The 115,343-nt window shown below is 59.5% G+C and carries 96 protein-coding genes and 5 pseudogenes (2 of these 101 running past the window's edge); 64 read left to right on the forward strand and 37 right to left on the reverse strand.

Annotated elements, in window-relative coordinates; genetic code table 11:
- From BK658_RS08560 to putP, 3 genes are all read right to left on the reverse strand, one after another.
- Positions 1-263: the beginning of a DUF4123 domain-containing protein gene (locus BK658_RS08560; protein WP_123581941.1), read on the reverse strand. Its footprint begins 475 nt before the window's first position; 263 of the gene's 738 nt are visible here — the first part of the coding sequence; it begins with the start codon at positions 261-263; the stop codon falls past the left edge of the window.
- A complete protein-coding gene (locus tag BK658_RS08565; protein ID WP_123581942.1) occupies positions 253-2,265 on the reverse strand; it encodes a type VI secretion system Vgr family protein in 2,013 nt (670 codons plus the stop codon). Before BK658_RS08565 ends, BK658_RS08560 begins: the two co-directional genes overlap by 11 nt.
- 282 nt (positions 2,266-2,547) lie before the next feature.
- Positions 2,548-4,032: a sodium/proline symporter PutP gene (putP, locus tag BK658_RS08570; protein ID WP_103320384.1), complete on the reverse strand. Its 1,485-nt coding sequence runs from the start codon at positions 4,030-4,032 to the stop codon at positions 2,548-2,550.
- Between the two features lie 460 nt (positions 4,033-4,492).
- Between putP and putA the strand changes: the two genes are divergently transcribed.
- The 3 genes from putA (at position 4,493) to BK658_RS08585 (ending at position 11,403) form a co-directional block, all read left to right on the forward strand.
- On the forward strand, positions 4,493-8,446 hold the full coding sequence (putA, locus tag BK658_RS08575) for a trifunctional transcriptional regulator/proline dehydrogenase/L-glutamate gamma-semialdehyde dehydrogenase (RefSeq protein WP_123581943.1): 3,954 nt from the start codon (positions 4,493-4,495) through the stop codon (positions 8,444-8,446).
- Between the two features lie 256 nt (positions 8,447-8,702).
- On the forward strand, positions 8,703-10,505 hold the full coding sequence (locus BK658_RS08580) for an acyl-CoA dehydrogenase (protein ID WP_123581944.1): 1,803 nt from the start codon (positions 8,703-8,705) through the stop codon (positions 10,503-10,505).
- A 175-nt stretch (positions 10,506-10,680) separates the two neighbouring features.
- Complete coding sequence (locus BK658_RS08585) at positions 10,681-11,403, forward strand: hypothetical protein (RefSeq protein WP_123581945.1); 723 nt, start codon at positions 10,681-10,683, stop codon at positions 11,401-11,403.
- Between the two features lie 55 nt (positions 11,404-11,458).
- Here BK658_RS08585 and BK658_RS30680 read toward each other — a convergent pair whose 3' ends face one another.
- From BK658_RS30680 to BK658_RS08600, 4 genes and pseudogenes are all read right to left on the reverse strand, one after another.
- Entirely contained in the window at positions 11,459-12,304 is an 846-nt protein-coding gene (locus tag BK658_RS30680; RefSeq protein ID WP_404943170.1) for a methyl-accepting chemotaxis protein, read from the reverse strand.
- A gap of 21 nt (positions 12,305-12,325) precedes the next feature.
- Positions 12,326-13,441, reverse strand: a pseudogene (locus BK658_RS30685) (HAMP domain-containing protein); the annotation flags it as partial.
- A gap of 54 nt (positions 13,442-13,495) precedes the next feature.
- Positions 13,496-13,798 (reverse strand): cell division protein ZapA, encoded by a 303-nt coding sequence (locus BK658_RS08595; RefSeq protein WP_054595286.1) that lies wholly within the window; start codon positions 13,796-13,798, stop codon positions 13,496-13,498.
- Complete coding sequence (locus BK658_RS08600) at positions 13,795-14,025, reverse strand: hypothetical protein (RefSeq protein ID WP_019691434.1); 231 nt, start codon at positions 14,023-14,025, stop codon at positions 13,795-13,797. Before BK658_RS08600 ends, BK658_RS08595 begins: the two co-directional genes overlap by 4 nt.
- Positions 14,026-14,365: 340 nt before the next feature.
- On the opposite strand from BK658_RS08600, the pseudogene BK658_RS30690 reads away from it, so the two are divergent.
- The 5 genes and pseudogenes from BK658_RS30690 to selO form a co-directional block, all read left to right on the forward strand.
- Positions 14,366-15,022 (forward strand): annotated as a pseudogene (locus BK658_RS30690) (MCP four helix bundle domain-containing protein); the annotation flags it as partial.
- A 303-nt stretch (positions 15,023-15,325) separates the two neighbouring features.
- A pseudogene (locus BK658_RS30695) lies at positions 15,326-15,925 on the forward strand (methyl-accepting chemotaxis protein); the annotation flags it as partial.
- 252 nt (positions 15,926-16,177) lie between these two features.
- Positions 16,178-17,920, forward strand: a complete 1,743-nt coding sequence (locus BK658_RS08610) for a potassium/proton antiporter (RefSeq protein ID WP_123581948.1) — start codon at positions 16,178-16,180, stop codon at positions 17,918-17,920.
- Between the two features lie 34 nt (positions 17,921-17,954).
- Positions 17,955-21,302: a mechanosensitive channel MscK gene (gene mscK, locus BK658_RS08615; RefSeq protein WP_123581949.1), complete on the forward strand. Its 3,348-nt coding sequence runs from the start codon at positions 17,955-17,957 to the stop codon at positions 21,300-21,302.
- 58 nt (positions 21,303-21,360) lie between these two features.
- Positions 21,361-22,824, forward strand: a complete 1,464-nt coding sequence (selO, locus tag BK658_RS08620; protein ID WP_123581950.1) for a protein adenylyltransferase SelO — start codon at positions 21,361-21,363, stop codon at positions 22,822-22,824.
- A 6-nt stretch (positions 22,825-22,830) separates the two neighbouring features.
- Here the strand turns inward: selO and BK658_RS08625 are convergent, their stop codons facing one another.
- Entirely contained in the window at positions 22,831-23,232 is a 402-nt protein-coding gene (locus BK658_RS08625) for a helix-turn-helix domain-containing protein (RefSeq protein WP_123581951.1), read from the reverse strand.
- Positions 23,229-23,525, reverse strand: a complete 297-nt coding sequence (locus BK658_RS08630) for a type II toxin-antitoxin system HigB family toxin (protein WP_123581952.1) — start codon at positions 23,523-23,525, stop codon at positions 23,229-23,231. Before BK658_RS08630 ends, BK658_RS08625 begins: the two co-directional genes overlap by 4 nt.
- Before the next feature lie 502 nt (positions 23,526-24,027).
- Here BK658_RS08630 and BK658_RS08635 point away from each other — a divergent pair.
- The 13 genes from BK658_RS08635 (at position 24,028) to trxC (ending at position 38,523) form a co-directional block, all read left to right on the forward strand.
- Entirely contained in the window at positions 24,028-24,546 is a 519-nt protein-coding gene (locus BK658_RS08635) for an Hcp family type VI secretion system effector (RefSeq protein WP_123581953.1), read from the forward strand.
- A gap of 486 nt (positions 24,547-25,032) precedes the next feature.
- The gene (locus BK658_RS08640) at positions 25,033-25,551 is read left to right on the forward strand and encodes an Hcp family type VI secretion system effector (protein WP_123581954.1); all 519 of its coding nucleotides are present in this window, start codon (positions 25,033-25,035) and stop codon (positions 25,549-25,551) included.
- Between the two features lie 133 nt (positions 25,552-25,684).
- The gene (locus BK658_RS08645; protein ID WP_123581955.1) at positions 25,685-27,727 is read left to right on the forward strand and encodes a type VI secretion system Vgr family protein; all 2,043 of its coding nucleotides are present in this window, start codon (positions 25,685-25,687) and stop codon (positions 27,725-27,727) included.
- Positions 27,717-28,457 (forward strand): DUF4123 domain-containing protein, encoded by a 741-nt coding sequence (locus tag BK658_RS08650; protein WP_123581956.1) that lies wholly within the window; start codon positions 27,717-27,719, stop codon positions 28,455-28,457. Before BK658_RS08645 ends, BK658_RS08650 begins: the two co-directional genes overlap by 11 nt.
- Positions 28,454-33,433, forward strand: coding sequence for an RHS repeat-associated core domain-containing protein (locus BK658_RS08655; protein WP_123581957.1), 4,980 nt, complete (start codon positions 28,454-28,456; stop codon positions 33,431-33,433). The genes BK658_RS08650 and BK658_RS08655 overlap by 4 nt, the downstream gene beginning before the upstream one ends.
- Complete coding sequence (locus BK658_RS08660; RefSeq protein ID WP_123581958.1) at positions 33,430-33,900, forward strand: hypothetical protein; 471 nt, start codon at positions 33,430-33,432, stop codon at positions 33,898-33,900. Before BK658_RS08655 ends, BK658_RS08660 begins: the two co-directional genes overlap by 4 nt.
- Before the next feature lie 164 nt (positions 33,901-34,064).
- Positions 34,065-34,493, forward strand: coding sequence for an SMI1/KNR4 family protein (locus tag BK658_RS08665; RefSeq protein WP_123581959.1), 429 nt, complete (start codon positions 34,065-34,067; stop codon positions 34,491-34,493).
- Between the two features lie 175 nt (positions 34,494-34,668).
- The gene (locus BK658_RS08670) at positions 34,669-34,941 is read left to right on the forward strand and encodes a hypothetical protein (protein ID WP_259740069.1); all 273 of its coding nucleotides are present in this window, start codon (positions 34,669-34,671) and stop codon (positions 34,939-34,941) included.
- Positions 34,942-35,516: 575 nt separating this feature from the next.
- Positions 35,517-35,843: a DUF6124 family protein gene (locus BK658_RS08680; protein ID WP_123581962.1), complete on the forward strand. Its 327-nt coding sequence runs from the start codon at positions 35,517-35,519 to the stop codon at positions 35,841-35,843.
- 35 nt (positions 35,844-35,878) lie between these two features.
- Positions 35,879-36,151: a hypothetical protein gene (locus BK658_RS08685; RefSeq protein ID WP_103317178.1), complete on the forward strand. Its 273-nt coding sequence runs from the start codon at positions 35,879-35,881 to the stop codon at positions 36,149-36,151.
- Between the two features lie 335 nt (positions 36,152-36,486).
- Positions 36,487-36,792, forward strand: coding sequence for a helix-turn-helix transcriptional regulator (locus tag BK658_RS08690; RefSeq protein ID WP_123581963.1), 306 nt, complete (start codon positions 36,487-36,489; stop codon positions 36,790-36,792).
- Positions 36,792-38,006, forward strand: coding sequence for a type II toxin-antitoxin system HipA family toxin (locus BK658_RS08695; RefSeq protein ID WP_259740070.1), 1,215 nt, complete (start codon positions 36,792-36,794; stop codon positions 38,004-38,006). Before BK658_RS08690 ends, BK658_RS08695 begins: the two co-directional genes overlap by 1 nt.
- Before the next feature lie 82 nt (positions 38,007-38,088).
- A complete protein-coding gene (trxC, locus tag BK658_RS08700; RefSeq protein ID WP_123581964.1) occupies positions 38,089-38,523 on the forward strand; it encodes a thioredoxin TrxC in 435 nt (144 codons plus the stop codon).
- A gap of 146 nt (positions 38,524-38,669) precedes the next feature.
- On the opposite strand, the gene BK658_RS08705 is transcribed toward trxC, so the two are convergent.
- Positions 38,670-39,440 (reverse strand): ParA family protein, encoded by a 771-nt coding sequence (locus BK658_RS08705; protein ID WP_123581965.1) that lies wholly within the window; start codon positions 39,438-39,440, stop codon positions 38,670-38,672.
- A gap of 359 nt (positions 39,441-39,799) precedes the next feature.
- On the opposite strand from BK658_RS08705, the gene BK658_RS08710 reads away from it, so the two are divergent.
- The 20 genes from BK658_RS08710 to BK658_RS08805 are packed head-to-tail and all read left to right on the forward strand — an operon-like array spanning position 39,800 to position 57,833.
- Positions 39,800-40,519: a beta-ketoacyl synthase chain length factor gene (locus BK658_RS08710; RefSeq protein ID WP_054595269.1), complete on the forward strand. Its 720-nt coding sequence runs from the start codon at positions 39,800-39,802 to the stop codon at positions 40,517-40,519.
- The gene (locus BK658_RS08715) at positions 40,495-41,304 is read left to right on the forward strand and encodes a lysophospholipid acyltransferase family protein (RefSeq protein ID WP_123581966.1); all 810 of its coding nucleotides are present in this window, start codon (positions 40,495-40,497) and stop codon (positions 41,302-41,304) included. The genes BK658_RS08710 and BK658_RS08715 overlap by 25 nt, the downstream gene beginning before the upstream one ends.
- Positions 41,285-41,545 carry a phosphopantetheine-binding protein gene (locus BK658_RS08720; protein ID WP_054595267.1) on the forward strand — a complete coding sequence of 87 codons (261 nt, stop codon included), beginning with the start codon at positions 41,285-41,287 and terminating at the stop codon, positions 41,543-41,545. Before BK658_RS08715 ends, BK658_RS08720 begins: the two co-directional genes overlap by 20 nt.
- Before the next feature lie 9 nt (positions 41,546-41,554).
- Positions 41,555-41,809, forward strand: a complete 255-nt coding sequence (locus BK658_RS08725; RefSeq protein WP_123423883.1) for an acyl carrier protein — start codon at positions 41,555-41,557, stop codon at positions 41,807-41,809.
- Entirely contained in the window at positions 41,806-42,351 is a 546-nt protein-coding gene (locus tag BK658_RS08730; RefSeq protein WP_054595265.1) for a COG4648 family protein, read from the forward strand. The genes BK658_RS08725 and BK658_RS08730 overlap by 4 nt, the downstream gene beginning before the upstream one ends.
- A complete protein-coding gene (locus tag BK658_RS08735; protein ID WP_123581967.1) occupies positions 42,348-44,027 on the forward strand; it encodes an acyl-CoA synthetase family protein in 1,680 nt (559 codons plus the stop codon). The genes BK658_RS08730 and BK658_RS08735 overlap by 4 nt, the downstream gene beginning before the upstream one ends.
- A 29-nt stretch (positions 44,028-44,056) precedes the next feature.
- Complete coding sequence (locus BK658_RS08740; RefSeq protein WP_123581968.1) at positions 44,057-44,791, forward strand: glycosyltransferase family 2 protein; 735 nt, start codon at positions 44,057-44,059, stop codon at positions 44,789-44,791.
- Positions 44,788-45,735 carry an LpxL/LpxP family acyltransferase gene (locus tag BK658_RS08745; RefSeq protein WP_123581969.1) on the forward strand — a complete coding sequence of 316 codons (948 nt, stop codon included), beginning with the start codon at positions 44,788-44,790 and terminating at the stop codon, positions 45,733-45,735. Before BK658_RS08740 ends, BK658_RS08745 begins: the two co-directional genes overlap by 4 nt.
- The gene (locus BK658_RS08750) at positions 45,716-47,260 is read left to right on the forward strand and encodes an HAL/PAL/TAL family ammonia-lyase (RefSeq protein ID WP_123581970.1); all 1,545 of its coding nucleotides are present in this window, start codon (positions 45,716-45,718) and stop codon (positions 47,258-47,260) included. The genes BK658_RS08745 and BK658_RS08750 overlap by 20 nt, the downstream gene beginning before the upstream one ends.
- Positions 47,253-47,678 (forward strand): acyl-CoA thioesterase, encoded by a 426-nt coding sequence (locus tag BK658_RS08755; protein WP_123581971.1) that lies wholly within the window; start codon positions 47,253-47,255, stop codon positions 47,676-47,678. The genes BK658_RS08750 and BK658_RS08755 overlap by 8 nt, the downstream gene beginning before the upstream one ends.
- On the forward strand, positions 47,675-48,274 hold the full coding sequence (locus BK658_RS08760) for an outer membrane lipoprotein carrier protein LolA (RefSeq protein WP_123581972.1): 600 nt from the start codon (positions 47,675-47,677) through the stop codon (positions 48,272-48,274). The genes BK658_RS08755 and BK658_RS08760 overlap by 4 nt, the downstream gene beginning before the upstream one ends.
- Entirely contained in the window at positions 48,258-50,597 is a 2,340-nt protein-coding gene (locus BK658_RS08765; RefSeq protein ID WP_123581973.1) for an MMPL family transporter, read from the forward strand. Before BK658_RS08760 ends, BK658_RS08765 begins: the two co-directional genes overlap by 17 nt.
- Entirely contained in the window at positions 50,594-51,754 is a 1,161-nt protein-coding gene (locus BK658_RS08770; protein WP_123581974.1) for a cation:proton antiporter, read from the forward strand. Before BK658_RS08765 ends, BK658_RS08770 begins: the two co-directional genes overlap by 4 nt.
- Positions 51,741-52,991: an NAD(P)/FAD-dependent oxidoreductase gene (locus BK658_RS08775; protein WP_123581975.1), complete on the forward strand. Its 1,251-nt coding sequence runs from the start codon at positions 51,741-51,743 to the stop codon at positions 52,989-52,991. Before BK658_RS08770 ends, BK658_RS08775 begins: the two co-directional genes overlap by 14 nt.
- Positions 52,988-53,728, forward strand: a complete 741-nt coding sequence (locus BK658_RS08780; RefSeq protein ID WP_123581976.1) for a class I SAM-dependent methyltransferase — start codon at positions 52,988-52,990, stop codon at positions 53,726-53,728. Before BK658_RS08775 ends, BK658_RS08780 begins: the two co-directional genes overlap by 4 nt.
- Positions 53,728-54,213, forward strand: coding sequence for a DUF3261 domain-containing protein (locus BK658_RS08785; RefSeq protein ID WP_123581977.1), 486 nt, complete (start codon positions 53,728-53,730; stop codon positions 54,211-54,213). Before BK658_RS08780 ends, BK658_RS08785 begins: the two co-directional genes overlap by 1 nt.
- On the forward strand, positions 54,210-55,406 hold the full coding sequence (locus BK658_RS08790) for a beta-ketoacyl-[acyl-carrier-protein] synthase family protein (RefSeq protein ID WP_123581978.1): 1,197 nt from the start codon (positions 54,210-54,212) through the stop codon (positions 55,404-55,406). The genes BK658_RS08785 and BK658_RS08790 overlap by 4 nt, the downstream gene beginning before the upstream one ends.
- Positions 55,403-55,882: a hotdog family protein gene (locus BK658_RS08795; protein ID WP_123581979.1), complete on the forward strand. Its 480-nt coding sequence runs from the start codon at positions 55,403-55,405 to the stop codon at positions 55,880-55,882. The genes BK658_RS08790 and BK658_RS08795 overlap by 4 nt, the downstream gene beginning before the upstream one ends.
- The gene (gene fabG, locus BK658_RS08800) at positions 55,879-56,607 is read left to right on the forward strand and encodes a 3-oxoacyl-ACP reductase FabG (protein ID WP_123581980.1); all 729 of its coding nucleotides are present in this window, start codon (positions 55,879-55,881) and stop codon (positions 56,605-56,607) included. Before BK658_RS08795 ends, fabG begins: the two co-directional genes overlap by 4 nt.
- Positions 56,607-57,833: a beta-ketoacyl-ACP synthase gene (locus tag BK658_RS08805; protein ID WP_123581981.1), complete on the forward strand. Its 1,227-nt coding sequence runs from the start codon at positions 56,607-56,609 to the stop codon at positions 57,831-57,833. The genes fabG and BK658_RS08805 overlap by 1 nt, the downstream gene beginning before the upstream one ends.
- A gap of 109 nt (positions 57,834-57,942) precedes the next feature.
- On the opposite strand, the gene BK658_RS08810 is transcribed toward BK658_RS08805, so the two are convergent.
- Positions 57,943-58,839 (reverse strand): LysR family transcriptional regulator, encoded by an 897-nt coding sequence (locus BK658_RS08810; protein WP_123581982.1) that lies wholly within the window; start codon positions 58,837-58,839, stop codon positions 57,943-57,945.
- Positions 58,840-58,991: 152 nt separating this feature from the next.
- On the opposite strand from BK658_RS08810, the gene BK658_RS08815 reads away from it, so the two are divergent.
- Positions 58,992-60,236, forward strand: a complete 1,245-nt coding sequence (locus BK658_RS08815; RefSeq protein ID WP_404943171.1) for an MFS transporter — start codon at positions 58,992-58,994, stop codon at positions 60,234-60,236.
- Between the two features lie 11 nt (positions 60,237-60,247).
- Here BK658_RS08815 and BK658_RS08820 read toward each other — a convergent pair whose 3' ends face one another.
- The 12 genes from BK658_RS08820 to BK658_RS08880 all read right to left on the reverse strand — a co-directional run bounded on the left by BK658_RS08820 (position 60,248) and on the right by BK658_RS08880 (position 76,986).
- Positions 60,248-60,766 (reverse strand): cytochrome b, encoded by a 519-nt coding sequence (locus BK658_RS08820; protein ID WP_123581984.1) that lies wholly within the window; start codon positions 60,764-60,766, stop codon positions 60,248-60,250.
- Positions 60,767-61,131: 365 nt separating this feature from the next.
- The gene (gene hemE, locus BK658_RS08825) at positions 61,132-62,199 is read right to left on the reverse strand and encodes a uroporphyrinogen decarboxylase (protein WP_054595237.1); all 1,068 of its coding nucleotides are present in this window, start codon (positions 62,197-62,199) and stop codon (positions 61,132-61,134) included.
- Between the two features lie 281 nt (positions 62,200-62,480).
- Positions 62,481-63,899: an FAD-dependent oxidoreductase gene (locus tag BK658_RS08830; RefSeq protein WP_054595236.1), complete on the reverse strand. Its 1,419-nt coding sequence runs from the start codon at positions 63,897-63,899 to the stop codon at positions 62,481-62,483.
- Positions 63,900-63,932: 33 nt separating this feature from the next.
- Positions 63,933-68,378 carry a glutamate synthase large subunit gene (gene gltB, locus BK658_RS08835; protein ID WP_123581985.1) on the reverse strand — a complete coding sequence of 1,482 codons (4,446 nt, stop codon included), beginning with the start codon at positions 68,376-68,378 and terminating at the stop codon, positions 63,933-63,935.
- A 349-nt stretch (positions 68,379-68,727) separates the two neighbouring features.
- Positions 68,728-70,335, reverse strand: coding sequence for an AAA family ATPase (locus tag BK658_RS08845; protein ID WP_123581986.1), 1,608 nt, complete (start codon positions 70,333-70,335; stop codon positions 68,728-68,730).
- Between the two features lie 10 nt (positions 70,336-70,345).
- Positions 70,346-71,446, reverse strand: coding sequence for a 3-dehydroquinate synthase (gene aroB / locus BK658_RS08850; RefSeq protein ID WP_054595233.1), 1,101 nt, complete (start codon positions 71,444-71,446; stop codon positions 70,346-70,348).
- 147 nt (positions 71,447-71,593) lie between these two features.
- Positions 71,594-72,112 (reverse strand): shikimate kinase AroK, encoded by a 519-nt coding sequence (gene aroK / locus BK658_RS08855; RefSeq protein WP_054595232.1) that lies wholly within the window; start codon positions 72,110-72,112, stop codon positions 71,594-71,596.
- A 4-nt stretch (positions 72,113-72,116) separates the two neighbouring features.
- Entirely contained in the window at positions 72,117-74,198 is a 2,082-nt protein-coding gene (locus BK658_RS08860) for a type IV pilus secretin PilQ (RefSeq protein ID WP_123581987.1), read from the reverse strand.
- A 13-nt stretch (positions 74,199-74,211) separates the two neighbouring features.
- Positions 74,212-74,739, reverse strand: coding sequence for a pilus assembly protein PilP (locus tag BK658_RS08865; RefSeq protein WP_123581988.1), 528 nt, complete (start codon positions 74,737-74,739; stop codon positions 74,212-74,214).
- Positions 74,736-75,359, reverse strand: coding sequence for a type 4a pilus biogenesis protein PilO (gene pilO, locus BK658_RS08870; RefSeq protein WP_123581989.1), 624 nt, complete (start codon positions 75,357-75,359; stop codon positions 74,736-74,738). The genes BK658_RS08865 and pilO overlap by 4 nt, the downstream gene beginning before the upstream one ends.
- Positions 75,356-75,922 carry a PilN domain-containing protein gene (locus BK658_RS08875; protein WP_123581990.1) on the reverse strand — a complete coding sequence of 189 codons (567 nt, stop codon included), beginning with the start codon at positions 75,920-75,922 and terminating at the stop codon, positions 75,356-75,358. The genes pilO and BK658_RS08875 overlap by 4 nt, the downstream gene beginning before the upstream one ends.
- Entirely contained in the window at positions 75,922-76,986 is a 1,065-nt protein-coding gene (locus BK658_RS08880) for a pilus assembly protein PilM (RefSeq protein WP_123581991.1), read from the reverse strand. Before BK658_RS08880 ends, BK658_RS08875 begins: the two co-directional genes overlap by 1 nt.
- Positions 76,987-77,202: 216 nt before the next feature.
- Here BK658_RS08880 and BK658_RS08885 point away from each other — a divergent pair, with 216 nt between their 5' ends.
- Positions 77,203-79,641 (forward strand): penicillin-binding protein 1A, encoded by a 2,439-nt coding sequence (locus BK658_RS08885; RefSeq protein ID WP_404943172.1) that lies wholly within the window; start codon positions 77,203-77,205, stop codon positions 79,639-79,641.
- Between the two features lie 72 nt (positions 79,642-79,713).
- Here BK658_RS08885 and BK658_RS08890 read toward each other — a convergent pair whose 3' ends face one another.
- The 4 genes and pseudogenes from BK658_RS08890 to rpmE form a co-directional block, all read right to left on the reverse strand.
- Positions 79,714-80,103, reverse strand: a complete 390-nt coding sequence (locus BK658_RS08890) for a DUF6124 family protein (protein ID WP_123581993.1) — start codon at positions 80,101-80,103, stop codon at positions 79,714-79,716.
- A gap of 1,071 nt (positions 80,104-81,174) precedes the next feature.
- Positions 81,175-82,443: a malic enzyme-like NAD(P)-binding protein gene (locus tag BK658_RS08895; protein ID WP_054595225.1), complete on the reverse strand. Its 1,269-nt coding sequence runs from the start codon at positions 82,441-82,443 to the stop codon at positions 81,175-81,177.
- A gap of 181 nt (positions 82,444-82,624) precedes the next feature.
- Positions 82,625-83,432: pseudogene (locus tag BK658_RS08900) on the reverse strand (thermonuclease family protein).
- A gap of 8 nt (positions 83,433-83,440) precedes the next feature.
- Positions 83,441-83,656 (reverse strand): 50S ribosomal protein L31, encoded by a 216-nt coding sequence (gene rpmE, locus BK658_RS08905; protein WP_054595223.1) that lies wholly within the window; start codon positions 83,654-83,656, stop codon positions 83,441-83,443.
- 233 nt (positions 83,657-83,889) lie between these two features.
- On the opposite strand from rpmE, the gene BK658_RS08910 reads away from it, so the two are divergent.
- From BK658_RS08910 to BK658_RS08955, 10 genes are all read left to right on the forward strand, one after another.
- Positions 83,890-86,109, forward strand: a complete 2,220-nt coding sequence (locus BK658_RS08910) for a primosomal protein N' (protein ID WP_123581994.1) — start codon at positions 83,890-83,892, stop codon at positions 86,107-86,109.
- Between the two features lie 237 nt (positions 86,110-86,346).
- Entirely contained in the window at positions 86,347-88,083 is a 1,737-nt protein-coding gene (gene argS, locus BK658_RS08915) for an arginine--tRNA ligase (RefSeq protein WP_123581995.1), read from the forward strand.
- Between the two features lies 1 nt (position 88,084).
- Positions 88,085-88,786 (forward strand): SPOR domain-containing protein, encoded by a 702-nt coding sequence (locus BK658_RS08920; protein ID WP_123581996.1) that lies wholly within the window; start codon positions 88,085-88,087, stop codon positions 88,784-88,786.
- Between the two features lie 232 nt (positions 88,787-89,018).
- Positions 89,019-89,549, forward strand: a complete 531-nt coding sequence (gene hslV / locus BK658_RS08925; RefSeq protein ID WP_007899242.1) for an ATP-dependent protease subunit HslV — start codon at positions 89,019-89,021, stop codon at positions 89,547-89,549.
- 54 nt (positions 89,550-89,603) lie between these two features.
- A complete protein-coding gene (hslU, locus tag BK658_RS08930) occupies positions 89,604-90,944 on the forward strand; it encodes an ATP-dependent protease ATPase subunit HslU (RefSeq protein ID WP_123581997.1) in 1,341 nt (446 codons plus the stop codon).
- A 146-nt stretch (positions 90,945-91,090) separates the two neighbouring features.
- Complete coding sequence (locus BK658_RS08935; RefSeq protein WP_123581998.1) at positions 91,091-91,471, forward strand: gamma-butyrobetaine hydroxylase family protein; 381 nt, start codon at positions 91,091-91,093, stop codon at positions 91,469-91,471.
- Positions 91,472-91,730: 259 nt separating this feature from the next.
- Positions 91,731-93,410: a class II poly(R)-hydroxyalkanoic acid synthase gene (gene phaC / locus BK658_RS08940; protein ID WP_123581999.1), complete on the forward strand. Its 1,680-nt coding sequence runs from the start codon at positions 91,731-91,733 to the stop codon at positions 93,408-93,410.
- Positions 93,411-93,543: 133 nt separating this feature from the next.
- On the forward strand, positions 93,544-94,401 hold the full coding sequence (phaZ, locus tag BK658_RS08945) for a poly(3-hydroxyalkanoate) depolymerase (protein WP_123582000.1): 858 nt from the start codon (positions 93,544-93,546) through the stop codon (positions 94,399-94,401).
- Between the two features lie 114 nt (positions 94,402-94,515).
- A complete protein-coding gene (gene phaC, locus BK658_RS08950; protein ID WP_123582001.1) occupies positions 94,516-96,198 on the forward strand; it encodes a class II poly(R)-hydroxyalkanoic acid synthase in 1,683 nt (560 codons plus the stop codon).
- Positions 96,199-96,260: 62 nt separating this feature from the next.
- Positions 96,261-96,881, forward strand: coding sequence for a TetR/AcrR family transcriptional regulator (locus tag BK658_RS08955; protein ID WP_123582002.1), 621 nt, complete (start codon positions 96,261-96,263; stop codon positions 96,879-96,881).
- A 214-nt stretch (positions 96,882-97,095) separates the two neighbouring features.
- On the opposite strand, the gene BK658_RS08960 is transcribed toward BK658_RS08955, so the two are convergent.
- The 3 genes from BK658_RS08960 to BK658_RS08970 form a co-directional block, all read right to left on the reverse strand.
- The gene (locus BK658_RS08960; RefSeq protein ID WP_123582003.1) at positions 97,096-97,857 is read right to left on the reverse strand and encodes a phasin family protein; all 762 of its coding nucleotides are present in this window, start codon (positions 97,855-97,857) and stop codon (positions 97,096-97,098) included.
- Positions 97,858-97,867: 10 nt separating this feature from the next.
- A complete protein-coding gene (locus tag BK658_RS08965; RefSeq protein ID WP_123582004.1) occupies positions 97,868-98,290 on the reverse strand; it encodes a phasin family protein in 423 nt (140 codons plus the stop codon).
- Positions 98,291-98,538: 248 nt separating this feature from the next.
- Complete coding sequence (locus BK658_RS08970) at positions 98,539-98,814, reverse strand: polyhydroxyalkanoic acid system family protein (RefSeq protein ID WP_123582005.1); 276 nt, start codon at positions 98,812-98,814, stop codon at positions 98,539-98,541.
- Positions 98,815-98,969: 155 nt separating this feature from the next.
- Between BK658_RS08970 and ubiE the strand changes: the two genes are divergently transcribed.
- The 11 genes and pseudogenes from ubiE (at position 98,970) to BK658_RS30705 (ending at position 107,191) form a co-directional block, all read left to right on the forward strand.
- Positions 98,970-99,740, forward strand: a complete 771-nt coding sequence (gene ubiE / locus BK658_RS08975; protein ID WP_019691358.1) for a bifunctional demethylmenaquinone methyltransferase/2-methoxy-6-polyprenyl-1,4-benzoquinol methylase UbiE — start codon at positions 98,970-98,972, stop codon at positions 99,738-99,740.
- A complete protein-coding gene (locus BK658_RS08980) occupies positions 99,740-100,363 on the forward strand; it encodes a ubiquinone biosynthesis accessory factor UbiJ (protein WP_123582006.1) in 624 nt (207 codons plus the stop codon). Before ubiE ends, BK658_RS08980 begins: the two co-directional genes overlap by 1 nt.
- A complete protein-coding gene (gene ubiB / locus BK658_RS08985; RefSeq protein ID WP_123582007.1) occupies positions 100,360-101,964 on the forward strand; it encodes a ubiquinone biosynthesis regulatory protein kinase UbiB in 1,605 nt (534 codons plus the stop codon). The genes BK658_RS08980 and ubiB overlap by 4 nt, the downstream gene beginning before the upstream one ends.
- Positions 101,965-102,045: 81 nt before the next feature.
- Positions 102,046-102,444, forward strand: a complete 399-nt coding sequence (gene hisI, locus BK658_RS08990; protein WP_123582008.1) for a phosphoribosyl-AMP cyclohydrolase — start codon at positions 102,046-102,048, stop codon at positions 102,442-102,444.
- Positions 102,437-102,769: a phosphoribosyl-ATP diphosphatase gene (locus BK658_RS08995; RefSeq protein ID WP_018929162.1), complete on the forward strand. Its 333-nt coding sequence runs from the start codon at positions 102,437-102,439 to the stop codon at positions 102,767-102,769. Before hisI ends, BK658_RS08995 begins: the two co-directional genes overlap by 8 nt.
- 25 nt (positions 102,770-102,794) lie before the next feature.
- On the forward strand, positions 102,795-103,076 hold the full coding sequence (locus BK658_RS09000; RefSeq protein WP_123582009.1) for a twin-arginine translocase TatA/TatE family subunit: 282 nt from the start codon (positions 102,795-102,797) through the stop codon (positions 103,074-103,076).
- Between the two features lie 10 nt (positions 103,077-103,086).
- The gene (gene tatB / locus BK658_RS09005; RefSeq protein WP_123582010.1) at positions 103,087-103,536 is read left to right on the forward strand and encodes a Sec-independent protein translocase protein TatB; all 450 of its coding nucleotides are present in this window, start codon (positions 103,087-103,089) and stop codon (positions 103,534-103,536) included.
- Entirely contained in the window at positions 103,533-104,327 is a 795-nt protein-coding gene (gene tatC / locus BK658_RS09010) for a twin-arginine translocase subunit TatC (protein WP_123582011.1), read from the forward strand. Before tatB ends, tatC begins: the two co-directional genes overlap by 4 nt.
- Positions 104,324-105,031: a 16S rRNA (uracil(1498)-N(3))-methyltransferase gene (locus BK658_RS09015; protein ID WP_123582012.1), complete on the forward strand. Its 708-nt coding sequence runs from the start codon at positions 104,324-104,326 to the stop codon at positions 105,029-105,031. The genes tatC and BK658_RS09015 overlap by 4 nt, the downstream gene beginning before the upstream one ends.
- Positions 105,032-105,391: 360 nt before the next feature.
- A pseudogene (locus BK658_RS30700) lies at positions 105,392-106,333 on the forward strand (methyl-accepting chemotaxis protein); the annotation flags it as partial.
- Between the two features lie 144 nt (positions 106,334-106,477).
- Complete coding sequence (locus BK658_RS30705; RefSeq protein ID WP_404943173.1) at positions 106,478-107,191, forward strand: methyl-accepting chemotaxis protein; 714 nt, start codon at positions 106,478-106,480, stop codon at positions 107,189-107,191.
- Positions 107,192-107,315: 124 nt separating this feature from the next.
- Here BK658_RS30705 and BK658_RS09025 read toward each other — a convergent pair whose 3' ends face one another.
- From BK658_RS09025 to pip, 7 genes are all read right to left on the reverse strand, one after another.
- Positions 107,316-108,050, reverse strand: coding sequence for an amino acid ABC transporter ATP-binding protein (locus tag BK658_RS09025; protein WP_123582014.1), 735 nt, complete (start codon positions 108,048-108,050; stop codon positions 107,316-107,318).
- Entirely contained in the window at positions 108,043-109,002 is a 960-nt protein-coding gene (locus BK658_RS09030; RefSeq protein ID WP_123582015.1) for an amino acid ABC transporter permease, read from the reverse strand. The genes BK658_RS09025 and BK658_RS09030 overlap by 8 nt, the downstream gene beginning before the upstream one ends.
- A gap of 138 nt (positions 109,003-109,140) precedes the next feature.
- Positions 109,141-109,938, reverse strand: a complete 798-nt coding sequence (locus BK658_RS09035) for a transporter substrate-binding domain-containing protein (RefSeq protein ID WP_123582016.1) — start codon at positions 109,936-109,938, stop codon at positions 109,141-109,143.
- Positions 109,939-110,268: 330 nt separating this feature from the next.
- Positions 110,269-112,839: a glucans biosynthesis glucosyltransferase MdoH gene (mdoH, locus tag BK658_RS09040; protein WP_123582017.1), complete on the reverse strand. Its 2,571-nt coding sequence runs from the start codon at positions 112,837-112,839 to the stop codon at positions 110,269-110,271.
- Positions 112,832-114,607 carry a glucan biosynthesis protein G gene (locus BK658_RS09045; RefSeq protein ID WP_123582018.1) on the reverse strand — a complete coding sequence of 592 codons (1,776 nt, stop codon included), beginning with the start codon at positions 114,605-114,607 and terminating at the stop codon, positions 112,832-112,834. Before BK658_RS09045 ends, mdoH begins: the two co-directional genes overlap by 8 nt.
- Positions 114,608-114,883: 276 nt before the next feature.
- Positions 114,884-115,321 carry a D-aminoacyl-tRNA deacylase gene (gene dtd / locus BK658_RS09050; protein ID WP_123582019.1) on the reverse strand — a complete coding sequence of 146 codons (438 nt, stop codon included), beginning with the start codon at positions 115,319-115,321 and terminating at the stop codon, positions 114,884-114,886.
- Positions 115,318-115,343, reverse strand: the end of a protein-coding gene (gene pip, locus BK658_RS09055; RefSeq protein WP_123582020.1) for a prolyl aminopeptidase. It continues 946 nt past the right edge of the window; 26 of the gene's 972 nt are visible here — the last part of the coding sequence; its start codon lies off the right edge, out of view; it ends in the stop codon at positions 115,318-115,320. The genes dtd and pip overlap by 4 nt, the downstream gene beginning before the upstream one ends.

A 115,343-nucleotide genomic window follows, 5' to 3' on the forward strand; every position in this document is an offset into this window, starting at 1 on the left:
CAGTCGCGAGACTCCGTAGTGGCGACCCACTCCAGAAACTCACTGTCCGCAGCGACGATGCCGACATAGGGCATCACCGACATCCACTCGGCGTAAGCGGTGTCGCTCCAGATGGCGCTCGGTGCTTGCGCAGTGCTTGAGCGTTGCCAGGCGTTAAGGGGCTCGGCAGAGCTGGCATTGCCGAACACCGCGAACAACTGCTCGGAAGGTTTCAGCGGATGGTGCTCCAACCAGGCACGAGGTGACAGGGCATCAGGCTGCACAGACACCTTCCTTGCAGCGCTCGCATTCTTCGCAGAACGGCGCGTCGCTTTTCAGGCTCAGAATCTGTGCAGCACTCAACAGCGCAATTGGAGCTGCGGCGAGTTTCAATGGAACGTCCGGCGACTTCGGCGCAGCTGCCGCCATCGCCACCATCGGCGCACCACCCACCTGAATCGGCACACTGCTGAAAATTCCGCCGGGGCCAATGTTGATCCACTGCCCACCCGCCTGGACGGTAACGTTGACACCGCCATCGATGACCACTTGCTGGCCGGCGCTGACATGGAATTGTTGACTGGCATTTAGCGCCTGACTGGTCACTCGAATATGCCGGTCGCCGACCACCACCAGATGATCGTCCAGCTTCACTTCGGTTTGGCGATTGCCATGGGTGAGGCGCTGCTCGTCGGCCTTCAGTTCATGGCGATCGAGACCCGCGACGACCACACTTCGCTGGTTACCCACTTGCGTGTGCAAGTCGTGCAATACGTGTTGTGTCCAGTCGCGCTCGGCCCGCAGATAGATTTCCTCGGCGCCCTTGCGGTCTTCGATGCGCAACTCGTTGTAACCACCGCCACCGGGACTGCTCTGGCTGCGAAAAATGCTGCGGGTCTTGTCCGCCGGTAGATCGAGCGGTACCGAATTGGCCCCATTCGACAGGCACGCCATGACCAAGGGTTTGTCCGGGTCGGCATCGATAAACCCGACCAACACTTCCATCCCAACCCGCGGGATCAGCGCACTGCCGTAACCGTCATGAGCCCAGCCACTGGCGACTCGCAGCCAACAACTGGAATGTTCGTTGCGCTGACCTTCGCGGTCCCAGGCAAATTGCACCTTGACCCGCCCAAACTCGTCGCAATGGATTTCGCTATCGGTCGGCCCAGTGACGACCGCGTTCTGATAGCCCGGAACCCGCGGCTTGTTTTCGGCCAATGGCGGACGAAACGGTACGTCCCACGGCGTCGCCAGAAAGGTATTGCGATACCCCTGAAAATCACCGCTGTCCGCTGACTCTTCCAGCACTTGCGGTTGCCGGCCGTGATGCTGAATTTCTGTCAGTAGCCACAGGTCATTCCACTCTGTGCGCGGGTGTTCGGCGATCTTCAGAAAATGGCCGGTGAGCAACGCCGATTGATCACTGCGACCTTCGGCCTGTCGGAAATCCGCGCCATGGCGCTCCAGCGCCCGTTGCGCCAAGTGTCTGCCGTGGTCGCGATCGGTGAACTGACCGGGATAGCGGTAATCCTCCAGCACCGTACGTTGCTCGCTGTCGACAGTGCTTTGCAGCAACAGGCCGGGTTTGTGGAAGTCATAGTCGCGACGGGTGACTGCGGTGGTGCGAGTTTCCAGGCGGACGTTGAAGCGCTTGATTGCAGGCTGGTCGGCGACCATTCCACTGCCTGGCAAGTAAAGGGTCGGCTGCGCCAGCTTGGGGAAAAACGTCTGATCGTCACCGAACACCAACAGGTGACCGTTCGGGTTGTGCTGGAAGTGGTAATGAATACCGATCTCGGCGCAGAGACGCTGAATGAACGCCAGATCACTCTCGGCGCATTGCACACAGTACTCGCGCCGGGGGTATTCGCTATTGAGTCGAAAAACGAACGCATCACCCAGAATGCCGTGATCCTTGAGCACCAGAGCGATGATCTCGGGAACGCTTTTATGCTGGAAGATTCGTTGGTTGATGCGTTGATCAAGATCGGTCAGCCGCGGCACCAGACTGATCTGGTAGCGGGTCAGACGCTTGCCGGAATCGCCTTGGGCGACGCGATGCACCTGACCATGAATGCCGGAACCCTGTGCATCGAAACTGAGGAAAGCCTGGCGATACAGCAGGCTCTCGAGGTCGAGGTCCGGATGTTCACTGACCAGTTCCAGGTCAAAACGATAGGGTTGGCTGATGGCTTCCTTGCCCGTGAACTCAAGCACTTTGAGCTCATTCTGGACGCCGTCGAGGGTCAACGTGAAATGCGGTTGATGGGCAGACGTGAGCATCCGATGCCTCTGAAGCAGAATGAAGGCGGGCGATTCTGCATGAGCGACAAGGGGGGGTGATCGAGGGTCAGAAAAATCAGATTTGCCCTGATTTTTTAGAGATTTTTCCTTCAGATATCGGGATGAACCACTACAGACATTCCTGTCGGAAGGACCGTGTTGGCGCCTTCTTGAGCCACAACACGATGGTTTAAACCGCCGGACGAAAAAAAACGGCCCGCATCCATAAAGGCTGCGAGCCGTTTTTTATTCAGCGAAAGATCAGCGCCTCAGCGCTTCACATCACTTGTTCAGGTGGAAATCTTTTTCTGCCGCGGCGAAACGCTGCAGCATACCGGCCGACGGCTCACCCATTTTGCTGACCAGCAAAATAGCGAGGCTGGCGAAGATGAAGCCCGGGATGATTTCATACAGCCCCAGCAGATTGAAGTGCTTCCAGACGATCACGGTGAGCGCACCCACCACGATACCGGCGAGTGCGCCGTTACGGGTCATGCCTTTCCACAGTACCGAGATCAGTACCACCGGACCGAACGCAGCACCGAAGCCGGCCCAAGCGTAGCTGACCAGACCCAGCACACGGTTTTCCGGGTTGGCAGCCAATGCGATGGCGATCAGTGCAACGGCCAGAACCATGGCGCGGCCGACCCAGACCAGTTCAACCTGGGAAGCGTTTTTACGCAGGAAGGATTTGTAGAAGTCTTCGGTCAGGGCACTCGAGCACACCAGCAACTGGCAGCTCAGGGTGCTCATCACGGCAGCCAGAATGGCCGACAGCAGCACGCCAGCGATCCATGGGTTGAACAGGATCTTGGCCAGTTCGATGAACACGCGCTCATGGTTTTCACTTACCGGCATCGCCACGGCCGGGTTCGCCGAGAAGTAAGCGATACCGAAGAAGCCCACCGCCACGGTGCCGCCCAGGCACAGAATCATCCAGGTCATGGAGATGCGACGCGCGTTGGCAATCGACTTGACCGAATCCGCCGCCATGAAGCGCGCCAGGATGTGCGGCTGACCGAAGTAGCCCAGCCCCCAGCCCATCAGCGAAATGATGCCGATGAAGCTGGTGTTTTTCAGCATGTCGAAGTTGCCTGGATCTTGTGCTTCGATGGCCAGGAAGGTGGTGTCGATACCGCCGGTAGCCAGCAGCACGATGATCGGTGTCAGCAGCAAAGCGAAGATCATCAGGGTGGCTTGTACGGTGTCAGTCCAGCTCACCGCCAGGAAACCACCGACAAAGGTGTAGGCAATAGTCGCCGCAGCACCGGCCCACAATGCAGTTTCGTAGGACATGCCGAAGGTGCTTTCAAACAGACGGGCACCGGCCACAATGCCGGAGGCACAATAAATGGTGAAGAACACCAGGATCACGACGGCAGAGATGATCCGCAGCAAGCCGCTCTTGTCTTCAAAACGGCTGGAGAAGTAATCCGGCAGCGTCAGTGCATCACCGTTGTGTTCGGTCTGCACGCGCAGCCGGCCGGCCACGAACAGCCAGTTCAGGTACGCACCGACGATCAGGCCGATGGCGATCCAGCTTTCCGACAGACCCGACATGTAGATGGCGCCCGGCAGGCCCATCAACAACCAGCCGCTCATGTCGGAGGCGCCGGCGGAAAGCGCCGTCACGACACTGCCCAGGCTACGGCCACCCAGAATGTAGTCAGAAAGGTTATTGGTGGAGCGATAGGCCATGAAGCCGATCAGCACCATTGCCGCGATGTAGATCACGAACGTGATCAAGGTTGGATTGCTTGCACTCATTGAGTAACGCCCTGGCTTTGTTTTTATGTAGCAGCGATCTGCTGAACCGCCGCCAAACAATGACGTTTGAGAGACGATCGGGACATCCGCGCATTTATGACTGATGTTTCCCCAGGAAAGCCATCAGCCGATGAACCGCATCAACGGCGGTTGCACCTTGGGCGCGAATGCTATTCAACAAAGCAAATAGGGTGCAACCAGTTTCTTGGGAATAAGTTGCACCTGGTATGTGATTTCTTTTAAACACGGTTTTTTGCTCCTTTTCGGAGCAAGAACCTTTGGCGACTACTGTAAAAAGCACCAAGCAGGAGCGAGGCTCCCCTACCAGAATTTATTTCCTGACAAGCTGCCGATTATTCCGACAAAAAAAGGGTTGCACCAGGTTGCACCTCTTTCGGCGCACGGCTAATCTTGCCGCCAGCTGATGCCACGCAGTCGTGGCAAACATGAGGATAAAAATATGGCTACCACCACCCTTGGGGTCAAACTCGATGACCCGACCCGCGAGCGCCTCAAAGCTGCCGCGACCTCGATTGATCGCACGCCGCATTGGCTGATCAAACAGGCGATTTTCAATTACCTGGAAAAACTCGAGGGTGGTGCAACCCTGACCGAGCTGAGCGGCTTGACCCGCTCCGAAGCCGATGATGGTGCCGAGGTCCACGTCGATCACGCCCATCAGTGCTTCCTCGAATTCGCTGAAAGCATCCTTCCGCAATCGGTACTGCGCGCCTCGATCACCGCCGCTTACCGTCGCCCGGAACCTGAAGTGGTGCCGATGCTGATCGAGCAGGCTCGCCTGCCCGCCCCAATGTGCGACGCCACCAACAAGCTCGCCGCCTCGATTGCCGAAAAACTGCGCAATCAGAAGAGCGCCGGCGGCCGTGCAGGTATTGTTCAGGGCCTGCTGCAGGAATTTTCCCTGTCGTCTCAGGAAGGCGTGGCGTTGATGTGCCTGGCCGAAGCACTGCTGCGTATCCCGGACAAAGGCACCCGCGATGCGCTGATCCGCGACAAGATCAGCACCGGTAACTGGCAGCCGCATCTGGGCAATAGCCCGTCGCTGTTCGTCAACGCTGCCACGTGGGGCCTGTTGCTGACCGGCAAACTGGTCGCCACCCACAATGAAGCCGGCCTGACTTCGTCGCTGAGTCGGATCATCGGCAAAAGCGGCGAGCCGATGATCCGCAAGGGCGTCGACATGGCCATGCGCCTGATGGGCGAGCAGTTCGTCACCGGCGAAACCATCGCCGAAGCCCTGGCCAACGCCAGCAAATTCGAAGCCAAAGGCTTCCGCTATTCCTACGACATGCTCGGTGAAGCCGCACTGACCGAGCATGATGCCCAGAAATACCTCGCGTCCTACGAGCAAGCCATCCACTCGATCGGCAAGGCTTCCCACGGTCGTGGCATTTATGAAGGCCCGGGCATCTCGATCAAGCTCTCGGCCCTGCACCCGCGTTACAGCCGTGCCCAGTACGAGCGCGTGATGGACGAGTTGTACCCGCGCCTGCTGTCGCTGACCCTGCTGGCCAAGCAGTACGACATCGGCCTGAACATCGACGCCGAAGAAGCCGACCGCCTCGAGCTGTCGCTGGATCTGCTCGAGCGCCTGTGCTTCGAGCCGCAACTGACCGGTTGGAACGGTATCGGTTTCGTGATCCAGGCGTACCAGAAGCGTTGCCCGTACGTGATCGACTACGTGATCGACCTGGCTCGCCGCAGCCGTCATCGCCTGATGATCCGCCTGGTGAAAGGCGCCTACTGGGACAGCGAAATCAAGCGCGCCCAGGTCGAAGGCCTGGAAGGCTATCCGGTCTACACCCGTAAGGTGTACACCGACGTTTCCTACATCGCCTGCGCACGCAAACTGCTCTCGGTGCCGGAAGTCATCTACCCGCAGTTCGCCACGCACAACGCCCACACCCTGTCGGCGATTTATCACATTGCCGGTCAGAACTATTACCCCGGCCAGTACGAGTTCCAGTGCCTGCACGGCATGGGCGAACCGCTGTACGAACAGGTTGTAGGCAAGGTTTCCGAAGGCAAGCTGAACCGTCCGTGCCGCGTGTACGCACCAGTCGGCACTCACGAAACACTGCTGGCGTACCTGGTACGTCGCCTGCTGGAAAACGGCGCAAACACTTCGTTCGTCAACCGTATCGCCGACCAGTCAATCTCGATTCAGGAGCTGGTAGCCGATCCGGTGAGCAGCATCGAGCAGATGGCGACGCTGGAAGGCGGCTTCGGTCTGCCGCACCCGCGTATCCCGCTGCCGCGTGACCTCTATGGCAGCGAGCGCGCCAACTCCAGCGGCATCGACCTGGCCAACGAACATCGCCTGGCATCGCTGTCCTGCGCCCTGCTGGCCACCGCCCACAACAACTGGAAAGCCACGCCGATGCTGGGCTGCGCCGCCAGCGCTGAAACCCCGGCACCGGTGCTGAATCCGTCGGACCTGCGTGACGTGGTCGGTCATGTACAAGAAGCCACCGTTACCGACGTCGACAACGCCATCCAGTGTGCACTGAACGCTGCCCCGATCTGGCAGGCCACCCCGCCCGCCGAGCGCGCTGCGATCCTCGAACGTGCCGCCGATTTGATGGAAGGCGAGATTCAGCCGCTGATGGGCCTGCTGGCTCGTGAAGCCGGCAAGACCTTCGCCAACGCCATTGCTGAAGTGCGTGAAGCCGTGGACTTCCTGCGTTACTACGCGGTGCAGGCACGCAACGATTTCACCAACGACGCCCACCGCCCATTGGGTCCGGTGGTGTGCATCAGCCCGTGGAACTTCCCGCTGGCCATTTTCAGCGGTCAAGTCGCCGCCGCACTGGCCGCCGGTAACCCGGTACTGGCCAAACCGGCTGAGCAAACACCACTGGTGGCCGCTCAAGCCGTACGGATACTGCTCGAAGCCGGGATTCCCGAAGGCGTGCTGCAACTGCTGCCGGGCCGTGGCGAAACCGTCGGTGCCCGCCTGGTCGGCGACGATCGGGTCAAAGGCGTGATGTTCACTGGCTCTACCGAAGTTGCGCGCTTGCTGCAACGCAACGTCGCCGGTCGTCTGGATGCCCAGGGCCGTCCGATTCCGCTGATCGCCGAAACCGGCGGCCAGAACGCGATGATCGTCGACTCCTCGGCACTGACCGAACAAGTGGTCATTGACGTGGTGTCCTCGGCCTTCGACAGCGCCGGCCAACGCTGCTCGGCGCTGCGCGTGCTGTGCTTGCAGGAAGATTCCGCCGACCGCGTGATCGAAATGCTCAAGGGCGCCATGGCTGAATGCCGCCTCGGCAACCCTGAGCGTCTGTCCGTGGACATCGGCCCGGTGATCGACGCCGAAGCCAAGGCCGGTATCGAGAAACACATCCAGGCCATGCGTGACAAAGGTCGCAACGTCTATCAGGTCGCCATCGCCGACATGGAAGAATGCAAGCGCGGCACCTTCGTCATGCCAACCCTGATCGAGCTGGAAAGCTTCGACGAGTTGCAGCGGGAGATCTTCGGCCCGGTGCTGCATGTGGTGCGCTACAAGCGCAAAGACATCGATCAACTGATCGGTCAGATCAACGCTTCCGGCTACGGTCTGACACTGGGTGTGCACACGCGTATCGACGAGACCATCGCCAAGGTGATCGACAACGTCAACGCCGGTAACGTCTACGTCAACCGCAACATTGTCGGTGCCGTGGTCGGCGTGCAGCCGTTCGGTGGTGAAGGCCTGTCGGGTACGGGTCCGAAAGCTGGTGGTCCGTTGTACTTGTACCGCTTGCTGTCGACGCGTCCTACCGACGCAATCGAACAATCTTTCGCTCGCGGCGACGCTATCGCGGCACCGGACGTTCGTCTGCGTGACGCCATGAGCAAACCGCTGACCGCCCTGAAAACCTGGGCCGACAGCCACAAGCTGACTGAACTGAGCGCGTTGTGCACGCAGTTCGCGACACAATCGCAAAGCGGCATCACCCGCACGCTGAACGGCCCGACAGGCGAGCGCAACAGCTACGCCATCCTGCCGCGTGAACACGTGCTGTGCCTGGCGGAAGTCGAAAGCGATCTGCTAAGCCAACTGGCTGCAGTACTGGCCGTGGGTGGCTCGGCGGTGTGGCCGGAAGGTGAACTGAGCAAAGCGTTGTTGGCTCGCCTGCCGAAAGAAGTGCAAGCGCGCATCAAGCTGGTCGCCGACTGGAACAAGGATGAAGTGGTCTTCGATGCAGTCCTGCATCACGGCCACTCCGACCAGTTGCGTGCGGTCTGCCAGCAGGTGGCCAAGCGTGCCGGCGCGATCGTTGGGGTTCATGGCCTGTCGCAAGGCGAAACCAACATTGCGCTGGAACGCCTGGTGATCGAGCGTGCATTGAGCGTCAACACCGCTGCGGCGGGGGGTAATGCCAGCTTGATGACGATCGGTTAAATCGCAATAAAACCGGGCACCCGCAATGGGTGCCTGGAATGCAAATCCCTGTGGGAGCGAGCCTGCTCGCGATAGCGGTCTGTCAGTCACATCTTCTTTGGATGTGCAGCCGCCATCGCGAGCAGGCTCGCTCCCACAATTGCTTTGTGTCGCTAGCTAAGTCTCTGCTCTACCCCACCATCACCCGCATCAATCATCCTGTTCAGCTTCTATTACCACGCCTAGACTCGGTCCATTCCAATATAGGTAGGCCGCCATGTCCGAGACGTTGCTCAGTTCCCGCAATCTGGCTTTCGAGCTGTATGAAGTCCTTGATGCTGAGGGCCTGACCCAGCGCGAGCGTTTCGCCGAGCACAATCGCGAGACCTTCGACGCCGCCATTGGTACGGCGCGCAGCCTTGCCGAGAAGTTCTTTGCCCCGCACAACCGCAAGGGCGACGAGAACGAACCACGCTACGAAGACGGCAAGGCGATCCTGATTCCGGAAGTGAAACCTGCGGTGGATGCATTCCTCGAAGCCGGCTTTCTCAACGCCGCACGCAGTTTCGAGGCCGGCGGCATGCAGTTGCCGACGCTGCTGTCGCAAGCCTGCTTCGCGCATTTCCAGTCAGCCAATGCCGCGACGACGTCCTATCCGTTCCTGACCATGGGCGCGGCCAACCTGATTGAAAGCTTCGGCACCGACGAGCAGAAGCGGCGCTTCCTGCAGCCGATGATCGACGGCCGTTTCTTCGGCACCATGGCCCTGACCGAACCTCACGCCGGCTCCTCGCTGTCGGACATCCGCACCCGCGCCGAACCGGCCGCCGATGGCACGTATCGACTCAAGGGCAACAAGATCTTCATCTCCGGCGGCGACCACCCGCTGTCGGAAAACATCGTGCACATGGTGCTGGCCAAACTGCCGGATGCACCGGCCGGCGTGAAAGGTATTTCGCTGTTTATCGTGCCTAAATTCCTGGTCAACGATGACGGCAGCCTGGGCAAGCGCAACGACGTGCTGCTGGCCGGGCTATTTCACAAGATGGGCTGGCGTGGCACCACCTCTACTGCGCTGAATTTCGGCGATAACGGCGAGTGTGCCGGCTACCTGGTGGGCAAGCCGCACCAAGGCCTGAGCTGCATGTTCCAGATGATGAACGAAGCGCGAATCGGCGTCGGCATGGGCGCGGTGATGCTCGGTTACGCCGGTTACCTGTACTCGCTGGAATACGCCCGCGAGCGCCCGCAAGGTCGCCTGCCGGACAGCAAGGACCCGAACACTGCGCCGGTCTCGATCATTCAGCACGCCGACGTCAAACGCATGCTGCTGACCCAGAAGGCTTACGTCGAAGGCGCCTTCGACCTCGGCTTGTATGCGGCGCGACTGTTCGACGACACCACCACATTGACGACCGAAGCCGAGCGCAAGCAGGCCCATGAACTGCTCGACCTGCTGACGCCGATCGTCAAATCCTGGCCGTCGGAATTCTGCCTGAAGGCCAACGAACTGGCGATTCAGATCCTTGGCGGTCACGGTTACACCCGCGAATACCCGGTGGAGCAGTACTACCGCGACAACCGCCTGAACCCGATCCACGAAGGCACCCACGGCATTCAGTCGCTGGACCTGCTGGGGCGCAAACTGGCACAGAACGGCGGCGCCGGGCTCAAACAGTTGATTCGCTTGATCGCCGAGACTGCCGAACGCGCCCATGCGTACGAATCGTTAACGCCATTACGTGAACCGCTGGAAAAATTAGTGGCCCGCCTGCAAACCGTGACCATCGGCCTGCTGACGGATCTGGGCCAAGGCAAGGTCAACAGCAGCCTGGCGAACTCGGCGCTGTATCTGAAAGTTTTTGGCCACACGGTGATCGGCTGGCGCTGGCTGGAACAGGCGATCCGCGCAGAAGAAGGGTTGGCCAAGGGCAATGCGGCGGATGTCGGTTTCTATAAAGGCAAGCTGCAGGCGGCGCGGTATTTTCTGACGTGGGAAGTGCCGGGTTGCCATCATGAACTGGCGATTCTTGAGGCGCGGGATGATGTTTGCCTGAACATGCAGGAAGAGTGGTTCTGATCCCTGACAGTAACTGAGCGGGTAGCCAACATCGTATGTCAGTACTTGCACACCTGTCATATATGACAGGTGTGCAAGTTAAGGATGCAGGATAAGGTATTTTCGCGGGACATCTAGTTTGCCCGGCAAGTATGGACTCGAGGTCCACCTCTTACCTCTAAACGAGCGAATCACCATGAACAGCCAAACTTTCGAAGAGCGATCCATAAAGCTTTCAGGGCTTATAACAAAGGATTACTGCATCCTCGCATCGATCTCAAATACGCCGTTGCGAAACGGAACTGTCTGGACGAATAAAAATTCAACTCTTTCCACAGTGATCACCAAAAACCATAACCGGCTTTCTGATGAAGAAACGCAGATAAGCATCACATCAACTCCCGACAATGCTGAATCAAGTGTAAAAACATCAGCGACGGCAATGTTCGAAGTCACTTCGGCGGACGACCACTATCTAGGCACCCATCGTGTCACTTACAAAGAGTTTACGTACATCGGGGCCAATCAATGGAATGCAACGGTTTATGGCACCCCATTACGCGAGGAAACGCCAGAAATAAAAATAGACCCTTATGTAATGCTCAATGACGAGCAATTTTTATTGTCGGCCAGGGTCAACGATGCAGTGAAGGATCAAGGTAACGTACGAATCACTGAAAAGAGACACATAAAGACAGGTAACAACACTTACATTAATGAAATTATAACTCCGACCAAACGTTATAGTAACAATGTATCGATCACACAAGACGACATGTTCAGAACGCTGGCTGCAGACGATATCTACATTGATGAACAAGCAGCAGAATGGCGAGTTAAGGAAAAGCAGGTTTTTTACTTGCTTACAATGGGCGGGGTCGATTTTTATGGGCGGGAGATCTTGTTGATAAAGGTGTAGTTGCGGTCTCGCAGACGCGCTCTTATCGGCGCGTCTTGTACCGAAACGATCAGGCTCAACTCAAGCGAAACCCACCCATCTGCCGCGCCAAATCATCCGCCAACCGCTGCAACGTCTGGCAATCCTCCCGACAAGCCCTCACCTCGCCCGCCGTGGCCCGTGCCAGATCGGAAATCCCCTGCACGTTGCGGTTGATCTCTTCAGTCACCGCCGACTGTTCTTCGGTGGCCGTCGCCACCTGATGGTTCATGTCGCTGATGCGCTCGACCTGCCCGGTAATGGCGGTCAACGACGCCCCAGTGCGCTGGCTCGACTCGACGCCGGTACCGGTTGCCGCTTGCCCGGAGTGCATCGACGACACGGCATTCTCCGCGCCCTGCTTGAGGCTGCCGATCATCTGCTGGATTTCATCGGTGGACGCTTGCGTACGGCGCGCCAGTGTTCGCACTTCGTCCGCCACCACCGCAAAGCCCCGGCCCATGTCTCCGGCCCGCGCCGCTTCAATCGCTGCGTTCAATGCCAGCAAATTGGTCTGTTCGGAGATCCCGCGAATCACCGCCAGCACCTGATCAATGGACGCTACCTGCGTCGCCAGCTCGCCGACGGCACTGGCGGCAATGCCGATTTCATCGGACATGCTTTCGATATGCCGAATGGAACCGCCGACCACCTCTCGCGCCTGCAACGCTTCATCGCGGGCCGTTTGTGAGGCGACCGCCGCGTTGCCGGCGTTCTGCGCGATTTCCTGTACGGTGAGGCCCATCTCGTGCACGGCGGTGGCGACCATATCGGTCATTTCCTGCTGTCGACCGGAACGCTCGGCGGTATTCTCCACCACTCGCGCAACCTGCCCGACGGCGGTGCGCAAACGCTCGCTGGTGGCCAGCACTTCGCCGATCATGTTGCGTTGATTTTCAAGAAACCGGTTGAAGCCGCGAGCCAGGTCACCCAGCTCATCAGCGCGACTGGAATCTAACCTGTGGGTCAAATCGCCACCACCGCTACCAATCGCTACCAGTGCCGCTGTTACCTGCCGGATCGGCCGAACCAGGCCGCGAGCCAGCAACACCACCAATAACAGGCACACCAGCGCAACGCCCAGACCGATGGCGCTGGTCAGCCACATCGCCTGTCGGGCCTCGGCGTAAATTTGCGATTGCGGCACTTCGGCCACCAGCGTCCAACCCAGATCGCGTAATGGCAGGCTCAGGGCCAGGTAGTCTTCGCCATCACGCACAAAGCCGCTGCTGGTCGGGCCTTGATGGCCCATCACCGCTTGCGCCGCCGAGTCGCCGATCTGTTCGGCCAACTGGCGTTTGTTGCTGAGCCCGGCCTCGGGATGGACCTGGATCAACCCGTCGGAACGCACCAGATAGACCTTCCCGCGCTCGCCGAAGCTGAAGTTGTGAATCAGCTCCGAGAGTTCCTTCATGCTCAGGCCCAGCCCGGCAACGCCCACGACTTTGCCGCCCTGCGAGACCTTGAGGTCGATGAACAAGGCCAATTCGCCGGTCGCCGTATCGTTGTCGATATTGAGAGTGCGCGGCTGGTTGCCGTCGAGGAAGGCGTAGAACCAGGCGTCTGCGGGATTGGATCGACTGAGGGTCCGATCAAGCCCTTTTTCGGTGAAGTAGTGGCCCGACGCAGTGCCTGCGATCAGCGCGGTAAAGGCTTTGTGCTCGGCGCGGATACCTTCCAGGTAGCTGACGAAGCCGCTGGCCCGGTCGGCGTTTTCTCCTTCGGCCAACCACTCGCGCACCATGCTGTTGCTGGCGATGTCCTTGGCCGCGGTGAGCGGCTGGACCAGAATCCGCTCGATGTCGTTGCGCATCGCTTCGATGCTCGACGGTAGCGCTTGCTCGACCAGATAGCGCTGGGCAAGGCGGTTGACCACCAGGGTATAAATGCCGACCACGATCAGAATACTGACCAGCAGGGCGGTGCCCATACTCAGGATCAACTGCCATTGAATACTGCGTCGCCAGAACTGCATGAAGCACCCCCAAAGAGTAAGAGGCAAAACTACTGCAACAGCCATGCCGATTGTATACAACTCAATCGACAATCTACTCTTTGGTTGTGCGCAAGCTGATCAAGCCTGATTGATCGTCTTCGAAATCACTTCAACCGTGGCGCTGACTTGCTCTTGGTAACGGTCGAGTTCCCGCTGATGACGTTTCTGCATTTCGAGTTGCTGCGAGCACAGGTTCATTGCCGTCAGCACCAGCAGTTTGTCCCCGATCAGGGTCGGGTATTTCTTTTTGGTCTCGGCCAGCACCGCTTTCAACATTAATGCGGCGTCCAGCAGGGTCTGCTCTTCCCCGGCCGGCGCCTTGATCGAATAGTCTTCCCCAAGAATCGAGACGACTTTTATCCCGTCGGCACCGTGTCTCATGCGTTCACAGGACCTGCGCTCACGCGCTCAACCAGCGCTTGAATGCGCGCAACGGTGGCGCCCTGTTTCTCTTCCTGTTCCATCAGGCTCAGTTGCAGGCTTTCGTTTTCATCCTTGGCCTGGGCCAGTTCTGCACTCAGTGTTGCGTTCGTGCCGAGCAGCTCCTGGTTCTGTTGCACCAGGTCGCTGACCAGTTGTTCCAATTGGCTTAGGGATGCTTCCAACATTTTGATTTTCCGAGCATTTTCAAAGGGCGCGTACGATAAAGAAAAGTCACCACTGACGCCAGGGTTATTCAGGCGTAAAGCCTTGATTTTCCTGGCGGCAACCTTGCTTGCGAGTTTTAAAGACTGCGTTTGTCCGCTCTGGTTCCTGACAGCTCGTCAGTACGACCGATCTGCGGCAAAAGCGCACAGCGGCTCAAGTCTTTAGTCGTATGACCGATAAGTCATACATACCTCGTCTCAGACTCGTGCCAATGCGCGCTTTACGGTGAACACCATGTCCCTTCGCAATATGAATATCGCCCCCAGGGCGTTCGCAGGTTTCACCCTGATTGGCGCACTGATGTTGATTCTGGGTGTGTTCGCCTTGAACCAGATGAGCAAGATTCGCGCTGCCGGCGAAGACATCGTTCAGAACAGTGTGCCGAGTATCAAGGCCCTGGACGAGTTCACTCAAATCGGCCTGCGCCAGCGCACTCTGGCCTATCGCCTGCTGGTCAACCGCGAACCGGATATCCAGCAAAAAACCATAGAGTTGCTCGACACCCGCAACCAGCAGATCCGTACGGCGCAGACCGCCTATGAAAAACTGATCAGCAGCCCTCAGGAACGCGCGGCCTACGACCAGTACGTGCAATTGATGGGTCAATACCGCCAGATTGAAGACCGGATGAAGACGCTGTCGCGTAATAACCAACTCGACGAACTGCGCACGCTTCTGAATACCGAATTGCTGACCAACTCCGATGCGATTAACACCACTCTGAACCGCCTGGTGGAGATCAACAACGATCAAGCCGCCGACTTCAACCAGAAAGCCGCCGACCAATATTCCTCCGCCTTCAATCTGGTGGTGACCCTGCTGGTGATCGCCACGGGTTTGACCCTGCTGTTTGCCTGGCTGCTGACCAACAGCATCACGCAGCCCATCGCCAAGGCACTGAGCGCCGCTGAAGAAATCGCCGAGGGTAATTTGACCCGGCCGATCATCGTCGACGGTAGCGACGAAGCTGGCCGCTTGTTGCAGGCCATGTTGAAGATGCAGGAAAAACTGCGCGACACCCTGCAGCGGATCTCGGGTTCGGCGACTCAGCTGGCCTCCGCCGCCGAAGAGCTGAACAGCGTCACCGACGAAAGTGCCCGTGGCCTGACTCAGCAGAACAACGAAATCGAGCAAGCCGCAACGGCCGTCAACGAAATGACCAGCGCCGTGGAAGAAGTTGCGCGCAATGCGGTGAGCACCTCCGAAGCGTCGAAAAACGCCACCACTTCTGCCGGTGACGGCCGTGACCTGGTGCAGGAAACCGTCAGCGCCATCGAACGCATGAGCGCCGATGTACAGAGCACTGCCACCCTGATCGGCGATCTGGCCAACGAGTCGCGCGACATCGGCAAGGTGCTGGACGTGATTCGCGGCCTGGCTGACCAGACCAACCTGCTGGCGCTGAACGCCGCCATCGAGGCTGCGCGCGCCGGTGAAGCCGGTCGCGGTTTTGCGGTGGTGGCCGACGAAGTTCGCGCCCTGGCGCATCGCACGCAGCAATCGACCAGCGAAATCGAACGCATGATCGGCAGCATCCAGAGCGGTACCGAACACGCCGTTGATTCGATGCGCAACAGCACCGAACGCGCTGAATCGACCCTGAACATCGCCCGTGGTGCCGGCCTGTCGCTGGACACCATCAACAGCGCCATCGTCGAAATCAACGAGCGCAACCTGGTGATCGCCAGCGCCGCCGAAGAACAGGCCCAGGTGGCCCGCGAAGTCGACCGCAACCTGGTGAACATCCGCGACCTGTCGGTGCAGTCGGCCACTGGCGCCAACCAGACCAGCGCCGCCAGCAACGAGCTGTCGCGTTTGGCGCTGGACCTGAACAATATGGTTGGGCGGTTTAGCCTTTAATTATCCGTAGCCTGTTGATCGTTCCCACGCTCTGCGTGGGAATGCAGCCCGTGACGCTCTGCGTCACATTCAAGAGCAGACGCAGAGCGTCCAGTGAGGCATTCCCACGCGGGAGCGTGGGAACGATCGGTGCGTCGCGTACCCTGCGTCAAAAGCTTTTTGACAGCATCACATTTCAACAGGTTAGAATCGCTGGCACGCAGACTGCATGGTCAGTTTGCGCCCGCCTTTAAGCTTTCCGGAGTACTGCCATTGAATGCGACGACCATCAACAGCCTGTTCTTGATCGGCGCGTTGCTGGTAGGTGCGAGCATTCTGGTGAGCTCACTTTCGTCCCGCCTCGGGATCCCGATTCTGGTGATCATCCTGGCCGTGGGCATGGCTGCCGGCGTCGACGGCGGCGGCATCATCTTCGATAACTATCCCACCGCTTATCTGGTCGGTAACCTCGCTCTGGCCGTGATCCTGCTCGACGGCGGGTTGCGCACCCGGGTCGCGAGTTTCCGCGTGGCGTTGTGGCCGGCGTTGTCGCTGGCCACGGTCGGGGTGCTGATCACCACCGTGCTGACCGGCATGGCCGCCGCCTGGTTGTTCAACCTGAATCTGATCCAGGGTCTGCTTATCGGTGCCATCGTCGGCTCCACCGACGCCGCGGCGGTGTTCTCGTTGCTGGGTGGCAAAGGCCTGAACGAGCGGGTGACCGCCAGCCTGGAAATCGAATCCGGCAGCAACGACCCGATGGCGGTGTTTCTCACCGTCACCCTGATCGACATGCTCGCCAGCGGCCAGACTGGCCTGCACTGGAGCCTGCTCGGGCACTTGGTTCGCGAGTTCGGCATCGGCGCGATCATCGGTCTGAGCGGTGGCTGGCTGATGCTGCAAATGGTCAATCGAATCCACCTGGCCGCCGGTCTGTACCCGATTCTGGTGATCGCTGGCGGTCTGGTGGTGTTCGCCCTGACCAACGCCTTGCACGGCAGTGGCTTCCTCGCGGTGTACCTGTGCGGCCTGGTGATCGGCAACCGTCCGGTGCGCAGCCGCCACGGCATTCTGCACATGCTCGACGGCATGGCCTGGCTGGCGCAGATCGGCATGTTCCTGGTGCTGGGGCTGCTGGTGACACCCCATGACTTGCTGCCAATCGCCCTGCCCGCCCTCGGCCTGGCGCTGTGGATGATTCTGTTGGCGCGTCCACTGTCGGTGATGGTCGGCCTGCTGCCGTTCAAGGCTTTCCATGGGCGCGAAAAGGCCTTTATCTCCTGGGTTGGCCTGCGTGGTGCGGTACCGATCATTCTGGCGGTGTTCCCGTTGATGGCCGGGCTGCCGAATGCCCAGCTGTATTTCAACCTCGCGTTCTTCATCGTGCTGGTCTCGCTGCTGGTGCAGGGCACCAGCCTGCCGTGGGTCGCCAAGCTGCTGAAGGTGACCGTCCCGCCAGAACCCGCGCCGATCTCCCGGGCAGCCCTCGAAGTGCATGTCACCAGCGAGTGGGAGTTGTTCGTTTATCGCCTTGGCGCGGAAAAATGGTGCATCGGCGCCGCCCTTCGCGAGCTGAAAATGCCCGAGGGCACGCGTATCGCGGCGCTGTTTCGTGGCCAGCAACTGCTCCATCCGTCGGGTAGTACGGTGCTCGAAGTCGGCGATTTGCTCTGCGTTATCGGCCATGAACACAACCTGCCGGCACTCGGAAAGCTCTTCAGCCAGGCACCGCAACGAGGTCTCGATTTGCGCTTCTTCGGCGACTTCGTTCTGGAAGGTGACGCCCAGCTGGGCGCGGTTTCAGCGCTGTACGGGCTGCAACTCGAAGGGGTCGATCCGGACATGCCGCTGGGTCGTTTCATCACCCAGAAAGTTGGCGGTGCTCCGGTGGTCGGCGACCAGGTGGAATGGAATAACACCATTTGGACCGTCGCGGTCATGGACGGGAACAAGATCGCCAAAGTGGGCGTCAGATTCCCCGAAGGAAGTCGCCCGGGCCCCGGATTGTTCCTCTAAACTCCTTTTTTCGTTACGTTTTCGATCGGTCTCTATGCCAACTTTGCGCACATTTTTAGCTATTGCCCTGCTAGGGCTGAGTCTCTCCGTCGGCACCCTGCAAGCGGCCGAACCACCGTCCGCCGAGTCGGTCCAGAAGAGCCTGGACAAGATCGCCGAGCGCAAACTGCCCGAGGCCGATCAAAAAGCCCTGCAAATGGTGCTGCAACAGACGCTGACCCAGTTGTCCAACCGGGACGATTATGAAAAGCGCCTGGACAACCTCAAGCAGCAACTGAGCACTGCGCCCAAGCAGAACATCGAAAATCAGCGTGAGCTGGAGCGCCTCAAGGCCAGCAAAGTCATACCGATCGAACAACGCTACGCCAACCTGTCGGTGGCACAACTCGAGCAGATGCTGACTGAACGCAGCACCCAGCAAAGTGATCTGCAAAAAGCCCTGGCCGATGCCAACAGCCTGACCATCACCGCCCAAACCCGTCCCGAACGCGCCCAGGCCGAGATCAGCAACAGCCAGACACGCATCCTGCAAATCAACGGCATCCTCAAGCTTGGCAAAGACAACGGCAAGGCCCTGACGACCGAGCAACGCGACGCCCTTAACGCCGAACTGGCCGCATTGAATGCGCTGATTCCGCTGCGTCGTCAGGAACTGGCCGGCAACAGTCAGCTGCAGGACCTGGGCAGCAGCCAACACGACTTGCTGCAGGAAAAAACCGCGCGCATGGAGCACGAGATCCAGGACCTGCAAACCCTGATCAACCAGAAGCGCCTGGCCCAGTCTCAACAGACTGTGACGCAGCAATCGATCGAAGCGCAAAAGGCCGGCGGCAGCAATCTGCTGGCCACGGAAAGCGCTGCCAACCTCAAGCTCTCCGACTACCTGCTCAAAAGCACCGACCGTCTCAACGAACTGACCCAACAGAACCTGCAGACCAAGCAGCAACTTGACAGCGTGACCCAAAGCGACGCCGCGCTGGACGAACAGATCAACGTGCTCAAGGGCAGTCTGTTGCTGTCCAAGATCCTCTACAAACAAAAGCAGGCCCTGCCACGCCTCAAGCTTGATCGGGACCTGGCCAATGACATCGCCGACATTCGCCTGTACCAGTTCGAGGTCAATCAACAACGCGAACTGATCAGCACACCCGGCGCCTATGTGGATAATTTACTGTCGAGCCAGCCGCCCGATCAGGTCACCCCGCAACTGCGTAAAACCCTGCTGGACCTGGCCGTTACCCGCGCCGACCTGCTTGAGCGCCTGAGCCGCGAGCTGAGCGCGCTGCTTAACGAATCCATCACCCTGCAACTGAACCAGAAACAGCTGCTCACTACCGCTCAGAACCTGCGCGCAACCCTCGACGAACAGATGTTCTGGATTCCCAGCAACAAGCCGCTGGATTTCGAATGGATGCGCGGCGTGCCGGACCGTCTGGAAAAACAGGTCATCACTCTGCCGTGGGCTTCGAGCCTGAGCGAGTTGGCCGACGGCCTGACCCAGCGGCCACTGCTGTTTCTGCCGCTGGTGCTGCTGATCGGCTTCCTGGTCTGGCGGCGCAAATACCTCTATGCGCGACTGAACAAGGTGCACCAGGACATCGGTCACTTCAAACGTGACAGTCAATGGCACACACCGCAGGCGATTCTGATCAACGTGCTGCTGGCAATGCCCGTGTCACTGGCCCTGGCCCTGTGCGGTTTCGCCTTGCAGATCGACGCCCGCGGGCAAAACGCCAACCTCGGCGCCGCCCTGTTGCAAATCGCCCAGGCGTGGCTGCTGTTCTACACCGCGTACCGGATACTTGCGCCGGGTGGCGTGGCAGAACTGCACTTTCGCTGGGAAAGACCTCAGGTGGAATTCCTCCGCGGCTGGATCCGTCGTCTTGGCCTGGTGGTGCTGGCACTGGTCGCCGTGGTGGCGGTTGCCGAACTGCAACCGGCGGCCCTGGCGGACGACGTACTCGGCATCGCCGTGGTGCTGACCTGCTACGCCTTGATGGCCTGGCTGCTCAGCCGCCTGCTGATCAACAGTCCGACACATAACAGCGCCTCCCTGTTTCGCAAAGCAGTCGGCATTCTATTCACTGTGCTGCCGATCGCCTTGTTTATCGCCGTGTGCTTTGGCTACTTCTACACCGCATTGAAACTCAGCGACCGGTTGATCAACACCCTGTACCTGCTGATGTTCTGGCTGATCATTGAAGCCACCTTTGTGCGCGGTCTGGCCGTCGCGGCGCGGCGCCTGGCCTACCAGCGCGCCCTGACCAAACGCCAGGCCGCCAAAGAGGCCGGCGACGGTGAAGCGGTCGTCGAAGAGCCGACACTGGACATCGAGAAAGTCAACGAACAATCCTTGCGCCTGATCCGTCTGGCCCTGCTCGGCGGCTTCATCGCTGCGCTGTATTGGGTCTGGAAAGACCTGATCTCGGTATTCTCGTACCTGGACAACATCACGTTGTACGAGTACACCAGCGGCGTCGGTGCCAACATGAGCATGGTGCCGATCAGCATCGGCGACTTGCTCGGTGCGCTGATCATCATCGGCATTACCGTGGCCCTGGCGCGAAACCTGCCAGGGTTGCTCGAGGTGCTGGTGCTGTCCAAGCTCGAACTGGCCCAGGGCAGCGCCTACGCCACGACCACCCTGCTGACCTATGTGATTGCCGGTGTGGGTTTTGTTTCCACCCTGTCGACCCTCGGCGTGAGCTGGGACAAGCTGCAATGGCTGGTGGCCGCACTCTCGGTCGGCCTGGGTTTCGGTATGCAGGAGATCTTCGCCAACTTCATCTCCGGGATCATGATCCTGTTCGAGCGCCCGGTGCGGATCGGCGACACGATCACCATCGGCAACCTGTCAGGCACGGTGAGCAAAATCCGCATCCGCGCCACCACCATCACCGACTTCGACCGCAAGGACATCATTGTCCCGAACAAGACGTTCATCACCGGACAACTGATCAACTGGTCGCTGACCGACACCGTGACCCGGGTAACCCTCAAGCTGGGCGTCGGCTACGATTCGGATCTGGAGCTGGTACGCACCCTGCTGCTCAGAGCGGCCATGGAAAACCCGCGTGTACTGAAGGACCCTGCGCCCTCGGTGTACTTCCTGAACTTTGGTGAAAGCACCCTGGATCACGAGCTGCGTATCCATGTGCGCGACCTCGGCGACCGTAACCCGGCACTCGATGAAATCAACCGGTTCATCAACAGCGAATTCAAGAAGCACAACATCAACATCGCTTTCCGTCAGGTGGATATCCACCTGAAAAACATGACAGGCCAGGAACAGTTGTTGCTGACCAGCGATGCGGTCAAACCCGCCACGTCTCCCGATAAAGGCAAGACCCCACCCGAGCCACCGTCGGTGCATCTCGACTGACTGGACGCCACGCGCCATTCCCCAGCAGAATGCTCGGACATTTTGCTGGAGATGGCCGTTGAAAGCCCTCGACGAACTGACCTTCGATAACCGCTTCGCCCGCTTGGGCGACGCGCTCTCAACTCATGTACTGCCTGAGCCCATCGGCGAACCGCGACTGGTGGTTGCCAGCCCTGCGGCCATGGCCCTGCTCGACCTCGACCCGAGTGTTGCCGAGACGCCGGTGTTCGCCGAACTGTTCGGCGGTCACAAGCTATGGGCAGACGCCGAGCCGCGGGCGATGGTCTATTCCGGGCACCAGTTCGGTTCCTACAACCCGCAATTGGGTGATGGTCGTGGGCTGCTGCTGGGCGAGGTCTACAACGAGGCCGGCGAACACTGGGACTTGCACCTCAAGGGCGCCGGGCAAACGCCGTACTCGCGCATGGGCGATGGCCGGGCGGTGCTGCGTTCGTCGATTCGTGAGTTTCTGGCGTCTGAAGCGTTGCACGCACTGGGCATCCCGACCACCCGCGCACTGTGCGTTATCGGTTCGAACACCCCGGTCTGGCGTGAGAAACAGGAACGCGCGGCCATGGTCCTGCGCCTGGCAGCAAGCCATGTGCGCTTCGGGCATTTCGAATATTTCTACTACACCAAGCGGCCCGAACAACAGGAAGCCCTCGGCGAGCACGTGTTGGCAATGCATTTCCCCGAGTGCCTGGAACAGCCGGAACCGTACCTGGCAATGTTCCGCGAAGTCGTCGAGCGCAACGCCGAGCTGATCGCCAAATGGCAGGCCTATGGCTTCTGCCACGGGGTGATGAACACCGACAACATGTCGATCCTCGGCGTCACGTTCGACTTCGGTCCGTTTGCCTTCCTTGACGACTTTGACGCCAACTTCATCTGCAACCATTCCGATGATCAGGGTCGCTACTCGTTCAGCAATCAAGTGCCCATCGGCCAATGGAACCTCAGCGCACTGGCCCAGGCCCTGACACCGTTCATCAGCGTCGAAGCCCTGCGCGAAACCCTCGGCCTGTACTTCCCGCTGTATCAGGCTCATTACCTGGACCTGATGCGCCGTCGCCTCGGTTTGACCACTGGCGAAGAAGACGACCAGCAACTGGTCGAAAATCTGCTGCAACTGATGCAGAACAGCAGCGTCGACTACAGCCTGTTTTTCCGCCGTTTGGGCGATCAAGCCGCCGAGTTTGCCGTCGCCCGCTTGCGCGACGACTTCGTCGACATCAAGGGCTTCGATGCCTGGGCCGAGCGCTACTGCGCACGCGTCGCCCGCGACGGCAACAGCGATCAAGCACAGCGCCGCGCCCGCATGCACGCGGTGAACCCGCTCTACATCCTGCGCAACTACCTGGCGCAGAAAGCCATCGACGCGGCAGAAAGCGGTGACTATGCAGAGGTTCGCCGCCTGCACGCGGTACTGAGCAAGCCGTTCGAAGAACAGCCTGGCATGGACAGCTACGCCGAGCGCCCGCCTGAATGGGGCAAGCATCTGGAGATCAGCTGTTCGTCTTGAGGGCGGTCAGATAAAGGTTTCCACCGACACACCGAAGCGCTCGGCCAACCAGCGGACTTGCCGCAGGTTGAGCTGGCGCTTGCCGCTCAGGATTTCCGATACCACCGATTGCGCGCCCACACCCGGCAGGTCGCTCTGACTCAAGCCGTGTTCGCGCATCAGGTAACGCAGCACATCAACACCACTGGCCACAGGCATTGGCCGGTGTTGCTGGTCGTAGGCCTCGATCCAGTCACTGATGATGTCCACCAGACTCATCAACGGGCTGGATTCATCTTCACCGATCAGGTCCAGCAACTCATCGAGCGCCTTGACGAGCACATCGTAATCAGCCTCGTTTTTCGGTTTGCGCAGCAACGGCGACACAAAGTGCCAGTGCTCAGCGGCTTGTTTGATCAGAACGCTCATCGACGCTCCTCCTTCCATTTACCCTTGTCATATTCACGATGGTCCAGCACCTGCTTGATATACAGCCGTTGCGCCGCGTAATGCACAACGGCGATCAGGCGCAGCTTGTTCCCGCCAATATCGAATACATGGAATGCCTCCACCTTATCGGTTGCGGGAAACATCGCCTTCATTGCCGCAAAGTCGCCCGGGCTATTCCTCTTGACCTGTCGATACCATTGATCCAGCGCATTGGCTGAATGTGGCCATTGCTCCTTGGCCTCCCATATTCGTTTTTCGGTGATCACACGCATGCAACATCCTTATCGCATCTTGCTATGGAGGTTAAACCTGGAGTCTGTATATCGCAACTTGCTATACGCGCTGGCAGACCAGCGGTGCACAGTTCGATGCGTTCTATCAGCCTAGATACGCGGCTCCCTTTGACGTTGGCGAACATGTGAGCATTCTTTTCCACTCTGTCGCCCAGGGCCGCTCTGAAGCCACGTACGACAAGCAGTCACATGGCCATGATGCGCAAGAACTTGCGCAGCATGCCTGTGGATAACTCGGCTGGGATCAGGCTTGCGGCCTCGCCTGTATGGCTTTCAAGGCACTGCGCAAGTTGTTGCGCTGTGGTGCGCAAGAAGTTGCGCAGGTTTCTTGACGAATCATCGATATTTGCTACAAATAAAACATAACTTATTGAGTTTTATAGATTAATTTTAAATGGCATGAAGCTTGATCACCACTCTGTACTCCCAGGGCAATTTCATCCCTCGGGCACCTTTGGTTTATCAGGCTAGGAAAACACACATGCCAACACCCGCGTATTTATCCATTAGGGGCGTCACACAAGGCTCGATTACCGACCAAACGTTCACTGCCGACTCCGTCGGCAACATTTATCAGGAAGGTCACGAAAACGAGATTCTGGTTCAGGCTTTTCAGCATCAGGTCATCATTCCCAGGGACCCACAGTCTGGACAACCAACCGGTCAACGCGTGCACCGCCCCTTGATGATCACCAAAGTATTTGACAAGTCTTCGCCGTTGATATTTGCCGCACTGACGTCCGGCGAAAGGCTGGATAACTGCCACTTGAAGTGGTATCGCACATCCAGTGCGGGAACTCAGGAGCACTATTTCAGCATTGAGTTAATCGATGCGCTGATCGTTGAGGTCCAATCACGTATGCCAAACTGCCAGGATCCGAACATGTCGCACTTTACTCACTTGGAAGACGTGTACTTCACCTACCGCAAAATCATTTGGACTCACGAAATTGCGGGCACTTCCGGCTCTGATGATTGGCGCGCTCCAATCTACAGCTAGTCAGATTGCACAGGTCCTTGTATCGAACAACCTTCTGACCAGTACAGTTCATACAAGCCGGAAACGCTCGCATCAGTAGCACTTGGAAGTGCTGTCAGGATCAGTGGCGACATCTCATAAAAACTACAAAACATCACACGGTCCCACTTGATACGTTTCAACTTGCCCCACGAGCGAAGCCAAAACCCAAAGTGCGCAAGAAGTTGCGCACTCACCTTCTGAAAAACACCCACCCATCCCGCTCCAGGCCGCGCCACACAAGGCCTGCAGCCAAGTGCGCAAGAAGTTGCGCAGCACTGCGCAACTTCTTGCGCACATTAGCGACTTTTCCTACAGGCAAATAGGACAAGACCGACGCTGACAATGCATATCTTATTGATTTATATACGAAATGTACTACATGGCACGAAGCTTGATGTGTAAGGAGTACCCACCGGGCGATCTCGCCTCCCGGGCACCCTCATTTATTTAGCAAGGAGAGCATCCATGGCTACACCAGCGTATATGTCCATCACCGGCACCAAACAAGGCCTGATCACTGCCGGTGCCTTCACCGCTGATTCGGTTGGCAACACCTACCAGGAAGGTCACGAAGACCAGGTCATGGTTCAGGGTTTCAACCACGAAGTGATCATCCCGCGTGACCCGCAGTCCGGCCAACCAACCGGCCAGCGCGTTCACAAGCCAGTCAAAATCACCAAGGTGTTCGACAAGTCCTCGCCACTGCTGCTGGCTGCCCTGACTTCCGGCGAGCGTCTGACTTCTATCGAAATCAAGTGGTACCGCACCTCGGCTGCCGGCACCCAAGAGCACTACTTCACCACCAAGCTTGAAGACGCGATCATCGTCGACATCAAAGACTACATGCACAACTGCCAAGACCCGGCGAACTCGCACTTCACTCACCTGGAAGACGTAGAGTTCACCTACCGCAAAATCACCTGGACCCACGAAGTATCCGGTACTTCGGGTTCCGATGACTGGCGTTCCCCGGTCGCTGGCTAAGTCTGGCCGACCGTTTCAAAACATCGGCCAGCGCTGCTGGTCGATGTTGTTTGCGCCACCCAAGAATTCTTGCCTTCGTTGATCGCCCACTCAGGGCTTGATGGATGCTGCAGCACTGCACGAGGAACAACGGATGTTCGCGCCGGCCAACCAGACTCACTTCGCCCTGACCGTAGAAGGTCTGGCGAACGATCTCCAGGTACTTGCCCTCACCGGCAGAGAAGCCATCAGTCAGCCGTTTCAGTTCGACGTCGAACTGGTCAGCGAAAACCCGTCCCTGGACCTCGAAAGCCTGCTGCACAAACCGGCGTTTTTGCAGCTCGCGCAAAACGGCACCGGCATTCACGGGCAGATCTATCGCGTCGCACAAGGCGATGCCGGTAAACGCCTGACCCGCTACTCGGTGACCCTGCGCCCGCAGTTGTCTTACCTGGCGCACCGCATCAACCAACGCATCTTCCAGAACCTCAGCGTGCCGAAAATCATCGGCCAGGTCCTCGAAGAGCACGGCATCCAGAGCAACGCCTACGAATTCAAAGTCGGGTCGATTTATCCCGAGCGCGTGTATTGCGTTCAGTACGATGAATCGGACCTGCATTTCATCCAGCGCCTGTGCGAGGAAGAAGGTATCCACTACCACTTCCAGCACAGCGCCACCGCTCACAAGCTGGTGTTCGGCGATGACCAGACGGTGTTCCCGAAACTCGCGCCGGTGGCCTACCAGCAAGACTCCGGCATGGTCGCCAACGACCCGGTGATCAAGCGCTTCGACCTGCGCCTGGAAACCCGCACCAGCCGCACCACACGCCGCGACTACGACTTCGAAAAACCGCGCATCACCCTCGAAAGCGAGTCCCGTGGCGACACCAAACCGGACCTCGAAGACTACGACTACCCAGGCCGCTTCATCGACCGCGAACGCGGCAAGCACCTGGCCAAGCGCTCCCTTGAACGCCACCGTAGCGACTACCAACTGGCCGAAGGCAAAAGCGATCAGCCGCTGCTGGTCAGCGGGCATTTCCTGGCACTCAGCCAACACCCCAAAGCCAAGTGGAACGACCTCTGGCTGCTCACTGAAATCCTTCACGAAGGCAAGCAGCCGCAGGTGCTCGAAGAGTCGGTGACCAGCGACACCACCGACCTCAAGGACGACTTCCACCAGGGTTACCGCAACCGCTTTCAGGCCACGCCGTGGGACGTGCCGAACCGCCCGCCACTGATGCACCCGAAGCCGCGCATCCTCGGTAGCCAGAGCGCGGTGGTCACCGGCCCGAAAGGTGAAGAAATCCACTGCGACCAGTACGGTCGGGTGAAGGTACAATTTCACTGGGACCGCATCGGTGCGGCCGATGACAAGACCAGCTGCTGGCTGCGCGTCTCGTCCGCCTGGGCCGGCGCCCACTACGGCGGCATCGCCATCCCGCGCATCGGCATGGAAGTGCTGGTGACCTTCCTCGAAGGCGACCCCGACCAGCCGCTGATCAGCGGCTGCCTGTACCACAAGGAAAACGTCGTCCCCTACGACCTGCCGGCGAACAAGACCCGCAGCACCTTCAAGAGCCTCAGCTCGCCCGGTGGCGGTGGCTACAACGAACTGCGCATCGAAGACAAGAAAGGCCAGGAACAGATCTTCCTGCACGCCCAGCGCGACTGGGATGAAAACATCGAGCACGACCAGAAGATCCGCGTCGGCAACGAACGCCACGACACCGTCGAGGCCAACAGCTACAGCGAGTTCAAGGCCGAAGAACACCACACCGTCTACGCCGACCGCAAAGTCGAAACCCGCGCCAACGACCACCTGACCGTCGGCGTGAACCAGCACATCAAAATCGGCACCGGCCAGTTCATCGAAGCAGGCCAGGAAATCCACCTGAGCAGCGGCCTGAAAGTGGTGCTCGAAGCCGGCAGCGAACTGACCCTCAAGGGCGGCGGCAGCTTCATCAAGATCGACGCCGGCGGTGTAACCCTCAGCGGCCCGGCGATCAACATGAACTCCGGCGGCAGCCCGGGCAGCGGCACCGGCGCGGCGCCGTTGATGCCCGGTGTCCTCAAGCAGGCCGACGCCGACAAGGCCGGCGCCGTGCTGACCCCGGCGCAGATCAACACCCTCAAGCGCAACGCGCCGTTCTGTGAAGAGTGCGAAAAGTGCAAGGCAGGTGCCTGTGCCATCTGATCGCCTGACTCCCCGTAACTGGCTCGCCAATCGCCCGCTGCAAACTGGTGAGCGCTTGTACCTGATCATCAGCAACGCCAGCGATGCGGCCCCGCTCAACGCGTTTTACCAGCAAGAAGCGACCACCGAACTGATCCCGATCTGGGGCGGTACGCCCTATGCCGACTGGCAGCCGGTGATGCCCTACCTCGCCGAGCTGAAACCCGGTTCGGCATTCCTTGAATGGATTGCCGAAACCGACGCCGAAGACTGGGGCTGGCTGGCGGTTTCCAGCAGTGCGCCGAATGTGGTGTTCGAACACTTGCGCAGTCTGACCCAGGTGCGTATGCCGGACGGGACTGAAGTGTTTTTTCGGTTTTGGGATGGGCGGCATATCTACCCGATCCTTGAAGGTCTCGGCGCTGGGGCCGGTGAAATTCTGCCGGTGTTTGATCGTTATCTGATCAATGGCCAAAGCCTGGAAGTCGGTGTACGAGGCGTGCCGCCGGCCAAGGTGTGGCCGTGGTGGGAAGTGCCGCAGAAGCTGCTCGACGCACTGGCGGAAAAAGACCACACCACCGTCGTCGACAACCTGATGCAGTGGTTGGGAGAGGACTGCCCGGAACTGTACTTCGCCTTCCCTGAAAGCAACTTGCGCCACAAGGTCGAACGCTTCGTCCGCCAACAACCCAATACAGAAGATATGGCCGAGCGTCTTGCGGCTCAGCTGACAAAGGAAGTCACGTCATGATTGATCCCATCGGTAAATTGGTCCTTCAGGTTCTGGACGCCAAGACTCCTGACGTGAGTGTCATTCTCAAGGATTTCAATAACTGCCTCAGCGACTACAAAGCCTGGGCCGACAGTTTCTGGACCGGCTGGGCATTGGATGTAAACCAGACGTTCAAGGTGGGCAACGAAGTCAGCGTCAGTGAGCGAAAAACCAAGACCGGAGCGGTTGAAACATTCGCCACCTGTCCTTTGCTGGGTGATTTCACGCTGATCCATATGTTTGAGGCTGCGCGGTTCGTGCCCATTGGCAACACCCCGGTCAAACTCGAACCGGTCAAGAAAGCGATGATCGGGTACGACGTGGTCGGTCCCGTGGTCACCGCAACGATCGGCGCCAGTGGTATTGAAGTCATCAAGGGCTGCAAACGGGGTCAGCTGTACCGCATCACTTTTTTCCCGAACGTCTCTGAAAGCAACGTCAAGGCACTGTATGCCTCCTACCAGGGCGTCATCGGCAACCTCGATGGCTGGCTTAAAAGTGAATGGTCGGGCAAGTTCCAGCCGCAATGGGCCAGCTATTCGGCAGCTGACCGAATGGGCCGATCTGCAATTCTTGTAAAGTCAGCGCTCGACAGCCTGGAAAAAGCACTGCTGGGCCTCTGGGATGACGTCAAAAGCCTGTTCGAACTGCTGGCCGACCCGATCAAGTCCGCGAAAAAACTCGCCCAGTACCTGACTAAGGAGGAGTTGGACAAACTCTACGCCGCCTCCAAGGAAGCCATTGCCACCGGCCTGCTGATTCTCAGCGATGAACCCCTGATGTTCATCTATGTGTCGGCGATCATCGCTTGGGTCGGCATGCTATCGCCACAGGTCTGTGTCGAAGTGATCACCGCGATCAGCAGCTCCTTTTTGATCAACGTTGTACTGGGCATATGCCTTTCCGGTGGTGTTGGCCTGGCAGTACGCGTTGGCACACAAACCCTGGCCAAGGTCAAATCCGGCACAGCGGTCAAATTGCTGGAGGAACTCGCCGAAAAATTGCTGACCGTCAGTAAAGGCCATGCGCTCAAAGCGCATGGCGAGACGGTGAAACCGCTCGTTGCAAGCGCGAAGAGCGTGCCGATGAGCGCGTCCAAAACCGCCGCGTTGAAAATCGAAGAAGCGACTGCGAAAACCGCTAAAGGCCCAGTGCCGAAGACCACCGATACCCCTACGCAGTTGGAGAAAAACGCCTCCGCCTTTGCCCGGAAAAAAACAGAAAAGAAAACCATCCTGGAGAAAAAGGAAAAAGTCGACGACGCCCCCGCCCAGTCGAAAAACCCCGACGAGAAAAGCGCGACGTGCGCCAAGAAAACCTGCACCAACGGCTGCCCGGTATCGATGGTCACCGGTGAAGAGTTGCTGACCCTGACCGATGGCCAACTCGACGGACTGTTGCCGTTCAACTGGACGCGCCTCTATCGCACCAGCGCCGCAGAAATCGATTACGGCCTCGGTTACGGCTGGAGCCATGCGCTGGCGCAACGGGTCGATATCGCGGGCGACGACGTGGTCTGGACCGACCACGAAAACCGCGTCACGACTTTCCCTTTGCCGAGCGTGCAACGTGCGGCGATCACCAACAGTCTGTCGGAAGCAGCGATTTTCCTCGGTGACGATCCCTCTGAACTGATCCTGACCCAAGCCGGAGAGAGCACTCAGTTCTACCACTTCCGCTACAACAACAAGGGCGCGACGCTGATCGCCATCAGCGACGATTACGGCAATCGCCTGCACATCACCCGCGACATTCACGGGCGGATCAAACGAGTCGATAACGGCGCCGGTCGTGCCTTGCTGCTGCGTTACGACCGCAAGCACATCATCGCCGTCGACTATCAGCAGTTCAGCCCGGCGGACAATCTGGAAGAGGCCTGGAGCACGGTCCAGACACTGGTGACTTATGGCTACGACGCACAGTGGCGCCTGATCGAGGCGAAGAACGCCGCCGGTGAAGCCGAGCGCTACGCCTACAACGATCAGAACGTGATCCTCGAGCGGCAACTGGCCGGCGGCGCGAGTTTCTACTGGGAATGGGAAAAGGAAGGCAAGTCGGCACGCTGCATCCATCACTGGGCAAGCTTCTCCCAAATGGACGCGCACTACGTCTGGGATGACAAGGGCAGCGTCACGGTTACCAACGCCGACGGCAGCGAAGAGGTTTACACCCACGACGACCAGGCTCGACTGGTCGCCAAGGTCGACCCGGATGGCGCCGAACACCTTAAGGCCTACGACGAAAAAGGTCGTTTGATTGCAGAGAAAGATCCACTCGGCGCAGTGACCGAATACCAGTACAACGAAGCTGGCCGACTGGTCGCGGTAATCCCGCCGGAAGACGCACCGACTACTTACGAGTACTACAACGGTTTTGTGCGCGTGGTGAACCGGGGCCAGGCGACCTGGAAATACTGGCGCAACGACCAAGGCGACATCACCGAACAAATCGACCCAGACGGCAACTCCACCCACTATAGCTACGACCAAAAAGGTCGCCTGCTGGAAATCCGTCACCCGGACGGCAGTCGCCACCAACTGGGCTGGAACAACCTCGGCCAACTGCTCGAAGAACGCCTGCCCGACGGCGGCCAGCGCAAATACCGCTACGACGCATTGGGCCGGCAGATCACTCGCCAGGAAGAAAGCGGCGCCATCACCCAGTACCAGTGGGACAACGCCAACCGCCTCGCGCAGATTACCCTGCCCGGCGGCGCCACCCGCGCTTTCAGCTACAACCCTTATGGTCGGGTCACCGCCGAACGCGATGAATTGGGCCGCGTCACCCGCTATGAATACGCCGATGGCCTGCATCTGGTCAGCCGCCGCATCAATCCCGACGGCAGCCAACTGCGCTACCGCTATGACAATTCGCGCCTGCTGCTCACCGAGATCGAAAACGAACGCGGCGAGCACTACCACCTCGATTACTACCCGAACGGCCTGATCCAGCAGGAAACCGGCTTCGACGGGCGTCGCACTGCTTACGAATATGACCTCAATGGCCAACTGCTGAAGAAAACCGAGTTCGGTGACGACGGCAGCGAGTTGGTCACTGAGTACCAGCGTGACGCCGCTGGCCGTCTGCTGGTGAAAACCCTGGCTGATGGCGAAGAAGTTCACTACAGCTACGATGCCCTTGGCCGCTTGGTGAACGTTGACGACGGTCACTGGCCGCTGGCCTACGAGTACGACCTGCAAGACCGCCTGACCACCGAACACCAAGGCTGGGGCACCCTGCGTTACGAGTACGACACCGTCGGTCAACTGAAACACTGTCGCCTCCCGGACGGCAGCAAGCTTGATTACCGCCATCAACGCGGCGGTCAGTTGAGCAGCATCGACCTCAACGGCGCGCGCCTGACCACTCACCAGTTCAGCGCCGGCCGCGAACAGCAGCGCCAACAAGGGTTGTTGCTCAGCCAATACCTGTACGACGAACAAGGTCGCCTGCAAGCCCACAGCGTCAGCCAGCAGGAACGCAACCTGTTCCAGCGCCGCTACGCCTACGACGCCAACGGCAACCTCGCCGGCATCGATGACAGCCGCAAGGGAAATCGCAGCTACCACTACGACCCGCTCGACCGCCTGATCAACGTGCGCGGCAGCACCCCGGAAACCTTCGCCCACGACCCGGCCGGTAACTTGCTGGGCCAGGGCGACCAGCCCGCCGCCAACCTGGCCAACGTCAAAGGCAACCGCCTGCTAATGCAAGGCGACCGCCATTACGACTACGACGCCTACGGCAACCTGACCCGCGAACGCCGCGGCACCGGGCAAAAACTCGTCACCGAATACCGCTACGACTGCCAGCACCGCCTGATCGGCGTCAGCCTGCCCGGCGGCAGCAACGCCACTTACCAATACGACGCCTTCGGCCGCCGTATCGCCAAGACTGTCGACGGCCACACCACCGAGTTCCTCTGGCAAGGCGAACGGCTGATCGCCGAAAGCGCCAACAACCGCTACCGCAGCTACATTTACGAACCCGGTACCTTCCGCCCCTTGGCCATGCTCGACGGCGAAGGCCCGCTCAAGGCCGAGCCGTTCTACTACCAACTCGACCACCTCGGCACCCCGCAGGAGCTTACCGACTACAGCGGCGAGATCATGTGGTCGGCGAAATACCGCGCCTACGGCAACCTGGCCACACTGGATGTGGCTGAAATCGACAACCCGCTGCGCTTTCAGGGTCAGTATTTCGATGCTGAGACGGGCTTACACTACAACCGGCATCGCTACTACAATCCAGGCACTGGACGGTTTTTGACCCCGGACCCGATCAAGCTGGCTGGGGGGTTGAACAACTACCAGTACGTGCCTAACCCTACGGGGTGGGTGGATCCGTTGGGGTTGAATGCGAACTGCCCGGGACCCGACTGCAAGCTACCTACTAACTCAGCAAATGCGACGAAACCTGACCGCATCCCCATGACCCAGGCTAAGTACGATGAGGTCATCAATCTTGAAAAAGGTAATAGGCCGGGTAGTGCACGCGAATACTTGCCGGAGCAGTACGTGGACCTTCATGAGGGGGCTTTTAAACAACAGGGAGGTTCATTTGTCGTGATCGACGAGTGGATTGAACGTTCATCGTATCCTACATTCCCCCCTAGAAAATTCGTGGGACTCCCTTCAGAGATGGACAAGGTAGTTGCCAAGTACAAAGCGAGCGGTGGTGACTGGGAAGTGCTAAATAGAGAGCTAAACCTTGGCTCAGCTGACCTCTCGTCCGCGAAAATTTATCTTGTGAAAATCAAGCCAAATGATCCAAGATTCAAATACGAAATACCAAACGGTAATGAAGCAGGCGCTTATCATAAGGAGTGGGTACCTGGAGGCGAGACAAAAAGTGGCACAAAGGAAGCAGCACTGATTGGCTCTGAAAAAATCGAACATGGCTCTGACATGAGCAAACTCCTCAGCCAATTTGAAGATTGGGAAAAACTTCAATGATCAGCAACTTTGAAACTGCCTTAAGCAAAGATGAATTCCCCGAATATTTCAGGGGAACTGGAAAATATTTCACGAGAGACCCTGACTGGGGCACTCAGCTGCATATCATTAACTGGCAGGGACTATGCGGCTTTCTTAAAAACCAAGAGAATCCCGCCACCATACTTAAGTCCGCATTTAATAAATACTTGAATACCATAAAAGAAACAACAGAAGATGCCAGCGACCTTCTAGAAAATATAGGTTGCTATTATTACATGCGAAAAAAAGTCGCAGCTCTATCCGAGAATGACTTTGACCTCGTTCGTGACATGACAGACAAAGAAAAACAGACAATATCAAGAGCGATTATATTTCTGCGCAACGAATTAACCAATGCGAACAACTCTCAGGACCTAGAGCTCTTTAACCGTCGAATGACCAAACTCGTCAATGACGGTGGCCCATCGAATATAGAGAGCCTTTGAAAACAAAGGGGCGGATTTATTTTCTAGGTACTCAGTGAAAGTCCGTCTTTTTCATCTTATGAAAACTATCAAAATCTGATGAAAAAGAAAGGGAACGCCCATTAGCCGGCCCAGGAAACAAAGGAGGCTTTGCTCATGGAGAGAAATAATGATGGGAGCCTGATATGAAATTTGATTGGAGCTCTTTTGGCATTGAGCAGAACTCCACCGTTGATGCCGATACGATTACCAAAGTACAAATACTACTTGGTGTAGTTTTTCCAGAATCATATTTGGATCTGGTCAAGTATTCTGATGAGGCATCCCCAGAAATTTCTTCATTTTCATATGGCGACGAAGAAACTTGCATAAGCGAGTTTTTTTCTTTCTCGCCTAATATTAAACCGTATACCGTCTCATGGTACTCACGAGCAGGAGGAGTTCCCGGACTTCCCCAAGGAATGATCCCCATCGCAAGGGACGCCGGTGATTACCTAATTTGTCTAGTTTTCAACAAGCCGTCTATTGCTGTTGAGATTTTTGATCCGAATTCAGGTAAAACCTACTTTGCTTCCTCCAACTTTGATGAATTTGTCGGTTCATGGAGTGAATAGAGAGCGGCGTTTAGAAAAGAAAGGGGACGCCCATTAGTCGCTCCTACATCAAGACCCAAAACCGCCAACTTTTAGTTCTCCTTTTAGCTCTTAGATCATGCCAAAAATAAGTATTGCTCCAGCAGTTCCAACAGACGATCTAGAAATCACAAAGTTTCTGCACCAAAGATTTAAAATGTCTCTGACAGGATCGCAAAAAAAGTTACGCATGGGCGAAAGCGGTTTTTTCTTCACATGCGAGCTCTACGAAAATGATCACGTACAACGCGAAAAAGACATACGGGATATCATCCTTTTTTTCAAACAACGGAATACCCCTCTTTTATTTATCAAAATTGAAGGCAAGCAAGATTGGGGCAATCTAATCCCCGACAACATTCATGACTTTGCTATATCAGAGGACGAGATGATAAACACCTTAGACTCCTCTGCAGGACTATACGAATAAAAACCTCAGAAAAAGAAAGGAGAGGATTTTATTCCCTAGGTATTCAGCACCCATTTTAGCCACTACCCTTATCCACAAACATGGCATCCATCAAAGGCTAGAGTTTCGCACCGATGATACGAGACAAGTTATATGAGACAGTCAAAAGCTATGGGTTTACCATAGCGTTATTTACCGACCATCAAAATTTCTTTTCTTCCTGGTCAATCACTGTCAGAAAAAATGAAAATAGCTACATAATTGAACACGAAGGACGAGATAACTGGTTAATCATTTATTGCGAAAGAGCACCAGACAAACTCGAAGAGCTTGATAAGAAAATCTCTCATGCCATGACTGACGATGACAAAATTGATCAATGCGGAATATGGCTGTCAGCCATTGCATAAACCGTCCCAATCCAAGTCCTAGGAAATTTCCCGCATGCTGTAGCGCCTTAGGTGAACTTGTCCCAAATAGACCACGCAGATAGTCTTCACAAGTCGCCACAAAACCAGCGGCCAGTTTTGACAGACTGAACAGTATCAAGGCATGCAAATGCCGCTATGCGGCTCCATAACTCAGGGAGCTTCACCATGAAAAAGATCACCCTCAAACCACTCAGCCTCACCGCCACCGATCCCCTCGATACCCAAAACCCAACCCAACGTCCCAGCCCCATCTTCACCGTTACCCCCAACATCGACACTGAAACCCTGTTAATCCACGCCAGCGAAACCCTGGCCTCACTCAACGCGATGACCACCGACCTGGCCTTTGAACTCGAAGGCGCACACCGCAACGTGGCGCTGGGCATTCAGCAGATGATCGTGTTGGGCGAGCTGCTGGTGAACAGAGCACTGGAGAACCTCGACCTGCCCGACTCGGCGGGCAACAGGCTCAATCCTTCTGCCGTCCATTGACGGGCCGCGTTGTTTTATCGAATGGAGTGTTCCCCATGTCTCGATACATGCCCATCACCGGCCTGGACTGCAACGTCCCTTCCCTGCTGATCGACACCGAAGCCCCGCTCGACGTGCTGCACGAAACAGCGGCCTTCCGCATCCGCAGCGCCACCCAACTGCTGGAAACCTTCGCCCTGCGCGACGACATCCAGGGTGATGCCAGCGTCCTGCACGAAGTTGCGCAAGCGCTGGTCATTTCGCTGCGCGACGGCTGCGACATGCTGGACGTCATCGGGCGACGCTTGCGAGCGCAAGTTTCGGCGTAATGACAATGGGCGACCTTCGGGTCGCCCATTTTTTGTGGCCATCAAAGATAAGCGCATCACAGGCATCCACGAGGCGTCACTGGCGGCACTCACAGCGTAAGACTTAAAAAATAAGGATTACCATATTGATTCTTATCAGACTTAAGACTCTATATAGTGGCTCTTAACAACAAGCAAAAAACCCCGAAAGGGGCTCTTCTCTCCCATGGGTGCTGGACTTTGTCCCACTACAAGCGACGACGCACTGATCTGAGCAGCCCTATCCTTCCTTGCGCATCATTATGACCTTCTATACTGTTGCTTAATCTACTTAAAGATCACTTTGGCAAAGCCTAATGAGCACTTTTTTTCCACTCGACTGCGCTGAAAGCCTTATAAAAATAGGCCTCCTGGCCAAAAAACGACGTCAGGAACGCGGCCTGAGGCAGAAAGACCTCGCCAAACTGGTGGGCGTAGCCGCAGGCACGCTGGGCAAAATCGAGGCTGGCGACCCCGTCGTTGAACTGCGCACCTTCATGTTGGTGTTATGGCATCTGGGCCTGCTTTCAGAAGTATTCAATGACGAGCCAATCAGCAAAAAAGCCCCTGAGCTGAAGAGCCAGCGAGTGCGCATCAAGCGCGTGACCGAAGAGAGCTTCTGATGAACATCCCTGCGGCATACATCTACATGGAGCATCCACTCACCGCCGAGACGGTTACCTTGGGACGGTTGAGCATGGGCCGTAGCGGCAGCGGCGAGTTCGTGTACTCCCCTGCCTACCTTGCGCAAAACGATTGGGTGCCAGATCCGATTCGTTATCCGCCGAGCGATCAGGTGTTTCGGGTAACGACCAACAATGGCATTCCGGGGTTCATACGCGATTGCATGCCCGATTCATGGGGCGAACAGTTGCTCAAGTCTCTGCATGGTCAAGCGATGACGCCTATCGAGATGCTGATCAGATCGCCTAACAACGACCGTTCCGGCAACCTGATGGCCGGAACTGCACGAAAGGCTCCACCGGGTATTGGAGGTGAATCGATCCCGTCACTGCAAGGGCTCGGGGACTTCATCGATACCGCCGATATCATTCAAAGCCATCAGCTTATCGACCCTGACCGGCAGAAAATCCTGTTGGTCCGTCAGCGTTCTTCCCTTGGTGGCGCCCGACCCAAACGCACACTGCGCGATGGCAATACATTGGTCCTGGCCAAGGCTCGGGATCGCTTCGATACCGTCGACATCCCGGCGATCGAACACGCGTGTATGACGTTTGCGGCGTCAAAAGGTATCCACACCGCAAGAACGCGGCTGATCACAGATAAACGCTCTACGTTGTTGGTGGATCGTTTTGACCGGGTTGAAGTCGACGGCCGCATGCGCAGGGTTCCCATGCTCAGTGCGCTAACGTTGCTGGACGCTGACTGGTCTTCGACTGATCACAGCCGCTGGCGCTATGCCGGTGTAGCCGATGAAATGCGCAGGCGTGGCGTCCCTTTGGGGGATCTGGAACAGTTCTACGTTCAAATGTGCTTTCACGTTCTGGTCGGCAATGACGATGCACACGCCAAGAACCTGGCCATTATCTGGCGTGACGGTTCCTGGCGCCTTTCGCCGATGTACGACGTAGTCCCATCGCCACACGAATCACCCGCCACGATGGCCATGGCACTAGGTAACGAAGGGACGCTAATCAGCCGGCAAAACATCCTCAGCCACCATGAACATTTCGGACTTGATCTACAGGGTGCCGAAACCATTCTTGATCGGGTATTGGGGTGGGAAGCCGAGTTGCGTGAGCACTACATGGCTCAACTTGACGGCGTGGACTATGAAGCGGCTATTGGCGCCATCAGTAGTGCCAGAGTGGTTTAGCGTCAGGGCGATATCGAGCTTGATATCTCTGCTACCAGCCTCCAACTACTAAATCTCTGCCTCGCCTCTACGGAGCTCTCCGATGTCCGATCCACTGCTCATCCCCTGCCCCCACTGCAACGGCCTCAACCGCATCCCCGCCGAGCGCCTAGGCGATCACCCCAAGTGCGGACGCTGCAAAGCCGAGATCCTGTTGAACAAACCCTTCGAGCTGACGCAAGGCGATTACGCCAGTCAGATCAAGGGCGATCTGCCGTTGCTGGTGGATGTGTGGGCGGATTGGTGTGGGCCGTGCAAGTCGTTTGCGCCGGTGTTCGAGCAGGCGGCGGGGCAGTTGGCGGGCAAGTGTCGGTTGGCCAAACTGGACAGTGAGGCGAATCAGCAGTTGTCGGCGCAGCTGGGGATTCGCTCGATTCCGAGTTTGATTCTGTTCAGGAACGGCCGGGAAGTGGCACGTCAGAGCGGGGCGTTTCCGTTGCCGCAGTTGATGAGCTGGTTGCGCAGTCAGGGGGTTTGACGACGATCTCGAAGCCACCCTGAACCAAATAATGTGGGAGCGAGCCTGCTCGCGATAGCGGTTTATCAGTCACCTGCAATGTCGGCTGTCAGGCCCTCATCGCGAGCAGGCTCGCTCCCACATGGGTTCTACGTCGTCTGTAGGAATCAGGTGTTTTCCAGCAGGTTGTGCAGTTCGACGAACTGTTGGGTCAGTTTGTGCCGGGGGTCGAGGTGGATCAGCGGCATGTTGGCCTGGTGGGATTCGCGCATGCGCACCGAGCTGGCCAGGTACACCGGGAGCACCGGCAGGCCTTCGGCGATCAGCTCGTCGAGCATCTGCTGCGGCAGGCTCGCGCGGGCCTGGAACTGGTTGACCACGATGCCTTCGACTTGCAGGTCTTCGTTGTGGTCTTCCTTCAACTCTTCGATTTCCGCCAGCAAGCCGTACAGCGCCTGACGGGAGAAGCTGTCGCAATCGAAGGGAATCAGCACGCGGTCGGCGGCGATCAACGCGGACACGGCGTAAAAGTTCAACGCTGGCGGGGTGTCGAGGTAGATCCGGTCGTAGTCTTCCGCCAGTTCGTCGAGCAGTTTGCGCAGCTTGTTGATCTTGTGTTTGGCCTCAAGCTTGGGTTGCAGGTCGGCAAGCTCGGCCGTGGCGGTGACCACATGCAGGTTGTCGAACGGGGTTTCGTAGATGTCGACCTGGTTTTTCTTCGAGAACGGCCCGGATGACAAGGTCTGTTTGAAGAAGTCGGCGATGCCCATCGGGATGTCGTTGCCGGTCAAACCCGTCAGGTACTGAGTGGAGTTGGCCTGGGCATCGAGATCCACCAGCAGCGTGCGATAGCCCTCGCTGGCGCTGACCGCCGCCAGATTGCAGGCAATACTGGATTTGCCTACGCCACCTTTCTGATTGAACACCACGCGCCGCATGTCAAAACCTCCGTGTATCAAAGAATGACCGAGTGTAGTTGCCGACACCGCTGCTTCGCTACCTCGTTGGCAGTCGGACTGCACGGTCAGCTGCAATCTCGGCAAAAAACCGACCGGCTTCGCTCTTTGATCGATGAATCAACTGACAGACATGTCTGTAAAAAACTGAATAATGGCAAAACGACAGCTTTTTCGCAGATAAACGGCATGGCACGCTGAACAAAATGGGGCCAGTATTTGCTACAAGCCCGCCGCACCGGGATAATGCGCGCCACTCGGCGGTAGCGTCATGCCGGGTCAGTCGCCGGTCAATCGACTCACCGCGTCAAGGAAGCCCGCAGGGGCGGGATGAATTTTCAGTGATCAAATTCAATATCGCCCAATGGCGCGCTTGGGCCCCTGGGCTCGAAAGCGTGGACGATTGGCAAGCCTGGAGCCGACAACCGGTCGTGCTTGAGAACAGCGATGCCGCCCCCGACGTATCGTTTTTGCCAGCCATGCAGCGTCGGCGACTCAGCCGTCTGGCGCGGATGGCCTTTAGTGTCGGCTGGCCATTGGCCGAGGGTCACGAACAGCTACCGTTGGTCTTCATTTCTCGTCACGGCGAAACCCCGCGCACCTTCGAGATTCTCAACGACCTGGCCGCCGATCAGCCGCTGTCGCCGACCCAGTTCAGTCTGTCGGTGCACAACGCGGTCATTGGCCTGTGGTCGATCATGCGCGGCGAAACCAGCGAAATGACCGCCCTCGCCGCAGCCGGCGATGGCCTTGAACACGGCATGCTGGAGGCGGCGGCGCTGCTCGAAGAAGGCGCGCCTGCGGTGTTGCTGGTGATCACCGAAGAGCAGCCGCCACAAGCCTACTCGACCTGGATCGACGATGTGCCGTTTCCGTACGCGGTGGGCCTGTTGATCACGCCAGGAAATCAGTGGCAGCTGTCTCTGAACAGCACCTCGGATACGTTGTCCAAACCCCATTGGCCTCATGCGCTGAATCTGTTGAGTACGCTGCTCGGCCAGCAGACCACCTGCCAACATGCCTGGAAAAATCGTGTATGGACCTGGCAACGCAACCAGTAACCGATAAAAACCGCGACGCCTATTACTGGCGTCTGCTGGCCACTGCCGCGAGCTTCACCTTCTTCGGGTTGGGTGCGCTGTGCCTGCGATTGGTAGTTTTGCCGCTATTGAGTTGCCTGCCGGGCGATGCCCAGACCCATCGGCAACGGGCACGATATACCGTCAGCCGGATATTCTGGTTTTTTGTCCGGTTCATGGCCCGCACAGGCGTGCTGACCTACGACATCCAGGGTGCGGAAAAGCTCGGGCGCCCGGGGCAGATGATCATCGCCAATCATCCATCGTTGATCGATGTCGTATTCCTGATCGGCCTGGTGCCCCACACCAACTGCGTGGTCAAGAAAAGCCTCTGGGAAAACCCCTTTACCCGTGGCCCGTTACGTCGCACCGAATACATCAGCAACGATGGCAGCATGGAGATGCTCGATGCCGCTGCCGACGCGCTGAAAAATCAGCAGACCCTGATCATCTTTCCCGAAGGCACCCGCACCCAACCCGGTCAACCGCCGGCCTTTCATCGGGGTGCTGCGGCAATTGCCCTGCGCGGTGCGAGAATTGTCACCCCGGTGATCATCAAGGTCAGCCCCACGACCCTGACCAAGGCCGAGCCTTGGTATCGGATCCCAAAACGCCGCGTGCACTTCAGTTTCCGTGTCGGGGCCGATATAGACCCACAGGCCTTCGCCGCGCTGGGCCCTGCACCTCAGGCCTCGCGCAAGCTCAACGATTATTTTCACCATTACTTTATTAAGGAGCTCGCCGAAGATGAGCGATCTGAAGCTTGAGATAAAACTGCTGATCATTGACGCCCTGGGCCTCGAAGACATCGGCGTGCAGGACATCGGCGACGAGCAGACGCTATTCGGCGAAGGCCTGGGCCTGGACTCGGTCGACGCGCTGGAGCTCGGCCTGGCGATCCAGAAAAAGTACGGCATCAAAATCGACGCCGATGCCAATGACACCCGTGGTCACTTCACCAACGTGGCGAGCCTTGCGGCGTTCGTCACTGCAAAACAGGCAGCTTGAGACCGGACCATGCAAACTCGTGACGACATCTTCAACACCCTGCGCGATGCCTTGGTCGAACTCTTTGAGCTGGAACCCGAACGCGTGAACCTGGACTCCAACCTGTATCAGGACCTGGAAATCGACAGCATCGACGCGGTCGATCTGATCGATCACATCAAACGCCAGACCGGCAAGAAAATCGCCGCCGAAGAGTTCAAGTCGGTGCGTACTGTCGGCGACGTGGTCGAGGCGGTCTACCGTCTGGTTCAACCGGCCGCATGAGTCGACTGATCGGCCTCGGCCTGCTGCTCGCGGGCCTGCTGTACCCCTTTGCGGTGTATTTCGGCATGGAACATTTCGCCCCGTGGCAGTTTGGTCTGCTGCTGGGCGGATTGTGGCTGGCCCGTGCGCTGCTGGGCGAGCGGCGCCCCGGCAGCGTCTGGATGGCGGTGGTTGCCATTGCTTTTTGCCTGCTGCTGGCGCTGTTCGACAGCCCAGTGTTGCTGCGCTGGTACCCGGTGTTGATGAGCGGTTTCATGCTGGCGCTGTTTGGTCTGAGCCTGAAGTTCGGGCAACCGATGATCGAGCGGCTGGCGCGTTTGCGCGAACCGCATCTGCCGGACAAGGCCATTGTTTATACCCGCCAGGTGACGATCGCCTGGAGTGTGTTTTTCCTCTGTAACGGTTTGCTCGCGGCCGCCCTGACTCTCTGGGCGCCGTTGAGTTGGTGGATGTTGTACACCGGCCTGATCTCCTACGGGTTAATGGGTTTGCTGTTTGCCATTGAATGGCTCATACGACAACGGGTACGAGGCCACCCATGAATTGGATAAAACTTGAGCAACTGTTGCTCAAGGCACTACCTGCGCGCGCCGTCACGGCGGATCCGGCGCTCAATCACGCCGACCTGTGCGAGCAGGCCCTGCGCCTCGCCGCCGGCCTGCAAGCACAAGGTGTAACCCGCATTGCCGTGCACCTGGAAGATGCCGCGCAACTGGCCATTGCCCTGCTCGGCGCCTGGCGTGCCGGGGTCAGCGTGCTGCTGCCCGTCGATCTGCAACCCCAGACCCGTCTGCGCTGGTCGACGGCGGTTGATCTGTGGCTGACTGATTTGGCAGACGACGCGCATCTGACTGATTTGCAGCAGGCGCCGCTGGCTGCCGCCGAACTGGATCTCGATCACTGTCACCTGAGCCTGTGCACGTCCGGCTCCAGCGGCGAACCCAAGCGCATCGAGAAAACCCTGCGGCAACTGGCCAATGAAGTGCAGGCGCTGGAGCACTTGTGGGGCGCGGACCTGGGCAACGCCTGCATCATCGGCAGCGTCGGCACCCAGCACATCTATGGATTGCTGTTTCGGGTGCTGTGGCCACTGTGCGCCGGGCGTCCGTTCGTACGCCGGCAGTTGGCGTTCCCGGAAGACTTGCAGCGCGCCAGCCGCGAACACCCGGCCTTCGCCTGGGTTGCCAGCCCGGCGTTGCTCAAGCGCATGGGCGACAACCTCGACTGGCCGGCCTTGAGCGCAGTCCGCCGAGTGTTTTCCTCCGGTGGCGCGTTACCGGCCGAAGCCGCGCAATGCTTGCACACACGCCTGCAACAATGGCCGACGGAAATTCTCGGCAGCTCGGAGACCGGTGGCATTGCCTGGCGTCAGGGCGACGATCTCTGGCAGCCCTTTGCCGATGTCGTGCTCAGCCAGGACAGTGACGGAGCCCTGCTCATCGCCTCGCCGTACTTGCCGGTCGACCACATTGAACACACCGCCGATGCCGCGCGCATCGCCGACGACGGTCGTTTCAAACTGCTCGGACGGCTCGACCGAATCGTCAAACTGGAAGAAAAACGTATCTCGTTGCCGATGCTGGAACAGGCGCTGATGGCCCACGACTGGGTCGCCGAAGCGCGCCTTGGCGTGGTTCAGGAAAACCGGGCTTCGCTGGGTGCCTTGCTGGTGCTGAGCGAACAAGGCCTGCATGCGTTGCGCAATCAAGGGCGGCGTACGCTGACCCAGGAACTGCGTCAGCACTTGAGCCAACATTGCGAAACCCTGGCCTTGCCGCGCCGCTGGCGCTTGTTGCGTCAACTGCCGCTGAACGCCCAAGGCAAACTGCCGCAAGCCGACGTTGAAGCCCTGCTGCTGGCGCCCCGCCCAAAGGCACCGCACGTGCTGGAACAGGTCGAAGCCGACGGTGAATGGAGCCTGCAACTGGCAGTGCCGCCGGACCTCGCCTACTTCAGCGGCCACTTCCCGCAAACTCCCGTATTGCCTGGTGTGGTGCAAGTCGAGTGGGCGCTGAACCTGGGTCGGCAATTGATGGAGCTGCCGATAAAGTTTGCCGGCATGGAAGTTCTGAAATTCCAGCAACTGGTACGCCCCGGCGATGAAATCCAGCTGCACCTGCGCTTCGACCCACTGCGCAGCAAATTGTATTTCGCCTACCGCAACGAGACAGCTACCTGCTCCAGTGGACGAATTTTGCTGGAGGCTGTGCATGTTTAAAGCTCTGTATCTGTGGCGAGGGACAACACATGCATAACCCCTGCGCCGTGATCCCGGTCTACAACCATGAAACTGCCGTCACCAACGTGGTCGATGCGCTGCTCGCCAACCAACTGCCGTGCATTCTGGTGGATGACGCCAGCAATCCGGCCTGCGCGGAGGTGCTTGAACAACTGGCCCGGCGTGACCAGGTTTTCCTGATCAAACTCGCCGTCAATCAGGGCAAGGGCGGCGCGGTCATGGCCGGGTTTCGCGAAGCTTCGCGCCTGGGCTTCAGCCACGCCTTGCAGGTGGACGCCGATGGCCAGCACGACCTCAGTGACGTTCGGACTTTCATCGAGCAGTCACGCGCCCATCCCGACGCGCTGATCTGCGGCTACCCGCTGTACGACGCCAGTGTGCCGAAGGGCCGTTTGTATGCCCGCTACCTGACTCACGTCATGGTCTGGATCAACACCCTGTCATTGCAGATTCGCGACTCCATGTGCGGTTTTCGCCTCTACCCGTTGCCGCCGACGCTGGCGCTCATCAACTCGGTGAAGATCGGCAATCGCATGGACTTCGACACCGACATCATTGTGCGCCTGGCCTGGCGCAATCTGCCGATGCGCTGGTTGCACACCAAGGTTCACTACCCCCTGGATGGCGTCTCGCATTTTCGGTTGTTTCGCGACAATGTGCTGATTACGAGCATGCACACCCGCCTGTTCTTCGGCATGCTGCTACGGGCGCCGGTCATTCTTTGGCGACGGTGGCGAACATGAGCATCAATGCAGACAACGAGCACTGGGCCGATCACAAGGAACGCGGCAGTTTCTGGCTGATGAAATTCATCGCGTTCTGCGCAAAAGCGCTCGGGCGTCGGCTGTTGAGCCCGCTGCTCTATGGCATCGTCTTGTACTTTTTCATATTCGGTCGCGGCGCCCGCCACAGCGCCTGGCAATACCAGCAGCGCCTCGCCGACTGGAGTGGCCGCACCGAATTGCGCCCGACCCATTGGCGGGTGTTTGGCCAGTTCATGGCCTTCGCCGATTCCATGCTCGACAAGCTCGACGTGTGGAACGGCAAGTTGAGCATCGAACAGATCGAAATCATCGACCCGGCGCTGTTGCGCAATCAACTGCGCGGCACACGCGGGCAGATGCTGGTGGGCGCTCACCTGGGCAACCTTGAAGTCTGCCGGGCCCTCGCCGAACTCGGTGAAAGGGTCACCATGAACGTGCTGGTGCACACCAAGCACGCCGAGCGTTTCAATCGACTGCTGGGCGAAGCGGGCGCGACCAATCTGCGGTTGATCCAGGTCAGCGAACTGGATCCGGTGATCATGCTGCAACTGAGCCAGCGCCTGGAACGCGGCGAGTGGCTGGCAATTGCCGGCGACCGCGTGCCGCTGCACGGCGGGCGCAGCGTGACGGTGGACTTCCTCGGTCATCCGGCCGCGTTTCCCCAAGGTCCGTGGCTGCTGGCCGGCCTGTTGAAGTGCCCGGTCAATTTTCTGCTGTGCCTGAAGAAACCGACGGGCGACTATCGACTGATCATCGAGCCCTTCACCGACGCGGTGGTGTGGAAGCGCAGCGACCGCGAGCAAGTGATTCACCAATGGGCCACGCGCTACGCCGAACGCCTTGGCCAGTGCTGCCTTGAGGCGCCCCAACAATGGTTCAACTTTTACCCATTCTGGAAGACCGATGACGACGCATCTGCTTGAGCCGGTAACCTTCGGCGAACTCCCTTTGCGCATCGAAGACGTGCTGGCCCTGGCCAACCGTCAGGCGCCCGTGCAACTGCAAAACGACGGTGAATACCGTGAGCGCATCGCCAAGGGTGCGCGGTTTCTCGATTCGTTGCTGGACAAGGAAGGCGTGATCTACGGCGTGACCACTGGTTACGGCGATTCCTGCGTGGTCGCGGTGCCGCTGCATCATGTCGAAGCGCTACCGCGTCATCTGTACACCTTCCACGGTTGCGGCTTGGGCAAATTGCTCGACGCCCAAGCGACCCGCGCGGTGCTTGCAGCGCGTTTGCAGTCGCTGTGCCACGGCGTGTCCGGGGTTCGTATCGAGCTGCTGGAACGCCTGCACGCCTTCCTCGAAAACGACATTCTGCCGCTGATCCCGGAAGAGGGTTCGGTGGGTGCCAGCGGTGATCTGACGCCACTGTCGTACGTGGCCGCGACCTTGTCCGGCGAGCGCGAAGTGCTGTTCAAGGGCGAGCGCCGACAGGCTGCCGACGTCCACCGCGAACTCGGCTGGGAGCCGCTGGTGCTGCGGCCCAAGGAAGCGCTGGCGCTGATGAACGGCACGGCGGTAATGACCGGCCTCGCCTGCCTGGCCTTCGCCCGTGCCGACTACCTGCTGCAACTGGCCACACGCATCACCGCGCTGAACGTGGTCGCCCTGCAAGGTAACCCGGAGCACTTCGACGAGCGCCTGTTCGCCACCAAGCCGCACCCGGGCCAGATGCAGGTTGCCGCGTGGTTGCGCAAGGATCTGGCGATCGACGCACCGACCGCACCGCTGCATCGCCTGCAAGACCGCTATTCGCTGCGTTGCGCACCGCATGTGCTTGGTGTGTTGGCCGACAGCCTGAACTGGCTGCGTTCATTCATCGAGATCGAACTCAACAGCGCCAACGACAACCCGATCATCGACGCTGAAGCCGAGCGCGTGCTACACGGCGGGCACTTCTACGGCGGGCATATTGCCTTCGCCATGGACAGCCTGAAAAACCTCGTGGCCAACGTTGCCGACCTGCTTGACCGTCAGCTCGCGCTGTTGGTGGATGAACGCTACAACCACGGTTTGCCGAGCAACCTGTCGGGCGCCAGCGCCGAGCGCGCGATGCTTAACCACGGCTTTAAAGCGGTGCAGATCGGCACCAGCGCCTGGACCGCCGAAGCGCTGAAAAACACCATGCCGGCCAGCGTGTTCTCACGCTCCACCGAATGCCACAACCAGGACAAAGTCAGCATGGGCACCATCGCTGCCCGCGATGCGATCCGCGTGCTGGAGCTGACCGAACAGGTTGCCGCTGCGACCCTGTTGGCGGCCAATCAAGGAGTCTGGTTGCGCAGCCAGGCAGAAGACGCCCGGCCATTGCCGCCGGCGCTGGCGGCAATGCACGCAGAGCTCGCCAAGGATTTCCCGCCGGTCATTGAAGACCGCGCCCTGGAAGGTGAATTGCGTCTGTGTCTGCAACGTATCGCCGAACAACACTGGAGGCTGCATGCGTAGCAAGGGAGTGCTTCACGCCGATACGCAAATCCTCGTGCCGTTCTTCGACGTCGACTCGATGAACGTGGTCTGGCACGGCCATTACGTGAAGTATCTGGAAGTCGCCCGCTGCGCCCTGCTCGACCAGCTCGGCCACAACTATACCGCCATGCTGGAATCCGGCTACGCGTGGCCGGTGATCGACCTGCAACTGCGTTATGTCCGCGGCGCGGTGTTCGGCCAGACGCTCAACGTCCGCGCCAGTCTGGTGGAATGGGAAAACCGTCTGAAGATCAGCTACCTGATCAGCGACCTCGCCACCGGTGAACGCCTGACCCGCGCCAGCTCGGTGCAGGTCGCCGTGCACGTCGCCAGCCGCGAGATGCAACTGGCGTCGCCGAAGGTGTTTGTCGATGCGGTCGAGAGGATGTTGCCATGAAGTTGTTCAAACCTTTCGGACTGCTGCTGTTGCTGGGTTTTGCATCGCTGGCTAACGCCTTCGACCTACAACAACTGAGCGACCAACTGGCCAAACCGAGTGTGATCCACGGCAGTTTCATTCAGGAAAAACACCTGCGTGCCCTGCCGCAACCGCTGACCAGCAAGGGCTCGTTCGTACTGGCCAGGGATCACGGTTTGCTGTGGTTGCTCAAGACTCCACTGCAACAGGATTACCGGATCAGCACCAAGGGCATCGCACGGCGTGACGGCAGCGGCTGGCAAATGCTGCCGGGCAAAAGTGCCGGCGCCGAGCAGAACCGCATTTTCCTTGCGGTACTGCAAGGCGACAGCAGTGGACTGCAACGGGATTTCGAGTTGTCGCTGAGCGGCGAAGCACAACACTGGAAGCTCACACTGACCCCGCGTTCGATGCTGCTCAAGCAAGTGTTCAATCAGATCAACATCGACGGTGGCGAACTGGTGCAGCGCATCGAGTTGCTGGAAACCCAGGGCGACAGCACCGTGTTGAGCATGCAGGACACCACCAGCGCCACCCCACTGAGCGATACGGAGCAACATGACTTTGCCGAGTGAACGGATGCTTCCACGGCTATTTCTGACCCTGCTGCTGGCGGTGCTCGCACTCGCCGGCTGGCAATGGCACGACGGCGCACCGCTGTCGGCCAACCTGATGGATCTGGTGCCGGGCACCGCGCCGGATGCGCTGGAGCTCAAGGCCGAACAGCGCATGCAAGAACCGCTGAATCGCGAAATGCTGGTGTTGGTCGGCCACGCCGATCGCGAACAAGCCATCGCCATGACGCAAAAACTCGGCGAACAGTGGCTGGCCAGCGGATTGTTCGAGAAAGTCCAATGGAACCTGCAAGCCGACTTGCCCGCGCTGCGCACGCAGCTGCTGCAAGGTCGGTTGGCGATGCTCTCGGCCGCCGATCGGCAACAGTTGATCGAACAACCGCAAGCCTTCATCCAGCAGCGCGTGCAAGCGCTGTTCGACCCCTTTACCGGTTTCAGCCTGGTGCCGAGCCAGGATGACTGGCTGGGCCTGACCGGACGCATTCAAAACAGCCAACCGCAACACGGTTCAGTGCAACTGGACATTGGCAGCGGCACATTGATCGCCGACGCCGATGGCAAAAGCTGGGTCATGCTGCGAGCCCGCACCAGCGGCAACGCGTTCGATATGCAACTGCCGCTGAAGGTCGCCGAGCTGCTCAAGCACAGCCGCGAAGAAGCCACGCAGGCCGATGTGCAACTACTCGCCGCCAGTGGCCTGCTGTACGCCGCCAACGGTCAACAGCAAGCGACCCGCGAAATTACCTGGGTCGGCGGTGGTGCAACCGTCGGCATCCTGTTGCTGCTGTTGCTGGCGTTTCGCAGATTTCGCGTGCTGCTGGCCTTCATCCCTGTGTTGGTCGGCATGCTGTTTGGTGCGGTGGCCTGCGTCGCGCTGTTTGGCCATATGCACGTGATGACCCTGGTGCTCGGGTCAAGCCTGATCGGCGTCGCGGTCGACTATCCGCTGCATTACCTGTCCAAGAGCTGGAGCCTGAAACCCTGGCACAGCTGGCCCGCACTGCGCCTGACCTTGCCGGGGCTGACCCTGAGCCTGGCCACCAGTTGCATCGGTTATCTGGCACTGGCCTGGACACCGTTCCCGGCGCTGACCCAGATTGCCGTGTTCTCCGCCGCCGGCCTGCTCGGCGCCTACCTGTCGGCGGTATGCCTACTGCCGGCGCTGCTCAAGGGTGCGGACCTGCGGCCCGCCCAGTGGCCACTGCGGGTGGCCGAATTTTTGGTGAGCGTGCGTGCCGCGCTGCTCAAACGCGTGCGCAGTTCGGTCCTGCTGGTGTTGGTCCTGGCCTTTTGTGCTGGCGGCTTGTGGCACCTGACCACGAAAAACGACATCCGTCAGTGGGTCAGTGCGCCGCCGCAATTGATGAACGAAGCGCAGACCATTGCGCGGATCACCGGCTATCAACCTACCAGTCAGTTCTTCCTGGTTCGCGCGGCCAACCAGCAGCAACTGTTCGAGCGCCAGAAAGCCCTCAGCGAGCGTCTGGATCAGTTGGTCAATCTGGACAAGCTCAAAGGCTACCTGGCGCTGAGTCAGCTGGTCAGCCTGCCTTCCGAGCAGCAACAGGTTCGCGACGCCCTGAATAAACTCCCGGCATTCTGGCAACCGTTGCTCGACCTCGGTATCCCGGTCACCGCACTGCAAGCCGAACTGGCGCAGTTGCAGGCCTTGCCGGTCGAAGACATCGACACGGCGCTGGCCGGGCCCTTGGCCGAGCCGTGGCGCCCGCTGTGGCTGGGCGTTTCGGATGATGGCGTGGCGGCCATGATCAGCCTGCAAGGTTTGAACGATGCCGCATTGCTGCGGGTGCAGGCGCTGGATTTGCCGGGTGTGCAGTTGGTGGATCGTCTGGATGACCTGAACAAGGTCTTCGCCGCCACCCAGATCAGTGCTGCTGAACTGAAACTGATGTCCTGCGGATTGATCGTGTTGCTGCTGATTCTACCCTTCGGTTTTGGCGGCGCCCTGCGGCTCGTTGCACTGCCATTACTGGCGGCATTGTGCAGCCTGTCCAGCCTCGGTTGGCTGGGCCAGCCGCTGACGCTGTTCAGCGTATTCGGGCTGCTGCTGGTGACGGCCATCAGTGTCGATTACGCGATCCTCATGCGCGAGCAGATCGGCGGGGCCGCCGTGAGCCTGTTGGGCACGCTGCTGGCGGCGGCGACCACGTGGCTGTCGTTTGGTCTGCTGGCGATTTCCAGCACTCCGGCGGTGAGCAACTTCGGTCTTTCGGTGAGCCTCGGGCTGGCCTTCAGCTTCATCCTCGCGCCGTGGGCCAGACCTTCGGCGCATGCCGCGCCCGTTGCGGAGCCGGCAGCATGATGACCGCGCTGTTCTGGCTGCTGGCCTTGGCGCTGTTCGCGGTGGCGACTCGTGTCGGGCGTCATCTTGGCTTGATCCCGATTGTCAGCCAGTTGCTGCTGGCGACCTTCGGCCTGCCGCTGTTGATGTATTTCTGGATTGAACCGTACTGGCAGTTGAGCGGTGCTGAGCTGGTCTCGCCAGGCTGGCTGAAAAACCTCTACAGCCTGAGTTTCGCGCTGTTGCTGGGGCATATTCTCAGCGACGTGATCGACCTGAAGCTGGATCGCCAGAGCCTGAAAATCGCCTTGCCGAGTTTCTGCATTCCGTTCGTCTGTGGTCTGGCGACCGCCATTTGGCTGCTGCCGGCTCAGCCGTGGTTGAGTTCGCTGGCGGTAGGCCTGTTGTTCGCGATCACGGCGATTCCGGTGTTGTATCTGTACCTGCGGCACATCAACTATCCACCGGTCGCTACTCGCCGACTGGTGCAAACCGCAATCCTCATCGACCTGACCTGCTGGAGCCTGTTCGCTTTCGCCCAAGGCAGCCTGCACCTGAGCAGCCTGTTGCTGCCGCTGACCGGCGCCTGCCTGCCGTTGCTGCTGCGTGTGCTCGGGTTGCGCCAACCGTTGCTGCACAGCCTGGGTTTCTTCGCGCTGCTGGTGGTGGCGGAACACTTCAAACTCAATGCGCTGATTTTCGGCATCGGTTATCTATTGTGCATGGCTGCGCTCAAGCTACCGCTGGTGCTACCGTTATCGGCTGCCTGGATGAGCCGCTTGCAGAACGGCATCGCAATCCCGCTGATCCTGACCTTCGGCATTGTGCAGATCAACGTGCACAGCGCCATGGACAGCCTCAGCTGGATGCAGCTCGGTGCGCTGCTGGTGTTTCCCATCGCCAGCAAGCTGCTGGGTAACTGGCTCGGCCTCGGTTGGGCCGGTGCATCGTTTGTTGGCGCCAGCCGCTGGCGCGAAAGTCTGCTGTTGAACATTCGCGGCTTGAGCGAGATCGTCTTTCTCAACTTGCTGCTGCAACAACAGCTGATCAGCCCGGCGCTGTATTTCGCGCTAATGCTGATGGGTTTGATCGCAACGCTGCTGCCGGCACTTGCCGGTGTGCACCGAATCCCCTCACAGCTCGCCGCCCCGGCAAGGAGCTCCAGTGCCAACAGTTGATACGGAACGTCGCCAGGTCATCGTTATCGGTGCCGGCCCATCGGGCGCCATCGCCGCTGCGCTGCTCAAGCGTAACGGCCATGACGTGCTGATCATTGAACGTCAGCACTTCCCACGGTTTTCGATCGGCGAAAGCCTGCTCTCGCACTGCCTGGATTTCGTCGAAGAAGCCGGCATGCTCGAAGCGGTACAAGCCGCCGGCTTTCAGCTGAAAAACGGCGCGGCGTTCGCCTGGGGCGAGCGCTACAGCACGTTCGATTTCGGCGACACCTTCAGCAACGGCAAGCCGACCACCTTCCAGGTCCAGCGCGCTGACTTCGACAAGTTGCTGGCCGATCAGGCAGCGCTGCAAGGGGTAGAAATCCGTTACGGCGAGACGATCATCAGTGCCAACTTCGAGCTGGCGAAACCTCGGCTCAGTGCTCGCCGTGAAGACGGCAGCGAATACCGTCTGGAAGCCGACTTCGTGCTCGATGCCAGCGGCTACGGTCGCGTCTTGCCGCGCCTGCTCGACCTTGAAGCACCGTCGAACTTCCCGCTGCGCCAGGCCGTGTTCACCCACATCGAAGACCACATCGACGACGGACCGCACTTCGACCGTGAAAAGATCCTCATCACCACCCACCCGACCCACCGCGACATCTGGTTCTGGACCATCCCGTTCAGCCAGGGTCGCTGTTCGGTGGGCGTGGTTGCCGCGGCTGAACACTTCGAAGGCCGCGGCGACGATCTCGACGCCTGCCTGCGTGGCTTCATCGCCGAAACCCCGAGCTTGGCCAAGGTGCTGAAAAACGCCCATTGGGACACGCCCGCGCGGACCATCGGCGGCTATTCGGCCAACGTCAAAACCTTGCACGGCCCAGGCTTCGCCTTGCTCGGCAACGCCGCAGAGTTCCTTGACCCGGTGTTTTCCTCCGGCGTCACCATCGCCATGCGTTCGGCGAGCATGGCCGCCGGCGTTCTGCATCGCCAACTGCAAGGCGAAAGCGTGGACTGGCAACGCGAGTTTGCCGTGCCACTGAAGCGCGGTGTCGACACCTTCCGCTGTTACGTCGAAGGCTGGTACGCCGGGACCTTCCAGGATGTGATCTTCCACCCTGGCAGCGCTCCGGAGATCCGTCGCATGATCAGCGCGATCCTTGCCGGTTACGCCTGGGACGAGCGCAATCCGTTCGTCAGCGAGCCCAAGCGCCGGTTGCGCATGCTCTCGGAGATTTGCGCGAGTGATGCAACGTGAGTGACACCGAACAACAGTACCTCAGCGACAGTTACGTCGAAGAAACCCGCTTCGGTTTCTGGTTCCTGCGCAGCTTCACCTGGCAGCACCACGTGCTGCGGGTGGCAATCAACGACCTGCGCAGCTTGTTCAGCGAAGCGCTGCCCAACCATCCGGTGCTGCTGGATGCCGGTTGCGGTCAGGGCAAGTCGTTTCAGTACCTGCATCAGGTGTTTGCCCCGCAACGGCTGATCGGCCTGGACGCAGACCCGCACAGCCTTAAGCTCAGCGGCGAAGAGGCCCGGCGCCAGAACATCGACGTCGAACTGATCGGCAGCGATTGCGCGACCCTCAAGGTGCCGGACGCCAGCGTCGATTTGCTGTTCTGCCATCAGACCTTCCACCACCTGGTGGAACAGGAGCAAGCCCTCGCCGAGTTCTATCGGGTGCTCAAGCCGGGTGGTTACTTGATGTTTGCCGAGTCCACCGAAGCCTACATCGACACCTGGGTGATTCGCTGGTTGTTCCGCCACCCGATGCACGTGCAAAAGAGCGCCGACGGTTATTTGCAGATGATTCGTCAGCAGGGTTTTGAATTCGGCCCGCAAAACGTGTCCTACCCTTATCTGTGGTGGAGTCGCGCGAAGGATTTCGGTTTGCTCGAACGCTTTGGACTGCGCCGCCCAAAACCGGTTGGCCAACGGGAAGAAACCCTGGTCAACGTGGTTGCCCGTAAACCGCTCGAAGGTACGCGCTAATGATTCGCCTCCTGCTCGTGTGCTGTGCCTTGCTGCTGAGCGCTTGCGCCAGCCAGCCGCCGCTGCCCGAGCGCAACCCGACACTGGCCTTGCCGCTGCAATTGCATGTCGAGCGCCAGCGGGCCGATCAACGCCAGGACTGGTTGCTGGTGATCCAGCGCGAAGGTGCCGGCATTCGCTGGTCGCTGATGGACCCACTGGGCATTCCGGTGGCTCGCCAGCGCCTGATCGACAACCAGTGGCAGGCCGACGGACTGCTGCCGCCCAACCCGGAAGCGCGCCAGTTGTTTGCCGCGTTGTTGTTCGCCCTGACACCGGAGGCCGAGTTGCTCAATAATTATCCTGCTGCCCGGCGTCATGCCGCTTTACGCTCGCTGACGCCGCACTGGCAGGTGCTGTATCGAACCCCGTCGGACTTCGTGCTGACGCTGCCCGAACAGCTGAACTATCACGTCACCCCGCTGACCGCCGAGACTGCGCCATGACGGCCTACCTGAACGCCCTCGGGCTGATCTGCAGCCTGGGCCGCAACAAACACGAAGTGGCCCGCAACCTGTTTGCCGGCGACTGCTCGGGAATGCGCGTCGAGGCCGGCTGGGTGCCTGAGCGTTCGCTGCCGGTGGCGGCGGTACACGGTGAGTTGCCCGCGATCCCGGCTGCACTGAAGCAGCACAACACCCGCAACAATCAGTTGCTGCTGGACGCCGCGCTGCAAATCCGCGAAGACATCGAACACGCCATTCAAACCTATGGCCGTGGACGCATCGGCATCGTCCTGGGCACCAGCACTTCGGGCATCGACGAAGCCAGTCGCGGGATTGCCCATTACCTGCGGGACGGTCAGTTCCCGCCAGAATACGACTACCAACAACAGGAACTTGGCGCCCCGGCGAACTTCCTCGCCGACTGGCTGCAACTGAGCGGTCCGGCCTATGTGATTTCCACGGCCTGCACCTCCAGTGCCCGCGCCTTGTTGAGTGCCCAGCGCTTGCTCGACCTTGGTGTGTGTGATGCCGTGCTGTGCGGCGGCGTCGACAGTCTGTGCAAACTGACCCTCAACGGTTTTTCGGCGCTGGATGCGGTATCCGAGCAGCGCTGCAATCCGTTCTCGGTCAATCGCAACGGCATCAACATAGGTGAGGCGGCGGTACTTTTCCTGATGAGCAAACACCTGGGCAGCAGCCAACCGATTGCCCTGCTGGGCAGCGGCGCCAGCTCTGACGCGCACCATATTTCCGCCCCGGAACCCAGCGGGCGCGGTGCCCTGCAAGCGATGAACAAGGCCCTGCGCAGCGCCGGTTTAGCGCCTGAGCGGATCAGCTACCTGAACCTGCACGGCACCGCCACCCAACACAACGACGCCATGGAAAGCCTGGCGGTCAACAGCCTGTTCCCGGCGGGCGTGCCCTGCTCGTCAACCAAGCCCATGACCGGCCACACCCTCGGCGCGGCCGGAGCGCTGGAAGCGGCGTTCTGCTGGCTGAGCCTGAGCCGCGAAAACACCCGACACGCGTTGCCACCGCAGGTCTGGGACGGCCAGCCCGACCCGCAACTGCCAGCGCTGAGTTTTGTGACCGCCGCTGATCATCTGGAACCAAGCACTGCACGTTGCCTGATGAGTAACTCCTTTGCCTTTGGTGGCAACAACGTCAGCCTGATTATCGGAGACGCCCAATGATTGATTGGCCTCTCGCCGAACTGCTACCCCACGCGGGTGACATGATCCTTATCGATCACGTGCTGTCGTTCGACGAAGAACAGATTTACACCCGCCTCACCGTCAAGCCCGGTGGCCTGTTCAACCAACCCGACGGCAGTTTGCCGGCCTGGGTCGGTATCGAGCTGATGGCGCAAAGTGTGGCAGCGTACGCCGGTTGTCGCGCACGTGAGCGAGGCAATGCGGTTGAGCTTGGATTCCTGCTCGGTACGCGTAAATTTGAATGTAATGTGGAACACTTTCCGGTCGGCAGCGAACTGACGATCCACGCCCTGCGTTCGCTCGAAGACGACAACGGCATGGGCGTTTTCGAATGTCACCTGACGGCGCCCGGCATTCATGCCATGGCCCGTCTGAATGTGTTCTGCCCACCTCAGGCGGCTCACTATCTACATGAATCCCACTCTTCTTCTAGCACTACTGGAGCCCAGTCTTGACTGAATCCGTACTGGTCACCGGTTCCAGCCGTGGCATCGGCCGCGCCATCGCACTACGCCTGGCCCAGGCCGGCTTTGATCTGGTGCTGCATTGCCGTAGCGGCCGCAGCGACGCCGAAGCCGTTCAGGCCGAAATCGAAGCCTTGGGACGCCGCGCGCGCATCCTGCAATTCGACGTGTCGGATCGCGCCAGCTGCAAGGCACATCTCGACGCCGACGTGGAAACCCACGGCGCCTATTACGGCGTGGTGCTCAACGCCGGCCTGACGCGTGACGGGGCCTTCCCGGCGCTGAGCGAGGACGACTGGGACGTGGTGATGCGCACCAACCTCGACGGTTTTTATAACGTGTTGCACCCGGTCATGATGCCGATGATTCGCCGTCGCGCCGCCGGGCGGATCGTGTGCATCACCTCGGTTTCCGGGTTGATCGGCAACCGTGGGCAGGTCAACTACAGCGCCTCCAAGGCCGGATTGATCGGTGCCGCCAAGGCCCTGGCGATCGAATTGGGTAAACGCAAGATCACCGTCAACTGCGTCGCGCCGGGCCTGATCGACACCGCGATGCTCGACGAAAACGTCCCCGTGGAAGAGCTGCTGAAAATGATCCCTGCACAACGCATGGGCACCCCTGAAGAGGTGGCCAGTGCGGTGAATTTCCTGATGTCCGCCGAGGCCGGCTATATCACCCGGCAGGTGCTGGCCGTCAACGGAGGCCTGTGCTGATGAAGCGCGTCGTCGTCACCGGCATGGCCGGCATCACCTCGTTGGGCAGCGACTGGGAGACCATCTGCGCTAACTTCAAGGCCAATCGCAGTGGCATCCGCCGCATGGACGAGTGGGATCGTTTCACCGAGCTGAACACGCGCCTGGCCGGTCCCATCGATGATTTCGTCGTCCCGAGCCACTGGACTCGCAAGCAGTTGCGCAGCATGGGCCGGGTTTCCCGGCTGGCGGTCGGCGCGGCAGAACAGGCACTGGCCGATGCCGGCCTGCTCGGTGACGAGTCAATCAAGGACGGCCGCATGGGCGTGTCCTGCGGCTCATCCACCGGTAGCACCGACGAAATCAAGGCCTTCGGCAAGATGCTGCTCAATTCGGTGGCTGAAGGGCTGAACGCCAACTCCTACGTGCGCATGATGCCCCACACCACAGCGGCCAATATCAGCATTTTCTTTGGTCTCACCGGGCGCTTGATCCCGACCTCCAGCGCCTGCACCAGTGGTAGCCAGGGCATTGGTTATGCCTACGAGGCGATCAAGTTCGGCCGTCTGCCGCTGATGCTCGCCGGCGGCGCTGAAGAGCTGTGCCCGACCGAAGCCATGGTGTTCGACGCACTCTACGCCACCAGCCTGAAAAACGACGCCCCGAAAACCAGCCCACGGCCTTACGACAGTGCGCGCGATGGCCTGGTGATCGGTGAAGGCGGCGGCATGCTGGTACTCGAAGAACTTGAGCACGCGCTGGCCCGTGGTGCGCGTATTCACGCCGAAATCGTCGGTTTTGGCAGCAACGCCGACGGCCAGCACGCCACCCGTCCAGAGCAAGCCACCATGCGTCGGGCCATGGAGTTGGCACTGGAAGACGCAGGTCTGGAGCCCTCGGCCATCGGCTACGTGAACGGCCACGGCACCGCCACCGAGCAAGGCGACATCGCGGAAACCCTGGCCACCAGCAGCCTGTTCGGCAGCCACATGCCGATCAGCTCGCAGAAGAGCTTTCTCGGCCACACCCTGGGCGCCTGCGGTGCACTGGAGTCCTGGTTCAGCATCGAAATGATGAACAGCGACGAGTACGCGCATACCTTCAACCTCGACGACATCGATCCACGCTGCGGCGAACTAGACTACCTGCGCGGCGAGTTCCGTGAGATGAGCTGCCAGTACGTGATGAACAACAACTTCGCCTTTGGTGGGGTTAACACGTCGCTGATCTTCCGCCGCTGGTCGTAAGCGCCACATCAAGAATCAAAATCAAAAGATCGCAGCCTGCGGCAGGCTGCGATCTTTTGGCGCTGCCAACGCTCGACTGATATGTCAGCCTGTCATCGCCCTGTGCCGACTACGTCACCTCAACCTTACGCGTCAGCAACTCGACAAACGCCTTGGCCATCGGTGATTTCTGGTCCTTGCGCTGCACCAGCCACACGGCCGACATCGCCAGCGGGTCGAGCAAGGGCCGATAGACCACGCCGTCGATGCGCATTCGCTGATAAGAGGCCGGCAACACCGACACCCCGAGCCCTGCCGCCACCAGGCCGATGATAGTCATGGCCTCACCGGCTTCCTGGGTGAAGTGCGGGCTGAAGCCAGCGTCACGCGCCAGGTTCAGCAGTTGCGCGTACAGACCACTGCCGTAGCTGCGCGGGAAGAACACGAAAGGCTCGTGGGCCAGTGCTGACAGAAAAAGCCCTTCCTCGCTGCCGACCACCAGCGGATCCTTGGAGCTGAGCACGGCCACCAACGGCTCTCGCGTCAACTCGACCACCTCCAGCGAATCCGGCAGCGGCAATGGCCGCATGATCCCGACCTGAATCGACTCGTCCACCAGCGCCTCGGCGACCTGGGTGCTGCTCATCTCCCGCAGGTTCAGATGCACGGCCGGGAAGCGCTGGCGAAACGAGAAGATCGCCTGCGGGATCGTCGAGTTGAACGGCGCCGATGAGGTGAAGCCGATCTTCAGTTCCCCCAGCTCGCCGAGTTGGGCTCGACGGGCGACGTCGGCCGCTTTGTCGACTTGGGCCAGCACCAGGCGAGCCTCTTCGAGGAACAATCGACCGGCTTCACTGAGCTCGACCCGACGATTGGTGCGCTCGAATAAACGTGCGCCGACTTCCTGTTCCAGCACCTGAATCTGTTGACTCAGGGGGGGTTGGGAGATGCCCAGCACCTGTGCGGCGCGGCCGAAGTGCAGTTCTTCGGCGACGGCGATGAAGTAGCGCAGATGGCGCAATTCCATGAAAACTCCATTAGGTCGCTAAACCTATCAAACAGGTCGAACAATATATTGGATAGAAACATTAGCCAGCTATATGATTTTTCCATTGCCTGCCTGGCCGTGCTCTCCCGAGGTCCCCCGTGAAAACTGCCGTCGCCCCGCTCGCCCATGAATTGCCGCCAACTGCGCTGGACGATGTGGTCGCCCAACTGAATGATGTGTACATCGAAAAAGGCACGCCGATGTTCATGCGCACGGTGCTGGCGCTGTTCTCCGGCGGCTTTGCGACCTTCGCCCTGCTCTACTGCGTGCAGCCGATGATGCCGCTGTTTTCCCGTGAGTTTTCGATCAACGCGGCGCAGAGCAGCCTGATCCTGTCGGTGGCCACCGGGATGCTCGCCATCGGCTTGCTGATCACCGGCCCGATCTCCGACCGCATCGGCCGTAAACCGGTGATGGTCGCGGCACTGTTCGCTGCAGCGTTGTGCACTATTGCCAGTGCGATGATGCCAAGCTGGCAGGGCGTGCTGGTGATGCGTGCGCTGGTCGGGCTGTCCCTCAGCGGGCTGGCGGCAGTGGCCATGACGTACCTGAGCGAAGAGATTCATCCACAGCACATCGGCCTGGCGATGGGGCTGTACATCGGTGGCAACGCGATTGGCGGGATGTGCGGCCGGCTGATCGTCGGCGTACTGATCGACTTCGTTAACTGGCACACAGCGATGCTGGTGATCGGTGGCCTGGCGCTGATTGCCGCGACAGTGTTCTGGAAAATCCTCCCCGAGTCGCGCAACTTCCGCTCCCGCTCGATGCATCCGCGCAGCTTGCTCGACGGCTTCACCATGCACTTTCGCGACGCCGGGCTGCCGTGGTTGTTTCTCGAAGCGTTCGTGCTGATGGGTGCGTTCGTCACGTTGTTCAACTACATCGGCTATCGCCTGCTGGCCGAGCCGTACCACATGGACCAGGCCTTCGTTGGCTTGCTCTCGGTGGTCTACCTGTCGGGCATCTACAGCTCGGCGAAAATCGGCGCATTGGCCGACAAGCTTGGCCGGCGCAAAGTCTTGTGGGCAACCATCGTGCTGATGCTCGCAGGCCTTGCACTGACCCTGCTCACGCCTTTGCCGGCGGTGATCATCGGTATGCTGATCTTCACCTTCGGCTTCTTCGCCGCGCACTCGGTGGCCAGCAGCTGGATCGGACGCCGTGCGACGAAGGCCAAGGGCCAGGCCTCGTCGCTTTATCTGTTCTGCTACTACGCCGGGTCGAGTGTCGCCGGCACGGCGGGCGGGGTGTTCTGGCACCTGGGCGGCTGGAACGGCATCGGCCTGTTCATCGGCGGATTGCTGGTGATTGCGCTGCTGGTGGCGTTGAAACTGGCCCGATTGCCGTTGCTGCCAAACAACCAACCGGCCTGAAGCTTCGCAACTCAGCGTCGAAAGGACATGAGTTTCAGTACTCGACGCCCTGAAGCTTCGTGCTTGATAACGGCCGCCACATGCAATGCAACCAGAAGTGCGAGCAGCACGCACGCGACGATATGTATTTTAAAAAACAGCACAATTAAATAAGCATTCGTCAGCGGCTGTGGAATCAACAAGACATCAAACACATTGATTGCCCGGTCCATCATCAGAAAACCCGTCACCATGACAACACCTGTCACTAGATAAATCAGTCGATGCATGAACAATACAAACAACTCGACGGGTGAATATTGCTGTGTATTTTCATGACGACCATGGCGCCAATGAAGAAATACCCGCAGCGCGAAAAACGGTAAAAACACTGTCGTCAGCGATACGTTGACGAACGCCACCCACTCCTTGAGCACCAATGAAGTCTCAAACAGAGAAACATAAAAACCGCTACCCAGCGCCCATATGATGATGACCGCAGATAACCAATGCAGAAACTTCTGCCAACCCGAATACGATGAATTTCTCATTCCAGTTAAACTACCCAATGAGCATTAGGAGCCATGATGCTGAAACCCCGATCTTTTGTTGATGGCTTGGTATTTTCTTTGATCACACTATTAACTCCTGTTCATCCATGAATAAAAAATCGGTCTCGGCACTGAACACTTCAAATAGCCGAGAAAGCACTCTACCGATACAAGCAAACACTCTATGCAGGAAGAGTCCCCCACCCACGCGGGAAATCTCAGCAGGATGATTAATCAGACATTGCAAGTAATACTAACTTGCAAAGAATGGAATAACTTCCGACACATTCCGCCAGAACGTGAAAAACAAAAAAGCCCGTCTGACGCAAAGGTCAGACGGGCTTTGGCGGCTATCCAGAACAGGATTACTGGTGGTATTGCGCCGACAATTCATGCACCGCACGCAGGAAGGCGCCGGCGTGTTCCGGGTCGACTTCCGGGGTGATGCCATGACCGAGGTTGAACACGTGGCCGCTACCTTTGCCGTAGCTGGCGAGGATGCGGCCAACTTCAGCCCGAATAGCCTCAGGCTTGGCGTAGAGCACGGTCGGGTCCATGTTGCCTTGCAGGGCAACTTTGTTGCCGACGCGCTGGCGGGCTTCGCCAATGTCGCAGGTCCAGTCCAGGCCCAAGGCATCTGCACCGGCGTCGGCGATGCTTTCCAGCCACAGGCCGCCGTTTTTGGTGAACAGGATGACCGGCACTTTGCGACCCTCGTGTTCACGGATCAGGCCGCTGACGATTTTGCGCATGTAGGCCAGGGAGAACTCCTGGTACGCCGCTGCCGAGAGGTTACCGCCCCAGGTGTCGAAGATCTGCACCGCTTGCGCGCCGGCCATGATCTGGCCGTTGAGGTAGGAGGTGACCGACTGCGCGAGTTTATCCAGCAGCAGGTGCATGGCTTGCGGGTTGTCGTAGAGCATGGCCTTGGTCTTGCGGAAGTCTTTCGACGAGCCGCCTTCGACCATGTAGGTGGCCAGGGTCCATGGGCTGCCGGAGAAGCCGATCAGCGGCACGCGGCCGTTCAGCTCGCGGCGAATGGTGCTGACCGCGTCCATGACGTAGCCAAGGTCTTTGTGTGGGTCAGGAATCGGCAGGGCTTCGACGTCGGCCAGGGTGCTGACGACTTTCTTGAAACGCGGACCTTCGCCGGTTTCGAAGTACAGGCCTTGGCCCATGGCATCGGGAATGGTCAGGATGTCGGAGAAAAGGATCGCCGCGTCCAGCTGTGGATAGCGGTCGAGAGGCTGCATTGTGACTTCGCAAGCGAACTCCGGGTTCATGCACAGGCTCATGAAATCACCGGCCTTGGCGCGGCTGGCGCGGTATTCAGGCAGGTAGCGACCGGCCTGACGCATCATCCACACGGGCGTGACGTCTACGGGTTGCTTGAGCAGGGCGCGAAGGAAACGGTCGTTCTTCAGGGCAGTCATGTCGGCATCCGGAAAAAAAGTGCGGGCATTTTCTCAGAGCGCGACGCAAAAGGCACGGCAAGCGCCGCACCTTTTGTCTATCGGGTCAATTTGTCGCGCTGGGACCACCACAGAATCTGAGCCAAACGCATCCTGTGGCGAGGGGGCTTGCCCCCGTTGGAGCGCGAAGCGGTCCCAAAAATGGCGACCGCGTTGTATCAGATAGACCGCGTAAACCGGGTTTACGACGGCTTCGCCGCCGAACGGGGGCAAGCCCCCTCGCCACAGGTTATGCGCAGACCTTAAACGCCCAGGTAATCCAGGATCCCTTCCGCCGCATTACGGCCTTCGAAGATCGCCGTCACCACCAGGTCAGAACCACGCACCATGTCGCCACCGGCGAAGATTTTCGGGTTGCTGGTCTGGTGCTTGTACTGGCCTTGTTCCGGAGCCACAACGCGGCCCTGGCTGTCGGTCTGGATGCTGAACTGCTCGAACCACGAGGCAGGGCTCGGACGGAAACCGAAGGCGATGACCACGGCGTCGGCCGGGATGATCTCTTCGGAACCCGGGATCGGCTCGGGGCTGCGACGGCCACGGGCGTCCGGCTCGCCGAGACGGGTCTCGACCACCTTCACACCTTCGACCTTGTCCTCACCGACGATAGCGATTGGCTGACGGTTGTAGAGGAATTTCACGCCTTCTTCCTTGGCGTTCTTCACCTCTTTGCGCGAGCCAGGCATGTTCGCTTCGTCACGACGATAAGCACAGGTCACCGACTTGGCGCCCTGACGGATCGACGTGCGGTTGCAGTCCATCGCCGTGTCACCACCGCCCAGTACCACGACCTTCTTGCCCTTCATGTCGACGAAATCTTCCGGCGACTTTTCAAAGCCCAGGTTGCGGTTGACGTTGGCAATCAGGAAGTCCAGCGCGTCGTAGACGCCCGGCAGGTCCTCACCGGCAAAGCCGCCCTTCATGTAGGTGTAGGTACCCATGCCCATGAACACGGCATCGTATTCTTCGAGCAATTGCTCGATGCTCACGTCCTTGCCGATTTCGGTGTTCAGGCGGAACTCGATGCCCATGCCGGTGAAGACTTCGCGGCGATTGCTCAGCACGGTCTTTTCCAGCTTGAACTCGGGGATGCCGAAGGTCAGCAGACCGCCGATTTCCGGGTTCTTGTCGAACACTACCGGGGTCACGCCACCGCGTACCAGCACGTCGGCACAACCCAGGCCAGCAGGACCTGCGCCGATCACCGCGACACGCTTGCCGGTCGGTTTGACCTTGGACATGTCCGGACGCCAGCCCATGGCGAATGCGGTGTCGGTGATGTACTTCTCGACCGAACCGATGGTCACCGCGCCGAAGCCGTCGTTAAGGGTGCACGCACCCTCGCACAGACGGTCCTGCGGGCACACGCGGCCGCAAACTTCCGGCAGGGTGTTGGTCTGGTGCGACAGTTCGGCGGCAGCGAGGATGTTGCCTTCGGCCACCAGCTTCAGCCAGTTGGGAATGAAGTTGTGCACCGGGCACTTCCATTCGCAATACGGGTTACCACAACCCAGGCAGCGGTGGGCCTGGTCGGCCGACTGCTGGGGTTTGAAGGGTTCGTAGATTTCCACGAACTCTTTCTTGCGTTGACGCAACAGTTTCTTCTTCGGATCCTTGCGCCCGACCTCGATGAACTGGAAGTCATTATTCAGACGTTCAGCCATTGTTAAAACCTCATCAAACTCTTCAGGCGCATATCACTGCGGGTTGGCACGGGTGCTGGAAAGCAGCGATTTCAAGTTGGCAGCCTTTGGCTTGACCAACCAGAACCGACGCAAGTAGTCATCAAGGTTCTCAGCGAGGTTACGACCCCACTCGCTGTCGGTTTCCTCGACGTATTCGTTCAGCACGCGTTGCAGGTGGCTGCGATAGGCTTCCATCGCCTCACCGCTGATCCGCTGGATTTCAACCAGTTCGTGGTTGACCCGGTCAACGAAGGTGTTGTCCTGGTCGAGCACGTAGGCGAAACCACCGGTCATGCCTGAGCCGAAGTTGTAGCCGGTCTTGCCCAGTACGCAAACGAAACCACCGGTCATGTACTCGCAGCAGTGATCGCCAGTGCCTTCCACCACGGTGTGGGCACCGGAGTTACGCACCGCGAAACGCTCGCCCGCGGTACCGGCGGCGAACAGCTTGCCGCCCGTCGCGCCGTACAGGCAGGTGTTGCCGATAATGGCGCTATCCTGAGTCTTGTAGACGCTGCCTTTTGGCGGAACGATGACCAGTTTGCCGCCGGTCATGCCTTTGCCGACATAGTCGTTGGCATCGCCTTCGAGGTACATGTTCAGGCCGCCGGCGTTCCATACGCCAAAGCTCTGACCGGCCGTCCCTTTGAAGCGGAAGGTGATCGGCGCATTGGCCATGCCCTGGTTGCCGTGTTTGCGCGCGATTTCACCGGAGATCCGCGCGCCAATCGAACGGTCGCAGTTGCAGATATCCAGAGCGAAGTCGGCGCCGCTCAGGTCGTTGATCGCCGAAGTGGCCATCTCGACCATCTTCTCGGCCAGCAGGCCTTTGTCGAACGGCGGGTTGCGGTCTACCTGACAGAACTGTGGCTTGTCTGCCGGGATGTGATCGCTGCCGAGCAACGGCGTCAGATCCAGGTGTTGCTGCTTGGCGGTCTGGCCTTCGAGGATGTCCAGCAAATCGGTACGACCGATCAGCTCTTCGAGGGAGCGCACGCCCAGCTTCGCCAGCCACTCACGGGTTTCTTCAGCGACGTAGGTGAAGAAATTCACCACCATGTCGACCGTACCGATGTAGTGGTCCTTGCGCAGTTTTTCGTTCTGAGTCGCTACGCCGGTGGCGCAGTTGTTCAGGTGGCAGATACGCAGGTATTTGCAGCCCAGGGCGATCATTGGCGCGGTGCCGAAGCCGAAGCTTTCAGCGCCGAGAATCGCCGCCTTGATCACGTCGAGGCCGGTTTTCAGGCCGCCGTCGGTCTGCACCCGAACCTTGCCGCGCAAGTCGTTGCCGCGCAGGGTCTGGTGGGTTTCAGCCAGGCCGAGTTCCCACGGTGCGCCCGCGTACTTGATCGAGGTCAGCGGCGATGCGCCGGTACCGCCGTCGTAACCGGAAATGGTGATCAGGTCGGCATAGGCCTTGGCCACGCCAGCGGCGATGGTGCCTACGCCCGCTTCTGCGACCAGCTTCACCGAGACCAGGGCCTTCGGGTTGACTTGTTTCAGGTCGAAAATCAGCTGCGACAAGTCTTCGATCGAATAGATATCGTGGTGCGGCGGTGGCGAAATCAGCGTCACGCCCGGCACTGCATAGCGCAGCTTGGCGATCAGGCCGTTGACCTTGCCGCCTGGCAGCTGACCGCCTTCGCCGGGCTTGGCGCCCTGCGCGACCTTGATCTGCAGCACTTCGGCGTTGACCAGGTATTCCGGGGTCACACCGAAACGGCCGGTGGCCACCTGCTTGATTTTCGAGCTCTTGATGGTGCCGTAGCGCGCCGGGTCTTCGCCGCCTTCGCCGGAGTTGGAACGCGCACCGAGGCGGTTCATGGCTTCGGCCAGGGCTTCGTGAGCTTCCGGCGACAATGCGCCGAGAGAGATGCCCGCGGAGTCGAAGCGCTTGAGCACCGATTCCAGTGGTTCGATTTCGCTGATATCCAGCGGCGTCTCAAGGGTCTTGACCTTGAACAGGTCGCGGATCATCGACACCGGACGGTTGTCCACCAGCGCCGTGTATTCCTTGAACTTGCTGTAGTCGCCTTGCTGCACAGCGGCTTGCAGGGTGTTGACCACGTCCGGGTTGTACGCGTGATATTCGCCACCGTGGACGAATTTCAGCAAACCGCCCTGCTGGATTGGCTTACGCGGGCTCCAGGCTTCGGCAGCCAAGGCTTTCTGCTCGGCTTCGATGTCGACGAAACGCGCGCCCTTGATGCGGCTCGGCACGCCACGGAAGCTCAGGTCGCAGACTTCCTGAGACAGACCGATGGCTTCGAACAACTGCGCACCACGGTAGGACGTGATGGTCGAGATGCCCATCTTCGAAAGGATCTTGAGCAGGCCTTTGGTGATGCCTTTGCGGTAGTTCTTGAACACCTCATAGAGGTCGCCCAGCACTTCACCGGTGCGGATCAGGTCGCCCAGCACTTCGTAAGCCAGGAACGGATAAACCGCAGAGGCGCCGAAGCCGATCAGCACCGCGAAATGATGCGGATCGCGCGCGGTAGCGGTCTCGACCAGGATGTTGCTGTCGCAACGCAGGCCTTTTTCGGTCAGGCGGTGGTGCACCGCGCCAGTGGCCAGGGAAGCGTGAACCGGCAGTTTGCCCGGGGCAATATGGCGGTCGCTCAGTACGATCTGGGTACGCCCGGAACGCACGGCTTCTTCAGCCTGGTCGGCGATGTTGCGCACTGCAGCTTCAAGGCCCAGCGCCTCGTCGTAGTTGAGGTCGATGACCTGGCGTTCAAAGCCCGGGCGATCGAGGTTCATCAGCGAGCGCCACTTGGCCGGGGAAACGACCGGCGAGCTGAGGATCACGCGCGAGGCATGTTCCGGCGACTCCTGGAAGATGTTGCGCTCGGCACCGAGGCAGACTTCCAGCGACATGACGATGGCTTCACGCAGCGGGTCGATCGGCGGGTTGGTGACCTGCGCGAACTGCTGGCGGAAATAGTCGTACGGCGTACGCACACGCTGGGACAACACTGCCATTGGCGTGTCGTCGCCCATGGAGCCAACGGCTTCGTAGCCTTGTTCGCCAAGCGGACGCAGCACCTGATCACGCTCTTCGAACGTGACCTGATACATCTTCATGTATTGCTTGAGCTGGTCAACGTCATAGAACGCCGAACCGTGGTCGTTGTCTTCCATGGTCGCCTGGATGCGCAGGGCATTCTTGCGCAGCCATTGCTTGTACGGATGACGGGACTTCAAGCGGTTGTCGATGGCATCGGTGTCGAGGATCTGACCGGTTTCGGTGTCCACGGCAAAGATCTGACCCGGGCCAACGCGGCCCTTGGCGATCACGTCTTCAGGCTGGTAGTTCCAGACACCGATTTCCGAGGCCAGGGTGATGAAGCCGTTTTTGGTGGTGACCCAACGCGCCGGACGCAGACCGTTACGGTCGAGCAGGCACACCGCGTAACGACCGTCGGTCATTACCACGCCGGCCGGGCCGTCCCACGGTTCCATGTGCATCGAGTTGTATTCGTAAAATGCACGCAGATCCGGGTCCATGGTCTCGACGTTCTGCCACGCTGGCGGAATGATCATCCGCACGCCACGGAACAGGTCGATGCCGCCGGTGACCATCAGCTCCAGCATGTTGTCCATGCTCGAGGAGTCGGAACCCACGCGATTGACCAGCGGGCCGAGTTCATCCAGGTCCATCAGATCGTTGGTGAACTTGGTGCGACGAGCCTGGGCCCAGTTACGGTTACCAGTGATGGTGTTGATTTCACCGTTGTGCGCGAGGAAGCGGAACGGTTGAGCCAACGGCCATTTCGGCAGGGTGTTGGTGGAGAAGCGCTGGTGGAACACGCAGATCGCGGTTTGCAGGCGCTGGTCGCTGAGGTCTGGATAGAAGGCGGTCAGATCCGCCGGCATCATCAGGCCTTTGTAAATGATGGTCTTGTGCGAAAAGCTGCAGACGTAGTGGTCGAGGTCGGCGGCGTTGGCCACGGACGAGCGACGACGGGACGTGAACAGTTTGACGGCCATGTCCTGATCGCTCAGGCCAGCACCGCCGATGAACACTTGTTCGATCTGCGGCAGGCGCTCAAGCGCCAGACGGCCGAGAACGCTGGTATCGATCGGCACTTTGCGCCAACCCACCAGTTGCAGGCCGGCAGCCAGGATTTCGCGGTTCATGTTCTCGCGAGCCGCTTCGGCTTTTACCGGGTCCTGGTTGAAGAACACCATGCCCACAGCGTATTGCTTGGGCAATTCAATACCAAACGTTTCCTGGGCGATGGCGCGCAGGAACACGTCGGGCTTTTGCATCAGCAGACCGCAACCGTCGCCGGTTTTGCCGTCAGCGTTGATCCCACCGCGGTGGGTCATGCAGGTCAGGGCCTCAATGGCCGTTTGCAACAGGGTATGACTGGGTTCGCCCTGCATATGGGCTATCAGGCCGAAACCGCAGTTATCCTTGAACTCATCTGGTTGGTACAGACCTGCTTTCATAGACACATTCTCACCAGGCTGCCTCTTATCGAGACAAATTTCTTTTCAATTCAGCCAGTTACCTTCCACGCCGAACGTGCGCCAGCTTTGCGGGGGCAAAAGGGAGGTCATTGTACACACCGACACAGAGGCTCACAAATTTGACGACGAAATGTCGCAAATCTATGTCGCATTTGTGAAAGGTTTAAAGCGATATGCTGTGCTAGTCAAAACATTTTTAATGTTGACCGCAACGACTCAAAGACTACTGTGACGCAGACACCACAAGGCACGCGGCTTTGACAGCCACATGCGCTTGCAGAAATTTTGAGGTGCCGGGAGAGGCGGCCTGGGTAAGGCCGCCGAATCTTCAGCGAGTTGTTGCCAGTTCCTGTTGGACGCTGGCGACAGAGCGAGGCCAAGGTTTACCAGCCTGAACCTTCGCTGGCAAGGCCTTGATGGCGGTAACGGCTGCATCGCGGTTGGCGAAGCTACCGTAAGTGATGACGTAAAGCGGTTTGCCGTTGAGGACTTTCTTGAAATAGCGGTACTCGCCGCCCTGTTCCTTGACGAAGTTTTGCGCCGTGGCTTCAGAGCTGGTGCCGAGGATTTGCACCACATAGTTGCCCGGCGCCTGACCTGCGTACCAGGTACCACCGGTTGCGGCTTTGGCGACGGTCGCCGGTTTTTCGACCGGTTTCTCGACAGCTTTGGCGACCGGGGCAGGTTTGGCCACTGGAGCCGGTTTAGCCGCAGGAGCAGGTACAGGAGCAGGCTTGGCGGTAGCGACCTGAGTTGGCGCAGGTGTTGGCTTGGCCGCAGGCGCTGGCGCAGGTGCCGGCGTCGGACCGGCCGGAATACCGGCTGGCGGCGCAGTGGTGGTCACGGTAGGCGGTTTGGCGCTGGAGCCTTCGACTGGCACGCCGTCGTCGCCTTCAGTGATACCGCCCGCAGCTTCCGCCAATGGGCCGCGCATAACCGGCTGCGATTGTCCGACCAGCGGCAATGGCATCGGCTGGGTATTACCGGCGAACTCGACCGACGGAGCACCGCCATTCGGTTTCGGTGTGCCCAGTGGCAATTGCGCCTGCTCATTGGCGGGCGCGCCGGTGGTTGGTGCCTTGCTGCGACCCGGCATCAACCAGGCGGCGGCCACCGCGACCACGACTACGGCAGATATCGCCAATACGTGTTTCTTCGGCATGTTGAACCCCATACTTGGACGTTTGACCGCAGAGCGGCTAGCAATCATGGCTTCGATCATCGCATCGCGGGCGACCTGGTTGATGTTGCCAGGCCATCCATCGGAGCTTTCGTGTATCTCAGAGATCTGATTCGCAGAGAAAAGTTCGATTCCCTGACCGGCACCTTCGAGTCGCTGGGCCAGGTATTCGCGGGTTTCTTCTTCGGCGTAAGGTTGCAGTTCGACGACGTGGAAGCGCTCTTCCTCGGTGCTCAGTTGCTCAAGTTCGGCGATCAGCGACGACTCACCGAACAGGAACACGTGCGGACGACCTTCCGGCGCACCCGCCGCCAACGCCAGCAGTGCTTCAAGGGCGGACTCGTCGAGTTGCTCGGCGTCATCGACCAGCAAGTAGACTTCCTGGCCAGTCAGTGCGAGCTGTACCACTTGCTTGAGAATCGCGCCGACTTCAGCCTGGGCAACATTCAGCGCCTGAGCCACCTGACGCAACACACCCGCCGCATCACCGGCGCCACGTGCGGAAACCACCACACTCTGCACCGACTGCTTGTTGGTGCTGGCGACCAGCGCCTGACGCAACAGGGTCTTGCCACTGCCTTGTGGGCCGGTAACCACCAGCAACAACTGACTATAACGAGCCAGGTGATGCAGTTGTCCCAGCACGGGCTTGCGCTGGGCAGGGAAGAACTTGAAGCCAGGCACCCGTGGAGCGAAAGGGTCGTGACTCAACTGGTAATGGCCGAGGAACGCCTCGTCGGCATGCAAACTAGTCATCGGGATCTTATTAACCTTTAAGCTGAGCCAGGGCGCGGTAATCCGCTCCCAGCGTGGCCTGTAAAACCTCTTTCGGATAATCGTCGGTCACTACGGCTTCGCCCATGCGGCGCAACAACACCAGTCGCAAACGACCGTCGATTACTTTCTTGTCAATTGCCATGTGTTCGAGAAAATCGGCTTCTGTCATCACTGAAGGCGGGATGACCGGCAACCCGGCCCGCTGAAACAGGCGAATGCCGCGATCACGCTCCTGGTCGCTGATCCAGCCCAGACGCGAAGACATTTCCAGGGCCATTACAGTGCCAGCAGCCACCGCTTCACCATGTAACCAGACACCATAGCCCATGTGGGTTTCGATGGCGTGGCCGAAGGTATGACCCAGGTTGAGCGTGGCGCGCACGCCAGACTCGCGTTCGTCGGCACCGACCACAGCAGCCTTGGCCGCGCAGGAGCGTTCGATAGCGTAGGTCAGGGCCGTTTGATCCAGTGCCCGCAAGCGATCGACGTTGTCTTCGAGCCAGGTCAGGAACGGCTCATCGCAGATCAACCCGTACTTGATGACTTCCGCCAGTCCCGCAGACAGCTCGCGAGCCGGCAAGGTATTGAGCGTGGCGGTATCGATCAACACGACGTTCGGTTGATAGAAGGCGCCAATCATGTTTTTGCCCAACGGGTGGTTGATGCCGGTCTTGCCGCCCACCGAAGAGTCGACTTGCGACAGCAAGGTGGTCGGAACCTGTATGAAATCGACACCACGCTGGTAACAGGCGGCGGCAAAACCGGCCATGTCGCCAATCACACCGCCGCCCAAGGCGATCACGGTGGTACGGCGGTCATGGCGAGCGGTGAGCAGACCGTCAAAGATGGTTTGCAGGGTTTCCCAGTTCTTGAAGGCTTCACCGTCGGGCAGAACCACCGAAATAACCGAAAACTGTGCAAGGCTGCGGGTCAGACGCTCCAGATACAGCGGCGCAACGGTCTCGTTGGAGATGATCGCGACTTGCCGCCCGGCGATATGCGGCGCCAGCAGTTCGGGTTGATCCAGCAACCCTTCGCCAATATGGATCGGGTAGCTTCGCTCGCCTAAATCGACCTTAAGTGTCTGCATGTGTCCCCACAGTGAAGTTGGAATCAGGCGTCCCGCCTTACATTATCGACTGACAACATCTGCGTGTGTGACGCTGCCCGTTCGTCATGCGCCACACCTTCGAGCGGTCATGACCGGAGTCGAGGATAGCGCATTTCGTCCTGCGCATTAACGGGGAGGCAGCTGCTGCAAGCGTTCCAGGATGTCCAGGACCACCATCCGCGGCGGCCGCTCATCGGTTTCCACCACCAGGTCGGCGATCTCCCGATACAGCGGATCGCGCAATGCCAGCAGATCACGGAGGGTTTTTGCCGGATCGGCGGTGCGCAACAAAGGACGATTGCGATCGCGCGCGGTGCGCCCGACCTGCTGCTCGACGGACGCGTGCAGATACACCACGCGCCCGCCAGCGTGCAGCGCCCGACGGTTGGCTTCGCGCATCACTGCGCCTCCACCCGTCGCCAGCACCACGCCATCAAGCGCGCACAGCTCGGCGATCATCGCCTGCTCGCGGTCGCGAAAGCCGGGTTCGCCTTCTTTGTCGAAGATCCACGGGATATTGGCGCCCGTGCGCAATTCAATTTCCTTATCGGAATCCTTGAACGGCAGGCGCAGCTCTTTGGCCAACAAGCGACCGATGGTGCTTTTACCAGCACCCATCGGCCCAACAAGAATCAAATTTCGCACAGAATCAATGACTCACAGCAATCGCCTGGTTATTCATGATACGCGGAGTGAGAAATACCAGCAGCTCGGATTTTTTCTCCGACACCACGTCACGCCGGAAAAGGCGGCCAAGATACGGCACATCACCGAGAAATGGCACCTTATCTACAACCTTGCTCTGAGTATTTGAGAAAACCCCACCAATGACGATGGTTTCGCCATCGTTGACCAGCACTTTGGCATTGACCTCATTCTTCTTGATCGGCGGAACATCCTGCACTTTGTTCAGGTAGTCCGGCTCATCCTTGGTGACCTTGACCTCCATGATGATGCGGTTGTCCGGGGTGATCTGCGGCGTTACCTCCAGAGACAGCGAGGCTTCCTTGAACGCCACCGATGTCGCGCCGCTGGAGCTGGCTTCCTGATAGGGGATTTCCGTACCCTTGAGGATCTTCGCAGTCTCCTTATCGGAGGTGACCACTTTGGGTTGAGAGACGATTTCCCCGTTACCGGTCTTCTCCATGGCCGTCAGCTCAAGGTCCAGCAACACGTTATCGGTGATGAAGGCGATGCCGATCCCCGATGTATTCCCCGCCGCGCCCATATCGACGAACGGTGAGTTGGTACTGGTGCTACCCGGCGTACCAATGGTCGATGAAGCGTTGGCACCGTTGCTGACCCCGGAAGCGTTCCAGTTCCCCTTCTTACTCACCGAACCACCCCAACGCACACCGAGGCTTTTGTCGTAGTCGACGTTGGCTTCGACGATCCGCGCCTCGATCATCACCTGACGCACCGGAATATCCAGCTGAGCGACGATTCGCCGTAGTTCATCCAGGCGATCCTGAGTCTGGTAGGCAATGATGTTGTTGGTTCGCTCGTCGACAGTGATCGAACCACGCTCATCGACTTTCGCCTCGGCGCTGGTCACCGACTGGAACAGCTTGGCAATATCCGCCGCCTTGGCGTAGTTGACCTGCAACAGCTCACGGCGAAGTGGCGCCAGCTCGGCGATTTGTTTGCGTGACTCCAGCTCCTGGCGCTCACGAGCGGCAATCTCATCTGCCGGCGCTACCAGCAAAACGTTGCCGATTTTGCGCTTGTCCAACCCTTTGGTCTTGAGCACCAGATCCAGCGCCTGATCCCACGGCACGTTTTGCAGGCGCAAGGTGATGCCGCCCTGCACCGTGTCGCTGGCCACCAGGTTGAGGTTGGTGAAGTCGGCGATCAGTTGCAGCACCGAGCGCACATCGATGTCTTGAAAATTCAACGACAGCTTCTCGCCGCTGTAGGCAAAGCGCTCTGCGTTGCGTTTCTGCAAATCATCGACAGTCATCGGGCGGACACTGACGGTCAGTTTGTTATCGGTCTGGTAGGTCGAATAGTCGTATGTGCCACCGGGTTCGATGCTGATGGTGGCGTTATCGGAAGACGCACTGGCATTGACGAACTGCACCGGCGTAGCGAAATCCTTGACGTCCAGACGAACCCGCAACCGTTCAGGCAGCTGGGTTTTGGCGAAGTTGAGGATGATCTTGCCGTCACGTTCCTGGATGTCCGGACTGATACCGGGGTCTGACAAATCAATGACGACGTTGCCTTCACCCCGCTCACCACGCTGAAAGTCAACGCCGCGAATAACCTTGCTCACGGGAGCATAAGTCTTGGCTGCCACTGGCATGGCGCTCGCCACTCGCGGTGCAGCGGGCCGGGGTTTCTGTGCGGCGGCAGCCTGCCCAATCACCACGAACAGCGTGTTGCCCTCGACTCGCGTGCTGTAAGGCGTCAACTGCGTCAGGTTGATGATCAAACGAGTGCGATCCTTGGCCTCGACTACTGTAGCGCTGCGAGCGTTGCCGCCTCCCAGATCCCGCGTCTTGCTCGCCAGTTGGCTACTCACACCCGGTAAATCGAGGGCGATGCGCGCCGGCTGATCCGTTGTATAACCATGCGGCGCGGGCGGCGGCCCGTCGAAAGCCAGTTTCAACTCGACGCGATCACCCGGCAGCGCGGCGACATCCAGCGCTTTGAGATTGGCTGCCTGCACCATCGGAGAAAGCAGCGCCATCCATAGCGAAAAACCGAGGGTTGAAAGGATCCTGTTCATGATACGAGTTCCACTATGAGTGCTCTTTCAAAGGAATAGTCCGCGGTCGCTCCAGCCAGGCACCCTGGCCATCGGGAACGATTTCGACCACATCGACTTGCGAGTCACTGATGGCCACGATCCGGCCATCGTTGCGCCCCAGGTAGTCACCGACCTTCAGCCGATGCACTCCACCGGCACCGCGCAGCAGCGCAAAGGCGCCGGATGCATTGGAAATAGTGCCGACCATTTCAAACTGCTCGATGTTGAAACCTTCAAGGTATTGCTTGACCCGGCCTGGATCGGGCTTGACGTTGCGCGCCCCCTGTTTTCGACCCGCCAGGTCGACCCTGACCTGCGGTGAAAACGGACTGCGCAACGACGCAGCGTTGTAAGTGAATGTCTCGTAGGACCTGAACGTCGGCACCGGCTCAATCTTGCCGGGCGGGCGCAGGCGCACCTCATTCATGTAGGCGTCCAGATCGCTGAAGTCATTACCGTTGCCACAACCGGCAAGCCCCCCCAGCAGCACAGCCAGCGAAAACCATAGGGCAGCGTTCATTTCTGCAACCCCTTGTCGTTGTAGCGGTAAGTCTTGGCCAGGATGTTCATGCGCAGCTTCGAGCCACTGCCCGGGGTGACCGGCTCGACGTTGAAATCGTGCAGGGTGACGATCCGCGGGAGGCTGGCGACGCCACTGACGAAGGTCGCCAGGTCATGGTAGGCGCCAGTGACAGTGATCTGGATCGGCAGCTCGATGTAGAACTGCTGGGTGACTTCCGGCAGCAGTTTGATCTCTTCAAACTCGAGCCCGCTGCCCAATCCGGTGCGAGTGATGTCTTCCAGCAGACCGGGCACTTCGGTATCGCCGGGCAACTGCCGCAACAGCACGCCGAAGGAGGTCTCCATTGCCTTCATCTGCTCGATGTAGCGCTCCAGATTGGCTGCCAGGTGTGCCTTGCTCGCGAACTGCTCCTTGAGAGTGACTTCCCCGGCACGGGCCTGTTCAAGCTGGTCGCCAAGATCCTTGAGGTAAAAGCTGTAGCCCAGCGCCAGCACCAGCACGATCAGCAGCCCGCCGGCCAGGCCTTTGATCGCCGTGGGCCAGGAGCCTATGTTGTTCAGGTCCAGGTCGTTGATATCGACCTTGCGCAACCCCTCGAACCATTGGGACGGACTCATTTCGAGTCCTCCGCTGTGGCCGGTTGAGCCTGACGAACGGTCAACTGAAACACATTGGCCTGATCCAGTGCGCCGGCCGTCGTCGCTTTGACCTCGGTCAGGTTCGGCGATTCGAACCGGTCGGAGGCATCAAGGTTGCGCAACAACTCCGAGACGCGATTGTTCGACTCTGATGCCCCGCTGATGGACAGCGTTTTATCGACCAGTTTCACGTCGGTGAAATACACCCCGTCCGGCAGCGTGCGCGCCAGTTGATCAAAGATCCGCGCGCTGACTGACCGATTGCCCTGCAAGTCCTGGATGATCCGCATCCGCTCCACGAGTTGCTGGCGACGGGCTTTCAGATCGCTGATCTGCTTGATCCGGTCATCCACCACAGCGATCTGTTTGCCGATGTAATCGTTGCGAGCGGCCTGTCGATCGATGGCACTGCTGATGGCGTGGTCACCCAGCAAAATCACCCCGACCGCCGCTGCCAGCGCGCCGGCCAAGCCCAACAGGAAGCGCTTGCGCCGCTCCTCGCGCAACTCTTCGCGCCAAGGGAGAAGATTGATCCGCGCCATCAGTCAAAACTCCTCAGCGCCAGGCCGCAGGCGATCATCAGCGCTGGCGCATCACTGGCCAGGGCGCTGGCGTTGACCTTGCTGCTCAATGTCATGTCCGCAAACGGATTGGCCACCTGCGTCGGCGTGCCCAGGCGCTGCTCGATCAGTCGATCCAGCCCGGTGACCGAGGCTGTGCCACCGGCCAGCAGGATGTAGTCGACCGCGTTGTACTGACCCGAGGCGAAAAAGAACTGCAACGATCGCGAAACCTGCTGCACCAGCGCCTCGCGGAACGGTTGCAGGACTTCGCTGACGTAGTCTTCAGGCAAGCCACCCTGTTTTTTTCCAAGACCGGCCTGTTCAACCGTCATGCCATAACGGCGCTGGATTTCCTCCGTCAACTGACGACCGCCGAACAACTGCTCGCGGGTGTAGATGATTCGGCCGTTGGACAGCACGCTCAAGGTGGTCATGGTGGCGCCGATGTCGACCACGGCTACCGTCGAACGCTCGGTCACGCCGGCCAACTGTGCCGTCAGCAAGCCGAATGAACGCTCCAGCGCGTACGCCTCGACATCGACGACCCGTGCGGTCAGGCCGGCAAGGGCCAGCGCGGCTTCGCGAACTTCGACGTTTTCCTTGCGACAGGCCGCCAGCAATACGTCGACCCGCTCGGGATTACGCCGGGAGACGCCCTGCACTTCAAAATCGATGGCGACTTCTTCGAGGGGATAGGGGATGTACTGGTCAGCTTCAATCTTCAGCTGATTTTCCATTTCATCGGGGGAAAGCCCGGCGTCCATTTCGATGATCTTGGTGATGACCGCCGATCCGGCAACCGCCACCGCGACGCTTTTGACGCTGGTTTTGGCTTTGAGCAACACCCGGGACAACGCCTGTCCGACACCTTCCAGTTCGGCGATATTCTTTTCGACCACTGCGTTGGTCGGCAGCGGCTCTACCGCATAGGCTTCGACCCGGTATCGATTACCTGCACGGCTTAGCTCGAGAAGCTTCACCGAAGTGGAGCTGATATCGATCCCCAAAAGCGTGCGGCTTTTTTTATTGAAGAGTCCCAGCACTTGCAATTCCCTATGACTATCCGTGAGTTACGGACTCTTTATGATTCATTGCGTTCAATAGCTGCGTCTTGACAGAGGCGCCAAATGCGCTTTTGGCGGAAAAATGCTTATAATGGCCAGCGTTTTTTCCGCTTTCTCAAGCGCGGGTCGACCCTTGCTTGCCTTGAATGCCTTGACGCCTAATTCATTCTTTATCCTGGATGTCCAAAAGCCTTGATTCGTCTGCTGAAATTTTTCGGGTGGTCCATCGTCGCCGTTTTCTGCGGACTGCTCCTCGGTCTGAGCGGCGCCTTTCTTTACCTTAGTCCGGGATTGCCGTCCGTGGAGGCGCTGAGAAGCATTCAGTTGCAGATTCCTTTGCGGGTCTACAGCAGCGACGGCAAATTGATCGCCGAGTTTGGCGAAATGCGCCGCACGCCGATCCGCTTCGCCGATATCCCGCCCAATTTCATCAATGCGTTACTCAGTGCTGAAGACGACAACTTCGCCAATCACTATGGCGTCGACCCCAGCAGCCTGATGCGTGCCGCGACCCAGCTGGTCAAAAGCGGACACATTCAATCCGGTGGCAGCACCATCACCATGCAGGTGGCGAAGAACTTCTTCCTCACCAGCGAGCGCAGCTTTTCGCGCAAGACCACGGAAATCCTCCTGGCCCTGCAAATCGAGCGTCAGCTGACCAAGGATGAAATCCTTGAGCTCTACGTGAACAAGATCTATCTGGGCAACCGCGCCTACGGCATCGAGGCGGCAGCGCAGGTGTATTACGGCAAGTCGATTCGCGACGTCAGCCTGGCGCAGATGGCGATGATCGCCGGCCTGCCGAAAGCCCCTTCGCGCTTCAACCCGCTGGCCAACCCGGCGCGCAGCAAAGAACGTCGCGACTGGATCCTGGGGCGCATGTACAAGCTCGGGAAAATCGACGAAGCGGCGTATCAGACCGCGATCAACGAGCCATTGAACGCCAGTTATCACGTGCCGACGCCGGAAGTGAACGCGCCGTACATCGCTGAAATGGCCCGCGCCGAAATGGTCGGCCGTTATGGCAGCGATGCCTACACCGAAGGTTTCCGCGTCACCACTACCGTGCCGAGCAACCTTCAGGAAATGGCCAACACCGCCGTTCATGAAGGCTTGATCACCTACGACCAGCGTCATGGCTATCGCGGCCCTGAATCCCGCCTGCCGGGCAAGACGCCCGACGCCTGGGCCACAGAACTGACCAAGCAGCGCACCATCAGCGGCCTGGAACCGGCCATCGTCACCCTGATCGAGAAAAACGGCGTGCAGGTCCTGACCCGTAACGGCGAAGAACATGTCAGCTGGGACAGCATGAAATGGGCACGCCCGTACCTGAACACCAACAGCATGGGCCCGGTACCGAAGCAACCATCGGATGTCGCCCAGGTCGGTGACCTGATTCGCGTACAGCGCCAACCGGACAACGCCCTGAAGTTCAGCCAGATTCCGGTTGCCCAAAGCGCACTGGTTTCGCTGGACCCGCAAAACGGCGCCATCCGCGCACTGGTTGGCGGCTTCGCGTTCGAGCAGAGCAACTACAACCGCGCCATGCAGGCCAAGCGCCAACCGGGCTCGAGCTTCAAGCCATTCGTCTACAGCGCTGCGCTGGATAACGGCTACACCCCGGCAACGCTGGTAAACGACGCACCGATCGTGTTCGTCGATGAGTACCTGGACAAGGTCTGGCGTCCGAAGAACGACACCAACACCTTCCTCGGCCCGATCCGCATGCGTGAAGCGCTCTACAAGTCGCGCAACCTGGTGTCGATCCGTCTGCTCCAGGCGCTGGGCGTCGATCGCACCATCGACTACATCAGCAAGTTCGGCTTCAACAAGCAGGACCTGCCGCGCAACCTGTCGCTGGCTCTGGGCACCGCAACGCTGACGCCAATGGAAATCGCCACAGGCTGGAGCACCTTTGCCAACGGCGGCTACAAGATCACCCCGTACATCATCGACAAGATCGAAAGCCGCAACGGCGACACGCTGTTCGTCGCCAACCCGCCAAGCGTGCCGAAAGGCGATATCGCCAGCAACGGGATCGCAGCGCCAGTGAGCAACACGTTTACGGTCAACCCGACGCCAGGCGAAGCTCCGGCGGCGCAAACCACCGTACAAGCACCAGCAGTCGCAGAACGGATCATCGACGGGCGCACCACGTTCATCCTCAACAGCATGCTCGAAGACGTGATCAAGCTCGGTACCGGGCGTCGCGCCCTGTCCATGGGTCGCAGTGATATTGCGGGCAAGACCGGGACCACCAACGAATCCAAGGATGCCTGGTTCTCGGGCTACAACGCCGATTACGTGACCACGGTCTGGACCGGTTTCGACCAACCGGAAAGCCTTGGCAAGCGCGAGTTCGGCGGCACCGTGGCGCTGCCGATCTGGATGAACTACATGAGCGCCGCGCTCAAAGGCAAACCACCGCATACCCAGGCCGAGCCGGAAGGCATCCTCAGCCTGCGGGTTGACCCGGTCAGCGGCCGTGCGGCCACCCCAAGCACGCCAGGCGCCTACTTCGAACTGTTCAAGTCCGAAGACACGCCGCCATCGGTCAACGAACTGGGCAACGGCAATGCACCGGGCAGCCCGCTGCCGGCGGACGAAGCCGCGCCGATCGATCTGTTCTGATCGCTCAGCACCAGCAAAAAGCCCCGCTCTTCATTTGAAGGCGGGGCTTTTTTGCGTCTGGAGTTCGCGGTTCTACTCTTTGACGTAAAACTGGTCCGACTCCGACGGGTTGTAGTCATCCAGCGCCTTGTCCACCAGCAACAGGGCGCCATCGACCATTCGGCAAATCGCCAACGCCACGCTGCGTCGCGAACCCTCGATCTCGAATGCCAGGTCGGCGGCCATGACCTTGACTGAGGCCAGGTCTTCCGCGGCATTGGCCAACAGGCTTTCGAGGCCCACGTCGGGCGAAACGCTGAACAAGCGGTCTGAGCGCAAGTCGCTGAAGCGCAGTTTGGCGAGCGTGGGTTTCAGGTAATGATCGAGGGCGCGGTGGGCGGCGTCGTGGAGTTTTTTTGAATCGAGGGATTCGTAGGGGGAGACGTCGTCGTGTTCGGGCGGATTAGGGGTTTCTTTGATCATGATGGAGCTCCTTGATTGTTGGAGCTACCACCGTCCGCGGTCAAACGAAAAGGTGGCAGCTGTACGCGGGTTGACCGACCAGGAATCAAGGAACCCGGCACACCCGAAGGTGTCCCACGCACAGCCGCCATGACACGATACCTCAGACACAAAAAAAGCGCCTGGAATAGGTCTTGGGCGCTGGTGCGCCTTGATTTACACGGACGGTCAAATCCGATCGCTGAATAGGCAGCGACGATCAAAGGCTAGAGGCCACGCTTCCGAGGGGCAACCTTAAAGACTTGTCGGAGATTTCTACGTTGCCCGTGATGCTGTCATCAAGTTCCGGCCTCATCCTACGGGCATTACACAAATGATCGTTCCCACGCTCCGCGTCAGCTTGTGAATCGGAACGCGGAGCGTCCCTGGCGGCATTCCCACGCAGAGCGTGGGAACGATCTAAAGCCGTGCACGCCCCTACCACTCAGGCCGGCTGTCAGGCCGCCGTGCTTTGCTTTTGATCCACCCGCCCCTATCGGGAGGCCGAGTGGAGGTGTTCATCAGGGGGTGGGCGCGCAGCGCCGTACGGCGCAGCCGGACACATCGAGAGGAGGTCGTCGCGAAGCAGACCGTAGGCGATGCCCCCTGATGGACGCCGGAGCGAGGGAACGCCGAGCCTAGGCGAGGTGCCGTACGCTTGGGGCGAGCGTTTTTTTGCTTACTTTTTTTAGGCGCTTGTAAAAAAAGTGAGTCGCCGTCAGGCGAAACCCTAAGTGGCCGTTACCGCAGGAATGGATATGTATACCTGCGGGAGATAGGCCGGCTGTCAGGCCGCCTTCGCTGGCAAGCCAGCTCCCACAGTTTTGATTGATGTACATCTGCTAAAGATAGGCCGGCTGTCAGGCCGCCTTCGCAGGCAAGCCAGCTCCCACAATTTTGATTGGTGTACATCTGCGAAAGATAGGCCGGCTATCAGGCAGCCTTCGCAGGCAAGCCAGCTCCCACAGTAAATCGAGTGTGCGTCGGTAAATAACAGGCATAAAAAAACCCCGACTCGCGAGAGCCGGGGCCTTTTGGGGACGCTACAACGGCTTAGCCGTTGAACACGTCATCCACGCTTTTCAGCGGGTAGTTCTTCGGATACGGCAGAGTCGCCACACCCGTCTCGATCGCAGCCTTGGCCACAGCATCCGAGATCACAGTGATCAAACGCGCATCCATTGGCTTCGGAATGATGTACTCACGACCGAATTCCAGCTTGATGCCACCGTAAGCGTCACACACTTCCTGAGGCACTGGCAGCTTGGCCAATTCACGCAGAGCGTTGGCCGCAGCCACTTTCATTTCTTCGTTGATGCGCTTGGCGCGAACGTCCAGAGCACCACGGAAAATGAACGGGAAGCCCAATACGTTGTTCACCTGGTTCGGGTAATCCGAACGGCCGGTCGCCATGATCACGTCGTTACGGGTGGCGTGAGCCAGTTCCGGGGCGATTTCCGGATCAGGGTTCGAGCACGCGAACACGATCGGGTTGGCCGCCATCAGCATCAGGTTTTCAGCGCTCAGCAGGTTCGGACCGGACAGGCCAACGAACACGTCTGCGCCTTTCAGGGCGTCAGTCAGCGTGCGTTTGTCGGTCGCGTGGGCGAAGACAGCCTTGTACTGGTTCAGGTCGTCACGCTCGGAGTGGATCACGCCGGTACGGTCAACCATGAAGATGTTTTCGATCTTGGCGCCCATGCTCACCAGCAACTTCATGCAGGAGATAGCGGCAGCGCCAGCACCCAGGCAGACGATCTTGGCTTCCGGCAGGGTTTTGCCAGCGATTTCCAGGGCGTTGATCATGCCGGCAGCGGTCACGATCGCGGTGCCGTGCTGGTCATCGTGGAACACCGGAATGTCGCACTGCTCGATCAGCGCGCGTTCGATCTCAAAGCACTCTGGTGCCTTGATGTCTTCCAGGTTGATGCCACCGAAGGTGATGGAGATACGCTTGACGGTGTCGATGAAGGCTTGCGGGCTTTCGGAGTCGACTTCGATGTCAAACACGTCGATACCGGCGAAGCGCTTGAACAGCACGCCTTTACCTTCCATCACCGGCTTGGAAGCCAATGGGCCAAGGTTACCCAGGCCGAGAATCGCGGTGCCATCGGAAATGACTGCAACCAGGTTGCCCTTGCCGGTGTATTTGTAGGCCAGTTCAGGATCGCGGGCGATTTCGCGTACTGGTTCGGCTACGCCGGGGCTGTAGGCCAGCGACAGATCGCGGGCGGTAGCGGTGGCCTTGGTGAGCTCGACACTCAGCTTACCTGGACGAGGATGGGCGTGATATTCGAGAGCGGCAGTTTTCAAATCAGACATGTGGGCATTCCGCTTTTACTGTTGAACGACGGACCGCCGAGGATACTCGCGTCGCAAAGTCCCCACAAGACTGACCGGTCACCCCTGTCAAGCGCCCTACCCTACGACTTTGGGCCAAGAGCCACGGAACACAAGGGCTCAACTGTTCACAATCGACTTAAAAAATGTCGACAATTTCTTTTTACGGCACTGTTTGCAGCATGGCCGGATGGGTCAATGGCAACAACCAGCGCGCCTGACCGGAATCCAGACCACCGCGCCGTGAGCGATCGAGCACCCAGCCACGCGCCTCGATCTGCTTGCCGTTGAGCCGTTCCAGCGCCGCCAGATCGAATTGACCAAGCAGATTGGGTGCAACGTGCAATACAACCGAATCCTGCAACTCGATCCAAATTCCGCCACGATTGCGCTGAACCTTGCCCACACGGCCACTAAGCACAGCAAAACCCGAAGTGCTGATCTGCTCCGTTTTCAGCACAGGTGACTGCCGCCATAACCCCAGCCGGGCCTGCCGCGCAGTGCGTTCGGCGGCCTGTTGGCAACTGACAAAATCGACGTTCGGTGCCACCGCAAAGCCCCTCGGCAAGCATCTGCGCTTCGAGATTGTCACCGTTGGCGCTGTAGAGATGGGCCAGGGTGCGACCGTAACGATCCTTGCCTTCTTGTCCCGCCAGCAAACCCAACCGTCCGTCGCTTGCCGCCACCAACGCTTCCAGACGCGTGCGTGCAGCCACGGCGAAAGGTTCGTCGGAGCGACCTTTCTTGCCCAGTTCCGGGGTATTCAAACCGATCATGCGCACACTGCGGCCGTCGCTCAGGCGCACCGTGTCGCCATCCACCACGCGCTGCACGCTGACAGCTTCCAGCTGATTGGTCGGTGCAGGACAGAGGGCGTGAGCGCGGGAGAGCCAAATCGCGGACATAAAAAAGGCGCCCGCTAGGGGCGCCTTTTTCATCAGTCTGGAGAAGTCGAAACGACTTTCCAACATGATCAGTCTTAGGCTTTTTTGCCAAAAGCACCGAAACGATCGGCGAACTTCTGTACACGGCCGCCAGTATCCAGAGTCTTCTGCTTACCGGTGTAGAACGGGTGGCACTCGTTGCATACGTCGATCGCCAGAGGCTTGGCCAGGTTCGAACGAGTTTCGAACTTGTTGCCACAGCTGCAGGTAACTGCGGTGATTTCGTATGTTGGATGGATATCGGCTTTCATGGTGTCTTCCTCGGGCTAGCGTGCCGCCACTCAACACTATTGTTGAATACCGCACGTAATTAGGCCGCGGATTCTACCAGACCTTTACAATCACGCAAGCTGTCCACAGTGTCCTCCATCAGAAAAGACTGTTCGATTCTGGCGAGTGAACGCTTTCCTAATAGAGGACACTAATCCAGTCGTCTGCTAGGCTCCGGCCCTTCTTTACCGCCTGCTCAATGAGATCCCCCCGCGTGCCCGACGCCATTTTGCGCCTCGCCCTGCCTTCGCCCCTGCGCCGCCTGTTCGACTACCGTGCCCCGGCGGGAGTCCTGCGCGCGCATTTGCATCCGGGCATGCGGTTGCGAGTGCCGTTCGGCCGCCGCGAGATGATCGGGATCCTGGTGGAAGTCACCAGCCACAGCGAAGTCCCGGCCGACAAACTCAAACCTGCACTGGCGCTGCTCGACGCCACGCCGCCGCTACCGGCAGCACTGTTCAAGTTGTGCCTGTGGACTTCCCAGTATTACCAGCACAGCCTCGGCGACACCTTGAGCTGGGCGCTGCCGGTATTGTTGCGTCAGGGTGAAATGGCCGAAGCACGCCAGGAGCGGTTCTGGTCGATCGCCCCGGGCGCAAAACTGGATGATCCGCGTATCGCCCGTGCTCCGCGTCAACGCGAGGCCTTGGCAACGCTGGCCCAGCATCCGCATGGCGTCGCCCATCAACTGCTGAGCAAGTTGATGTTGAGCAAGGACAGCCTCGACCTGCTACTGGCCAAAGAACTGGTGCAAGTGGAGATCCGCAAACACGCACCGGGCGAACGTCACGAACACTGGCTGGCGCAACCGGAGCTGCCGCTGAACCCGGAGCAGCGCGCCGCTTATGAAGCGATCCGCGCAGGCTTCGACAGTTTCCATGCGTTCCTGCTGGCCGGGGTCACCGGCAGCGGCAAGACCGAAGTCTATTTGCAGCTGATCCGCGAAACCCTTGAGGCCGGCAAGCAGGCGCTGGTGCTGATCCCCGAAATCAACCTCGGGCCGCAGACCCTGGCGCGCTTCGAACAGCGCTTCAATGCGCGTATTGCCCTGGTGCATTCGGCCGTCAATGACCGCGAACGCCTGGAATCCTGGCTCGCGGCCCGGGATGGCGAGGCCGACATTATTATCGGCACCCGCTCGGCGCTGTTTACGCCGATGAAAAACCCGGGGCTGATCATCATCGATGAAGAGCACGACGGCTCTTATAAACAGCAGGAAGGCTTGCGCTATCACGCCCGCGATCTGGCATTGGTCCGAGCGCGGCAGGAAAACATCCCGATTGTCCTCGGCTCGGCGACGCCGTCACTGGAAAGCCTGCACAACGCCTACACCGGTCGCTATGGACTCCTGCGCCTGAACGAGCGCGCCGGCGGGGCGAAACAACCACGTTTCCTGCGGCTGGACGTCAAAAGTCGCCCGCTGGACAGCGGTATTTCCGGGCCGATGCAGCAGGCGATCGGCCAGACCCTCGCCGCCGGCCAGCAAGTATTGGTATTCCTCAACCGTCGCGGCTTTGCGCCCACCCTGCTCTGTCACGACTGCGGCTGGATGTCCGAGTGCCAGCGCTGCGATGCGCGAATGACCGTGCACCAGCGCTCCGGCGAGCTGCGTTGCCACCATTGCGGCTACGTCGAGCGTGTCCCTCGACACTGCCCAAAATGCGGCAAAGTCGATTTGCGCCCCGTGGGTGCCGGCACCGAACGCGCCGAAGAGCGTTTGGGCATTCTGTTCCCGGACTACCCGGTATTGCGGGTCGACCGCGACAGCACCTCGCGTAAAGACGCAATGAATCAGTTGTTCGCGACCATCCAGAAAGGTCAGCCGTGCATTTTGGTCGGCACGCAGATGCTCGCCAAAGGGCATCACTTTCCACGGGTGACGCTGGTGTCGATTCTCGATGCCGACGGCGGACTGTTCTCCGGCGACTTCCGCGCCAGCGAACGCATGGCTCAGTTGATCGTGCAGGTGGCGGGACGTGCCGGTCGCGCCGAAGAGCCGGGCAAAGTGATCATCCAGACCCATCTGGCTGACCACCCGCTGTTGGTGCAACTGACCGAACAAGGCTATTTCGCCTTTGCCGAGCAGGCCTTGAGCGAACGTCGTTCCGCCGGGCTACCGCCGTTCGCGCACCTGGCGCTATTGCGGGCCGAAGCGCACAAGCCGGGGCAGGCCGAAAGTTTCCTCGATGAAGCCTGCAGCGAGGCAGAGCGATTATTGGCCGAACACACCCTGACCGGCATCGAACTGCTCGGCCCGGTACCGGCGCCGATGGAGCGTCGGGCTGGACGTTATCGTGCGCAATTATTGTTGCAAGCCACCGCTCGGGCACCGCTGCATCGACTGCTGAGTGCCTGGCTGCTGGCGCTGGAACAGATGCCGAGCGGGCGGGCGGTGCGTTGGTCTTTGGATGTCGACCCGGTCGATTTGTATTGATTCGGCGATTGCCATCGCGAGCAAGCTCGCTCCCACAAGGGGTTTGTGGTGAACACGAAATGTAAGCCCTCCAAGATCCACTGTGGGAGCGAGCCTGCTCGCGATGACGGCCGAATAGTCACCACATATCCATAACCGGCCTGCTAAGGTTGGCAAGCCCGACTTCGCAACGGATAATGCCCAGTTTTTCCACCTGCGCATTGATGCGCCGCCGCTCTGCGGTTGAAAGAGAAGACCATGAAAGACACCATTCGCCAGTTGATCCAGCAAGCCCTCACCCAACTCGTTACCGACGGTGTGTTGCCTGAAGGCCTGACGCCGGCGATTCAGGTGGAGAACTCCCGTGACAAGACTCACGGCGACTTCGCCAGCAACATCGCCATGATGCTGGCTAAACCGGCCGGCATGAAACCGCGCGACCTGGCGGAAAAAATCATCGCTGCGCTGCCGGTTGACGAAAACGTCAGCAAAACCGAAATCGCCGGCCCGGGCTTCCTCAACTTCTTCCAGAACACCCAGGCCCTGGCCTCGCGCCTGGATGCTGCCCTGGCTGACGCCAAAATCGGCGTGCGCAAGGCAGGTCCCGTGCAGCGCACCGTGGTCGACCTGTCGGCGCCGAACCTGGCCAAAGAGATGCACGTCGGTCACTTGCGTTCGACCATCATCGGCGACGGCGTGGCGCGGGTGCTGGAGTTCCTCGGCGATACAGTGATACGTCAGAACCACGTCGGCGACTGGGGCACCCAGTTCGGCATGCTGATGGCGTACCTGCAAGAAAACCCGATCACCAGCGACGAACTGTCGGACCTGGAAAATTTCTACCGCGCCGCCAAGCAGCGCTTCGACGAATCCGAAGAATTCGCTGACCGCGCCCGTGGCCTGGTGGTCAAGCTGCAAGCCGGCGACCCGGACTGCCTGGCGCTGTGGACCAAGTTCAAAGACATCTCGTTGTCCCACTGCCAGAAAATCTATGAACAGCTGAACGTCAAACTGACCATGGCCGACGTGATGGGCGAAAGTGCCTACAACGACGACCTGATCAACGTGGTCAACGACCTCAAGGCCAAAGGCATGCTGGTCGAGAGCAACGGCGCCCAGTGCGTGTTCCTCGACGAATTCAAGAACGCCGACGGCGACCCGCTGCCAGTGATCATCGTCAAGGCCGATGGCGGCTACCTCTACGCCACCACTGACCTGGCGGCCGTGCGCTACCGTAACGGCGTGCTGAAAGCCGATCGAGTGCTGTACTTCGTCGACCAGCGTCAGGCCCTGCACTTCCAGCAGGTATTCGAAGTGGCTCGCCTGGCCGGTTTCGTGACCCATCCAATGGAAATGGAGCACATGGGCTTCGGCACCATGAACGGCGCCGATGGCCGTCCGTTCAAGACCCGTGATGGCGGCACCGTGAAGCTGATCGACCTGCTGAACGAAGCCAAGGAACGCGCCTACACGCTGGTGAAGGAAAAGAACCCTGAGCTGGCCGAAGCCGACCTGCGCAACATCGCCAAAGTCGTGGGCATTGGCGCGGTGAAATACGCCGACCTGTCCAAGCATCGCACCAGCGACTACAGCTTCAACTTCGACCTGATGCTGAACTTCGAAGGCAACACCGCGCCGTACCTGCTGTACGCCTACACTCGCGTGGCTGGCGTCTTCCGCAAACTCGGCAAGGACTTCAGCGAAGTCGAAGGGCAGATCGTCCTCGAGGCCATTCACGAACACGAACTGGCCGCCAAGCTGGCGCAGTTCGGTGAAGTGCTGAACAACGTCGCCGAAAAAGGTACGCCGCACATCCTCTGCACCTACCTGTACGATGTTGCCGGTCTGTTCTCCAGCTTCTACGAGAACTGCCCGATCCTCAGCGCACAAACCCCGGCACAAATGCAAAGCCGCTTGCGCCTCGCCGCATTGACCGGTCGCACCCTCAAGCAAGGCCTGGAACTCTTGGGTCTGGAAACTCTGGAGCGTATGTAAGTTGGCTGCCAAGAAAAAACCAGCACCAAAGCGTGGCGCCAGCCGTTACCAAGCTCCTGCAAAAAAGCCGATTCCAGGATGGCTGTGGATGGCCATCGGCCTGACCGTGGGCGCATTCATCGTGTTCCTGATGAAGCTGGAGCCGGGTAAAGGCAGCGAAAGCGTCAAGCGCGAGAAGGTCGAGCAACAGAAAGCCAGCAAGATCGCCGAGGCCAACAAGACCCCGCCGAGCCCGACGCAACCGGTGAAGCCGAAGTACGACTTCTACACCTTGCTGCCGGAATCGGAAGTCATTGTGCCGCCGGATGCCGTGCCGGAGAAAACCCTGCCGACGCCGCAGACTGCGCCTGTTGCACCGGTAACCCCGGCAGAAGCAGCGAAGATCGACACCGCGCGTGCGCAGGCAGCCCTGAGCGGCGTTACGCCGCCGCCAGCGCCACCCGTGGCGAAAGCGGCGCCGGTGATCAAGTTCTTCCTGCAGGCTGGCTCTTTCCGCAAAGAAGCCGACGCCGACAAGGTTCGTGCGCAGATCATTCTGCTCGGCCAGGCAGTTTCGGTGGAGTCCGGCACGGTGAAGGATGAGACCTGGTACCGCGTGCTGGTCGGCCCGTTCAGCAACCGCGAACAGCTGACCACCGCCCAGAAACAACTGGCTGGCAGCGGTTTCAGTAACCTGTTGTTACAACAACGCCAAAGCCGCTGATCCTCCCCTGGTCGTCGCTGATCGTTCCCACGCTCCCGCGTGGGAATGCCTCTAGGGACGCTCCGCGTCCAGTGACGCAGAGCGTCACGGGCTGCATTCCCACGCAGAGCGTGGGAACGATCACCACAAACACCGCTCGTCCCCCGCCACTTCCCGCAGTTGAAAAACGCCCCACCACCCCCATATGAGTTGGGATAAGGCATTTTCGCCCCGCTGCGTGGAGACTCTTCCCTTGACCACCATCGTTTCAGTTCGCCGCCACGGCAAAGTCGTCATGGGCGGCGACGGCCAGGTTTCTCTCGGCAATACCGTGATGAAAGGCAACGCGAAGAAAGTTCGCCGCCTGTACCACGGTCAGGTCATCGCCGGGTTTGCTGGCGCCACCGCTGACGCCTTTACCCTCTTCGAACGTTTCGAAGGCCAGCTTGAAAAGCACCAGGGCCACCTGGTTCGCGCCGCCGTCGAACTCGCCAAAGAATGGCGCACCGACCGCTCCCTCAGCCGCCTCGAAGCGATGCTTGCAGTCGCCAACAAAGACGCTTCCCTGATCATCACTGGTAACGGCGATGTGGTCGAACCTGAAGAAGGCTTGATCGCCATGGGCTCCGGCGGCGGTTACGCTCAGGCCGCAGCCAGCGCCCTGCTGAAGAAAACCGATCTGTCGGCCCGCGAAATCGTTGAAACCGCGCTCGGCATCGCCGGCGACATCTGTGTCTTCACCAATCACACCTTCACCATTGAGGAGCAGGATCTCGCTGAGTAAGCCTGTCTTGGCCTTGCGCCACGGCTCATTCTTGCTTGAGGACCGCCAATTACTATGCCAATGACTCCCCGCGAAATCGTCCATGAACTCAGTCGCCATATCATCGGCCAGGACGATGCCAAGCGCGCCGTCGCCATCGCCCTGCGTAACCGCTGGCGCCGGATGCAACTGCCTGAAGAGCTGCGCGTTGAAGTAACGCCCAAGAACATTCTGATGATCGGACCGACCGGTGTCGGTAAAACCGAAATCGCCCGTCGCCTGGCCAAACTCGCCAACGCGCCGTTCATCAAGGTTGAAGCGACCAAGTTCACCGAGGTCGGCTATGTCGGCCGTGACGTCGAGTCAATCATTCGCGACCTCGCCGATGCCGCGATCAAGCTGCTGCGCGAACAGGAAATGGTCAAGGTTCGCCATCGCGCCGAAGATGCCGCCGAAGAGCGCATCCTCGATGCACTGCTGCCACCGGCACGCATGGGTTTCAGCAACGAAGACTCCGCGCCGTCCCAGGACTCCAACACCCGCCAACTGTTCCGCAAGCGCCTGCGCGAAGGTCAGCTGGATGACAAGGAGATCGAAATCGAAGTCGCCGAAGTGTCCGGCGTCGATATCTCCGCGCCACCGGGCATGGAAGAAATGACCAACCAGTTGCAGAGCCTGTTTGCCAATATGGGCAAGGGCACGCGCAAGAACCGCAAGCTCAAGGTCAAGGAAGCGCTGAGACTGGTGCGCGACGAAGAAGCCAGCCGCCTGGTCAATGACGAAGAGCTCAAGGCCAAGGCCCTGGAAGCGGTCGAGCAGCACGGCATTGTGTTTATCGACGAGATCGACAAGGTCGCCAAGCGCGGCAATTCCGGTGGCGTCGACGTGTCCCGCGAAGGTGTACAGCGCGACTTGCTGCCGCTGATCGAAGGCTGCACGGTCAACACCAAGCTGGGCATGGTCAAAACCGACCACATCCTGTTCATCGCTTCCGGTGCGTTCCACCTGAGCAAGCCAAGCGATCTGGTGCCCGAACTGCAAGGCCGCCTGCCGATCCGCGTCGAACTCAAGGCCCTCACGCCGGAAGACTTCGAGCGTATCCTCAGCGAGCCGCATGCATCGCTCACCGAGCAGTATTGCGCCCTGCTGAAAACCGAAGGCGTGACCATCGAGTTCCAGCCCGACGGCATCAAACGCGTGGCGGAGATCGCCTGGCAGGTCAACGAGAAGACCGAGAACATCGGTGCCCGTCGCCTGCACACTCTGCTCGAGCGTCTGCTCGAAGAGGTGTCGTTCAGCGCCAGCGATCTGGCCAGCACCCACAGCGAAGAGCCGATCCGCATCGACGCTGACTACGTCAACAGCCACCTCGGCGAATTGGCGCAGAACGAAGACCTGTCCCGTTATATCCTGTAAGCCATTTCTACTGTGGTACGGGACCTGTGGGAGCGAGCCTGCTCGCGATGAGGCCATAACGTTCAACATTGATGTTGAATGTCACACCGCCATCGCGAGCAGGCTCGCTCCCACAAGGGCCTCCATAAAGACGGACTACCGGCCCCATGACGACCAAACTCCCCACCGATATCAAACTGCACAAAGCCTCAAAAACCCTGGAGCTGCAATACGCGCCCGATGAGGTCTATCACCTGAGCGCAGAATTCTTGCGCGTGCACTCTCCTTCCGCCGAGGTCCAGGGCCACGGCAAACCTATCCTTCAATTTGGCAAGATCGGCGTAGGCCTGAACAAGGTAGAACCGGCCGGTCAGTACGCACTGAAATTGACCTTCGATGACGGCCACGACAGCGGCCTGTTCACCTGGGAATATCTCTATCAGTTGGCGCGACGATATGACGCACTCTGGGAGGATTATCTTGCCGAGCTCAAAGCCGCCGGAAAATCCCGCGATCCAAACGAGTCTGTCGTCAAACTGATGCTCTAACTCAAGGCTCGCGCTCTTTAGAGGGCATTTTCTAATTTCATCTGTTTGAATGCTGGGCTGCGGTGCCGAGGATCGGCCTGCTTGCGAAAAAAATTAAACTCGGGTAACCAATGGATCTGGCAAGTTCTGTGCAGCGCGCCTCCTGAATGAAAAAGTCAGCGATGTACAACTAACGGTCACCCGAGCGTGTACCCGGCATTTGCTGTGTGACTACACAGCAGGACTCAGGTACTCGCCTCAGGACAATGGAGCGTCGTAGATGAGTAACAAGAATAACGATGACCTGAAACTTCAAGCCTCGGAAAACACCCTTGGGCTAAACCCGGTCATCGGCTTGCGTCGAAAGGATCTGCTTACCTCTGCCCGCATGGTGCTGACCCAGGCCATCAAACAACCCATCCACAGCGTCAAGCATGTCGCGCACTTTGGCATTGAGCTCAAGAACGTGATGCTCGGTAGATCCGAGCTGCAACCGGAAAGCGATGACCGTCGTTTCAACGATCCGGCGTGGAGTCAGAACCCGCTCTACAAACGTTATCTGCAAACCTACCTGGCATGGCGCAAGGAACTCCACGACTGGATTGGCGAAAGCAATCTGTCGGCCCAGGACATCAGCCGCGCACACTTCGTGATCAACCTGATGACCGAGGCCATGGCCCCGACCAACAGCGCGGCCAACCCTGCTGCCGTCAAACGCTTCTTCGAAACCGGCGGCAAAAGCCTGCTCGATGGCCTCTCGCACCTGGCCAAGGATCTGGTGCACAACGGCGGCATGCCGAGCCAGGTCAACATGGGGGCCTTCGAAGTCGGCAAGAGCCTGGGCACCACCGAAGGCGCGGTGGTTTTCCGCAACGATGTGCTGGAACTGATCCAGTACCGGCCAATCACTGAACAAGTGCACGAACGCCCACTGCTGGTGGTGCCACCACAGATCAACAAGTTCTACGTCTTCGACCTGAGCCCGGACAAAAGCCTCGCGCGCTTCTGCCTGCGCAACAATGTGCAGACCTTCATCGTCAGCTGGCGCAACCCGACCAAGGCCCAACGCGAATGGGGTTTGTCGACCTACATCGAAGCGCTCAAGGAAGCGGTCGATGTGGTCACCGCAATCACCGGCAGCAAAGACGTGAACGTACTCGGCGCCTGCTCCGGCGGCATCACCTGCACCGCCCTGCTGGGCCATTACGCTGCGATCGGCGAGAAGAAGGTCAACGCCGTAACCTTGCTGGTCAGTGTGCTCGACACCACCCTTGATTCCCAGGTTGCACTGTTCGTCGACGAGCAAACCCTCGAAGCCGCCAAGCGTCATTCCTATCAGGCCGGTGTGCTTGAAGGTCGCGACATGGCCAAGGTCTTCGCCTGGATGCGCCCCAACGACCTGATCTGGAACTACTGGGTCAACAACTACCTGCTGGGCAACGAGCCGCCAGTCTTCGACATTCTGTTCTGGAACAATGACACCACCCGGCTGCCTGCGGCGTTCCACGGCGACCTGATCGAACTGTTCAAAAACAACCCACTGATCCGCCCCGATGCACTGGAAGTGTGCGGCACGCCTATCGACCTCAAGCAGGTCACGGCAGACGTCTATTCCCTGGCAGGCACCAACGACCACATCACACCGTGGAAGTCGTGCTACAAATCGGCGCAGCTGTTCGGTGGCAAGGTCGAATTCGTGTTGTCCAGCAGCGGCCATATCCAGAGCATTCTGAACCCGCCGGGCAACCCGAAATCCCGTTACATGACCAGCACCGACATGCCGGCCCATGCCAATGACTGGCTGGAAAACTCAACCAAGCACACTGACTCCTGGTGGCTGCACTGGCAGGCCTGGCACGCCGAGCGTTCGGGCAAGCTGAAGAAAGCCCCGACCGTACTCGGCAACAAGACCTATGCGGCAGGTGAGGCATCACCAGGGACTTATGTGCATGAACGTTAACTGACACATGTGGGAGCGAGCCTGCTCGCGATAGCGGTGTCACAACCAACAAAAGGGTTGAATGTGCCGCCGTCATCGCGAGCAGGCTCGCTCCCACAATGAAAATGAGACATCGACCCACAGGGCTTGAAGCATGCCGCAACCGTTCATATTTCGTACTGTCGACCTGGATGGTCAAACCATCCGCACCGCGGTACGCCCCGGCAAGCCTCACTTGACGCCCTTGCTGATTTTCAACGGCATCGGCGCCAACCTTGAGCTGGTGTTTCCATTCGTCCAGGCGCTGGACCCGGACCTGGAAGTGATCGCCTTCGACGTCCCCGGCGTCGGCGGTTCATCAACACCCAGGCACCCTTATCGCTTTCCCGGCCTGGCCAAGCTGACCGCACGAATGCTCGACTACCTCGATTACGGGCAAGTCAATGTGGTCGGTGTTTCGTGGGGCGGGGCACTCGCCCAACAGTTTGCCTTCGACTTCCCCGAGCGCTGCAAGAAGCTGGTGTTGGCAGCGACGGCGGCGGGCATGGTGATGGTGCCGGGCAAACCGAAAGTGCTGTGGATGATGGCAAGCCCCAGACGCTACATCCAGCCATCCCACGTGATTCGCATTGCGCCGCTGATTTACGGTGGTTCGTTCCGCCGTGATCCGAACCTCGCGGCGGAGCACGCAAGCAAAGTGCGTTCGGCGGGCAAGCTTGGCTACTACTGGCAGCTATTCGCGGGCCTGGGCTGGACCAGTATTCACTGGCTGCACAAGATCAATCAGCCGACCCTGGTGCTGGCCGGTGATGATGATCCGCTCATTCCGCTGATCAATATGCGGATACTCGCCTGGCGTATTCCCAATGCCCAGCTACACATAATCGACGACGGCCATTTATTCCTGATCACTCGGGCTGAGGCCGTCGCTCCGATCATCATGAAATTTCTCCAGGAAGAACGCCAACGGGCGGTGATGCATCCGCACCCGGGGTCGTTCGGCGGCACATAACGTACTGCGCATGTCGACAGGCGTGTCGAAAGCCGCAAGGGAGGTCCGAAGCGACTATGGTGTCTATTCGGAATTGATGTACTTGTTGATGGCTTGACGAAGGAGTGTTGACTCATGCGAGACAAAAAAGCGCCGGGCGCCTTTCCTCCACCCGCCGCATTCATCAATGCCCAGAGTGCGATCACCGGTCTGCGCGGCCGGGATCTGCTCTCGACTCTGCGCAGTGTCGCCGCTCACGGCTTGCGCCATCCGGTACAGAGTGCCAAACACGCACTGGCGTTGGGCGGCCAACTGGGCCGGGTACTACTGGGCGAGACCCTGCATCAGCCCAACCCTTCGGACAGCCGCTTTGCCGACCCGAGCTGGGCCCTCAATCCGTTTTACCGACGCGGCCTTCAGGCTTACCTGAGCTGGCAGAAGCAGATCAAAAAATGGATCGATGAAAGCGGCATGCCCGCCGATGACCGTGCACGCGCGCACTTTGCCTTTACCCTGCTCAACGACGCCGTCTCGCCGTCCAACACGTTGCTCAACCCGCTGGCGATCAAAGAGCTGTTCAACTCCGGCGGCCAAAGTCTGGTGCGCGGTCTCAGCCATCTGTTCGACGACCTGATGCACAACAATGGCCTGCCCAGCCAGGTGACCAGGCACGCCTTCGAAGTCGGCAAAACGGTTGCCACCACCACCGGCGCCGTGGTGTTTCGCAACGAACTGCTGGAGTTGATGCAGTACAAGCCGATGAGCGAAAAGCAGTACGCGAGGCCGCTACTCGTGGTGCCGCCGCAGATCAACAAGTACTACATTTTCGACTTGAGCCCGCACAACAGCTTCGTCCAGTTCGCACTGAAAAACGGCCTGCAGGTGTTCATGGTCAGCTGGCGCAACCCGGATGTCCGTCATCGCGAATGGGGTCTGTCGAGTTACGTCGAGGCCCTGGAAGAAGCGCTGAATGTCTGCCGGGCGATCAGCGGCAGCCGCGAGGTCAACCTGATGGGCGCCTGCGCTGGCGGCCTGACCATCGCTGCCCTGCAAGGACATCTGCAAGCCAAGCGGCAACTGCGTCGGGTCTCGAGCGCGACCTACCTGGTGAGCCTGCTCGACAGTGAACTGGAAAGCCCGGCGACCCTGTTTGCCGACGAACAAACCCTCGAGGCGGCCAAGCGTCGCTCCTACCAGAAAGGTGTACTCGAAGGTCGCGACATGGCCAAGGTCTTTGCCTGGATGCGCCCCAACGACCTGATCTGGAACTACTGGGTCAACAACTACCTGCTGGGCAAAGAGCCGCCGGCCTTCGACATTCTCTATTGGAACAACGACAACACTCGCCTGCCGGCCGCTTTTCATGGCGACCTGCTGGACTTCTTCAAGCACAACCCGTTGACCCATCCTGGCGGACTGGAGGTCTGCGGCACGCCGATCGACTTGCAGAAGGTCAACGTCGACAGCTTCAGCGTCGCCGGGATCAACGATCACATCACACCTTGGGATGCGGTGTACCGCTCGACACTGCTGCTGGGCGGTGAGCGGCGCTTCGTGCTGTCCAACAGCGGCCACGTGCAAAGCATTCTCAACCCACCGAGCAACCCCAAGGCCAACTACGTCGAGAGCCCGAAATTGAGCAGCGATCCACGGGCCTGGTACTACGACGCCAAACACGTCGACGGCAGTTGGTGGAACCAGTGGCTGGTGTGGATTCAGGAACGTTCCGGCACTCAGCGCGAAACGCTGATGGCCCTTGGTAACCAGAACTATCCACCGATGGAGGCGGCGCCAGGCACCTACGTGCGCGTACGCTGAACTCTCCCCGCGCCACGGCCTGAAGTGTCGGCCGTGGCCTGACGAATCACTAAGAAGACTGGATGAAAACCCGCGACCGGATTCTTGAATGTGCCCTGCTGCTGTTCAACCAAAAGGGCGAGCCGAATGTCTCTACCATGGAAGTTGCCAATGAGCTGGGTATCAGCCCCGGCAACCTCTACTACCACTTCCACGGCAAGGAGCCGCTGATTCTCGGGTTGTTCGAGCGCTTTCAGAGCGAATTGACGCCATTGCTCGATCCGCCGTCGGACGTGCAACTGGCACCGGAGGATTACTGGCTGTTCCTGCACCTGATCGTCGAACGCCTGGCGCACTACCGCTTCCTGTTTCAGGACCTGTCGAACCTGGCCGGGCGCTTGCCGAAACTGGCCAAGGGCATTCGTAATCTGCTCAATGCCCTCAAGCGCACACTCGCCTCGTTACTGGCGCAGTTGAAGGCTCAGGGGCAACTGGTCAGCGATACCCAGGCACTGGGGCAACTGGTGGAACAGATCACCATGACCTTGCTGTTTTCCCTGGACTATCAACGGATTCTCGATCGCGAAGGCGAAGTGCGAGTGGTGGTCTACCAGATCATGATGCTGGTGGCGCCGCACCTGCCGCCGTCGGCAAAACTCGCAACCGAGCAGTTGGCGTTGCAGTATCTGGAAGAGCACGAATAGGTTCGGCTTGATCGAAGGTGCCTGAGACGTTGATCGTTCCCATGCTCCGCGTGGGAATGCAGCCAGTGACGCTCTGCGTCACTGCCGCAATGGACGCGGAGCGTCCGGTGAGGCATTCCCACGCAGAGCGTGGGAACGATCGTATGAAAAATGTATGTACAAACAAAAACGCCCGACCTTAGCAGGCCGGGCGTTTTTGCGTGCCCTGGGTTAATCAGGACTGACTGGTTGGCGCCGATGGGGCTGGCGTTACAGTCGGGGTCACAGCAGGGGTTGGCGCCGCGGCGGAGTTCGCCGGGCTGACCGGTGCTGCCGGGTTGGCGGCGGCCACTGCTGGTTTCGGTGCGGCCGCTTTCGGGGCTGCAGGCTTTTTGGCTACCGGCTTCTTCGCAGCAGCCGGTTTGGCCGCTGCAGGTTTGGCTGCCGCGGTTTTAGCTGCTGGCTTGGCTGGCGCTTTAGCCGCTGGTTTGGCAGCCGGTTTCGCGGCCGCTTTTACCAGGGGTTTGGCGGCAGTTTTAGCCGCTGGTTTGGCTGCTGCCGTTTTAGCGGCAACAGGCGCAACCTTGGCCCCGGTGAGTTTTTCGATTTGCTTGGTCAGAGTGTCGACCTTGCTGTGCAGCGCTTTGACTTCATTGCGGCTTGGCACGCCAAGACGCGAAATGGCGCTGTTCAGGCGCTTGTCGAAAGCCCCTTCCAGTTCGTCCCACTTGCCCAGCGCGCGATCTTTGACGCCGCTGATACGCGACTTGGCCGATTGAGCAGAGTCTTTGGCAGCATCGACAGTTTTGCCGACAGCGCTCTTGGTGAGCTTCTCGGCTTTCTCGCCATCCTTAACCAATGACTCGAAGAGTTTGCTGCCGTCAGTGTCGATCTTCGAGTACACGCCTAAACCAGCAAGCCAGATTTTGCGGGAGTAGTCTTCGACTTTCCCAATCCACGAGCTGCCTTCTTTCTCGGTGTTCTTTTTGCCAGCCATCCCGTTCTCCTTAATGTTTACGCGCGACGCGTTCGAGCAATGCCGTCAGCTCATCGAGCTTAGCAGAGAGTGTCTCAACGTCATGTTTAGACGCAATGCCGATACGATTCAAGGTACTGGCGACACGCGTATCAAAGGCCCGCTCGACCTTATCGAGTTGAACTTCGACTTTGCCTTTCAGGCTGCTGACTTCACTCTTGGCTTCATCAATCTCGGCATTGGCCGCTTCAAGCTTTTCGGCAACTACCTTTTTGCCTTTCTTTTCAATAGTTTGACCAGCCTTGATCAACTCCTGAAAGTACTCGCTGCCTTCATGACCGACCTTGGTGTAGGCACCCAGGCCTGCCAGCCAGATCTTGCGGGCATAGGATTTCACTTCGTTCAACGCAGTCGGCTGAACGTCAGTTTTTTTCTTCAAAGTAACTTTGGCCATGGTGCACCTCACGCGCAGAAGGTTTGAGGAACTGCCCGTCAAGCGTCGGGCTCAGGCACAACGTAGTGAGAAAAATTAGAAACGGCACCCTAACAACTGACATAAACAATGCGGATGACAGCGTTCTATTGTGGGAGCGAGCCTGCTCGTGATAGCGGCTTATCATTCACCATTGATGCGGCCTGATACTCCGCCATCGCGAGCAGGCTCGCTCCCACAGGGTTCTCATTCCACAGAGAGAATGAGAGTCAGACCAATGCTTTATCGAGGGCTCTTTCGATTTCCGACTTGATGGTGCCGCTCATGGCTGACATCAACAGACCGAGTTCGACATCGACCCTGATCGAGGTGTCGCCCACATAGACCGCACCTTTTACTCCGGGACGCTTGAGGTTCAGGGTGTCACCCGACCATTGAGGTTCCAGGCCATATTGCGCAGCCAATTTTTCCGCCAGTTTGTCAGCCTTCTCGCGGGCTGCTTCCTTACCCAGGCCATGGGCACGCTCAACACTAATATGGGCCACTGAATGACTCCTGCTTTATCGGGACTTGCCTCAAACATTCTGACCCCTGCTGCGTCAAAACGTCCGGGCGGTTGCCTATCTTACCTTCAGCCTTGCCAAGACAAAGCATGCCTGCGGGATTAGAATGTCGCGCATTCTCTTTTGGTGACAGCGATATGACTGATCAGCGCAAAGGCAGCGATGCCGAACCCACCACTCACTTCGGCTTCAAAAACGTTCCGGAAAGCCAGAAAGCGGAAAAAGTCGCTGAGGTTTTCCACTCGGTAGCCGCCAAATACGACCTGATGAACGACCTCCTGTCGGGCGGCATGCACCGTCTGTGGAAGCGTTTCGCGATTGAACTGTCGGGGGTTCGCACCGGCAACCGCGTGCTGGACATCGCCGGCGGCACCGGCGACCTGACCAGAAAATTCTCGCACCTTGTCGGTCCGACCGGCCAGGTCGTGCTCGCCGACATCAACGAATCCATGCTCAAGGTCGGTCGTGACCGCCTGCTGGATCTGGGTGTGGCCGGCAACGTCGAGTTCGTTCAGGCCGACGCTGAAAAGCTGCCGTTCCCGGACAACCACTTCGACTGCGTGACCATCGCGTTCGGCCTGCGCAACGTCACCCACAAGGAAGACGCCCTGCGCTCCATGCTGCGGGTGCTCAAGCCGGGCGGTCGCTTGCTGGTGCTGGAGTTCTCCAAACCGACCAACGCACTGATGTCCAAAGCCTACGACGCCTACTCATTCGCCTTCATGCCGTTGATGGGCAAGCTGATCACCAATGACTCGGAAAGCTATCGCTACCTGGCCGAATCGATCCGCATGCACCCGAATCAGGAAACCCTGAAGTCGATGATGGTCGACGCCGGTTTCGACCGCGTGACCTACCACAACATGACCGCAGGCATCGTCGCCCTGCACCGCGGCATCAAACCCTGATGCTGCTCGCCGGCCTGCTCGCCAGCGTCGAACTCGGCCTCAACCGGGTACTGCGGCTCGACAGCACGGCGCTGCCACGTCTGGCGCCTTTGAACGGCAAGGTCATTGCCCTCGATTGCCGCAGCCCGGCGTTGCAGATGTTCATTGTGCCCAGCGACGAAGGCCTGATGCTGGCAGCACACTGGGCCGCGGATGCCGACTGCACCTTGCGCGCACCGGCGGCAAGCCTGCTCAAGCTGGCCCTGAGCAAGGACAAGACGTCGGTCCTGCATGGACCCGAAGTTGAACTCGACGGCGACAGTGGCGTGCTGCTGGCGCTGGCGTCCGTCCTTCAAGACCTGGAGCTGGACTGGGAATACGAACTCTCGCGCTGGCTCGGCCCGGTCGCCACGCATCTGCTGGGCGGTCACCTGCGCAGCCGCGCACGCTGGTATCAGCAAGGTTTCACCAGCCTGAACCAGAATCTTGCCGAATACCTCGCCGAAGAATCGCGCGCCCTCGTCGGCCAGCGCGAAGCCGAAGCGCGGTTTAGTGAACTGGACCAGATCAAACTTGATCTGGAACGTCTTGAGGCGCGCTTCGAGCGTCTTTCCCGATCCCTTGATTCAAGCGATAACGCATGAAGCTGCTTGCCGTCCGCCGTTTGTTGCGCATCCAGCGCGTCGTGATCCGCTACCGCCTCGATGACCTGCTGTTCGCCCTGCCACTGCCGTGGTTCCTGCTGGGGCTGCGTTATGCGCTGCCGTGGCGCTGGTTTCCGCGTAAAACCCTGGACCTGAGCCGGGGTGCGCGACTGCGGCTGGCCTTGCAGGACCTGGGACCGATCTTCATCAAGTTCGGACAGATTCTTTCGACCCGCCGCGACCTGCTGCCCGAAGACATCGCCGATGAGCTGATGCTGTTGCAGGACCGTGTGCCGCCGTTTGACTCGCAGGTAGCGGTCAAGCTGATCGAAGAACAGCTGGGCAAGAAAATCAGCGATGTGTTCAGCCGATTCGACATCGAGCCACTGGCTTCGGCCTCAGTGGCGCAAGTTCATGCGGCGCAGTTGAAGAGCGGCGAAGAAGTGGTGGTCAAGGTCATACGCCCGGGCCTCAAACCCGTGATCGCGCAAGACCTGGCCTGGCTGTTCATCCTCGCCCGCGCAGCGGAAAAACTCTCGGCCGACGCCCGTCTGCTGCACCCGGTGGACGTGGTCAGCGACTACGAAAAGACCATCTTCGACGAACTCGACCTGCTGCGCGAAGCCGCTAATGCCAGCCAGTTGAGGCGCAACTTCGACGGCTCGCCGCTGCTGTACGTGCCGCAGGTCTACTGGGACTGGTGCCGGCCAAAAGTCCTGGTGATGGAGCGTATCTACGGGATTCAGGTCACGGACCTCGCGACCCTCGCCGACCAGCGCACCGACATGAAAATGCTCGCGGAGCGTGGTGTGGAAATCTTCTTCACCCAAGTGTTCCGCGACAGCTTCTTCCACGCCGACATGCACCCCGGCAACATCTTCGTCAGCACCGTGCAGCCGTGGAGCCCGCAGTACATCGCGATCGACTGCGGGATCGTCGGCAGCCTGACGCCTGAAGACCAGGACTATCTGGCACGCAACCTGTTCGCCTTCTTCAAGCGCGACTATCGCCGCGTTGCCCAATTGCACATCGATTCGGGCTGGGTGCCGGCGGAAACCAAACTCAACGAATTCGAAGCGGCAATCCGTACAGTCTGCGAACCGATTTTCGAAAAACCGTTGAAAGACATTTCCTTCGGTCAGGTGCTGATGCGCCTGTTCCAGACGGCGCGACGCTTCAACATGGAAGTGCAGCCGCAACTGGTTCTTTTACAGAAAACCCTGCTCAACATTGAAGGCCTGGGCCGTCAGTTGTACCCGGAGCTGGACCTGTGGAACACCGCCCAGCCGTTCCTTGAACGCTGGATGCGCGAGCGCGTAAGCCCGAAAACCTTGCTCGGTAACCTGCACAACCAGGTCGAGCAACTGCCGCACCTGGCCAACATGACCCGTGACCTGCTCGATCGCCTGTCGCAGCCACACGCCGTAAACCCGCCACCGGCCTGGCATCGTCGCTCGGACGACTGGTTCCTGCGCCTGCTCGGCACCGCGCATCTGGCGGGCGGCGCGATCCTGCTGGCCGGCGGCCCCCTGGACGGACTCGGCCATTGGCCCGGCGCAATCATGGTGGCCGTGGGCTTGTATCTGATCGTTCGACGATAGCCAGAGTCCCCAAGCACTGGCACACTGTTTCAACGCCAGGGTTCCACTACTGAAGTGTCGAGCCCGCTGTCGGAGTCGAAGATGAAAGATTGGCTGGACGAGATCAAATGGGACAGCGACGGCCTGGTGCCGGCGATCGCCCAGGATCATAAAACCGGGCGCGTGCTGATGATGGCCTGGATGAACCGCGAAGCGCTGGAACTGACCGCCGCCGAGAACCGCGCCATCTACTGGTCACGTTCGCGAGGCAAGCTGTGGCGCAAGGGCGAAGAGTCCGGTCATATGCAAACACTGCATGAGATGCGCCTGGACTGTGACGCCGACGTGATCATTCTGATGGTCGAGCAGATCGGCGACATCGCCTGTCATACCGGCCGCCAAAGCTGCTTCTACCGCGTCTATGAAAACGGCGACTGGAAAACCGTCGACCCGGTGCTCAAGGACCCGCACGCCATCTATTCGGACCACAAACATGACTGACACCCTGACCCGTCTGGCCCAAGTGCTGGAAGAGCGTAAAGGCGCTGCCGCCGACAGCTCTTATGTCGCCAGCCTTTATCACAAGGGCTTGAACAAGATTCTGGAAAAAGTCGGCGAAGAATCAGTCGAGACGATCATTGCCGCCAAAGACGCCGCCATCAGCGGAGATTGCAGTGATGTAATCTACGAAACCGCTGACCTGTGGTTCCATAGTATGGTCATGCTCGCCCAACTGGGGCAGCATCCGCAGGCTGTCCTCGATGAGCTGGACCGTCGCTTCGGCCTGTCCGGTCACGTCGAGAAAGCCTCGCGCCCGTCCGCCTGAATAACTATTAGAGAGGAGCAGCAACATGGGCATTTTTGACTGGAAACACTGGATCGTCATCCTGATTGTCGTAGTACTGGTATTTGGCACCAAAAAACTGAAAAACCTCGGTACCGACGTCGGCGAAACGATCAAGGGCTTTCGCAAAGCCATGAACGATGAAGAGAAGCCTGCCGAACCCGTCGTGCCGCCGACCACTGCACAGCCAGCAGCGCCGGTGCAGCCACAGGCCTCGACACTGAAGGAGCCGCACACCATCGACGTGCAGGCCCATAAAGTCGAAGAGCCGACCCGCAAAGACTCGTGAGCGCAGACTAATGTTCGGTATCAGCTTCTCTGAACTGCTGCTTGTCGGCCTCGTTGCCCTGCTGGTGCTGGGCCCCGAGCGTCTGCCGGGCGCTGCGCGCACCGCCGGCCTGTGGATCGGACGCCTGAAGCGCAGCTTTAACGCGATCAAACAGGAAGTTGAACGTGAAATCGGTGCCGACGAGATTCGCCGGCAACTGCACAACGAGCACATTCTGTCGCTGGAACAAGAGGCCCGCAAAATCCTCTCGCCCACCCAGCAACAGCCGACGCCAGTCGAAACGGTAGCCGAGCAAACGGTCCAGGCGCCTGCGCCTGTTGCCGAAACTGCGGCTGTCGCAACACCGGTCGAGCCGCCTCCAGCGGTCGTTTCTGCGTCACCGACAGCGCCTGTTACTCCTGCGGCGGCAACTACTGCGCCGGCTCCCCACGACCCAACACTGCCGCCACGAGCCCCATGAGCGATATTCCGGAATCCGACCAGCACATGCCGCTGGTTTCGCACCTCACCGAGTTGCGTACTCGCCTGCTGCGCTGCGTCGCGGCGATCTTCCTGATCTTCGCCGGGCTGTTTGCCTTCACCCAGCAGATCTACACCTTCGTCTCGATTCCGCTGCGCCAGTACTTGCCGGCCGGCGCGACAATGATCGCCACAGACGTGTCCTCGCCGTTCCTGACGCCGTTGAAGCTGACCATGATGGTCTCGCTGTTCCTGGCGATCCCGGTGATCCTGCATCAGATCTGGGGCTTCATCGCGCCGGGCCTGTACAAGCATGAAAAGCGCATCGCGGTGCCGCTGCTGGTCTCCAGCATCCTGTTGTTCTACACCGGCATGGCGTTCGCCTACTTCCTGGTGTTCCCGCTGATCTTCAAGTTCTTCGCCTCGGCCACTCCGGCGGGCGTGGAAATGATGACCGACATCACCAGTTACCTGGATTTCGTCATGACGCTGTTCTTCGCCTTTGGCGTGGCGTTCGAGATCCCGGTGGCCGTGGTGCTGCTGGTGTGGATCGGTGTGGTCGACGTCAAATACCTGAAGAAGATCCGCCCGTACGTGGTCATCGGCTGCTTCGTGGTCGGCATGATCCTGACCCCGCCGGACATCTTCTCGCAGACCCTGCTGGCCGTGCCGATGTGGCTGTTGTTCGAGATCGGCATAGTGTTTGGCAGCCTGGTCAGCAAACGCGAAAAACCGGCGGATGACCAGCCGGTGGACGATCACAACGACCAGCCGCCAGCGACTCAACCGTGAACCTGCTGCTCCTCGAAGAGGCCGATTTCATTGCGGCCGACCGGGTGATCCTGCGCGATCGCCGACTGACCCACATGCAGGAAGTGCATCGTGCGGCGGTCGGTGACAGCCTGCGGGTCGGGCGTATCGGCGGCTTGATGGGCTCGGCCGAGTTGCTGCGCCTGGAGGCCGACGAAGCCGAGTTGCGTGTCACCCTCGACCAACCGCCACCGGCCAAGCTGCCGCTGACCCTGCTGCTGGCCCTGCCGCGGCCGAAGATGCTGCGCCGAGTGTTCCAGACGGTGGCTGCCATGGGTGTGCCGCGAATCGTGCTGGTGAACAGCTATCGGGTCGAGAAGAGCTTCTGGCAGACGCCGTTCCTCGAACCCGAGGCCATCCGTGAGCAACTGATCCTCGGGCTTGAACAGGCTCGCGACAGCGTGCTGCCCGAGATCGTTATCGAGAAACGCTTCAAGCCCTTCGTCGAAGACCGCCTGCCGACCATCGCCGACGGCACCCTCGGGCTGATTGGCCACCCCGGCCAGTACCCGCCCTGCCCCCGCGGGCTGGACGAACCGGTAACCCTGGCCATTGGCCCGGAAGGCGGCTGGATCCCTTACGAAGTCGACCTGCTGACCAAGGCCGGCCTGCAACCGGTACAGCTCGGCGACCGCATCCTGCGGGTCGAAACTGCCGTCACTGCCCTGCTTTCGCGGTTGTTCTAACACAGCCCTGTGGCGAGGGAGCTTGCTCCCGTTCGGCCGGTCCGCGTTCGGGCAAAGCAGTCGTAAAATCGGTGGATGCGTTCTTGCTCGAAAAAAGCGATGGCCGCTTCGCGCCCAAGCGGGAGCAAGCTCCCTCGCCACAAGTGACTACCGACCCAGACATTGCAGCGGCCTACAGAAAACCATGTGCTCGCCGATAGTCTCTCTATAAATCCAATCAACATGGTCATAGGGAGTCGCAGCATGTACCGATGGTTAGCCGAACACTTGGGAAATGTGAGCGTCAATCGCAAGCTTGGCATCGGCTTTGGCCTGGTGTTGCTCCTGACCCTGCTGATCACCGTGAATGGCTGGACGGGCATGAGCAGCATCATCAGCCGCGGTGACAAGCTCGGGTACATTTCCAGCCTCAATGAGCTGACCAAAGACCTGCGCATTGCTCGTCTGGACTATGAAATGCGTCGCGGCGAACAAGGTCCGGCAGCGGTCAGTGACTTGTTGGGCAAGCTTGAAGAGGGCCTGCAAGGCGCTCTCAAGGTGATCGTGCAACCGGCTAATGTGGCGATGCTCAATCTGCAGGTCGAAGCCGTCAGCGAGTACAGACACGCCTTTGCCGACATGACCCAGGCCACCACCAACCGCGAAGCGGCCCGCGCCAAACTCGGCGCCAGCGCCGACAACGCCGTAGCTCGCGTGGCAGAAGTCGAAAAGGTCCTGCTGCAAGGCGACAGCGTCACCCAGTTCAACAGCGTCATCGAGCTGGGCAAGTTGATCCAGCAGGCACGCTTCCAGGTGCGTGGCTACACCTACAGCGGCAAGGTCGAGGCTGAGCAACCGGCGCTGGACGCCATCGACAACGCCTTGAAGTACCTCAAGGCCCTGCCGGAAAAACTCCCGGAGCAACACACCGCCAACCTGCAACAAGCTACCGACTCGTTGATCGCCTACCGCGCAGCCGTCAGCCAATACCGCGACTCCCAGGTGGCCAGTGCCACCGCCCTCAAGGACATGGCCAAGCAAGGCGACTTGCTGTTCGAGCTGAGCAAGAAACTCTCCGCCGCACAAACTATCGTGCGTGACACCGAAGCCACCCATGCCAAAAACACCCTGCTGCTGGCGACCGCGCTGGCGCTGGCGTTCGGCCTGCTCGCAGCCTGGGCCATTACCCGACAGATCGTTATCCCGCTGAACCAGACCCTCAAAGTCGCCGAGCGCGTAGCCGCCGGGGACCTGACTCACAACCTCATTTCCCAGCGTCGCGATGAACTCGGCCAACTGCAATGCGCCATGCAGAACATGACCGTTGGCCTGCGTGAATTGATCGGCGGTATCAGCGAAGGCGTGACACAGATCGCCAGCGCTGCCGAAGAACTCTCTGCCGTGACCGAGCAGACCAGCGCCGGGGTCAACAACCAGAAGATTGAAACCGACCAGGTGGCCACCGCCATGAACGAAATGGCCGCCACCGTGCAGGAAGTCGCACGCAACGCCGAGGAAGCATCGGAAGCCGCCGTCGCCGCTGACCAGCAGGCCCGCGAAGGCGACAAGGTGGTCGGCGAAGCCATCGCTCAGATCGAACGTCTGGCGACCGAAGTGGGCAACTCCACAGAAGCCATGGGGCATCTCAAGCGTGAGAGCGACAAGATCGGCAGCGTGCTGGATGTGATCAAGTCCGTGGCCCAACAAACCAACCTGCTGGCCCTCAACGCCGCCATCGAGGCTGCACGGGCCGGTGAAGCCGGACGTGGTTTTGCCGTGGTTGCCGACGAAGTGCGCAGCCTGGCGCAACGCACCCAGAAGTCCACCGAAGAGATCGAAGAGCTGATTGTCGGCCTGCAAAGCGGTACACAGCAGGTCGCCACCATCATGGAAAACAGCCGTAGCCTCACCGACAGCAGCGTTGAACTGACTCGCCGCGCTGGCGGTTCGCTGTCCAACATCACTCGCACGGTCTCGGCGATTCAGGCGATGAACCAGCAGATCGCTGCAGCCGCCGAACAACAAAGCGCCGTGGCCGAGGAGATCAACCGCAGCGTGCTGAACGTGCGCGACGTTTCCGACCAGACCTCGGCCGCCAGCGAAGAAACCGCGGCCTCCAGCGTCGAGCTGGCACGGCTGGGCACCCATCTGCAGATGCTGGTGGGCAAGTTCAGGGTTTGAGGTGATGCCGTCGCGAGCAGGCTCGCTCCCACAGGTGTCCTGTGTGAAGCACAAATAGTGTGCACACCGAAAATCGACTGTGGGAGCGAGCCTGCTCGCGATAGCGGTCTGAGAAGCGCTGGAGTTAGAGAACCTGCCGCAAAAACGCTTGAGCTCGCGGGTCCTTCGGCGCGTCGAAGAACTCGGCCGGCGAGGCGTCTTCGAGCAATTTGCCGTGATCGAAGAACAGCACCCGATCGGCAACTTCCCGCGCAAAGCCCATTTCGTGGGTCACGCAGACCATGGTCATACCTTCCACGGCCAGGGTCTTCATCACGTCCAACACTTCGCCGACCATTTCCGGGTCCAGCGCCGACGTCGGCTCATCGAACAACATCACCTTAGGCTCCATGGCCAGCGCCCGGGCAATCGCTACGCGCTGTTGCTGACCGCCAGAGAGGCGTGACGGAAACTCGTGGGCTTTCTGCGCGATGCCAACTTTTTCCAGCAGTGCCAGAGCCTTGGCCTCGCGCTCCTGCTTGCCGCGCTTGCGCACGACTTTCTGCGCCAGGCAGAGGTTTTCCAGCACCGTCATGTGCGGGAACAGGTTGAAGTGCTGGAACACCATGCCGACTTCACGGCGGTAAGCATTGACGTCGGTTTTCGGGTCCGCCAGTTGCAGACCGTCGATGCTGACCGAGCCCGAGTCGAATGCTTCCAGGCCATTCAGGCAGCGCAGAAAGGTCGACTTGCCGGAACCCGAAGGGCCGATCACCACCAGCACTTCGCCCTTGGCCACCTGGGTGGTGACGTTATCGACCGCACGGACCACTTGGCCGCGGGTGTCGAAGACTTTTACCAGATTGCGGACTTCAATCACTTTGCGCGAGCCTCCGCTCAAGCCGGCTGGCGATTTTCGACAGCGGCAGGTTGATCAACAGGTACAGACCCGCCACGCAGAACAGGATTTCGAACGGCGAGAACGAGGTGGTGATAACTTCACGGCCACTCTTGAGCAGCTCGGTGATGGCGATGACCGACACCAGCGAAGTGTCCTTGACCAGACTGATGAACTGCCCGGCCAACGGTGGCAGCACGCGCTTGAATGCTTGCGGCAACACCACGTGGCGCATCGACTGGCCAGCGCTCAAACCCAGCGAACGGGCGGCTTCGTTCTGCCCACGGGCAATCGATTGCACGCCAGAACGAATGATCTCGGCCACATAGGCACCGGTGAACAGCGACAGTGCGGCGATCCCGGCAAATTCGCGGGACAGGTTCAGCACCGTACCGATGAAGAAGTAGAAGATGAATATCTGCACCAGCAGCGGCGTACCGCGCACCAGCTCGATGTAGACGGTCGACAGATCACGCAGGGTCGGGTTGTTCGACAGCCGGCAGAGGCCGGTCGCCAGGCCGATCAACAGCCCGAGCACGCCCGACACCAGCGACAGCCACAACGTTGTCCACAGGCCCCACAACAGCGGTCCTGCCGCCCAATGCCGGGTCACGCCAACCACATCGCCTTCCGCCACATCGTCGCCACGGGCCACTTGCAGGCTGTTGTCATCAACGCTCAGCCGCTGTTCGACCCCGGCGTCATTGCGCAGGGTCACTTCGGCCTTGCCGCCAGTGCGCACCAGCTCGCTGACGGTGGAAATGTCAGCGGCACGCTGGGTTTCTTCGGCCTGATAGGCGAAATACTGCGGCACGCGGTTCCAGCGCCATTCGTAAGACATCAGCGAGGTGGCGTAATACAAGGCGCCAGCCATGCCGATCAGCACCAGCACGGTCAATACGTGCCAGGGCCATTGGGCTTTTTTCTGTTTCATTGCGAAATTCTCTGTCACTCGTTCCCACGCTCTGCGTGGGAATGCATCCTGTGACGCTCTGCGTCACGCTTGCGAAGGGACGCGGAGCGTCCCGGGCGGCATTCCCACGCAGAGCGTGGGAACGATCAGGGTCAGGTGTTATTCCATATCCTTGAGCCAGGCGGAGTCTTTGAACCACTTGTCATGGATACGATCGTAGGTGCCGTCTTCGTGGATCTGGTGCAGGAAGTTGTTGATGAAGTTGATGCTGTCGTAGTCACCCTTCTTCAGACCGAAGGCCAATGGCTCGTAGGTAAACGGCTTGTCGAGGAATACCAGTTTGCCGTTGCCGACCTTGTTCACTGCCACGACGTTGTAAGGCGCGTCGTAGATGAAGGCGTCAGCCTTGCCGTTGACCACGTCGAGCACAGCTTCCTGCTCGTTGTCGTAGCCGTGGTACTTGGCCTTGGAGATCAGCTTCTTCGCGACCATTTCACCGGTGGTGCCGAGCTTGGAAGTAATGCGGTAGTCGGCGGTGTTCAGGTCTTTATAGGAGGTGATGGTGCCTTCCAGTTCCTTGCGGATAAGCAATGTCTGGCCGACCACGATGAACGGTTCGCTGAAATTCAGGCGCAGGTTGCGTTCCTGGGTCAGGGTCATGCCACTGCCGATCATGTCGAATTTGTCGGTCATCAGGGCCGGGATGATCCCGTCGTAGCCGGTGGAGACCATCTCCAGCTTGACGCCCATGGCCTTGGCCATGGCTTTGAGGATGTCGACTTCGAAGCCGATGATCTCGCCACGCTTGTTGGTCATTTCAAACGGCATGTAGGTCGGGTCCATGCCGACTTTCAGCGTGCCACGCTTGACTGCGTCGTCGATGGCGCCGGCGTGCGCCGCGTTGACGGCAACCAGTGCCGTGACGCCAAGCAGCAGCATCGAGAGATACTTCTTCATCATCAACTCCCCTAACCCATAGTGTTGTCAGGCGCACAAAAAGCCGATTTTCTTTTTAAAACCGACAGTTACGGACAGAAAGTTGTCCGGGCGCACAAAGAGGGTGGCGATGCTAACGCACTCGTCCGTTTGCACAAGGGGGTGGTAGGGGATTTGTTGTTTTACCGATGATCGTTCCCATGCTCCAGCGTGGGAATGCCGCCCGGGACGCTCCGCGTCCCTTCGTAAGCGTGACGCAGAGCGTCACAGGATGCATTCCCACGCAGAGCGTTGGAACGATCAATGGGCCAAGAAAAAGCCCCGCATCTTTTCAGAAGCGGGGCTTTTTCATCAGGCCGGTTGTGCCTGTGCGCTCAGCGGTCTGAGCGGTAACAGCGGTGCGTGAGGATCGGCTTTCACCGACGCTCGCCAGGCACCCAGCCACTCGACGTGACCTTCGCTCCAGACCTGCTCATGCAGGCGACCCAATGCCACCGGATCGCTCAGCAATTGCAGGCGTTCATGGTTGTTCAACCCGGCAGGGCCGGCTTTCAGCGCATGGCGAACCCGTTCGATACGCAGCCACTCGATCGGCTCGGCCTGACCGTGACGCGAAGTCGCCAGTGCGCAAGCCAGGGCATTCTGCTGCGGATCGACCACGGCGCGGATGAAGCCGTCGTTCAGTGCGTGCCAACGGTTTTCGTGGGTGTACTGATCGGTTGCCAGCAAGGCCTGCGGCGGTGCGTATTCCTCAGGAATCAGGAACAGGCTCTCGTCACGGGATTTGAGGCCCAGTTTCACGCGGCTGGAGATCACCGACACCGGGATCGACAGCATCAACGAACCGACGATCGGTACCAGCCACCAGAGGAAACTCGGGTTCAGCCAGACCACCAGCAAGGCCCAGAAAAAGCCCAGCAAGGTTTGCGGACCATGACGGCGTACCGCTTCGCTCCACGGCGTGGAGTCGTCGTCACGTTGTGGCGAGTTCCAGGTCGCCGCCCAGCCGAGGAACGCAGCGAGTACGAAACGGGTGTGGAAGATCATCCGCACCGGCGCCAGCAGCATGGAGAACAGCATCTCCAGCAGCATCGACAGGGTCACCTTGAACTTGCCGCCGAACTCTTTCGCGCCCTTGGCCCAGATCAGGATGATGCTCAGCAACTTCGGCAGGAACAGCAGCACGATGGTCGTCGAGAACAACGCAACGGCCTTGTCCGGGTGCCATTGTGGCCACAGCGGATACAGCTGTCGTGGTTCCATGAAGTACTGCGGCTCCATCAGCGTGTTGACCGCCAGCAGCGCCGTCGACAGCACCAGGAAGAAGAACCACAGCGGTGCCGACAGGTACGACATCACGCCGGTCAGGAACACCGCGCGGTGCACCGGGTGCATGCCCTTGACCAGGAACAGCCGGAAGTTCATCAGGTTGCCGTGGCACCAGCGACGGTCACGCTTGAGCTCGTCGAGCAGGTTCGGCGGCAGTTCTTCGTAGCTGCCGGGCAGATCGTAAGCAATCCACACGCCCCAGCCGGCACGACGCATCAGCGCAGCTTCAACGAAGTCGTGGGAAAGAATCGCCCCTGCAAACGCGCCTTTACCGGGCAACGGCGCCAGGGCGCAGTGCTCGATGAACGGCTTCATGCGGATGATCGCGTTGTGGCCCCAGTAGTGGGATTCGCCCAACTGCCAGAAGTGCAAGCCGGCGGTAAACAGCGGACCGTAAACCCGGGTGGCGAACTGCTGCATGCGCGCATACAGCGTGTCCATGCCCGAGGCACGTGGCGCGGTCTGAATGATCCCGGCGTCCGGCGTGGCTTCCATCAAGCGCACCAGACTGGTCAGGCATTCGCCACTCATCACGCTGTCGGCGTCGAGTACGACCATGTACTTGTAATCACCGCCCCAACGACGGCAGAAGTCGTCGAGGTTGCCGCTTTTGCGTTTCACACGACGGCGACGGCGGCGATAGAAGATCTTGCCAAAGCCCTTGGCTTCGCGGCAGACGTCCAGCCAGGCTTGCTGCTCGGCAACGCAGATATCGGTGTCGTTACTGTCACTGAGCACAAAGAAGTCGAAGCGGTCCAGGTCACCGGTGGCGGCGACCGACTCGAAGGTCGCGCGCAAACCGGCGAACACCCGCGGTACGTCTTCGTTGCAGATCGGCATCACCAACGCGGTGCGAGCGTCCTTGGGAATCGGCTCGTTGCCGGCGCTGGCGCCGGAAATGCGGTACTTGTCGTGCCCGGTGAGCAACTCGAGGAAGCCCATCAGTGCCGTCCAGAAACCGGCCGATACCCAGCAGAACAGAATCCCGAACAGAATCAGGATGCTGGTTTGCAAGGCATAGGGCAGCACTTGCGTGGCAGTCTGGATCAGCGGTTGGTGCAGGACTTCGTTGAGGTCGACGAACGACCAGCCCTGGTAAGGCATGATGCCTTTCATGTACCAGCCCGCAACGATGGTCTGGCCCAGCATCAACACCAACAGGATGTAGCGGCGGATCGAACCGACGGTACGCCAGCGAGCCGCCGGCAGCACGCGCTCATCCTTCGGCGGTGCCGGAGGGTTGGTGCGACCGGTCAGGCGACGCCAGCCACGCACCAGAATATTGGTACGCCATGGCTCGGGCACGACCTTGGTCCGACGAATCGGCGGGGTTGCCTTCAGACACACACGACCGGCGGCGTCGAGCGCCAACATCTCGGCTTCTTCCAGCTCCTCGGCGGAGTTGAGGGTCAGCCGGCGACCGACCGAAGCCTGGTTCGCTTCGCCCGGTGCGTCGAAGGTCGGCGACGACAGACGCTCATGCAGTTCGCTGAAAGATGAGCAGCCCGCAAGTTCTGCGCGCTGCTCATCGGTCATTGGCAGGTGTGCCAGATACTCATTGAGAGTTTCTGGCTGTACTTGGGAATTACTCATCGGCTGGCAACTGGTAGCTCCAGGTCTCGGTCAGCACTTGTTCAGTCTTGGCTGCATCCGGGGCCGGAGATGTGGCAGGGGCTGCTTCGGCAGCGGCAGGCTGCTTGGCATCTTTGTCTTTCGCGTCCTTGGATTCCTTTTCCTTCTTCTCGAGTTGCCTGGCGGCGATCTTGTCGGCCTTGGCAATGGAAGAATTGGCGTATGGCACCGAGGCCTTGACCGGCTCAGGGGAAGCGATTTCCTTGACCAGCGCAGCACGCATCTCGGTGGATTTGCTTGGGTCCTTGATCTTCATGCGCAGGGTCAAACGCCAGCCCTGGGTTTCAGGGTTGTAGCGCACGCTGTTCTCGACCACTTCGGCGTTGTCGCCAACACTGACCTGGCTGCGAACGGGTGCGTCTTCTGGCAGCGCCTTCAGGGCCGGCCCGGCGAAGTCCACCAAGTAGGCAACGCTGCCATCCGGTTGACGAATCAGGTTGGACTGTTTCACGTCACCCGTGGAGCGCAGGGTCTGTTGCACCCAGGCGCTGTCTGCCGAGTGCAGTGCAGCTTCGTCGATGGTCCAGTGCAGACGGTAAGCGAAGTCCAGCGGTTGACCTGGCTCAGGGAGTTTTTCCGGGCTCCAGAAGGCAACGATATTGTCGTTGGTTTCGTCGGCAGTCGGGATCTCTACGAGGTCGACGGTGCCTTTGCCCCAGTCGCCTGTTGGCTCGATCCAGGCGCTTGGGCGCTTGTCGTAGCGGTCATCGAGGTCTTCGTAGTGGCTGAAATCACGGCCACGTTGTAGCAGGCCGAAACCACGCGGGTTCTCAACCGAAAAGTTGCTGACGGCCAGGTGTTTCGGGTTGTTCAACGGGCGCCAGATCCACTCGCCGTTACCGGCATGGATCGACAGACCGCTGGAGTCGTGCAGTTCGCGACGGTAGTTGAGCACTTTCGACGGCTGGTTGGCGCCGAACAGGAACATGCTGGTCAGAGGCGCGATACCCAGTTTGCTGACTTTGTCACGCAGGAACATCTGCGCCTTGACGTCGACAATCGTGTCGCTACCCGGACGCAGGGTCAGGCGGTAGGCGCCGGTGGCACGCGGCGAGTCCAGCAGGGCGTAGATCACCAGGTGTTTGTCGGTCGGCTTGGGCTGCTCAATCCAGAACTCGGTAAAGCGCGGGAACTCTTCACCGGACGGCAGCGCAGTGTCGATCGCCAGGCCACGGGCAGACAGGCCATAGGTGTGGCCTTTGCCGACGACGCGGAAGTAGCTCGCGCCGAGCATGGTCATGATTTCGTCTTGCTTGTCGGCCTTGTTGATCGGGTACAGCACACGGAAGCCGGCATAGCCGAGCTGCTCGGTGGATTTAGGATCGACTTTCACGTCGCCGAAATCGAAACGACTAGGGTCGTACTTGATCTCTTCAACGGTGTTGGCGGAGATTTCGTTGATCTTCACCGGCGTATCGAAGTGCATGCCCTGGTGATAGAACGACAGCTTGAACGGGGTTTTCTGGTCGGCCCATTCGGCTTTTTCGGTCAGGAAACGAATTTTCTGATAATCCGCAAATTTCATCTCACGGAATTCGTTCGGCAGATTGCTGCGCGGGGCTTCGTATTTCTGCCCGGCCAGCTCTTTTGCCTTGGCCGACACATCATCCAGATTGAATGCCCAAAGCTGGCCAGCGCTGAGCAGGCAAAGCAAAGCAGAGCCCGTCACCAGTGCGTTTCGTAACCGTTTGGCAGACAATTTTGGTGCATTACAGGGACTAACAATCACGAGCAACCCTCGCCGAAAACAGATCAAAAAACCAACGGCCAGCTATCTATATGCCAGGTTGGCGAGCATTGTTCCGACTCCGATGGGGCTAAATGATTCCCCAAACGGTGCGGACAAGTCTCTACCTAAGTCAAAAATGGGCCAACGAACGCTGATCCCCGTAGCGCGGGATTATCTAGTAGGCCGCGTTACAACGCATCAGGGGTAACAAAGTATTTATCGCGAAAAACCCCTGTTTTCGACCGAAACACGCCTGAAAAGATGTTTCAAGTGTCTTCAGGTCTGTAACAGGAAGGTTACCGGGCCATCATTGACCAGATGCACCTGCATGTCTGCGCCAAATCTACCTGATGCCACTTTGCCATGTAACTGCTGCGCTTTGGCCAATATATAGCCAAAAAGCTCTTCTCCGAGTGCCGGTGGGGCCGCGGTAGAAAAGCTCGGACGCAAACCACTTTTGGTATCGGCGGCCAGGGTGAACTGCGAGACCAACAGCAAACCTCCGCCGACATCGGCCAAGGACAGATTCATCTTGCCCTCGGCGTCACTGAATACCCGATAGTTAAGCAGCTTATGCAGAAGTTTGTCGGCGCTGGCCCGTGTGTCTTCCGGCTCAACCGCCACCAGCACCAGCAAACCCTGGTCTACAGCGCCAACAACCTCCCCCGCCACTTCGACGCGTGCATTTCGCACGCGTTGTAACAGGCCCTTCATGCTTCTTCAGGCGGTAGATCAA

The organism is Pseudomonas brassicacearum (assembly GCF_003732175.1).
Lineage (GTDB): Bacteria > Pseudomonadota > Gammaproteobacteria > Pseudomonadales > Pseudomonadaceae > Aquipseudomonas > Aquipseudomonas brassicacearum_G.

Bases quoted from the DNA above. Each gene is read 5' to 3' on its own strand.
- BK658_RS08565 (WP_123581942.1), bottom strand. From the start codon at position 2,265: ATGCTCACGTCTGCCCATCAACCGCATTTCACGTTGACCCTCGACGGC.
- putP (WP_103320384.1), bottom strand. From the start codon at position 4,032: ATGAGTGCAAGCAATCCAACCTTGATCACGTTCGTGATCTACATCGCG.
- putA (WP_123581943.1), top strand. From the start codon at position 4,493: ATGGCTACCACCACCCTTGGGGTCAAACTCGATGACCCGACCCGCGAG.
- BK658_RS08580 (WP_123581944.1), top strand. From the start codon at position 8,703: ATGTCCGAGACGTTGCTCAGTTCCCGCAATCTGGCTTTCGAGCTGTAT.
- BK658_RS08585 (WP_123581945.1), top strand. From the start codon at position 10,681: ATGAACAGCCAAACTTTCGAAGAGCGATCCATAAAGCTTTCAGGGCTT.
- BK658_RS30680 (WP_404943170.1), bottom strand. From the start codon at position 12,304: ATGATCGGCGAAGTGCTGGCCACCAGCGAGCGTTTGCGCACCGCCGTC.
- BK658_RS08595 (WP_054595286.1), bottom strand. From the start codon at position 13,798: ATGAGACACGGTGCCGACGGGATAAAAGTCGTCTCGATTCTTGGGGAA.
- BK658_RS08600 (WP_019691434.1), bottom strand. From the start codon at position 14,025: ATGTTGGAAGCATCCCTAAGCCAATTGGAACAACTGGTCAGCGACCTG.
- mscK (WP_123581949.1), top strand. From the start codon at position 17,955: ATGCCAACTTTGCGCACATTTTTAGCTATTGCCCTGCTAGGGCTGAGT.
- BK658_RS08625 (WP_123581951.1), bottom strand. From the start codon at position 23,232: ATGAGCGTTCTGATCAAACAAGCCGCTGAGCACTGGCACTTTGTGTCG.
- BK658_RS08630 (WP_123581952.1), bottom strand. From the start codon at position 23,525: ATGCGTGTGATCACCGAAAAACGAATATGGGAGGCCAAGGAGCAATGG.
- BK658_RS08635 (WP_123581953.1), top strand. From the start codon at position 24,028: ATGCCAACACCCGCGTATTTATCCATTAGGGGCGTCACACAAGGCTCG.
- BK658_RS08640 (WP_123581954.1), top strand. From the start codon at position 25,033: ATGGCTACACCAGCGTATATGTCCATCACCGGCACCAAACAAGGCCTG.
- BK658_RS08645 (WP_123581955.1), top strand. From the start codon at position 25,685: ATGTTCGCGCCGGCCAACCAGACTCACTTCGCCCTGACCGTAGAAGGT.
- BK658_RS08655 (WP_123581957.1), top strand. From the start codon at position 28,454: ATGATTGATCCCATCGGTAAATTGGTCCTTCAGGTTCTGGACGCCAAG.
- BK658_RS08660 (WP_123581958.1), top strand. From the start codon at position 33,430: ATGATCAGCAACTTTGAAACTGCCTTAAGCAAAGATGAATTCCCCGAA.
- BK658_RS08665 (WP_123581959.1), top strand. From the start codon at position 34,065: ATGAAATTTGATTGGAGCTCTTTTGGCATTGAGCAGAACTCCACCGTT.
- BK658_RS08670 (WP_259740069.1), top strand. From the start codon at position 34,669: ATGTCTCTGACAGGATCGCAAAAAAAGTTACGCATGGGCGAAAGCGGT.
- BK658_RS08680 (WP_123581962.1), top strand. From the start codon at position 35,517: ATGAAAAAGATCACCCTCAAACCACTCAGCCTCACCGCCACCGATCCC.
- BK658_RS08685 (WP_103317178.1), top strand. From the start codon at position 35,879: ATGTCTCGATACATGCCCATCACCGGCCTGGACTGCAACGTCCCTTCC.
- BK658_RS08690 (WP_123581963.1), top strand. From the start codon at position 36,487: ATGAGCACTTTTTTTCCACTCGACTGCGCTGAAAGCCTTATAAAAATA.
- BK658_RS08695 (WP_259740070.1), top strand. From the start codon at position 36,792: ATGAACATCCCTGCGGCATACATCTACATGGAGCATCCACTCACCGCC.
- trxC (WP_123581964.1), top strand. From the start codon at position 38,089: ATGTCCGATCCACTGCTCATCCCCTGCCCCCACTGCAACGGCCTCAAC.
- BK658_RS08705 (WP_123581965.1), bottom strand. From the start codon at position 39,440: ATGCGGCGCGTGGTGTTCAATCAGAAAGGTGGCGTAGGCAAATCCAGT.
- BK658_RS08715 (WP_123581966.1), top strand. From the start codon at position 40,495: ATGGACCTGGCAACGCAACCAGTAACCGATAAAAACCGCGACGCCTAT.
- BK658_RS08720 (WP_054595267.1), top strand. From the start codon at position 41,285: ATGAGCGATCTGAAGCTTGAGATAAAACTGCTGATCATTGACGCCCTG.
- BK658_RS08725 (WP_123423883.1), top strand. From the start codon at position 41,555: ATGCAAACTCGTGACGACATCTTCAACACCCTGCGCGATGCCTTGGTC.
- BK658_RS08730 (WP_054595265.1), top strand. From the start codon at position 41,806: ATGAGTCGACTGATCGGCCTCGGCCTGCTGCTCGCGGGCCTGCTGTAC.
- BK658_RS08735 (WP_123581967.1), top strand. From the start codon at position 42,348: ATGAATTGGATAAAACTTGAGCAACTGTTGCTCAAGGCACTACCTGCG.
- BK658_RS08740 (WP_123581968.1), top strand. From the start codon at position 44,057: ATGCATAACCCCTGCGCCGTGATCCCGGTCTACAACCATGAAACTGCC.
- BK658_RS08745 (WP_123581969.1), top strand. From the start codon at position 44,788: ATGAGCATCAATGCAGACAACGAGCACTGGGCCGATCACAAGGAACGC.
- BK658_RS08750 (WP_123581970.1), top strand. From the start codon at position 45,716: ATGACGACGCATCTGCTTGAGCCGGTAACCTTCGGCGAACTCCCTTTG.
- BK658_RS08755 (WP_123581971.1), top strand. From the start codon at position 47,253: ATGCGTAGCAAGGGAGTGCTTCACGCCGATACGCAAATCCTCGTGCCG.
- BK658_RS08760 (WP_123581972.1), top strand. From the start codon at position 47,675: ATGAAGTTGTTCAAACCTTTCGGACTGCTGCTGTTGCTGGGTTTTGCA.
- BK658_RS08765 (WP_123581973.1), top strand. From the start codon at position 48,258: ATGACTTTGCCGAGTGAACGGATGCTTCCACGGCTATTTCTGACCCTG.
- BK658_RS08770 (WP_123581974.1), top strand. From the start codon at position 50,594: ATGATGACCGCGCTGTTCTGGCTGCTGGCCTTGGCGCTGTTCGCGGTG.
- BK658_RS08785 (WP_123581977.1), top strand. From the start codon at position 53,728: ATGATTCGCCTCCTGCTCGTGTGCTGTGCCTTGCTGCTGAGCGCTTGC.
- BK658_RS08790 (WP_123581978.1), top strand. From the start codon at position 54,210: ATGACGGCCTACCTGAACGCCCTCGGGCTGATCTGCAGCCTGGGCCGC.
- BK658_RS08795 (WP_123581979.1), top strand. From the start codon at position 55,403: ATGATTGATTGGCCTCTCGCCGAACTGCTACCCCACGCGGGTGACATG.
- BK658_RS08805 (WP_123581981.1), top strand. From the start codon at position 56,607: ATGAAGCGCGTCGTCGTCACCGGCATGGCCGGCATCACCTCGTTGGGC.
- BK658_RS08810 (WP_123581982.1), bottom strand. From the start codon at position 58,839: ATGGAATTGCGCCATCTGCGCTACTTCATCGCCGTCGCCGAAGAACTG.
- BK658_RS08820 (WP_123581984.1), bottom strand. From the start codon at position 60,766: ATGAGAAATTCATCGTATTCGGGTTGGCAGAAGTTTCTGCATTGGTTA.
- hemE (WP_054595237.1), bottom strand. From the start codon at position 62,199: ATGACTGCCCTGAAGAACGACCGTTTCCTTCGCGCCCTGCTCAAGCAA.
- BK658_RS08830 (WP_054595236.1), bottom strand. From the start codon at position 63,899: ATGGCTGAACGTCTGAATAATGACTTCCAGTTCATCGAGGTCGGGCGC.
- gltB (WP_123581985.1), bottom strand. From the start codon at position 68,378: ATGAAAGCAGGTCTGTACCAACCAGATGAGTTCAAGGATAACTGCGGT.
- BK658_RS08845 (WP_123581986.1), bottom strand. From the start codon at position 70,335: ATGACTAGTTTGCATGCCGACGAGGCGTTCCTCGGCCATTACCAGTTG.
- aroB (WP_054595233.1), bottom strand. From the start codon at position 71,446: ATGCAGACACTTAAGGTCGATTTAGGCGAGCGAAGCTACCCGATCCAT.
- BK658_RS08860 (WP_123581987.1), bottom strand. From the start codon at position 74,198: ATGAACAGGATCCTTTCAACCCTCGGTTTTTCGCTATGGATGGCGCTG.
- BK658_RS08865 (WP_123581988.1), bottom strand. From the start codon at position 74,739: ATGAACGCTGCCCTATGGTTTTCGCTGGCTGTGCTGCTGGGGGGGCTT.
- pilO (WP_123581989.1), bottom strand. From the start codon at position 75,359: ATGAGTCCGTCCCAATGGTTCGAGGGGTTGCGCAAGGTCGATATCAAC.
- BK658_RS08875 (WP_123581990.1), bottom strand. From the start codon at position 75,922: ATGGCGCGGATCAATCTTCTCCCTTGGCGCGAAGAGTTGCGCGAGGAG.
- BK658_RS08890 (WP_123581993.1), bottom strand. From the start codon at position 80,103: ATGATCAAAGAAACCCCTAATCCGCCCGAACACGACGACGTCTCCCCC.
- BK658_RS08895 (WP_054595225.1), bottom strand. From the start codon at position 82,443: ATGTCTGATTTGAAAACTGCCGCTCTCGAATATCACGCCCATCCTCGT.
- rpmE (WP_054595223.1), bottom strand. From the start codon at position 83,656: ATGAAAGCCGATATCCATCCAACATACGAAATCACCGCAGTTACCTGC.
- argS (WP_123581995.1), top strand. From the start codon at position 86,347: ATGAAAGACACCATTCGCCAGTTGATCCAGCAAGCCCTCACCCAACTC.
- hslU (WP_123581997.1), top strand. From the start codon at position 89,604: ATGCCAATGACTCCCCGCGAAATCGTCCATGAACTCAGTCGCCATATC.
- BK658_RS08935 (WP_123581998.1), top strand. From the start codon at position 91,091: ATGACGACCAAACTCCCCACCGATATCAAACTGCACAAAGCCTCAAAA.
- phaC (WP_123581999.1), top strand. From the start codon at position 91,731: ATGAGTAACAAGAATAACGATGACCTGAAACTTCAAGCCTCGGAAAAC.
- phaZ (WP_123582000.1), top strand. From the start codon at position 93,544: ATGCCGCAACCGTTCATATTTCGTACTGTCGACCTGGATGGTCAAACC.
- phaC (WP_123582001.1), top strand. From the start codon at position 94,516: ATGCGAGACAAAAAAGCGCCGGGCGCCTTTCCTCCACCCGCCGCATTC.
- BK658_RS08955 (WP_123582002.1), top strand. From the start codon at position 96,261: ATGAAAACCCGCGACCGGATTCTTGAATGTGCCCTGCTGCTGTTCAAC.
- BK658_RS08960 (WP_123582003.1), bottom strand. From the start codon at position 97,857: ATGGCTGGCAAAAAGAACACCGAGAAAGAAGGCAGCTCGTGGATTGGG.
- BK658_RS08965 (WP_123582004.1), bottom strand. From the start codon at position 98,290: ATGGCCAAAGTTACTTTGAAGAAAAAAACTGACGTTCAGCCGACTGCG.
- ubiE (WP_019691358.1), top strand. From the start codon at position 98,970: ATGACTGATCAGCGCAAAGGCAGCGATGCCGAACCCACCACTCACTTC.
- BK658_RS08980 (WP_123582006.1), top strand. From the start codon at position 99,740: ATGCTGCTCGCCGGCCTGCTCGCCAGCGTCGAACTCGGCCTCAACCGG.
- ubiB (WP_123582007.1), top strand. From the start codon at position 100,360: ATGAAGCTGCTTGCCGTCCGCCGTTTGTTGCGCATCCAGCGCGTCGTG.
- hisI (WP_123582008.1), top strand. From the start codon at position 102,046: ATGAAAGATTGGCTGGACGAGATCAAATGGGACAGCGACGGCCTGGTG.
- BK658_RS08995 (WP_018929162.1), top strand. From the start codon at position 102,437: ATGACTGACACCCTGACCCGTCTGGCCCAAGTGCTGGAAGAGCGTAAA.
- BK658_RS09000 (WP_123582009.1), top strand. From the start codon at position 102,795: ATGGGCATTTTTGACTGGAAACACTGGATCGTCATCCTGATTGTCGTA.
- tatB (WP_123582010.1), top strand. From the start codon at position 103,087: ATGTTCGGTATCAGCTTCTCTGAACTGCTGCTTGTCGGCCTCGTTGCC.
- tatC (WP_123582011.1), top strand. From the start codon at position 103,533: ATGAGCGATATTCCGGAATCCGACCAGCACATGCCGCTGGTTTCGCAC.
- BK658_RS30705 (WP_404943173.1), top strand. From the start codon at position 106,478: ATGAACGAAATGGCCGCCACCGTGCAGGAAGTCGCACGCAACGCCGAG.
- BK658_RS09030 (WP_123582015.1), bottom strand. From the start codon at position 109,002: ATGAAACAGAAAAAAGCCCAATGGCCCTGGCACGTATTGACCGTGCTG.
- BK658_RS09035 (WP_123582016.1), bottom strand. From the start codon at position 109,938: ATGAAGAAGTATCTCTCGATGCTGCTGCTTGGCGTCACGGCACTGGTT.
- mdoH (WP_123582017.1), bottom strand. From the start codon at position 112,839: ATGAGTAATTCCCAAGTACAGCCAGAAACTCTCAATGAGTATCTGGCA.
- dtd (WP_123582019.1), bottom strand. From the start codon at position 115,321: ATGAAGGGCCTGTTACAACGCGTGCGAAATGCACGCGTCGAAGTGGCG.